Raw genomic sequence first — 112,182 nt, forward strand, 5'->3', positions numbered from 1 at the left:
CTCCATCGACGGCAGGCAGGCCGCCGGGATCAGGGCGTGTTCCAGCGCCATCGGCGTCTGGTCGGCATAGCGGATGCGCTGGAACCGATAGACGCCGACGCCGGGGCTGAGGTTCAGCATCAGCGATTCCTCAGGCGTCGCCGGTCCCTGGGCGCGGCTGATCCAGACGCTGGAGGGCGTCCAGCCGCGCGCCGCCATGTCCTCGGAGAAGGAGGTCAGGCGCGAGAAGCTTTTCTCCACCCGCCCGGCGACGAATGTGCCGGCGCCCTGGCGGCGGGTCAGCAGTCCGTCGGCGACCAGGCCGTCCAGCGCTTTGCGCACCGTGATCCGAGACACGTCCAGCGCCGAGGCGAGGTCGCGTTCGGGCGGCAGGGCGTCGTGCGCCGACAAGGCGTTTCGAACGATGGCGTCGCGCACGGCCTCGCGCAGCTGATGATACAGCGGCGCCGGCTGGGCCGGGTCGAGCGGACCGATGATGTCGGCGAATGACATGGCGTCATTAGACCGCGTTCGATAGGTCCAATCAAGTACCAATCTGAAAATGGTATGCGTCTTGGGCTTGTCACGCGCTTGAAACGATGGAAGGTTGGCTTCAACGGTCAGGTTTGGACTGGCATTGGTCCTAGGGAGGGGCGGATGACGTCACGTTGGTCAGCGGGGGCGGTCGCGGTTGCGGCGGGCCTTCTGGTTTCGGCATGCAGCGCTACGGCGATGAACGGCGCGCAGACGCCGTCAGCCGTGGCTCGGATCGATGCGCCCCGTCCGGCGATCATCCCCGCGCCCGCCTCGCTGACCACCGCGACGTCCGGTGTCTATCTGCTAGCCTCGGGCGCCTCGATCGTGGTGCCGGCCGGTGACGCGGATGCGAAGAAGGCGGCCGACCACATCGCCGACCTGCTCCAGCGCACGCGCGGCCTGACCCTGACGGTCCGCGAGGGCGACGCCCGCCCCGGAGATGTCGTCTTCGCCCGCTCGCAGGACGCGGAAGACGCCTACGGCCTGTCCGTCACCTCGGACGGCGCGCGCGTCACCGCCGGTTCGTTCGGCGGCTTCCTCTACGGCGGCGTCAGCCTGTGGCAACTGGCCACCCAGACCTCCGACGGCCCGGCGCCGATCGCGGCGCTGACCATCCAGGACGCGCCCCGCTTCGGCTGGCGCGGCGTCATGCTGGATTCGGCCCGCCACTATCAGTCGGTCGAGTTCATCAAACAGTTCATCGACTGGATGAGCCTGCACAAGCTGAACCGCTTCCACTGGCACCTGACCGACGACCAGGCCTGGCGGATGGAGATCAAGCAGTATCCGCGCCTGACGGAAGTCGGCGGCTGGCGTGTCGACGCCGGCGCCGGCCCGCGCGCCGATATCGACCCCGCCACGGGCAAGCCTCGTCTGACCGGCGGCGTCTACACCCAGGACCAGATGCGTGACGTCGTCGCCTATGCGGCCGCCCGCAACATCACCGTCGTCCCTGAAATCGACCTGCCGGGCCACGCCAGCGCGGCGGTCCACGCCTATCCCGAACTGGGCGTCACAGACGTACCGGGCACGGCCGTCGGCGCCGTTCCGGGCGACTGGGGCATCTACGTCACCCTGTTCAACACCAGCGACGAGACGTTCCGCTTCCTGGAAAACGTGCTCGACGAGACCATGGCCATCTTCCCCAGCCGCTTCATCCACCTGGGTGGCGACGAGGCGGTGAAGGACGAATGGAAGAAGTCGCCGGCGGTTCAGGCGCGCATGCGCGAGCTGGGCATCACCGACGAAAACACCATGCAGATCTGGTTCATGACCCAGCTCAGCAACTATCTGAAGGCCCACGGCCGCGAGATGATCGGCTGGGACGAAATCCTGGAAGGCGGCCAGGTGCCGGATTCCACCGTCATGTCCTGGCGCGGCGTCGACGGCGCCGTGCAGGCGGCTCGACTGGGCCACGACACCATCCTGGCGCCCGCGCCGATGATGTACCTGAACAATATCCAGAGCCCGAACGACGGCTCGCCGGGTCGTGGCGACCTGGTGACCATGCAGGGCGTCTATGACTTCAACCCGACGCCGGACGGCATGACGGAAGAACAGTCGCGTCACGTGATCGGCGTGCAGGCCAACCTGTGGGTCGAACATCTGCGCACCGAAGAGAGCGTGGTCTACATGTTCTATCCGCGCATCGCCGCGCTGTCGGAACTGGCCTGGACGCCCGCCGCGGGCCGCAACTGGCAGGACTTCGTCACTCGCCTGACGCCGCAGTTCGCCCGCTACGACCGTCTCGGCATCGGCTACGCCCGCAACGCCCTGGACCAGACCAAGCTGCCGCCGCCGCCGCAGGGCCAGCGCCGCTATGACCACCAGATGCGCTCGTGCAACAACAGCGTGCCGCTGAACGTCTTCGATGACGCGGCCGGGCCGGACGGAACGCGCGCCACCTTCTCGATGGACCTGTTCAACCCGTGCTGGATGTATGACGCGGCGGACCTGTCCTCAGGCGGTCAGATGCAGATTTCGGTCGGCCAGGTGCCCTTCAACTGGCAGATCCTGCACGACATCGACAATGTGAAGGTCCGCAAACCGGCCACCCCCTACGGCGAGCTGGAGATCCGCGTCGACAGCTGCGAGGGCGCGCCCGTCGCCGTGGTCAATCTGGAAGCGGCGTCGCGCAACAACGCGACCACGGTGGTCAACGCCACCCTGCCGGCCCAGACCGGTCGCCATAACCTGTGTCTGATGTTCACCCAGCCGGGCATCGACCCGACCTGGGTTCTGGACTGGGTGCGACTGGCGCCGGCGGCGAACTGATCGTGAGCCAGGTCACCGTCCACGCCCCTTTCGACGGCTGGGCCGGCCCGCTGGACGAAGCGCCCGACCAGGTCTTCTCCGGCCGGATGCTGGGCGACGGCCTGGCGGTCGATCCCACCAGCGGAACCCTGTTGGCGCCCTTCGACGGGGTGGTCACCGCCCTGCCGGCCAGCCGCCACGCGGTCAGCGTTCGTCATGCCTCCGGCGTGGAGGTTCTGATCCACGTCGGGCTGGAGACGGTTGGCCTGGGCGGCCAGGGCTTCGCGCCGCAGGTCAAGGAGGGCGACCGCGTTTCGCAGGGGCAGGCGCTGTTGACCGTCGATCTGGACGCCGTGGCGCGCGGCGCGGTCAGCCTGATCACGCCTGTCGTGGTGACCAGCGAAGGCGCGGTGCTGTCGACCCGCGCGGCGGGCCCGGTGCGTGCGGGCCAGCCTCTTTTCCGCGTCTCGACCGGCGTCGCCGAAACGGGGGTCGTGTCGGACGGCGGCGAGGCGTCGCGCTCGGTGGCGGTCGTTCTGCCGGTCGGCCTGCACGCCCGTCCGGCGGCCAAGCTGGGCGCTGCGATCAAGGATCTGTCCGCAGACGCCCGCATCGTCGCAGGATCGAAGGAAGGCGCCGTCCGTAGTCCCATCGCCCTGATGGCGCTGGGCGTCGCGAACGGCCAGACCGTGACCGTCAGCGCCACTGGCCGCGACGCCGCGCGCGCTGTCGACCGATTGGTCGAACTGTTGGCCGGCGGTCTGGACGAACCACACCACTCCGCCCCCGTCGCCGCACCCACGCCGGTTCGCGCCGCGCGTGACGGCCTGCTCACCGGGGCGACCGGGTCACCCGGTCTGGCCATCGGCCCGGCTCACTGGCTGCGCTTCGCCGCCGTCGAGGTGGTCGAACTGGGCGAGGGCTATCATATCGAAGCGGGCCGTCTGGACCGCGCCGTGGCCCAGGCCGACGAGGAACTGCGCGTCGAGGGCGGCGACGTCATGGCCGCGCACCGCGCCTTCCTGGACGATCCCGAACTGCGCGGCGCCGCGGAGGCGGGCCTGCTGAACGGCCTCAGCGCCGGCGCTGCATGGCGTGACGCGTGTCAGGCCGCCGCCGCCGCCATGCGCGCGCTGAGCGATCACCGCATGGCGGAGCGCGCCGACGACCTGCTGGACGTCGAACGGCGGGTGCTGCTGAACCTGACGGGTGGCGGCACGAAGATCGATGCGCCGGAAGGCGTCATCGTGCTGGCCGATGAACTGCTGCCGTCGCAGCTGATGGCGCTGGCCGGCCGCGTGGCTGGCATCGCCCTGAAGAAGGGCGGGGCCACGGCCCACGTCTCGCTGCTGGCCTCGGGTCTCGGCCTGCCGTTGCTGGCGGCCGTGGGCCACGGCCTGGACGCCATCGAGCAGGGCTCGCCCATCGTTCTGGACGCGACCGAAGGCCGGATCGAGCTGACGCCGTCGCCCGCGCGTCTGGCCGAAGCGCAGGATCGGCTGGAGATGAACCGGCTGCGTCAGGCGGCGGTGCTGGAGGCGGCGGCCCAGCCCTGCCACACCGCCGACGGCGTCCGCATCGAGGTCTTCGCCAACTTGGCCTCGACGTTGGAGGCGGCCCTGGCGGTCAAGGCCGGCGCCGAGGGCTGCGGACTGCTGCGCACCGAGTTCCTGTTCGCCGACCGCGCCCAGGCGCCCGACGAGGCCGAGCAGGTCGCCGCCTATCAGGCCGTCGCCGATGCCTTGCAAGGCCGCCCGCTGGTCATCCGCACGCTGGATCCGGCCGGCGACAAGCCGCTCGCCTTCCTGCCGACGCCGCCCGAGGCCAATCCGGCGCTGGGTCTGCGGGGCGTCCGCGCCGCGCGCTCGCGGCCCGACATCCTCGACGCCCAACTGCGCGCCATCTGTGCGGTGAAGTCCACGGCGCCGGTCGCGGTCATGATTCCCATGGTGTCCTCGGTCGAGGAGACGACCTGGGCGCGTGAACGTCTGGACGCCGCGTGCGGCCGCGACAATCGCCCGCTGTTCGGCCTGATGATCGAGACGCCGGCCGCCGCTGTCATCGCGGATCGCCTGGCGCCGCTGGTCGACTTCGTATCGATCGGCACCAACGACCTGGCGCAATACACCCTGGCCATGGATCGCGAGCATCCCGCGCTGACCGGTCAATGCGACGCCCTGCATCCCGCCGTCCTCCGCTTGATCGGCCAGACGGTAGCCGGCGCGCGCGGCGTGAAATGGGTCGGCGTTTGCGGGGGACTGGCCTCCGATCCGCTGGCCGCGCCGATCCTGGTCGGCCTGGGCGTCACGGAGCTGTCGGCCGCCCCGGCCGCCGTCGCCGAGATCAAGGCCACGGTGCGCCGCTTCACCATGGAGCAGTGCCAGGCCCTGGCCCGCCGCGCACTGGTCGCGCCCACCGCCGAGGCCGTTCGCTCCCTCGCCCGAGAGGCCCTCGCGCCCGCCGGAGACGCCCGATGAAGTTTGGCCTGTCCGCCCTCCAGCCGCTGGGCCGCGCCCTGATGCTGCCCATCGCGGTGCTGCCCATCGCGGGCCTGCTGCTGCGCATCGGTCAGCCCGATCTGGCGAACCTGCCGTTCATGGCCGCCGCCGGCGGCGCGGTATTCGACAACCTGGGCCTGCTGTTCGCCATCGGCGTGGCCGTCGGCTTCGCGCGCGACCAGAACGGCGCGGCGGGCCTGGCGGGCGTCGTGTGCTTCCTGATCGCGATCGAGACGGGCAAGGCGCTGCTGAGCATACCGCCCGAGGTCACGCAGGGACTGGCGGCCGACGCGGTCGGCGCGGCCGAGACGGCGTTCAAGACCAAGGCCTTCGCCCGCTTCGCCGTGCCCATCGGCATCCTGTCCGGCGTCATCGGCGGGACGTTCTACAATTGGTTCGCCGGCATCAAGCTGCCCGAGTATCTGGCCTTCTTCGGCGGCCGCCGTTTCGTGCCGATCGTGTCGGGCGTGGCCGGCGTGCTGGTCGGCGCCCTGGTGGCCCTGAGCTTCAGCTGGCTCAGCCACGGCATGGACGCGATCACCAACGGCATCGTCGCCTCCGGCGAACTGGGCCTGTTCGGCTATGGCCTGCTGAACCGCCTGTTGATCATCACCGGCCTGCACCACCTGCTGAACAACATCCCGTGGTTCATCCTGGGCGAGTACCAGGGCAAGACCGGCGAGATCGCGCGCTTCCTGGCCGGCGATCCGACCGCGGGCGCCTTCATGAGCGGCTTCTTCCCGGTGATGATGTTCGGCCTGCCCGCCGCCTGTCTGGCCATGGTCCACGCCGCGCCCAAACACCGCCGCAAGGCTGTCAGCGGCATGCTGTTCTCGCTGGCCCTGACCGCCTTCCTGACGGGCGTGACGGAGCCCATCGAGTTCACCTTCATGTTCCTGGCGCCGGTGCTCTACGCCATCCATGCGGTGCTGACGGGCGTCGCCATGGTGGTGATGGACCTGCTGCACGTACGCCTGGGCTTCAGCTTCTCGGCCGGTCTGTTCGACTATGTGCTGAACTTCGGCCTGGCGGAAAATCCGCTGCTGCTGCTGCCGGTCGGGGCCGTCTACGCCGGGGTCTACTACGTCCTGTTCCGCGCGTTCATCCAATGGTTCGACCTGAAGACCCCGGGGCGCGAGCCGGAGGAGGCGGGCATCGCCAGCGCCCAGCCGACTCCTGCCGGCGGACGCGGCGCGGCTTATGTCGCGGCCCTCGGCGGCGCATCGAACCTGCGCGCGATCAACGCCTGCACCACCCGGCTGCGGCTGGTCATCGTCGACCGCAAGCGGGTGGACGAACCGGCGCTGAAGCGGTTGGGCGCGCGCGGAGTCATCTCGCCGTCGCCCACGGACCTGCAGGTCGTGGTGGGCCCGATCGCGGACAGTTTGGCTGACGAGCTCAAGGCGGCGGTCGCGGGCGGCGGAACGGCGGCGCTCGCGCCCACGGTCTCGGGCGCCAAGGTTCTGGCGGCCCTGGGCGGCGCTGACAATCTGGCGGCGCGCGAGGTGCGTGGCAGCCGGGTGTTGGTGACGGTGCGCGACCTCGCCAAGGTCGATCGAGCGGCCCTGACCGCCAGCGGCCTGCGCGGTGTGGCGGACGCAGGCGCGGACCGCCTGCATCTGGTCGTCGGACCGGATGCCGGCAAGCTGGCCGAGGCGCTGGTCTAGAGCCCTCGCGTCAGGGTCTTCACCCGCGCGATCCTGTTGCCCGAGGTCATGTAGAGCACGTCCCCGCGCGGGCCGCCGAAGGCGCAGTTGGCGATCGGGCCGCCGGTCTCGACGATGCCCAGGGTCCGGCCTTGAGGCGTCATCACGTGGATGCCGCCGGGGCCGCTGGCGAACAGCATGCCGTCGTGCGCCACCCGCATACCGTCGGGCAGGCCGGGATTGGCGTCGCTCACCTGCGCCGTCATGTCCGACAACACCCGCCGGTTCGACACCATGCCTGCCGTATCCAGATCATAGGCGTAGAGGATGGCCGCCACCGGGTCCGACACGGCGACGTAGAGGGTCCGTTCGTCCGGCGACAGGGCGATCCCGTTCGGCCGCGTCAGGCTGCGGTCCAGCAGGGTCACGCCGCCGTCCCGCGCGATCCGGTAGACGCCGTTGAAGGCCAGTTCCTTCACAGGAGACCGGTCGTCGTCCTTCAGGCCATAGGGCGGATCGGTGAAGAAGATCGCGCCCGTCTTGGACAGCACCACGTCGTTGGGCGAGTTGAAGCGCTTGCCCTGATAGCGTTCGGCCAGAACTGTCTTGGCCTTGGTCGCCAGGTCCAGACGGGCCACGCTTCGCGAGCCGGAATCGGCCATCAGGATCGTCCCACGTGGGCCGGGGAACAGCCCGTTCGAGCCGCCCTCGCGCAGACCCGGATCGGGCGCGCCCACCCAGCCGGACGGGCTCATGAACAGGGACAGGCCATCCGCCTCGCTCCAACGATGGATGCGGTTCTCGGGCACGTCGCTGAACAGCAGATAGTCGCCGTCATGGATCCACACCGGCCCCTCGGACCAGCTGAAACCGTCGGCCAGCTGCTCGACCACGGCGCCCGGCGCGATGACGGCGTCCAGGGCGGGATCGAGGCGGCGGATGCGGCCGATGGCGGGGTAGGCCGTGGAGGCGGCCTCGGGCGCGGTGGCGCAGGCGGCGAGGGCCAGGCCGGAGGCGGCGGCCAGAACGGTGCGACGGGACAGGCTCATGGGACGATGCTTTCGGTGCTCGGCGTGGCGACGGCGGGGGCAGGGGTGGCGAACCGGCCCGCCTCGGTCAAGGTGATCTCGGCGCGGCCGCGGATATCGTCGGACGCGGCGCCGACCATCAGCTGGATGGCGCCGGGCTCGGTAGCCCAGCCGTCCGTCCAGAGCGCGAACTGCGCGGGCGTCAGCTCGAAGCTGACGCGCTTGGCCTGGCCGGGCGCCAGCGCCACCCGGCGAAAGCCGCGCAACTGCTGTACGGGCCGAGACACGCTGGCGACAGGATCGCGCATGTAGAGCTGGACGACTTCGTCCGCCGCGACGGCGCCGACATTGCGGACGACCACGCTGGCGGTGACCCCGCCGGTCGCGCCGAGGCTGGCGCGGTCGACCTCCAGCGGGCCGTAGTCGAAGCGGCTGTAGGTCAGGCCGTGGCCGAAGGCGAACAGGGGCGTGATCGGCTGATCGCGATACCGCGCCGTGTCGCGCACCAGATCCTCCGCCGCCGGGCGCCCGGTCGGCAGGTGGGCGTAGGTCATCGGCATGGCCCCGTTGGCGCGCGGGAAGCTGATCGGCAGCCGCCCGCCCGGCGACACGCTGCCGGTCAGGACATCGGCGATGGCCGGCCCGCTCTCGACGCCCAGGAACCAGGTTTCCAGGATCGCCGGCGCGCGCTCTGCCAGTTCCGGGATCGCCAGGGGGCGGCCGTTCATCAGGATCACAACCACCGGCTTGCCAGTCGCCAGCACGGCGTCGGCCAGCGCGTCCTGCGCCGCCGATAGGCCGATGTCGGTATAGCTGCGGGCCTCGCCCGACCGGTCGAAATGCTCGCCGACGACCAGCAGCACCAGGTCCGACGCCTTGGCCGTCTCGACCGCCTCGGCCAGCGCTTCTGCGTCCGACACCTCGTGCACGGCCTGTGCGCCCTCGCCGGACGCCGTGACCGCGACGACTTGCGCCGCCTCGGGGCGATAGCCTTGCGCATAGGTCAGGGTCGCGTTCGGCAGGGCCTCGCGAAGGGCGGGGATCAGGGGCCGGACATCCTCGACCTTGCCCTGAGCGCGCCAGCTGCCGAGCGAGGAGTTGGCGTCCTCGGCCAAGGCGCCGATCACCGCGATGCGGCGCGCCGAGGCGGCGATGGGCAGGATGTCGCCGTCGTTCTTCAGCAGCACCATCGATCGGCGCGCCGCCTCACGGGCCACGGCCCGGTGCTCGGGCGTCAGCATGGCCGCCGCCTCGCGCGCCGGATCGGCCCGGCCGTACGGGTCGTCGAACAGCCCCAGCCGCTCCTTGGCCAGCAGGACCGCTCGCACCGCATCATCCAGCATCGGCAGCAGGGTCGGATCGGCCTCGACCGCGCCCTTCAGCTCGGCGGAATAGAGGTTGCCCGCCATGTCCATGTCGACGCCCCCGCGAAGCGCCGCGGCGCCCGCTTCCCGCGGCGTGCCTGCGATGGCGTGGTTCATCAGTTCGGGGATGGCGTTCCAGTCGCTGACGATCAGGCCGTCATAGCCCCAGTCGCGCCGCAGCACCACGCGCACCAGAGCCGGATGCGCCGTCAGCGGCACGCCCGCGATGTCGTTGAACGACGTCATCATCGACCCCGCCCCGGCCTGTGCCGCCGCATAGAAGGGCGGCAGATAGACCTCGTGCAGGGTCCGCTCGGAGATGTCCGCACTGTCGTAGTCGCGCCCCCCGTTGGCCGCGCCATAGCCGACGAAATGCTTGGCCGTGGCGATGATCGACGACGGGTCGGCCAGCGAGGCGCCTTGGTAGCCGCGCACCTGCGCCGTCGCCAGGATGGAGCCGAGATAGGGGTCTTCGCCCGCCCCCTCGACCACCCGGCCCCAGCGGGCGTCGCGGGCGATGTCCACCATGGGCGAGAAGGTCCAGTTCAGCCCGGCGGCCGAGGCCTCCACGGCCGCCACATGCGCGGTCTGCTGGACCAGGTCCGGGTCCCAGCTGGCCGCCAGCGCCAGCGGCACGGGGAACAGCGTCTTGTAGCCGTGCACCACGTCCATGCCGAACAGCAGCGGCACGCCCAGGCGGGATTCCTCGACGGCCACCCTTTGCAGCTCGCGGATCTGCGCGGCGCCGGCGACGTGCAGGAAGGAGCCGATCTCGCCGCGCCGCACCCGCTCCAGCGCGGCGGCGTCCAGGCGGCTGTTCAGCGCCCGCTGCCGCCCGCCCGGCACCTGGTTCAGCTGGCCGATCTTCTCGTCCAGCGTCATGCGCGACAGCAGTGATTCGACGCGCGGCGAACCCGTCTGGGCCGCGGCGGGTGACATCGTTGTCAGAGCCAGAGCGGCCGCCAGCAGAAATCTGAGCAAGATTCGCCTCCCCATCGCGCCGCCCGCACTGGACGGCGGGCCTTACGCTGGGTCATGTGTCCCAAAGTGACGGCGCGGATCAAGACGCCGACGGGGAGAAGACATGCGGTCTGACGACACAGCATCCGGCCGCAGCGGCGCGCTCAAGGTCATCACGGCGCGGCTGATGCCGCTGTTCTGCCTGATGTACCTGATCGCCTACATCGACCGGCAGAACGTCTCCTACGCCAAGCTGGAAATGGCCGACGCCCTGGGTATGAGCGAGGCGGTCTACGGCCTGGGCGCGTCGCTGTTCTTCATCGGCTACTTCCTGTTCGAGGCGCCGGCCAACCTGATCCTGGCCCGCGTCGGCGCCCGCGTCTGGTTCACCCGCATCATGGCCAGCTGGGGCGTGGTGACGATCCTGCTGGGCTTCACCAACAGTCCGCTGATGTTCTACGCCCTGCGCTTCCTGCTGGGCGTGTGCGAGGCGGGCTTCTTCCCCGGCGTCCTCTATGTCCTGACCCTCTGGTATCCGCAGTCGCACCGCGGGCGGATGGTCGGCGCCTTCATGGTGGCCAGCGCCTTCGCCAATGCGGTCGGCGCCCTGGCCGGCGGCCTGCTGCTGGGTCTGGACGGCGTGCTCGGCCTTCAGGGCTGGCAGTGGGTGTTCGTCGCGACCGGCATCCCTGCGGTCGCCCTGGCCCCCTACGTCCTGTGGCGCCTGCCCAGCGGCCCGCAGGACGCACGCTGGCTGACGCCGGAGCAGAAGGCGTCGGTGGCAGAGGATCTGGCCGATGAACACGCCGCCCATACGCACGCCGGCGCCGACAGCTGGCGCGCCATGCTGGACAGGCGGGTGCTGATGCTGGCGGCCATGTACGTCGGCTTCCCGCTTGCCGCCTACGGCCTCAGCTACTGGCTGCCGACGGTGGTGAAGGGCTTCGGCGCCTCGAACGCCCAGAACGGCGCCATCAACGTAATCCCCTGGCTGATCGTCGCCCTGGCCCTGTGGATGCTGCCGCGCATCGCCGCGAAGATGCAGCAGACGACCAAGGTGCAGAGCTGGTTCATCGCCGGGCCTGCGTTCGTCGGTGCGGCCGCCCTGATCCTCAGCGTGCTGGTCCCCGGCAACGCCGCCAAATTCGCCCTGCTGTGCGTCGCCGCGCCCGCCATCTTCTGCGCCCAGCCGATGTTCTGGAGCTTGCCGCCGACCTTCCTGCGCGGGGCCGGAGCGGCGGCAGGGATCGCGGCCATCAACTCGATCGGAAACCTGGGCGGCTTCGTCGCACAGACCGCCGTGCCCGCCATCAAGGAGGCCAGCGGCAGCGACCTGACGCCCATGCTGTTCCTGGCCGCCTGCCTGACGGTGGCGGGACTGTCGATCTTCCTGGTCCTGCCGCGGCTGAAGCCTCGAACCGCCGCTTGACCAAATCCGCGCGCGGGCGGAAACCTTCGCCAACCAACGAGGAAACGTCGATGAACATTCGCAGCCTGGCCCTGGCGGCCGTGATGGCTCTGTCCACGATGGCCGCTCCGGCCATGGCCTGGCAGGGCGGCACCCCCATGGGCCCCGCGCCCGGGGTCGGCGATTCCAGGGGCGGCTCTGTGGATCGGGAGCGTGCGCGCACGGACGACGAGGCTGTCCGCAACACCGCGAACCGGCGCACCCCGCGCGCCGCCGCCGCGACCACCGAAACCGCTCAACCGGTCGACGTCACCGCCGCCGCGACGGCCCAGGCCCAGGCCGCCGGCCTGACCTGCAATCTGTCGGGCGCCAATGCGCTGGGCGACACCGGGGCGGGCGAGGCCTACGAGGTTACGTGCGACACCGGCGTCGGCTACGTCATCGCGCCGGGCACGCCGCCGACCGCGTTCAACTGCCTGGTCATGGCCACCAACGCCGAGAGGGCCAAGGCAGAGGATCCCACATCCACCCTGGTCACCTGCGCCTTGCCGGCCAACCAGAATGCGGTGGCCCAGATCGCACCTTTCGCCCAGGCCGCGGGCGTGAAATGCACCGTGGATCAGGTCACCTGGGTCGGCCGTAACCCGGACGGCAAGGACCGGTTCGAGGTCGGCTGCGCCAACGCGGACGGCGCCTGGGTCGAAGTCACTCAGACGGGCGGCGACGCGACGAAGATCGAATGCTTCGAGATCGTCAAGGCGGGCCGCACCTGCGGCTTCACCACCCCCGCCGAACAGGTCGCGACGCTGCAGGCGTGGCTGGCCTCGGGCGAGACCCCGGCCTGCACGGTCGAACAGGCCAAATACCTTGGTCGCAACGCTTCGGGCCGCTTCTACGAAGCCAAGTGCACGGGCGCCGACGGCTTGATCGCGCGCATCGACACCAACGGCGCCCTGGCCCAGAGCTGGGCCTGCGTGGACGCCACCCGCGTGGTGGGCGGCTGCACCCTGACGACCGTCGCCGCGGCGGCGGCGCCTCCGGCCCAGCGCTGAGGGCATCCCGCCGCGCGCGGGGACCGTAGCTAAAGGCTTGTCGCGCAACATCGCGGCAGGCCGCGCGTCGCGGCCTCGAGCACAAAGGGAAACGTCATGCGGGCTCTGGTTCTGATCACGGCGGCCGCCGCCGGCCTCGCCGCCTGCGCGCCGACCGGCGGCGGAGGCGATCCGATGATGTCGCGCACGTCGGCCAGCCAGTGCCTGGACACCGCGCTGGCGACCGATTTCCGTCAGGGCGGCGATCGCACCATCTACGTCACGGACCGCCGTGGCCCGACCTACGAGCTGCGCTCGTTCGGCAACTGCAACGGCCTGGACTTCGCCCTGTCGATCGGGCTGCGCGGCGACATGGGGCCGGGCGACCGGCTGTGCGTCGGCGATCGCGGCCACCTGGCCCTGCAGGACACCCGGACCCAGGTTTGCCGCGTCCAGATCGTGCGCCAGTTGACGCCGGACGAGGCTGCGCGCCTGCCCCGATAGGGAACTGGGCCGCTTCTGGGCCGCTCCGGGGCGGCCAGGGCCTCAAGAAAGACGGCCTTAACCATGGCGGGCGTTCCCTGACGGCCTCTGTCGTCAGGCGTCCGCCATGCCCGCTTCCGCCCGCAAGCTCGCGGTCCTCCCCGCCGCCCCCGTCGCGCCGGCGCCCAACAGCTTGCCGGTCAGCCGCCCGACCATGCCACGCGCCGAGCAGGTGCTGCCCTATCTGCAGGCGATGGACGCCGCCGGCTGGTACTCCAACTTCGGCCCGCTGCTGATGCAGTTCGAAGCGCGCCTTCAGGCTCGCTTCAGCGACGGCGCCCAGGTCGTCACCGCCGGCAACGCCACCCTGGCCATCGGCCTGGCGCTGAAGGCGATGGGACTTCAGCCCGGCGCCCGCGTCGCCATTCCCGCCTGGACCTTCGTCGCCACGGCCCACGCCGTGCTCTGGGCCGGCTACCGGCCCTGGTTGATCGATGTCGATCCCGCCACCAGCATGCTGGATCCGCTGGCGACAGAGAGCGCGCTCGCTGACGCGCCCGGCCCGGTCGACGCCGTCATTCCCGTCATGGCCCACGGCGCCCCGATCGACCTGGACGCCTGGGTTTTGTTCCAGGCGCGTACCGGGGTGAAGGTCCTTATCGACGCCGCCGCCGCCTTCGACGTTCTGGACCGTGGACCGCTGCCGGCGGTGGTCAGCCTGCACGCCACCAAGGCGCTGGGGGTGGGGGAAGGGGGCTTCTTCGTCAGCCGCGATCCGGTGCTGAACGAGGCCGTGCGCCGCATGACCGGCTTCGGCTTCATGGGTGACCGGGTGGCGACCATCGCCTCCACCAACGCCAAGCTCAGCGAATACGCCGCCGCCGTCGGCCTGGCCGCTCTGGACGGCTGGCCGGGCGTGCGCGAGCGGTACATGCGCGTGGCCCAGCGGCTGCGCCTCGCGCTGATGGGTCGCCCGGATGCGGCGTTCCAGCCGGGCTGGGGACTGACCTGGGTATCCAGCGTCTGCGTCGTCGATCTTCCCGCCGGATCGGCGGCGACCCTGGCCGACACCCTGGCCGAGGCCGGCGTCGCTACCCGCCGCTGGTGGGGCGAGGGCTGCCACCGCGAGCCGGCCTTCGCCGAGTACGAGCGCGCCGCCGTGCCCGTCACCGATGCCTTGGCCCGGTCCCAGTTGGGCGTGCCCTTCTATTCGACCATGAGCGACGCCGAGGTGGATCACCTCGCGTCCTCGCTCAGTCAGGCTCTCGACCGGCTCTGAGCGATTAAGGCCTATGGTTAACGCGCGGGTAACGGCCGCGCCCTTAAGGCTGGAGGCGAGGGAGTCTCCATGTCGCCAGCCCGCATCCGGGGCATCGCCTATCACCTGCCCGAGCGGGTGCTGGACAACGTCGAACTGGCGTCGCTGTCGGCTGGCTGGACCCCGGAGAAAATCCTCGACAAGACCGGCGTCGCGACCCGCCGCATCGTCGCCGACGGCGAGACGGCCGGCGATCTGGCCGAGGCCGCCGCGCGCCGCCTGTTCGCGGCCGAGGGCATCGATCCGGCCGACATCGACCACCTGATCTTCTGCTCCCAGACGCCGGATTACCGCCTGCCCGCCACCGCCTGCGTGCTGCAGCACAGGCTAGGCCTGCCGACCCATGCGGGTGCCTTCGACATGAGCATCGGCTGCTCGGGCTTCGTCTACGGCCTGGGCGTCGCGCGAGGTCTGGTCGAGACGGGGCAGGCGCGGCGCGTGCTGCTGCTGAATGCCGACGCCTACTCGACCCTGCTAAGAGAAGACGACCTGTCGGTGCGCGCCCTGTTCGGCGACGGCGCGGCGGCCACCTTGATCGAGACGGCCAACGACAATCCCGGCCGCATCGGCGCGGCGGTCTACGGCTCCGACGGATCAGGCGCGACGAAGCTGATCGTGCCGGGCGGCGGCGCGCGCGAACCCGCGGGATCGTCCCACCTCCACATGGACGGGGCGGCCGTCATGGCCTTCGCCCTGAAGGAGGCCCCGGCCGCCGTCGCGCGCCTGCTGGACCAGACCGGCGCGGCCCTTGACGACTTCGATCTGGTCGTGCCGCATCAGGCCAGCCGCCTGGTGCTGGACAGCCTGCGCCGCCGCCTCGGCGTGCCGCATGAGCGCTTCGTCGTCGACGTCGAGAGCATGGGCAACACCGTCGGCGCCAGCATCCCCATCGCCCTGTCGCGCCTGCCGGTCTCCGACCGCCCGCGCCGCATCCTGATCGTCGGTTTCGGCGTAGGCCTGTCCTGGGCCTGCGCCGACATCACCCTGTAAGCAGAGGAAGTCCCATGTCCGCGTTTCGTGAAGGCCTGGCCGAGATCTTCGAGGTCGACGCCGTCGAGATCACCTCCGACTTCGATCTGGTCGCCCACAACTGGGACAGCCTGGCCATCGTTTCGACCCTGGCCCTGATCGACGAATGCTACGGCCGTCTGGTCGAGGGCGCCGCCCTGGCCGAGGCGCGCACCGTCGCCGATCTGGAGGTCCTGGCGCTCGGTCAGGCCGCGTGAGTTCAGGTCCGGTCACGACCGTCGACGGCGTCGCCTTGCGCGGCGTGGTCTCGGCCGTGCCGGGGCCGGCGATCCCCAACGCCCGCTTCGAGGATCGCTTCTGCGCCGAGGCGGTGGCGGAGGTCGCAAAGATGACGGGCGTCGAGGCGCGCCATTGGGTCAAGGAGGGCCAGACGGCGGCCGACCTGTGCTTCGACGCGGCCAGCCGCCTGCTGACCGCGCTGGACTGGGCGCCCGAGAGCGTGGACGCCCTGATCTTCGTCACCCAGACCCCGGACCAGCGGATGCCGGCGGGGGCCCTGCTGCTGCACGGCCGTCTGGGCCTGCCGGTGGAGTGCGCCGCCTTTGACGTGGGCTTGGGCTGTTCCGGCTACACCTACGGCCTGTGGCTGGCCGCCATCATGGTCCAGTCGGGCCGCAAGCGGGTCCTGCTCTGCGCTGGCGACACCATCAGCCCTCTGCTCGGCCCCGACGACCGGGGGACCGTCATGCTGTTCGGCGACGCCGGTACGGCCACGGCCATCGAGGCGGATCCGACCGCCAAACCCATGCGCTTCGTCCTGCGCTCGGACGGCAAGGGCGCGGGCGCCATCGTCGTGACGGGCGGCGGTTTCCGCGCGCCGGGCGAGATGGAGCGGCTGGAGATGGCCGGGCCGGAGGTCTTCGCCTTCACCCTGCGCGCCGTGCCCGCGATGGTGACCGACGTGCTGGCCGGCGACGATCCGGCCTCGATCGACGCCTACGCCTTCCATCAGGCCAACCGCTTCATCATCCAGAACCTGATCCGCAAGCTGAAGCTGGCGCCCGAGGCGGCGCCGGTGAACATCGACCGGTTCGGCAATACGTCGATGTCGTCGATCCCGCTGCTGATGACCACAGACCTGTCGGCGCGCCTGACGTCCGAGCCGACCCGTCTGGTCGCCGCCGGGTTCGGCGTCGGCCTGTCGTGGGGTGCGGCGCTGCTCGACCTCGAGCCGCTCGCGGTCGCCGAGACCATCGCGGCATGACGACCTTTGCCCCCGACGCCCTGACCGGCCGCACCCTGCTGGTGACCGGCGCCTCCTCCGGCCTCGGGCGGGCAACGGCGGTGCTGTGCGCCTCGCTGGGCGCGCGTGTCATCGCGCTTGGCCGTGACGAAGGACGGCTGGACGAGACGCTGGCGCTGCTGACGGGGGAGAGGCATCTGGCCCGCGCCGCCGATCTGGCCGACGCCGATGCGGCCGCCGAGGCGATCTCGACGCTGGCGACCGAGGCCGGCGGTCTAGACGGCGCCGTCCATGCGGCGGGCGCCGAACTGATCCTGCCGATCCGCCTGACAAAGGCTCGCAACGTCGCCGCCGTCATGGGCGCGGCCGTTAACGGCGGCCTCGGCCTCGCCCGTGCGGCGGGCAAGTCGGGCGTCATGAAGGACGGGGCCAGCATCGTCTTCCTGTCCTCCGCCGCCGCGCGTCGCGGTCAGGCGGGCATGGCGGCCTACAGCGCGGCCAAGGCGGCGGTCGAAGGCCTGACCCTGGGCCTCGCCGCCGAACTGGCGCCCCGCATCCGCGTCAATGCCGTGGCCGCCGGCGGCGTCGAGACCGAGATGCACAGCCGCCTCAGCCGCTCCCTGCCGGGTCCGGCACTGGCGGCCTATGAGGCGGCGCATCCGCTGGGCTTCGGCCGGGCCGAGGACGTGGCCAACGCCGTCGCCTTCCTGCTCAGCGACGCGGCCCGCTGGGTCACCGGCGCCGTCTGGGCCGTCGACGGTGGATACGCCGCGACATGACCGACCACATCCTGATCGGCGGCGGCGCCCTGGCCCGCGAGATGCTGGAGTGGTTCGCGCCGCAACTGGCCCTTAGCGGCGACCGCTTCGTCGGCTATCTGGACGACACCGGCGAGGCGATGGCCGCGTTCGGCGCGCCCCTGCCGTGGCTCGGCGCCATCCAGGATCACACACCGGACGACCGGCCGCTGGCGATGGCCATCGCCGACCCGGGCGCCCGCGCCACGCTGGGCGCCGCGCTGACGGACCGGGGCGGCCGCTTCGCCCGCCTGCTGCACGACCGCGCCTGGATCTCGGCCGGCGCCCGCATCGGCGAGGGCGCCGTCTTCGCCCCCTTCGCCTACGCCGCCAACGCCTCGACGACCGGCGAGCTGGCCCAGATCAACACCTTCTCGGCCGTCGGCCATGACGCCAGCGTCGGCGCCGCCTGCTGCCTGTCCAGCCAGGTTGACCTGACCGGCGGCGTGAAGGTCGGCGACCGCGTCTTCTTCGGCTCGGGCGCGCGGGTCCTGCCCGGTGTCGAGATCGGCGACGACGCCCGCATCGGCGCCGGCAGCGTGGTGGTGCGCGCGGTCCCGCCCCGCGCGGTGATGTACGCTCAGCCCGCGAGGCGACTGTCATGACCCCAAACGAGCGGCTGGCCACCGACTGGTGGCACCTGATCGCGCACGAGGCCGAGCTGGCCCAGCCCGGCGACTGGCTGCGCTTCGACTGGCCGCTGGGCGAACTGGTCGTCATGAACGACGGCGGCAAGCTGCTGGCCTTCGACAACGTCTGCCCGCATCGCGGCGGCCGCTTCTTCGACGGCCCGTCAGGCCAGGGCGCCGCCATCTGCCCCTACCACGCCTGGCGGATCCGGGACGGCGCGGTGAAGGTCGCCCAAGCGGCCCGCTTCAAGGCCTGCGACCTGGAGCGCGCGGTGCTGAACCGCTTTGAAATCGAACGTCACGGCCCCTGGGTCTTCGTCGGCGTCCAGCCAGCGCAGACGCTGGCGGCCCAGCTGGGCGACCTGGCCGAGCCCCTCCTCAGCATGGGCCAGGACATCGAGCGCCGCGCCGATCTGCACGCCGAAACCTGGGACTGCGACTGGCGGGTGGCGGTCGAGAACGCGCTGGAAACCTATCACGTCGCGCCGATCCACGGCACGTCGCTGGGCACGCTGGGCCTCAAGGACGAGACGTGGCGGCTGCACGGCGCCAACAGCGACTATACGGCCGAGGTCGGCGCCGCTCGCACCGCGCGGGGGTTGCAGGCGATGGGCCGGTTCTTCGAGGCGCCGAACGCCCACGCTGGATACCGCTCCATCCACGTCTTCCCCTTCGCTATGGTCTCCTCGACCTTCGGCTATTCCGCCGCCTTGCAGACCTTCATGCCGAGCGAAGGTGGCCGCGAGACCCGCTTCACCACCCGCATGCTGGGCGCCCGCCGCATGGCCGGGATGGAGGCGCCGGCCGACGCCTTTCTGGCCTCCTCGGCGCGCATGAACCGCCAGGTGTTCGAGGAGGACCGCGCCATCTGCGAGCGGGTCAGCCGTCGCTACGACCTGGACGCAGCCAACCGCATCTTCGCCGACAACGAGGGCCGCGTGGCCCATTTCGCCGACACCCTGCGCGACCTCGCCGCCGCGCCAGCCGAGAGACACCGCGCATGAACCTTCTGGACTTGCTGCTGTCCCACGCCCAGCCGGGCTATGAGCGCGGCCTGGCCGTCATCGCCCAGCGGTGGGTGCAGATGATGGGCGCGGCGGCCTTCGAGGGCCGCGATCTGGACGGCGCGATCGAGACCGCCCTGCGCTTCGCCGAGCACGGCGCCAAGGGCCAGCAGACGGCCGTCCTGGCGGGCGACCTGTCGTCGCTGGTCTGGTGGTGTGGAGCGCAGATGGACGCCGCGCGTCAGGCCCGCCTGGGCCGCGCCGTGCGCGCATCGGCGGGCGCGACCTTCGACGCGCTGGCTTTCCCGAACGCCCCGATGCCGAGCCCCCCGCGCCGCCGGACGCTGTGGACCGCCGCCTTGCAGTCGCCGCACCATTCGCCCTCGCGGGGCGCGGCCGACCTGACCGCCGCGATCCTGGCCGACCCGGAGGTGGAGCAGCTGGATCTTTACCACAGCGGCCCGGTCGCCGCGCCGATGAAGGCCTATCTGGTCGAGCGCCTGGGCGCGGCCGCCGGGCGCGTGGCGCTGATCCCGACCGACAGCGAAAACCACTGGTCCAGCGTGATCGACCGGGGGCCGGCGATCCACCATGTCTGGTGCGATTACGCCGCCCGGCTGCATCTGGCGCTGGCGGCGCGGATGGGGCCGGTGACCATGTACGCCTGCGGGGACCAGCCGCCGTTGCAGTACGCCGACGCCTACTGGTTCTATCACCGCCCCGACTACATCGCCCGCCGCTGGGCCGAAGAGGGGGCGCCGGCGGGCTTTGCCGCCCGTTATGTCGAGGCGCTGGCCGGGCCGCACAATCCGGCGCTGCAGGCCCCGCCTAAGGGCCGGCGCGAGGCGTATGGCCTGCCGGCGGACAAGGTGGTCGTGGCCACGGTGGGCAACCGGCTGGCGGTGGACTTCGACCAGGCCTTCGTGGACGGCATGGGCGCCCAGCTGGCCGCCAACCCCGGCCTGCACTGGCGGGTCGTCGGGGCCCTGCCGGAATGGTTGAGCTCGGCCTGCGCCCAGGTTCTGGGCGACCGCTTCAGCCATCAGCCATACGAGCGCGACCTGGCCGGCTTCATGACCACCGTGGATCTGTTCGCCAACCCGTTCCGGCGGGGCGGGGGCGACACGGCGGTGACCGCCATGCTGGGCGGCGCGGCGGTGGTGGCGCTGGAGGCCGGCGACGTGGGCGGCCTGATCCCGCCGGAGCACCGGCTGGCCGACGTCGAGACCTATTTCGCCACCCTGAGCGAGCTGGCGGCCGACCCGGCCGGCTGCGCCGCCTACGCCGCGCGCCAGGCCGCGCACGTCGCCCGGCTGACCGACCAGAGCGTGCTGGCCTCGGAAGTAAAGCGGCTGGAGGGGATCGCCCTCCAGCGCTTCAACGCCCGCCGGGGCCAGGCCCCGTGGCGGATCGACGACGCCGCACCGGCGCCGTCCGAGGCGGCGGCCTAGCGGCGCAGGGCCGACGACTTCAGCGCGCGGAAGGCGTCGAAGGCGCGGCTGCGGCGGCTGTCGCTGAGGGCGACCCACAGCACGGCGCCGGCCGACAGCAGCACGCCGGTGACGGCGGCGCCGATGGCGGCGGTCTTCTTCGGATTGGCGGCGGCCTTGTCACGCAGGGCGACGGCCTGGGTCTTCACCACCTCGGCGCCTTCCTCGGCCTTGGCCTTCACGCGAGCGGCGGCGCGGCGGGCGCGGGTCTTGACGGAGGCGCCGTTCAGGTCGCGGGGGACCAGGGTGTTGGCGGCGGTCTCGGCTTCGAAGTCGGTCTGGGTCATGGGAGGTTCTCCGGGGGAGGGAAGGGTCGCAGGCCCAATGCCCGCCGCCCCCGAGGGTTCCCCTGCGTTACAGCCAGCCGCAGGGATTATTGAGGTTCGGCCGCCGCTCCTCATGCGTCACCCAGGCGTCGCGCGCCCCGCAGCGACAGCGGAACCGTCCCGTCCGCCCCGGCGGCGGCACGGGCTTGTCCTTCAGCATCCAGGGCGAGATCGCCGCATCGTGGTGGCAGGCCATGCAGCGGACATGCAGGTAACGGGGCATGACCCCACGCTAGGCCGCCGGGCGCCGCCGCAACAGCCGAAATGTTCCGGGTTTGTTCCAATCCTGGGGATCATCGGTGAAAATCGCCGTCCGAAGCGTCCGATGCGTCCAGACCGTCCGATGCGTGCGATCCGTCCGGAGCGTCCGCCGCGTCCGCCCCGGCGCCGCGCCGCCCGCGCTCCAGCCGGTCCAGCTCGGCGCGCAGCCGCCCGACCCGGCCCCCGTCGCGCCGCTCCGCCGCCCAGTCGATCGCCGCCTGGGCCAGCACCGCCAGCGTCGCATCGCGCGCCCGCGCCGTCTCGTTCATCACCCGCTCCCCGCTTCGCCGCCCCCCACTCTGCTCCGGCCGCCGACCCAGGCGCGCAAACGCCCCCGAACGCCCCGCAAACCCCCGCCCCGCCGTGCCTCGGACCGCGCGCAAAAAGTTTCGAGCCGACGGGTTCGCTCTCCGCCTCCCGGGCGGAGACGGCGCGCGCAGCGCGTAGAGGCGAGCAAAGTCAGGACAGGCCCTTTCGGGCCCGCCTCTGGCGCCTCGCGGCGCCTGTCCCGCCCAGGAGGCGGAGAGCGTCCCGCGCCTAAGCCTCCGCCGCCACCGGCCAGGCCTCCGCCGCGCCGTCCGGCAGGCCCTGCTCCTCGCGCCAGTCCTGGCGCCACAGCCTCAGGAACCGCGCGTCGATCTCTCCCTGAGAGCGCAGCGCCCCGGCCTCGTCCCAGACGCACGCGCCCCACGGGCGGGTCATCCCCCAGGCCCGATCCGCCTCGGCCAGATCCGGCCGCCGCCGCGCCCTCTGGGTCATCAGCCAGCCGATGTGCCAGGTCGGCGCCTGCATAGGCGCGCCCTCCAAGGTGTCCCGGTCCAGCATCTCGACCAGGGTCAGGGCCAGCAACCGCTGCGCCTCCCGCTCGGTCTCGAACGACTCCAGCCGGCGCTCGCCCCAGCGGTCCCAGCCCTCGACCGGCTCGGGCCGGGGATCGGGCGTGCGGTGCTTGTCCCGGTTCCATCCCTCGGAGGCCCGCCGCCGCCACAGGTTGGCCAGGCCCCAAATTACGTAAGTCTGGCATACTGCCGCGCCAGCGACGCCCCCGTCTCCCCCTGCTCCCATCGATAGACCCTGCGGCAGCCACTAAACGCGAGCCAGCCCTGGCGGGGCTTTGAGCTCATATTCCTCGCCGCAGGCGTCGCATCGGAAGCCAGCCACGAGCGAATTGTTCGGTAACCGCGGCAGGCGGTCTGCGGCGCAGTTGGGACAGAAGCCGTGCAGCGCGACCCAGGCCTAGGTCACCGACCGCGCGGTCTTGGGTCGGCCCCTTGAAGACGACGGCCGGTTCGGCGAAGCCAACCTCGCACCACTGATTGTCGTCCTGCCCCCTCCACCCACCTTAGCGGGTGGAGGGTCAGGAGGTTAGCCCCTTGGCATCCCATCGTGGTTCGATCGCTGTTACGCGGCCAACCAAAACCATTCGAAGTTGGCCGCGCCGCAGAACCGATCGAAACTCGCGGAGGAGGCCCTTATGGAACTGGCTTTGCAGGATTTCAGCAATTCTGCCTTAGCGCGGGGCGAAAATGACTCTCCGCCTGACAGCTCGCCCAACCGCCGCTTTCCGCCTACCCCATCGCCAGCATATATATAGGCTTCGTTCCCAAATCTGGCACGCATCCTGTCAACATCCGCGAGTATCCAGTTTTCCACCTGAATGTCGGAGACGCCAATGACAAAGGAACGCCCGGGGCAAAGCTCGGCCAATCTTTGCTGTAATTCAACAGCTATGTCGGCTGCCGGTAGGGCTCTTCTCTCTCTGTCCAAGAGAACAACGATTGCGTCAAAATCAACGCCTACCGCTTTAAGGGAAAACTCAATCTTTTCGGCAATTTTGCCGAGGGAAACAGTTATTCCGTTTGGAAATGGCTTCAACACCAACGAGTTTGGGTGAGCGATCTCCATAAAAGATGCTTCTGTATGGCCCTCTACTAACGCAAGAACCCTACCCACGAAGAATACCGATCTTATAAAGATGTCCCACGCCGAAATCGGACTCTTCCAACAGCAGATTTAGCTGCTCGATGTTAGATGGTCTTCTCGCTCTCGTAAGCCCGTTCTCCACGCCAAATATGATAATCTCACACGGATGGCACATATCCAATATTGTCTGACTATGAGTAGACATTATGAACTGTGCGTTGGTAGATTTACGCGCGAGAACTTCCCTACTCAGACTTATCATACCCTCTTGCATTTTGGGATGAAGAAAGTTCTCTGGCTCTTCAATCACGGAAAACTGCTGCTCCGCGAACATCATTGTAACCAATGCTACCCACTTAACCGTTCCGTCACTTATTCTACCAAACGCGAACGGCTTTTCAGAAAAGCTAAATGTTATTTGGGGCTTTAGAACAGCCTCTGCCAAATCGAGCTCTGACTCGACTGTAACTATGTCCGAATTTATTTCTCTGCACCAGTTTATTATGCTATTGAATGCGGTTTTTTGCGCCAACCTTCGGTCTAGGTGAGCTGCCCAAAAATAGTCTTTCCCATAGTATTCGCCCCTCGCCATCTTGTAGAGCGCCAAGGCCAAGTTTTCACCAGTTCTCTGTATTCCGCTTTCTCGCGAAACGGGAGACGGTAGTCTGGCAGATGTCGGTTCTAAATTTATTGATCGAAATGACGTTAAATCATTCCAGACGGCATCAAAGACGCTTTCGTGGTAGAAAAATCTTCTAAGTACAGTAGACGACGGAGAAAGACCATCTTGAAGAATATCCTCAAGAGAAACATCCTTCTCCTGCGTCGGTCTATATCTTAGCGAATTCGCGTAAATAACGTCATATAGATCGTGAGATCTACTATTTATCGTTACCTTTGTGTTGTATTGGCCACCTACGTAATTCGTATGCCTATTAATTCTGAACGGCAGATTACCCGCAACAGTGACGCATAAAGATTCCCGACTTACGTAGATCGCTGGTATTCGCTTGTCGTATCTGACGTGTACATCATATCGATACCCGACCTTTGGTTTAGGCCCTGCTTCCGTCTCGTCGCTGAACCGTTGCGTGTTCTCACCTGAGATAGAAAATTTTAGGTGAGCGTTGTCGCGCGTGTGACGCTCGCGACTGAATATTGAACCGGCTCCCTCAGCGACCGAAATTGCACTGTCGAGATCCGTAGCGAGAAGCTCCCCTAGGAAATCGAGAAACTCGACGAAGTTCGACTTCCCCGAGCCGTTCGGCCCTACCAAAACCTGCAGTCCGGGCGTCAACTCGATGTCGAAGCCCACGAGAGAGCGAAACCCATCGATGCTGATATTTTGAAGCATCTTCTTCTCATGTCGCAGGCGTTGGCCGACACTGATGTGCGACCTTGGCGCGTCATTGAACCGTGCCGCAAGCCAACTCGGGTGTCGACAGAAAGAAATCTAGCTCCGCGCTATATCCCTCGCGGCATCAGCTTCACCAGTGTGATCTGACAAGGGGCTTCGGGGCCTCCGCCTCTACAGCCTGCTCTTCCTGAACCGCTCCGCCTTCTCCGCCGCCGCGTCCGCCCGCCACCGTTTGGGCGCCGCCTTGTCCACCTCGTCGCCCGCCGCGGTGAGGGCTTCGTTGGCGAACTCGAGGTCCATCAGCTTCATGCGCTTGATCTCGTCGCGCAGGCGGGCGGCGGTTTCGAACTCCAGGTTGGCGGCGGCCTCGCGCATGCGGCCCTCCAGGTCGCGCAGGGCGGCCTGGAAGTTGGAGCCGATGAAGGGCTTGGCCTGTTCGGCGACGCCGGGGCGGGTCAGGCGGTCCATCTCTCGGCTCTCGTAGGGCGAGGCCATGATCTCCTTGATGTCGCGCTTGACGCTCTCGGGCGTGATGCCGTGTTCGGCGTTGTAGGCCTCCTGCTTCTCGCGTCGGCGGCTGGTCTCGGCGATGGCGCGCTCCATCGAGCCGGTCATGCGGTCGGCGTAGAGGATGACGCGGCCGTCGACGTTGCGGGCGGCGCGGCCGATGGTCTGGATCAGCGAGGTCTCGGAGCGCAGGAAGCCCTCCTTGTCCGCGTCCAGGATGGCGACCAGGCCGCACTCGGGGATGTCGAGCCCCTCGCGCAGCAGGTTGATGCCGATCAGCACGTCGAAGGAGCCCAGGCGCAGGTCGCGCAGGATCTCGATCCGCTCCAGGGTGTCGACGTCGGAGTGCATGTAGCGGACGCGCACCCCCTGTTCGTGCATGTATTCGGTCAGGTCCTCGGCCATCTTCTTGGTCAGGGTGGTGACCAGGCTGCGATAGCCCTGGGCGGCCACGGCCTTGACCTCGTCGATGACGTCGTCGACCTGGTTGCGCGTGGCGCCGGAGACCGGGCGGATCTCGACCGGGGGGTCGATCAGGCCGGTGGGGCGGATGACCTGTTCGGTGAAGACGCCGCCGGTCTGTTCCATCTCCCACGGGCCGGGGGTGGCGCTGACGAAGACCGTCTGGGGCCGCATGGCGTTCCACTCGTCGAACTTCAGCGGGCGGTTGTCGATGCAGGAGGGCAGGCGGAAGCCGTACTCGGCCAGGGTCGACTTGCGGCGGTAGTCGCCGCGGTACATGGCGCTGATCTGGCCGACGGTGACGTGGCTCTCGTCCACGAACAGCAGGGCGTTGTCGGGGATGTATTCGAAGAAGGTCGGCGGCGGCTCGCCCGGCGCGCGGCCGGTCAGCCAGCGGCTGTAGTTCTCGATGCCGGCGCAGGAGCCGGTCGCCTCCATCATCTCCAGGTCGAAGCGGACGCGTTGCTCCAGCCGCTGGGCCTCCAGCAGCTTGCCGTTCTCGACCATCCAGTCGAGCGTCTCCTTCAGCTCGGCCTTGATGCCGCCGAGGGCCTGGTTGAGCGTGGGGCGGGGCGTGACGTAGTGGCTGGCGGCGTAGACGGTGATCTCGGTCAGGTCGGCGGTCTTCTTGCCGCTGAGGGGATCGAACTCGGCGATGCCCTCGATCTCGTCGCCGAACAGGGTGACGCGCCAGGCGCGGTCCTCCTGGTGGACCGGGAAGATCTCGATGGTGTCGCCGCGCTTGCGGAACATGCCGCGTTCGAAGTTCAGGTCGTTGCGCTTGTACTGAAGCGCGATCAGGTCGGCGCGCAGCTTGGCCTCGTCGATCTGGTCGCCGACCTTCAGGGTGAAGGTCATGGCGGTATAGGTCTCCACCGAGCCGATGCCGTAGATGCAGCTGACCGAGGCCACGACGATGACGTCGTCCCGCTCCAGGATCGCGCGCGTCGCCGAGTGGCGCATGCGGTCGATCTGCTCGTTTATGGAGCTGTCCTTTTCGATGTAAGTATCTGTTCTCGGGACATAAGCTTCGGGTTGGTAATAATCGTAATACGAGACGAAATACTCGACCGCGTTGTCGGGGAAGAAGCTCTTGAACTCGCTGTAGAGCTGGGCGGCCAGGGTCTTGTTGTGGGCCAGGATCAGGGCCGGGCGCTGGGTCTGTTCGATCACCTTGGCCATGGTGAAGGTCTTGCCCGAGCCGGTGACGCCCAGCAGCACCTGCTCTCGGTCGCCGCTCTCGGCCTGAGCCACCAGTTCGGCGATGGCGGAGGGTTGGTCGCCGGCGGGGGTGTATTTGGTCTCCAGCCGGAACTTGCCGCCCTTCTTCTTGCCGTCATGCGAGGGGCGGTGCGGGGTCCAGTCGGCCGGCTTGCCGGGCGCCTCCTCCGGCGTCAGGCGCGGGCCGGTGATCGGCGCGAACATCGGCAGGTGGGTCGGCTTGACCGACGGCCGCAGCGCCGCGCCCGCGTCATCGCGCAGAAAGGCGGCGGGCGCCTCGGACACCCCGCCGGGCACGTGGACAGGCTTGGTCACGCGCGGGGCCGAGCCTTTGGGCGTAGAAGAACGGTTCATGAACACAATGTAGGGCGAACGAGGGGATTCCGCTAGAAACGCACGACGCGGCGGCGGGCGCCGAATCCGACTAATGTCCGGGGATGAGACGAGCCTGGATCATCGTCGGCCTGGCGCTGCTGGCCGGCTGCACGCTCACCGCGCCGGAGCCGCTGGTCCCGCAGGGGCCGCGGCCGTATCAGCCGGCGCCGCAGCAGACGGCGGTGGCGGACGGCCTGATCGATCAGCCCATCGACGCGGGCACCAAGGGCCGGATCACGCGGGCGGCGGGGGATCTGGCGCAATGCATGGCCGAGCTGGACGCCGCGCGGGTGAACTTCGTCTCGACGCCCGACCGGGACAACACCGAGACCTGCTTCCTGCGCGACGCCGGGGTGCTGGGACCCGACATGGGGACGATCGCGCGGATGACGCCGGCGGGGCCGACAACCACCTGCGAGCTGGCGCTGGCCGTCAGCATCTGGCGGCGCCAGTCGGTGGAGCCGGCGGCGCGCGAGATCCTGGGTTCGGACGTGGTCCAGATCGACCACTTCGGCACCTACGCCTGCCGGCCCGTGAACAATCAGGCGGGCAACCGGCCCAGCGCCCACTCACGGGCGGCGGCGCTGGACTTCGGCGGGGTGCGCCTGCGCGACGGGCGGCGCATCACCGTGGCGGGCGACTGGAGCGCGGACGACGCCGAGGCGCGCTTCCTGAAGCGGATCCGCGACGACGCCTGCCGCATCTTCGGCACGGTGCTGAGCCCTGACTACAACAGCTTCCACCGCGACCACCTGCATCTGGAGCCGGGTGGGCGCCTATGCTCGTGAGGATGATCGGATGGCGGGCGGCACCCAGGATTACGTCGACGATCCGCGCAATGACGCGGTGCTAATCTCGGTCGACGGGGCGCTGGTCCCGCGCGATCAGGCCAAGGTGTCGGTGTTCGATTCCGGCTTCGTCCTGGGCGACGGGGTGTGGGAGGGGCTGCGCCTGATCGACGGCAAGATCGCCTTCCTGGAAGGGCATCTGGACCGGCTGTACGACGGCGCGCAGATGCTGATGATCGACATCGGCCTCGACCGCCGGGCGCTGAAGGACCGGCTGTTCGACTGTCTGGAGGCCAACGGCATGACCGACGGCGTCCACATCCGGCTGATGGTCACGCGGGGGCGAAAGCGCTCGCCCTATCAGGACCCGCGCCTGACCATCGGGGCGGCGACCATCGTCATCATTCCGGAGTGGAAGACGCCGCTGGCGCAGATGTATGCGCGCGGGATCTCCCTGTTCACCACCCACGTGCGGCGCACCGGACCGGCCGATCAGGATCCGAAGCTGAACAGCCATTCCAAGCTGAACGACATCCTGGCCTGCATCCAGGCCATGAACGCGGGCGCGGACGAGGCGCTGATGCTGGATGACCGGGGCTTCGTCGCCACCTGCAACTCGACGCACTTCTTCATCGTGCGGGACGGGGAGCTGTGGACGTCCGGCGGCGGCTTCTGCCTGAGAGGCATCACGCGCGACGCGGTGCTGAGGGCGGCCGCGCGGGGCGGGATCACGGCGCGGGAGAAGGACTTCTCGTTGTTCGACGTCTACGCGGCGGACGAGGCCTTCGTGACCGGCACCTTCGCGGGGCTGACGCCGGTGTCGGTGGTGGACGGCCGGTTGCTGCCCGTGCTGGGCGGGGGAGACGACGCGTCGGGCCCGGTGACGCGGCGGCTGCGCGAGCTCTATTTCCAGGTGCGGGCGGAAGAGGCGCGGGGGCGGTGACGAGCCGTATCGCCCCAACCCGCATCGCCATGTGGTCGGGGCCGCGCAACGTCTCGACCGCCCTGATGCGCAGTTTCGAGAACCGGCCCGACACGGCGGTCAGCGACGAGCCCTTCTATGCGGCCTATCTGGCGGCGACGGGCTTCGATCATCCGATGCGGGACGCGGTGCTGGCGTCGCAGCCGCAGGAAGCGGCCGAGGTGGCGCAGGCGATGGTTGGGCCGGCGCCGGAGGGGCGGGCGGTCTGGTACCAGAAGCACATGACCCACCATATGCTGCCGGAGTTTCCGGTGGATTGGACGGGTGGCGTCACCAACGCCTTCCTGATCCGCGCGCCCGAGGCGGTGCTGGCGTCCTATGTCGAGAAGCGGGGCGCTGTGACGCTGGACGAGATCGGCCTGCCGCGACAGGTGGAGCTGTTCGAGCGGGCGGCCGATCGGCTGGGCGCCGCGCCGCCGGTGATCGACGGGCGCGACCTGCTGGCCGATCCGAGCGCGGTGCTGGGGCGGCTGTGCAAGGCGTGCGGGATTGGGTTTGATGCGGCGATGCTGGCCTGGCCGGCCGGTCGGCGCGCATCTGACGGGGTCTGGGCGCCGGCCTGGTACGACCGGGTCGAGGCGTCCACCGGGTTCGAGGCGCCGCGCGCGGAAGCCGCGTTTGACGATCTGCCGGACGCGCTGAAGCCGATCGCGGAGGCTGGGCGGCCGCTGTACGAGCGGCTGAAAGCGCATCGGTTGAGGTGACGTGCGACGTTCTCCCTCCCCGGGACGGGGAGGGCAGGTCGCGCAGCGACCGGGTGGGGACGGCCGAGCCGAACATCTGGCGCTACAGGATCCGCTAGCCGCCCCCACCCGGCGGCTTCGCCGCCACCCTCCCCGTTCCGGGGAGGGAAAGGATCAGTTCGTGGCTTCCAGGAACAGGCTGCAGGCCGGGTTGTCGGTCTCGTCCACCACCGGATAGCCCAGGGCGTCGAGCGCGGCCTGAAACGGCGCGGCGTCTTCCGGCGGCACAGCGATGCCCGCCAGCACGCGGCCGACGTCGTCGCCGTGGTTGCGGTAGTGGAACAGGGTCAGGGTCCAGGCGGGCTGGAGGCTGTTGAGAAACCGCAGGAAGGCGCCGGGGCGTTCGGGGAACTGGAAGCGCAGGATGCGCTCGTGCGGCAGGCCGGTGGCGCGGCCGCCGACCATGTAGCGGACGTGCAGCTTGGCCGTCTCGTTGTCGCTCATGTCCTCGACGCCATAGCCGCCGGCGGTCAGGCGCTTGATCAGCGCGGCCTTCTCGCCGACCCCTTCGCGCAGGGCGACGCCGACGAAGATGTGCGCCTCGCCGTGTCCGGCCCAGCGGTAGTTGAACTCGGTCACCGACCGCCCGTCGAGCGTCTTCAGGAAGCGAGCGTAGGCGTCGCGCCGCTCGGGCAGGGTGACGGCCAGCAGGGCCTCGGTCCCCTCGCCGATCTCGGCCCGTTCGGCGACGTGGCGCAGACGGTCGAAGTTCAGGTTGGCGCCCGAGTTGATGGCCACCAGGGCGCCCGCGCCGGGGTTGGCCGCGGCCCACGCCTTGGCCCCCGCCAGGGCCAGGGCGCCGGCCGGTTCGGCCACCGCGCGGGTGTCCTCGAAGATGTCCTTCACCGCCGCGCAGATGGCGTCGGTGTCGACCGTGACGATGTCGTCCAGCAGATCGCGGCACAGGCGGAAGGTCTGCTCGCCCGCGCGGCGCACGGCGACGCCGTCCGCGAACTGGCCGACGTGGCTCAGGGTAACGACCTCGCCGGCCTCGAAGGCGGCCTTCATGCAGGCGGCGTCCACGGGCTCGACGCCGATGATCTTCGTCTCCGGGCGCAGGAAGCGGATGATGGCCGCGACGCCCGCCGCCAGGCCGCCGCCGCCAATCGGCACGAAGACGGCCTCGATCGGATCGGCGTGCTGGCGCGCGATCTCCAGCCCCACGGTGCCCTGGCCGGCGATGACGTCCAGATCGTCGAACGGATGAATGAACAGGGCGCCGGTCTGTTCGGCCAGCATACGGCCATGCGCATAGGCGTCGTCGTATCCGTCGCCGTGCAGCACCACCTGGCCGCCGCGCGCACGCACGGCCTGGACCTTGATGGCCGGGGTGGTGACCGGCATGATGATGGTGGCGTGGGCGCCCCGCCCGGTCGCCGCCAGCGCCACGCCCTGGGCATGATTGCCGGCCGAGGCGCAGACCACGCCGCGCGCCAGGTCGTCCGCGCTGAGCGCCGCGATCTTGTTCGCCGCCCCCCGGATCTTAAACGAGAAGACCGGCTGCAGATCCTCGCGCTTCAGCGTGACCGGGCGACCCATGCGGCCGGACAGGCGCGGCAAGGCGTCCAGCGGTGTCTCCACCGCCAGGTCATAGACCCGCGCCGTCAGAATGCGGCGGATGACGTCTTGCATCGGCAAATCCCTTGGGCGTTGGGTCAAGCAAAGGGGGGCGGGGGATGCAAGCGAGTTTTCCCCTCTCCCAGAAGGAGAGGGCTTGAGCGCACGGCGGCGAAGCTGGCGTCCTGGCGTGAAAGGGTGAGGGGAACGCCCCATCCGGATAACGCGCACCCCTCACCCTTTCGGCTTGGCCAATCGCTGCGCTCTTGGAGCCTCAAGCCCTCTCCCTCCGGGAGAGGGAGAGCTGCATGTTGACTCTCTCGCACAGTATGCGCCATACACTGTGCGTCACACACTATGTGACGCCTTGGAGTGGCCGATGGCCGAGGAAGACGAGATTGTCGAGAGCTTGCGGCTGGAGCTGCGGCGGGGGTCTTTGATCCTGGCTGTGCTGGCCCGCCTGCGGAGCGAGCAGTACGGCTATTCGCTTCGCACGGCGCTGGCCGGGGACGGCATCGAGATGGAGGAGAGCACCCTCTATCCGCTGCTGCGCCGGCTGGAGGGCCAGGGACTGCTGGACAGCGAGTGGCGCGAGGAGGACCGGCGCAAGAAGCGGTTCTATCGGCTGTCGGCGCGCGGCGAGGCCGTGCTGGGGCGGCTGACCATCGAGTGGCGGGGCATTTCGGCCTCGCTGGAGCGCATCCTGTGACGGACGCGGATCATAGAAATTTCGGAGGGGAGAAGGCCATGAGCCTGCTGGATCGATACCTGAACGCCGTGGCGGCGCAGCTGCCCCGGGAGACGCGCGACGACATCATCGCCGAGCTGCGCGACGAGCTGGAGACGACGCTGGAGGCCAAGGCGGCCGAGAAGGGCGCGCCGCTGACGGACACCGAGGTCGAGGCGGTGCTGCGCGACATGGGCCACCCGCTGGCGGTCGCCGCGCGCTTCGGCGCCGGGCCGAACGTGGTGGTGGGCCCGGAGCTCTATCCCTGGTGGATGTTCGGGGTGCGGGCGGCGCTGACGGTGATGGTCTTCATCACCGCGATCGGGGCGCTGGTGCGCGTGCTGGTCGGGGATGTCGAGGTGGGCCAGGCCATCGGCCAGGGCTTCCACAGCCTGTTCACCAGCGGCATCGCCATCGTCGGCCTGGCCACCATCGCCGCCTTCATCATCGAGCGCCAGGCGACCAAGCCGGAGTTCCTGACGAAGTGGCGGGTGAAGGATCTGTCCGTGTTCGAATGGACCGCCTTCGGCGCGGACGGCTGGGCCGAGCGGCTGAAGGCCACGGCGAGCGGAACCGGCACGGTGGCCGGCGGCGTCTCCAAGCCCAGGCGCAAGGCGCCGCCGACGGTGCGCGCGGCGGCCAGCGCCTTCGGCTGGACGGTGGTGCTGCTGTGGTGGACGGGCGTGCTGGGCGGGCAGATCGCGCCGGCCGCCATCGGCGCGGAGTATGTCGAGAACGGTTTCGACTGGGGCGTGGCGGTCGCCCGTACGGTGGACCTGGCCTACTGGCCGGTGGTCGGCTTCATCGCCTGCCGCATCGTCTTTGACGCTCTGCGAGTGTTGACGGGGTCGCCGGTGAGGCTGACGGCGCTGGGCGACATCGGCTTCGCGGCGGCGACGGCCTGGGGCGTGTGGTGGGTGTGGATGTGGTCGCCGATATCCGGCGCGATCCGCGTCGAGAGCATCGACCAGCTGGTGGACCGGGTGCAGGCCGTGGCTCAGACCGGCGGCTGGTCTCTGGCCTTCGTCCTGATGCTGTGTGCGACCTTCGCCTTCATCGCGGAGGTGTTCCGCATCATCCGCGCCCTGGCCGAGCTGACCACCGGTCAGGCCTGGAGCCGGGACTGAGCCTGGATCCAGTTCGCTGAAGTTCAGGCCCTGGCGCGTGTCCTGCGCGCCGGGGCCGCCGGCGGGATGGGCGCGCGGGGCTGAGGCGTCCGGTTGATCTGGGCGATCAGTTCGTCGTGGCCGGGCAGGTCGTGGGCGGCCTGGTCGCCGAACTTCTGGATGCGGGCCAGCACACGTTCGGCGATCCGCGCGTCTTCCTCGGGCTCCGGCGCGGGCGCGGCGCCGAAGTTCATGCCGTAGAGAATGTACTGGTAATTGTAGAAGGCGAAGCTCTCGAGATCGAGGGTGAAGTCGAACCGCGCCGGCGGGCGATAGCGCCACTGCTCCAGCAAATCGGCCAGTCGGGGCGGGATGGAGGCCGGATCGGCGTTGTCGCGCCAGAAGGGCTCGGGCCGTTTCGACAGGCAGTAGTGCAGCTTCAGGAAGGCGATGATGTTGTCGTAGCGGGCGGTCATCACCTCGTTGAAGCGGCGGGCTGGGGCGTCGATCGGGCCGCTCATGGGCAAGAGGTCGGCGATCATGCCGACGGCCGTTTCGATCAGCACAAGGCCAGTCGCCTCCAGCGGCTCCAGGAAGCCGGCGGACAGGCCGACGGCGACGCAGTTCCTGACCCAGGGCGTCTGGCGATAGCCGGCCTCGAACTCAAGCTTGCGGGTGGCGATGTCGGCGCCGGCGGGGCCGAGGTAGGCGCGCAGCGTGGCCTCGGCTTCGTCGTCGCTCATGTGAGCGCTGGAGTAGACGCAGCCGACGCCGCGTACGCCGTTCAGGCCGATGTCCCAGGTCCAGCCCGCGGCGTGGGCGGTGGCGACGGTCAGGCTCTCGATCGCCTCGCCCGGCGCGCGCGGTACGCGGGCCGTGACGGCGCGGTCGGTGAACAGGATGGGGCGGGCCGACTTGAACGGCGCCTTCAGCGCCTGACCGATGATCTCGGCGCGGAAGCCTGAGCAGTCGATGAACAGGTCGGCGGTGAAGGTCTCGCCCGCCTCGGTGACCAGGTGATCGACCGCGCCGTCGGCCGTCAGGACGACATCGACCAACTTGCCCTCGACATGGCGGACGCCCAGGCCGCGCGCGCAGTCGGCCAGCACGCCCGACAGCTTCACGGCGTCGAAGTGGTAGGCGTAGCTGAGCGGGCCGGTGAAGTCGTCCTCGTGCGGGCGCTTGGGCGCGCGGCGCGCCTCGGCGACGCGGTTCTGGATGGTGACGGCCTCGGCGAAGGTCGGGCGGGTCGCCGGGTCCAGCGTCAGCCAGTGGCCGACGATGTCCGCCTCTTCGGTGAAGAAGGGCGCCTCGAAGGGGTGGAAGTAGCGCGTGCCTTCCTTCTCCCAGTCGACGAAGCGGATGCCTTGTTTGAAGGTGGCCGAGGCGTCACGGATGAACTGGGCTTCGTCTACGCCCAGGAAGCGCAGGGTGTTGCGGATGGTCGGAAAGGCGCCTTCGCCCACGCCGATGATGCCTATGTCGGGCGATTCCAGCAGTGTGATCTGGACCCGGCCGCCCTCGCCGGCGCCCAGCGCCTTGGCTAGATAAGCGGCCGTCAGCCATCCGGCCGTGCCGCCCCCGACGATGACGATGTTGCGCCTGGCCCCCATCTGTTCGGCCTAGCTCCGCGCGGTCGGGTTGGAAAGGCGGCTCATGAGCGCACGAACAGGTTCTGAAGCCACATCGGGCCTCCGCGCGTGGCCTGGTTCCAGTCGGCGTCGTCTTCGGCCGTTTCGGGCGAATAGCCCCAGGGGTTGAAGACCTTGACCCGCCCGGCCTTGAAGGCGGCGACATTGCGGGTCACTAGGGTCAGGCCATGCTCCAGCGCCGTGGCGGCCAGAAGCCCGTCGCGCGGATTGGCCTGGGGGAGGTGCGCGCGGCGGCGCACGACAGCGGCGTCCACCGGCAAGATGCGGCCGTCGAAGGCCGGCATGACCTGATTGTCGATCCAGGACTGGCGCGCCTGACCGGCGGCCGGATCGCGCTTGGCCAAGAGGGCCGCCCCGTTCTGAAGCTCCATCAGCGTCAGGGCTGACAGGAACAGACTGTGGCGCGCGGCGCCGCCGGCCCAGGCGGCGAGGCCCGGATCGGCCTGTCCGGTCTTGGCGCGGCGCAGCTCCAGAACCACGGGGGCGTCGAGCAGGAACATCAGTCGGCCTCGCCATGGGCCCAGGCGGCGTCGGAGCGGCCGGCGTCGGGTTCGGCCTCGACCGCGTCGGGCTCGCTGAGCAGGTCGACGATGGTTTCGACCTGGCCGCTGAGGCGCCGATAGGCCTCGATGCTGACCAGCACATGGGTGGGGCGGCCCCGGTCGGTGACGAACACCGGCTCCATCCGCGCCATGCGTTTGGCGCTGGAGACATCCTGGTTGAACTCGCGACTGGTGACGATTCGCATGTCGAAATCCGGGGCGATGATCCTACATCCGGTCGCCCGATGCGTAGGCACGATACTACGTCGTAGCGCCTTCGCAACACCCCGAAGGTGAAGTCGTCCGAAACACCCATGAGGGAGCGGGAAGCGCTTGCGGCGCGGGGCCGATGGCGGCCTGCTGGCCGGGAAGGCGCGTCATGACGCCTTGGGGGAATGCACATGAAACGCCTCACCGCCGCCCTGGCGGCCGCAGCGATCGTCGCCGCCCTGTGTCTTGCGTTCGCGCCGGATGCGAAGGCGCAGGTCGCCGGGCTCGCTTTCGGCGTGGGCGCCGCCACCGACTACCGGTCCAAGGGGCTGTCGAAGTCTGCGGACGACGGCTACGTCTTCGCTACGGCGGACTGGAAGTCGGCGGACGGCCTGTTCTACGCCGGTACCGCGATCGCCACGGTCGATATCCCGATCGGCGCGAACTACGAAACCGATCTGAAGGCGGGCGTGCGGCCCAAGGCTCTGGGCTGGGACCTGGACCTGGCGGTCTTCTACCGGGCCTTCCACGAGGCGCGGGACGGGACCGACGCCGACTATGTCGAGTTCCGCGCCCAGGCGTCGCGCAGCTTCGGGCCGCTGGGCGTGCGCCTGCTGACCTGGGAGACGCCGGACAATGTGGGCGCGGTGGAGCGGGCCAACTGGTCCGAGGCGCGCGTCAGCTATCGCGTGGCGCCCAAGGCGCGGATTTCAGCCGCCGTCGGTTACCACTCACAGGACAACGGCCCCAGCTATGCGGCCTGGAACGTGGGCGGGTCTTACGACGTCCTGCCTAAGACCGAGCTGGACGTCCGCTGGTACGACACCGACACGCATGAGAGCGGACCCCGTTACGACGGAGAGCTGGTCGCCAGCGTGATTTACAAGTTCTGACGCCCGCAGCCGGACGACGGACGCCCCTCCCGTCGCCTGCCGCGAGGCCCGGACGCCCGGACCGGAAACGGTCCGGGCTTTTTCCTGGGCGACGCGTGCAGCCCGCCTCACACCCGTCATCCTCGGACTTGATCCGAGGATCAGGTGTTGGTCGTGCTGATCGCCGGATGGCTCGCAGCGCGGCGTCCCGGCCTGCCTCTATTGCCCACCGGACGACCTGATCCTCGGATCAAGTCCGAGGATGACGGTTGAGAGTGGAGGATCGTCTTACCAATTGGGCGTCGCGTGGGCCGGACCGCGGAAGACGGCGTTCAGGAACAGCGGCTTCTCGGCCTCCAGATAGCCGCGCAGGGTGACGTTCTGGGTGAAGGCGACGACCAGGCCGCGGCCCAGGCTGTTGGTCATGGCGATGGGTTTGAAGGCCAGCTGGCGGCGGTTCTGATCCCACAGTTGACCGGACGCCAGCAGATCGTCGGCGCCCAGCAGGCGCACCACGTTCTCGCCTTCGCCGCGCTTTAGCGGGCTGTATATGTCGCCGCCGCCGACCAGCACGGTCAGCTCCGACGGCAGGCCGGCGGAGAGCCACTGGTCCGGGTCGACCGAGGCGCGTGCCAGGACGCCGGCCACGCTGTCGGGCGACCGCTCGCCGCCGGCGATGGCGGCGCGGTATTCAGCCTCGGAGGCGAAGGCGGCGTCAGCGTCGGCTTCCTCGCCCTCGGCCGCCACCTGCTCGCGGCGGGTGGCCAGCAAAGCGGCGTCGACCGCCATGCGCGTGCCGGTGCCGACGGTGATCAGGGTGCCGCCGTTCTCGACCCAGGTCTTGATGTTGGCCACGCCGCCGTCGCCCAGCACGCCCTTGTAGTTATAGCCCTCGGGGATGATTAGCACCTGATAGCGCGACAGGTCGGCGCTGCTGAGGGTCGACGTGCGGACGGCGGTGACGGGATAGCCCATCTCCTGCTCCAGAACCCAGCGGATGGACCCGGCGGACTCGGCTCTCGTCGGGCTGTCCCAGGCCATGGCCACGCGCGGCGCGCGGATGCGCACCACGTCGGCCGAGCCGAAGCTGGGACCTTGATCGACCCAGGAGGAGGCGATGCCGGTCGCGATCGCGCCGGTCTGCGCGGCCAGGCGCTGGACCGTCGCGGACAGATCGGCCGGGTTGCCGGCGCGGGGCAGGATCATCGTGCCGGACGGATAGGCGACGCCGGCCTGAACGAAGGGCTTGTCGGCCGAGCGGACATCAAGACCGGCGACGAGGGCGGCGGCGAGGAAGCGTGTGCCGCCCGTGCCCGGACGGACCAGGAAGCCATAGGCGGCGTCCGCATCGGCAACGGCGGCCGGACGGACCAGCTCGGGCCCACGCGCCTCGACCGCCACGCCGGGCGCGCCGTTGCAGCGGGTGCCGTCGACGCCGAACATCAGCGGCAGGGACCAGGCGGTGACATCATAGATTTCGTCGCCGAGGTTGTGACTGCGGCGACGCTCCTGCTCGGCCATGAAGGTCGGGTCCAGCGGCACGTCGCGGGTCAGCAGCACCTCGGCCATGCGGCGCTGGGGCTGAGCCAGGTTCACGACGTAGTCGCCGGCCTGGTAGCTGCGGCCACAGGCGCTGAAGGCGGCGCGGGCGCGGCCGACCTCGATGCCCGACCGGACCAGCAGTCCCGCCAGCCGCTCCGTCGCCGCCGGATCGGCGCCGCGCGGCAGGATGTAGGCCCCGCGCTCGTTCAGGCCGTCCTGATGGAAGGCGTAGAAGTCGTTCAGCAGCCGGTCATGGCTGCGCGAGGCGGTCTCGACCGTCGCCAGGACGGCGGCGAAATGGTGCTTCACCGTGTCCAGATAGGTGAACTCCTCACCCGCCGAGGTGCGGGCGGCCAGGCCGCGCGCCGAGCCCTGCTCATAGGTCATGGAGACGGCGCCGAGGTAGCCGGGCCAGCCGTCGCCGTAGCCGGGATAGAAGGCGTCGTAGACCTTGCTGGTGAAATAGTCATAGCCGGCCTGGTCGAAGCGGGCGGCCGTGTTGCGTCCGAACATGGCGCGGTTGTCCAGCGTGCGCGGCCAGATCCAGGGGTTCAGCGGCTGGGCCTCGGGCGGGAAGAAGAAGGTCTCGTCGGTGCCCATCTCGTGAGCGTCCACGACGACCTGGGGCCGCCAGTCGCGCACGGCGGCGGAATGCCCCTGCGTCTCCGGCTGGGTCTGGATGAACCAGTCGCGGTTCAGGTCGAAAAGGGCGTGGTTATAGCGGCCCGACGGCCAGGGCTCGTCCCGTTCAGCCGACAGTTCGTCGGGGTTGGGCGTGGGACCGCGGCCGGGGTTGAAGCTGTTCAGGAAACGCTCGCGGCCGTCCGGGTTCTGGGTCGGGATCAGGACGACAACGGTGTTCTGCAGATAGGCCTGCGTCGTCGCATCGCGCGCGGCCAGCAGGTGGCGGGCCAGGGCGATGGAGGCGTCGGCCGGGCTGATCTCATTGCCGTGGACCGAGAAGGCCAGCCAGACGATGACGGGCTGATCGGCGATGATGCCTTGAGCCTGCGCCGGGGTGGTGCGGCGCGGATCGGCCAAGGCGCGGGCGTTGGCCTTGATCTGGTCCAGCCGGGCGATGTTCCGGGCCGAGCCCAGCGCCACCCAGTAGGTCGGGCGTCCCTCGACCGTGCGGGCCATGTCGCCGATCGCGACCCGGTCCGGCGCGGCGGCGCGCAGAGCCTCGAAGTAGCGGCGAATGTCGGCCACGCGAGTGATGTCGGCGCCGGTTGGGTGGCCGACGACGCTCTCCAGGCTGGGGATGGCCGGATCATAGACGGCGCCGGCGACCAGCGGCGGGTCTTCGGCGAAGGCAGGACCGGCGGCCAGGCAAAGGACGGCGGCAAGGCCGCTGAACAGACGACGCAACATGATCCCCGATCCCCAAAGGCGAAGCTGTGGCAGTCATAGCGTTCTGACGGCAAATGGGAATGGCGGCGAAGATCCTTCAGTCTGCCGCCCGGACCTCTTGGCTTTCGTCATCCCCCGACTCGATCGGGGGACAAGACGGCGCCGAAGGCGATCTTTGCATCGGTCACCGCTGATTAGTTTCGCGCTCCCGCGCGCCGCTTCGTCCCCCGGTCTCCGCTGCGCTTTGCCGGAGGATAACGAAAGGACGGGACGGGAACGGCCCCGCTTGACGCCGCCGCCTCACAGGTATGCCCTCCGGTCAGGGACGGAGAAGACGATCATGACGCGAGGCGTATCGAGGCGGGGCGCGGGCGCCCTCTTGCTGGGCGGTCTGGCGGGCGCGGCGGCGACGCATGCCCAAGCCTCATCGACAATGCCGCAGCGCGAGGCGGAAGGGCTGTATGAGCCCAAGCCCGCCTCGACCGTGCGGCATCCGGAGTGGTCGAAGTCGGCGGTGCTGTATCAGCTGAACACCCGCCAGTTCACGCCGGAGGGGACGTTCCGCGCAGCGCAGAACCAATTGCCCCGGCTGAAGGCGCTGGGCGTCGACATCGTCTGGCTGATGCCGATCCAGCCGATCGGGGAGGTGAACCGCAAGGGGACGCTGGGCAGTCCCTATTCGGTGCGCGACTATCTGGCGGTGAACCCCGAATTCGGGACGATGGCGGACCTGAAGGCCTTCGTCGCGGCCGCCCATGCGCAGGGCCTTCACGTCATCCTGGACTGGGTGGCCAACCACACCAGCTGGGACAACGCCCTGACCGTCCAGCATCCCGACTGGTACGAGCGCGATCTGGACGGCCATTTCCGACCGACGCCTTGGTGGGACTGGTCCGACATCATCAACCTGAACTACGGCCACGCGGACCTGCGCCGCTACATGACCGAGGCGATGATGTTCTGGGTGCGCGAGGCAGATATCGACGGCTTCCGCTGCGACGTCGCCGGCTTCGTGCCGATCGACTTCTGGGAGACCGCGCGGGCGCAGCTGGAGACGATCAAGCCGGTCTTCATGCTGGGCGAGTGGGAGATGCGCGACCCGCACCGCGCCGCCTTCGATGCGACCTATGCCTGGAGCTGGACGGAGGCGATGGCCAAGATCGCCAAGGGTCAGGCCGACGTGAACGCCCTGTTCGTCTATTACTCCTGGAACGAGAGCGCCTATCCGCGCGACGCGATGCGGATGACCTACACCTCCAACCACGACCAGAACGCGTGGGAGTCGACGGAGTACGAGCGGTACGGACCCGCGCGCGAGGCGGCGGCGGTGCTGAGCGTCGTGGGGGAGGGCATCCCCATGATCTACAACGGCCAGGAAGCCGGCAACACGCGCCGGCTGCAGTTCTTCGAGAAGGACCCGATCGTCTGGAAGGACGACGAACAGGGCGACCTGTTCCGGCGCCTGTTCGCCCTGAAGCACGCCCATCCGGCGCTGTGGAACGGAGCGTGGGGCGGCCGGATGCACGCGGTGGTCAACTCGGCGCCCGGCAAGGTGCTGAGCTTCTTCCGGCGGGTGGAGGGGGACACGGTGTTCGCGGCGCTGAACCTGTCGGGCGAGCCTCAGACGGCGACGTTCATGGGCGCGCATCACCATGGGGCGTACCGGGATGCTTTCAGCGGTGAGGCGGTGACGGTGGATAGCGCGACGCGCTTCGAGATGGCGCCGTGGAGCTGGCGTGTGCTGGCGACCTGAACGGGGTCTTCCCTCTCCCAGAGGGAGAGGGCTTGAGCGCACGGCGGCGATAGCCGTTGTCCTGGCGCGAAAGGGTGAGGGGGCCGCCTTCACCGGACAACGCGCACCCCTCACCCTTTCGGCTTGGCCAATCGCTTCGCTCTTGGAGCCTCAAGCCCTCTCCCTTTGGGAGAGGGATCACGCATCTATGTCCGAAAACCGCGAGACATCGCGTGCCCAACCCGCCATCTTCCCCCTCATGGAAACGGCCCCGACAGAGCTGGATCAGGACGCCTGCTACCGCGCGGTCGCCACCCGGGACGCCCGCTTCGACGGGCGGTTCTTCGGCTGCGTGAAGACCACGGGCATCTACTGCCGTCCGGTCTGTCCGGCGCGGACGCCCAGGCGCGAGAACATGGTCTTCGTGGTCAGCGCGGCGGCCGCCGAGGACGCCGGGTTCCGCGCCTGCCTGCGCTGCCGGCCCGAGACGGCGCCCGACATGGGGGCCTGGCGCGGCACGTCCAACACCGTCAGCCGGGGCCTGGCTTTGATTGAGGCTGGGGCGCTGGATGGGGGCGACGTCGACGGGCTGGCCGCGCGGCTGGGCGTGGGGGAGCGGCAGTTGCGCCGCCTGTTCCGTCAGCATCTGGGGGCCGCGCCGGTCAGCGTGGCGCAGACGCGGCGGGTGCTGCTGGCCAAGGCGTTGATCCACGACAGTGATCTGTCGATGGCGGAGACGGCCCTAGCTTCAGGGTTTGGAAGCGTGCGGCGGTTCAACGAGACCTTCCAGGCCCTCTACGGCCGCCCGCCCTCGGCCCTGCGTCGGCGCGAGGCGAGGACGGACGAGGAGGGCGCTCGCCTGACCTTGCCGTTCCGGCCGCCCTTTGACTTCGACGACCTGCTGGCCCGGCTGAAGGCGCGCGGCGATGCGGTTGAGGGCGGTCGCTGGCGGCGGGAATTGATCCGAGAGGTCGATGGCGCCGAGGGTTCGGTTGCGGTCGAGCGTGGTGCGCGGGACGGACTGTCGGTCACGGTGGCGGCGGACGATCTAAGAGCGCTGCCCGGCGTGCTGGCGCGGGTGCGGCGGGTGTTCGATTTGTCGGCGGACCCGGAGGCCATCGCGCGGGACCTGTCGGCTGATCTGGTGCTGAATCCGCTGGTCGAGGCGCGGCCCGGCTTGCGTCTGGCCGGCGAATGGATCGACGGGGGCGAGACGGCGCCCAGCGACCGATTGCCCGACGATTTTCCATCTCATTTGCTGCCCCGCGCCGAGCGGTGGCGGCCCTGGCGAGCCTACGCCCTGGCCCATCTGGTCGCCGGCGGCGTGACGCTGAACACTCTGGAGACCCGACATGACCAAGCCGCGTGAGCCGCTGAGCCTGACGCTGGACCGCATCGACAGCCCGGTGGGCGAGGTGCTGCTGGTCGTGGACGCCGAGGGCGCCGTGCGGGCGCTGGACTTCGCCGACTATGAGGACCGGATGCATCGGCTGCTGGCGCGGCACTACGGCGCCTACAGCCTGACCGATGGGCAAGCGCCGGCCGCGGTGCGCGCGGCGGTGGCGGCCTATTTCGCCGGTGATCCCACGGCGCTGGACGGGCTGGTCGTCAAGACCGGCGGCACCGACTTCCAGCGCGAGGTCTGGGCCGCGTTGCGCGCCATTCCGGCGGGAGAGACGCGCAGCTATGGCCAGCTGGCCAGCGCGATCGGACGGCCCAAGGCAGTGCGGGCGGTGGGTCTGGCCAACGGTCAGAACCCCGTTGGCGTCATCGTGCCGTGCCACCGGGTGATCGGGGCCAACGGCACGCTGACGGGCTATGCCGGCGGGGTGGAGCGCAAGCGCTGGCTGCTGGACATGGAGCGGGGCGTCAGCGCGCGCTGAGGTCGCTTTCCACGGCTTCGAGGCTGCGGCCGCGCGTTTCGGGGAACCAGCGCCAGACCACGACGACCTGCACCGCCATGACGACGGCGAACAGCCAGAAGGGCAGGGCCAGGGTCTGCGCCGCCACAATGGGGTAGGCGAAGGCGATGACGGCGTTCAGGCCCCAGTGGGTCGCGCTGCCGATCGCCTGGCCGCGCGCTCGTACGGCGGTGGGGAAGATCTCGGACAGATAGACCCAGATCACCGCGCCCTGCGACACGGCGAAGAAGCCGATGAAGACAACGAGGCACGGCAGCAGCAGCGAACGGTCCAGACCGAAGGAATAGATGGACGCCGTCGCCGCGAGGGCTGCCGCACAGCCCACCCCGCCGATCATCAAGAGCGGCTTCCTCCCCAGGGTGTCGATCAGGGTCAGGGCCAGGAGGGTGGCCAGAAGGTTGGCCGCGCCGATGGCCACGGACTGCAGGTCGGACGAGACCTGATCGAAGCCGGCGGCGGCGAAGATGTCGCCCAGATAGTAGAGGATCGCGTTGATCCCCGAGAACTGGTTGAAGGCGGCGATGCCGACGGCCAGCAGGATGGGCGTGCGGTGACGGCTCCAGCTGAGCTTGCCCTCGCCCACGGGCGCGGCGGCCCACTCGGCCAGGACGGTCTTGGGATCACCCATGCCGAGGCGGTCGATTGCGACCTCGGCCTCCTCTGTGCGGCCGACGCGGGCCAGCCAGCGGGGGCTCTGCGGCGCCTTCATCAGCACCAGCCAGAAGACCACGGCCGGAACCACGGCGACGGCCAGCTTGGCGCGCCAGGCCATGTCGCCGTCCACCAACTGGCCGACCACGAAGTTGGACAGGTAGGCCGCCAGGATGCCGATGACGATGTTCATTTGGAACAGGGCGACCAGCCGGCCGCGCCGCTCCGCCGGACTGATCTCGGCGATATAGACGGGCGCCAGGACCGAGGAGGCGCCGATGGCCAGGCCGGTCACGAACCGCGCGGCGAACAACGACCACAGGTCCCAGCTGACCGCCGAGACCAGCGACGACGCCAGATAGAGGATGGCGATCCACATCAGGACCGTACGGCTGCCGTAACGGTCGCCGGGCGCGCCGGCGAAGATCGAGCCGATCAGGGTGCCGAACAGGGCGGCCGAAACCGCCAGGCCCAGCCCCGCCGCATCCAGCCCGAACGTCGCCCGCAGCCCTTGCGTCGCCCCGGCGATGACCGCCGTGTCGAAACCGAACAGCAGCCCCGCCAGGCTGGCGGCCACGGCGGCGGCCAGGCCGGCGCCCTTCATCGAACTCATCTCGCTCCCCCTCGTTTGAGTTGAGCTTGGCCGCGACGAGGACGCCTTGCAATCCTCCGGCATCGGCCTACATTGCACCTGCTTATGCTAACTCTGAGCATAAGGGTCTCTGGAGGAGGCGGATATGGCGGACGGGTTTGGACTGTCGGCGGTGGTCGAGCGCGAGACGGCGGGTGTCTGGGACAAGATCCGGCACCAGGTGACGCCGCTGGAGTGGCCGCAGAAGGCCGAGCTGATCGCCGAGATCAACCAGCTGAAGCGCGAGCGCGACGCCGTCATCCTGGCCCACAACTATATGACGCCGGACATCTTTCACGGCGTGGGCGACTATGTCGGCGACAGCCTGGGGCTGGCGCGCGAGGCCGCGCGGTCCAGCGCCAAGGTGATCGTCCAGGCGGGCGTGCACTTCATGGCCGAGACGTCCAAGATCCTGAGCCCGGACAAGACCGTCCTGATCCCCGACCTGGGCGCCGGCTGCTCGCTGGCGTCATCGATCACGGGGGCCGACGTGCGGCTTATCAAGGCGCGTTATCCGGGCCTGCCGGTCGTCACCTATGTGAACACCACCGCCGACGTGAAGGCCGAGACCGACATCTGCTGCACCAGCGCCAACGCCGTTCAGGTGGTGGAATGGGCGGCCAGGGAATGGGGCGTCGACAAGGTCATCCTGATCCCCGACGAATTCCTGGCGCGCAACGTGGCGGCCCAGACCGACATCAAGATCGTGGCCTGGCAGGGTCGCTGCATCGTGCACGAGCGCTTCACCGGCGAGGACATCGCGGAGATGCGCATCGCCTATCCGGGCGCCGAGATCCTGGCCCACCCGGAGTGCCCGGAAGACGTGCTGGCCGCCGCCGATTTCGCCGGCTCGACCGCCGCCATGACCGACTACGTCGAGGCCAACAAGCCCAAGCAGGTGGTGCTGATCACCGAGTGCTCGATGGCGTCGAACATCAAGGGCGACGTGCCAGAGGTCGACTTCATCGGCCCGTGCAACATGTGCCCCTACATGAAGATGATCACCCTTGAGAACATCCGCGACAGCCTGCGGGACATGACCTTCGAGGTGACGGTGCCGGCGGAGATCGCCGAGCGCGGGCGGCTGGCGGTGCAGCGCATGATCGACCTGCCGCCGCCGCAGATCCCGGCGCGCTACGACCTGGTGAAGGCGAAGCATCATGTGGCGGTGGAGCTGATCTGATGCACTATGTGTCCAAGGTGCGGATGCGGCCGGCGGCGGTGTTGCTGACGCCGTCGGAGCCGATCCATGAGCGGGCGCGGCCGAGCTGGGCGGCGCGGCTGATGCTTGCGATGCTGGGTCTGACGCCGCCGAAGGGCGAGGCGTCGTGAGCGCCGAGAGCGGGCCTTGGGGTCAGAAGGACGGGAGGCAGGCCCCGCCGCCGCCCGCCGCATCCGAGCCGCCGCTGGACAAGGGCCAGCACCCCGTCTGGGCCGTCGTCTCGACGCTGCTGCTGGCGGGCTTCATCTGGTGGGTCAGCGGATCGTGGGTGGTGGCGGGCGCCGCCATCTTCGGCCTGTTCGTCCATGAGTACGGCCATGTGCTGGCGATGAACCGGCTCGGCATGGGGCCGGCGCGCATCTACATCGTGCCCTTCCTGGGCGGGGTGGCGCGCAGTCAGCGCCTACCCCAGAGCGAGTGGCACGGCGTGCTGGTGGCGCTGGCCGGGCCGCTGTTCGGGATGCTGGCGACGCTGCCCTTCTTCGCCGCCTGGATGGTGACGGGCGGATCGGCCTGGCTGGTCGGCGCCTTCGCCATCGCCCTGATCAATCTGGTCAACCTGGCGCCCGCGCCGCCGCTGGACGGCTCCAAGGCGCTGGGACCGGTGCTGGCCCGCATCCATCCGCTGCTGGAGAAGGCGGTGATGGTGGCGATCGGCGTGCTGGTCGTGTGGTGGTGCGTGACCAACGGCAGCTACATCTTCGCGGGCTTCCTGGCCCTGGCCCTGATCGGCCATCTGCGGCGCGGCGTCTGGCGGCCCGAGGGCCGGCGGCTGACGGTCGCCGAGGCCGGGTCGAGCGTCGGTCTGTTCGTGATCACCCTCGTGATATGTGGCAGCGCCATGCTGGCGGCCCTCTTGCCGTTGGCCGGGTCGGTGGAGGGCGCGGTCGGGACCGGCCTGCGCTATCTGGAGTTCGGTCGATGAACCGTATTACCCACGACGGCCCCCTGATCATCGGCGGCGGGCTGGCGGGCCTGTCCGCCGCCCTGTCGGCCGCGCCGCGTCCGGTGCTGGTCATCAGCCCAGCGCCCCTGTTGCAGGCCGCGTCCAGCGCCTGGGCCCAAGGCGGCGTTGCGGCGGCGTTATCGAAGGACGACGCCCCGGCCCTGCATCTGAAGGACACGGAGGCTGCGGGCGCCGGGCTGGTGGATCACCATGCGGCCGAGGTGTTGACCGACGAGGGCCGGGCGACGGTGGAGTGGCTGGCCTCGCTCGGCGCGCCGTTCGACCGCGACGACGCCGGCGGCTTCGCCGTCAGCCGCGAGGCGGCCCATTCGATGGCGCGTGTTGCGCGGGTCGGGGGCGACGGCGCGGGCCGGGCGATCCTGTCGGCGCTGGTCGCGTCGGTGCGGGCCGCCGAACATGTCACGGTCTGGGAGGACGCACGGCTGCGCGCCCTGATGCAGGACGAGACGGGCCGCGTGCGCGGCGCGGTCATCGAGCACCCCAGCGGCCGGATCGTCGAGGTGCTGGCGCCCGCCGTGGTGCTGGCGACCGGCGGGGCGGGCGGGCTCTATGGAGCGACCACGACGCCCACGGCGCTGAAGGGCGAGGGCATGGCATTGGCTTGGCGGGCCGGGGCGGACATCCTCGATCCCGAGTTCGTGCAGTTCCACCCGACGGCCATCGACGTGGGGCTGGACCCCATGCCGCTGGCGACCGAGGCGTTGCGGGGCGAGGGCGCGCGGCTGATCGACAAGGACGGCGAGTTCCTGCTGGGTCCGGCGCCCGATGCGGACCTGAAGGCGCGGGACATCGTGGCGCGGGCGGTGCACGCGGCGCGAGCGGCCGGGCGCGGCGCCTTCCTGGATGCGCGAACGGCCGTGGGCGAGCATTTTCCGCAAGAGTTTCCGGCCGTGTTCGCGGCCTGCATGAAGGCCGGCCTCGACCCGCGCACGACGCCGATCCCGGTGGCGGCGGCGGCGCACTATCACATGGGCGGCGTGGCGGCGGACCCGGATGGGCGGACCTCGCTGGAGGGGCTGTACGCCGTCGGCGAGTGCGCGGCGACGGGCGTGCACGGCGCCAACCGGCTGGCCTCCAACTCCCTGCTGGAGGCGGCGGCGTTCGGGCGGCGGACGGGGTGCGAGGCGGCGAAGGCCGTGCTGCGCGACGGATTGGTCACAGCGGGCGCGATCGTCGAGGACCTGCCTGCGGCCGCCCACGCCGAACTGCGCGCGGCGATGAGCGCCGAGGCCGGCGTGATCCGGGACGCGGCGGGCCTGAGCCGGCTGGTCGCCCTGATCGACCGGCTCGAAGCGGCCCACGGGGCGCCGCCGGCCCTGGTCGCGGCGCGGCTGATCGCCGAGGCGGCGCTGGCGCGGCATGAGAGCCGGGGCGGGCACTACCGGTCGGACTATCCGGAGACGGCTGCGCAGGCCGAGCACACCCATGTGCGGCACGGCGCCCTGGTCAGCGAGGCGGCATGAGCGTGGACGATCTGGCGGTCGAGGCGGTGGTCCGTGCGGCGCTGGCCGAGGACTTGGGGCTGGCGGGTGATGTGACGGCGCAGGCCTGCATTCCCGAGGCGCTGCGGATGAAGGCGGTGTTGGCGTCGAGGAAGCCGGGCGTCGTGTCCGGCGTCGCCTGCGCGGTCGCGGCCTTCCGGCTGACGGATGCCTCGACGACGGTCGAGGTGCATCTGAACGACGGCGACGCGGTGGCGGCGGGGCAGGCGATCCTGACCGTCGAGGGGCCGGCGCGGGCGGTGCTGGCGGCCGAGCGCACGGCGCTGAACCTGATGAGCCGCCTGTGCGGCGTGGCGACGCTGACCCGGCGCTATGTCGAGGCGGTGGCGGGGACGAAGGCGCGCATCGCCGACACCCGCAAGACCACGCCCGGCCTGCGCGCGCTGGAAAAGGCGGCGGTGAAGGCGGGCGGCGGCATGAACCATCGCTTCGGCCTGTTTGACGCCGTCCTGATCAAGGACAACCACCTGGCCGTCTGCGGCGGGGTCGAGGCGGCGGTGACGGGGGCGCGGGCGGCGGTCGGCCATCTGGTGCGGATCGAGCTGGAGGTCGACGGGCTGGATCAGCTGGACCGGGCGCTGGCGCTGGTCGACGCCGGTATGGGGCCCGACGTGGTGATGCTGGACAACTTCGCGCTGGGCGATCTGTCCGAAGCGGTGGCGCGCACCCGCGGCCGCGTTGTGCTGGAAGCGTCGGGCGGCGTGAACCTGGAGACCGTGCGCGCGATCGCAGAGACGGGCGTGGACGTGATCTCGGTCGGCGCGCTGACCCACTCGGCGCCGATCCTGGACCTGGGACTGGACGCGACCTAGGCCGGCTGGGCCGCTGTGCGCGGCGTGCGCGGGGCGAACAGCCGCCCGTTCAGCCAGCGCTGTATCGGCTCGTCGATCCAGTGATTGTAGATCGCCGCGCCGAGGACCGCGAAGGCGACGCCGCCGCTCCACAGCAGCCAGGCCAGCGCGCCCTGATCGAAGGCGGGCAGCACGCGCGCCGTCAGCGGCGCGATCACGTCGTACCAGACCGCGCCGGTGATGGTGTGGACCATGAAGAGGCAGAAGCTGACCTTGGCGCCCCATTCGGCGCCGGGCAGGGCGCGGGTCACCGGCGAGGCGCCGCAGCCGATGATGATGGCGCAGATGGCCAGGATGTTGACGATGTCGGGCCCGACGAAGGCGGCGTTGGTCAGCAGCACGGCGCCGCCGGTGAAGCCGATGATGCGCGCCTCGCCGCCGCTCCAACGCGCGGTCTGGACGGCGCGGGCCAGGGTGAGACCGACCAGGAACAGGGGCGCGGCGCGGAACAGGCACCATTGGAAGGGCAGGTTGAACTGCTCCGTCCCGAACAGCGCCTGGCTGGCGACATTGGAGACGCCCAGGATGAGCAGACCGACGGACAGGGCCAGAACCGGGCTGTCGATCTTCAGCATCCGCCGCCACAGCATGGGGAAGAAGGCATAGCAGAGCAGCAGGGTCGAGATGGTCCAGCTGGGGATGTTCCAGTGCCCCCCGCCCAGGCCAAAGGCGTGCAGCAGGAAGATCTGGGCCGGGATGCCGCTGAAGTTGAAGCGGCCGGCGTGGTCGGACTGGACGCCGATCAGCGAACCGACCAGCACCATGGCGACCAGCATGGCCAGGGTGATGATGTGGGTCGGGTAACAGCGCACGAACCGCTTGGACCAGAAGCGGCCCAGGCTGACCCGGCCGCTTGCGACCGCGGAGCCGTAGGCCTTGGCCAGGACGAAGCCGGACAGCATCAGGAAGAAGTCGGTCGCCAGATAGCCGCGGCCCAGGAAGCCGTGAATGGACGACAGGGCGATGGGCGCCTGGTCGCCGAAGTGGAAGATCACCACGAACAGGGCGGCCACGAAACGCAGGGCGTCGAGGGCGCCGCCGCGGGTCTTGGAATCGGGTCTGGCGGCGGTGGCGACTGCGGCTTCGGTCATGGCGAACACGTCTGGATTGTGCCCTTGCGGGACAGGCGTTTTCGACTGTGCAGGATCAGGACCGAAGATTCCGTTTCGGACAGGAATCGAATGTGCGGATGGACCAGGGGCGCCGGCGCAATGTGCGCAGGCGCTTACGCCGGCTGGTTCGCCTGGGGCGCCGGGGCGACGGCCACGGCAGCGACGGCCGGGGGCGTGGCGTTCGCCGGCGCCGCGCTGGTCGCAGCGACGGGCCGCGGCGCGGCGACGACGGCGGGCGCGGCGTCGGTGCGGGCGCTGAGGCCTTCCTGCGCGACGACCAGGGAATAGGCGACGGCGTCGCCGGCCTGACGCGCGGCGGCGACCGGATCGATCGAGGCCTGGACCAGTTGCGGCGCGGCGCTGCGCGACGGCTGGACCGCATAGCGGAACGAGCCGGCCGAACCGGCGCGGCCGCCGAACCGGTAGAACAGGTGGCTGCCCACGCGTCCCACCTGGATCAGGGACGTGCGCCACAGCGGCGAGACGCCGGTGGTGTGGAAGTGGGTGGCGTTGCCGACGCCGGCGTATACCGAGCCCGACAGGGCGGCCACGGCGATCGACTTGGCGCGATCCCAGGCGACACGGCTGACGCCGCCGCGCATGGAGCCGTCGCAGGTGAAGCTGAACTGGCAGCCCGTCTTGCGGCCTGCCCCCTGGAACACGACACCGCAGACGCTCTTGGGGAAGGCGGGGTGGCGGGCGCGGTTCAGGACCACCTGGGCCACGGCCTGCATGCCGTCACGGCCCTCGCCGCGCGCTTCATAATAGACGGCCTGGGTCAGGCATTCGAGATCGCGCGAGTTGTCGAGGGCGCTGCCGATGCGGAAGGGCTGTGCGGCGGCGGAGGTCAGGCTGACGCGGCGCAGTCCGGCGTCCTGGTTGGAGCGAAGCTGCTCCAGGCGCGCGGTCAGCAATTCGGCCTGGCGGTCGCGCTGGGCGCCGCCCGCGACAGAATAGGGATCGTGGCGACGGGCGATGGCCAGGGCGCTGGCGTCCAGACCGCCGGCGGCGGCGGACAGGGCCTCTTCGGTGAAGCCGGCCGAGGTGGCGCCTTCCAGACGTTCGGCCTGGGCCCGGATCGTCGTCGCCTTCGCCGTGGCGCCGCCCAGATAGGCGCAACCGATGCCCAGACCCACGACCGCGCCGAACACCGCGGCCGCCGTCATCGGCCGAATCTTGGCCGCACGGTGAACACGGAAGGACGCATGCGTCTGGGCGGCGAAGGTCAAGGACGTGAGCTTATTCAGCAGGGCGGGAATGCTGCCCCCGGGTCGTCTCGCGCGCCGTTCGGTATCCCCCGAGGGCCGCGGAAACCATCGATCAGCGAACGGCTGAATCGACGGGTCGCGCCTTAAGCCAGCAGTTTATGGCGGCAATGTGTTTGATTCGCAAGATTGGCGCCAGGCGCAGGTCGCGCAGGCTGTGGAGGACGGGACCGGACGCGAGACAGAGATTTGCTGCGACCAGCATTCGAGTTGTTCGCGTCTATATTAAACAGCGATGTAATCGCACTGTTCACATGTTGGGGCTGAGATGTCGCCATCAAGTCTGGACGTGTGCCTGCGTGGCGACATCTGCTGTGCGACATCTTGGACGCCGAGCCGGCGAGCTTCCGACGGGAACCGCCACGCTTGAACGCCGTTCCTTCTCCAAAGGGAGCTTAACCATGCGTCTGATCGGATTGGGAATTGTCGCCGCCGCCGCTTTGGGCCTGACGGCGTGTGGGCAAACGGTTGAACAGCGCGCCGCGACCGGTGCGATCGCCGGCGCCGTCGTGGCGGGACCGGTCGGGGCCGCTGTGGGCGGCGCCGCCGGCGCGGCCACGCGGCCCAAAAACTAGGCCTCGCCAGCCGCCTCTTGGCCTTTTGGGCCTCAGCGACTATGTAGCGGCCCGTCGCCGCCGGTTCGCAGGTTCGATCCGATGGGGCGACGCGACATCCAAACTTCGCGCCGGGCCCGGCGCATGACACCATCAAAGGATCCGAACGCTTCCGCATGAGAGACCTCAAGCAGACCGGCTTCACCGACCGCATTTCCGCCCAGCAGGACGCCAAGAAGGCCCTGCTGGCCAAGTTCAAGCCGAAGACCGCCGCGCCGGACCCCGAGTTCGAGAAGCTGGCCGAGAAGCGCGCCGCCGAGAAGGAGGCGCTGCGTCAGGAACACGAGCTGGCCAAGGCCGAGCAGCGCCGCGAGAAGGCCGAGAAAGAAGCCGTGCGCCTGGCCGAAGAGATGGCTGCGCAGGAAGCCATCGATGCGGACAAGCGCGCCGCCCGCAAGGAACGCAAGCAGCTGTCGAAGGAAGAGCAGAAAGCCGCCCGCGACGCGCGCTACGCCGCCCGCAAGGCGCGTCAGCGCTAGGCCCCTGTCCTAGAACCCTCGATTCCCAGGGTCCTCGATCTGGCTTCGGGTCGCGCCGACCCGTCGCTTTGTCGAGGGGCCCTAAGCCGGCATGTCCGGTGATGTGCTGAGAAGACGGCGAAGGTCGTCGGCCGAGTAAGGCTTTCTCAGGAATGGCCAGGGCGCATCCGCCAGGGCCTCGTCGACGTCTTCCCCGACATAACCCGAGGTCAGCGCGACCCGCATCTGCGGATGGCTCTTGGCCGCACGCCGGGCCAGCTCGACGCCCGTCATCCCCCCCGGCATGACGATGTCCGTCAGCATCAGGTCGAAGGCGCCGCGCTTGAGCCGTTCAAGCGCCTGGGGCCCGGTCTCGGCCGTCACGACGCGCATGCCCAGGCCTTCCAGGATATCGACGGCGATCGCCGCGACGCCCGCATCATCCTCGACCAGCAACACGGTCTGACCGGCGCCGACCGGGGCGATCGGGCGGGCGACGACGCGCTCTCGCGGCGCCTCGGGACCCAGCGGCGGCAGATAGAGCCGGATGTCGGCGCCCTTGCCCGGCGCGGAGACGATGCGGACGCCGCCGCCCGACTGGCGTGCAAAGCCGTAGACCTGGCTGAGGCCGAGACCCGTGCCCTTGCCGACCGACTTGGTGGTGAAGAAGGGCTCGAACACCTGGCGCATGACCTCGGGCGTCATGCCCTGGCCGTCGTCGCTGACGGATACGCAGACGTAGTCGCCGGCCGGCAGGTCGACGACCTCGCCCGGCGCGACCGACACCTGCTGGGTCTGGACGGTGATCCTGCCGGTCTCGCCCACGGCGTCGCGGGCGTTGACGACGAGGTTGAGCAGGGCGGCCTCGAACTGGGCCGGATCGACGCTGACGCGGGCGCCACCGCGCCGTAGCTTCAGCTTGAATTCCACCGCCTCGCCGACCGCGCGTCGCAGCAGGGGCTCGCCCTCGCGGATCAGGCCGTTGACGTCCATGGCTTCGGGCCGCAGCGCCTGACGCCGCGAGAAGGCCAGCAGCTGGTGCGTCAGCCGCTCCCCACGCCGCGCCGCCGACAGCGCCGCTTCGCCCAGCTTCTTGCGCTTGGCCGGGTCTTCCGAGCGCAGGATGATGTCCAGCGCGCCGATGACCACGGTCAACAGGTTGTTGAAGTCGTGCGCCACACCCCCGGTCAGGCGGCCGACAGCCTCCATCCGCTGGGCGTGCATCAGGTCTGCCTCGGCCTTGGCCTTCTCCGCCAGGGCGTCGCCGACGCGTTCTTCCAGAAGCTCGTTGATGCGCTTGAGGTCGTCCTCGGCCTTCTTGGCTTCGGTGACGTCGATGCTGGCGCCGATGTAGCCCTGGAAATAGCCCGCTGCGTCGAAGCGCGGCGCCCCTTCCATCCGCAACCAGCGCAGTCCGTGGGTGGGGTGCTGAACGCGGGCTACGTGTTCGAACCGTTGGCGCCCTTCCAGCGCCCGGGCGAAGGCCGTGTCCAGAAGCGGCAGGTCCTCGGGATAGAAGGCGTCCCGCCAGCCTGTTGCCAGCTGCCGCTCGGTCTTGATGCCGAAGAAGCCGCGGAAGCGACGGTTGGCGAAGGTGGTAGCGCCCTCCGCGTCGGTCATCCAGATCAGCGCCGGCGCCGTGTCGGCGACGGTGCGGAAGCGGGCCTCGGATTCGGACAGGCGCTGCTCGGCCTTGATGCGCGCGGTCTCGTCACGCAGCGTCAGGACCGCGCCGATGCGTTCGCCGTCAGGGCCGGTGACCGGACGGGCGTTGCCGACGGCCAGCACCTCGTCGCCATCGGCCCGCCGGATACGCCAGCGGGCGTCCAGCACGGTCTCGCCTTGCAGCACCGCGCGGGCCAGCGGCGTCTGTTCTGACGGGAAGGGGCGCCCATCCTCGGTCAGCAGATGGTACCGATCGGTGTACTGGTCGGGCGTGACATTCAGGGCCTCGACGCCATGCTGGCGCTTGGCGGCCTCGTTGACGAAGACGATGGCGCCCTGCGGATCGGTGACGATGACGCCTTCAGCCAGCTGGCCCAGGATGGCGTCGCGCTCTGCGGCGACGGCGGCCAGGCGGGCGTTGGTCTCGCGGATATCGGTGACGTCGAACGCGACGCCGACGAAGCCGATCACCTCGCCGCCCGGCCCGAGGCGGGGACGCGAGAAGGACTTCAGCCAGCGATAGACGCCGTCGTGACGGCGATAGCGGGCTTCCATCGAAAAGGGTTGAGCCGTCGCCTCGCCGGCCAGCGATTCCTGCACCAGGCGCGCGTGGTCGTCCGGATGGACGATGGTGCGCCAGTCCTCCAGCCGCGCCTCGTCGTACGTCCCGCCCTGGAAGGCGACGTAGGCTTCGTTGACGAAGTCGCGGATCCGGTCCTGACGCGTCACCCAAATCAGGACCGGCGCGGTGTCGGCGATCGCGCGGAAACGCTGCTCGCTCTCGCGCAACTCGGTCTCGGCGCGGGCGCGTTCGACTTCCGTCCACGTGCGGTCTGCGACCTCCTCCAGCAGGGCGACCTCCGTATCGGTCCACTGACGCGGCTCCGAACTGTGCGCATAGAGGAAGGCGCGCAACGCGCCGGCGCGGATCAGGGGCGCGCGGATCAGCGCGCTGGTCTGGATGCTGGCGAAGGCGTCTGCGGCGGCGCGTGTTCGCGGATCCTCGCGCACGTCGGGGATACGAATGACCTCGCCGCGCGCCAGGTCGGTGATCAGGTCCGCGCCGAAAGTGTCGAGAGTGAACAGTCCCTGGGCGCTGACGACGCCGGCGGTCCAGTCGCGGGTCATGGCGACGACGCCCCGCGTCGCATCCACCTCGCCGTAGCCGACGCGGTGGACGTTCAGCTCGGCGCCCAGCGCCCGCTCGACCTCGTTCATGATGGCGTCGGGGTCGGTCAGATCGCGCAGGCGATCGGACAGGCTCAGCAGGAAGCTCTGGCGTCGCTCCTGCTGTTCAAGCGCGGCGAGGGCGCGCCGCGTGTCGTCGATGTCGAACGACATGCCGACATAGCCCATGAACTGGCCGTCGGCGCCAAAGCGCGGATTGACCGAGATGCGCATCCAGCGCCAGGCGCCGTCATGCCGCTGGAACCGCGCCTCGAACCCGTAGGGCAGATGGAGAGGCCGCGCGTGCGCCTGCACCTCCCGGATGGCCGGAACGTCGTCCGGGTGGACGCTGCCGCGCCAGATGCGGCCCGTGAAGGCGTCGGCCGACCTGCCGTAGAAGTCGACCAGGGCGGCGTTGACGAACTCGACCTCGCCCTCGGTATTGGTCAGCCAGACGGGGGAGGGCGCGTTGTCGGCCATCAGGCGGAAGCGGCTTTCGCTCTCCCGCAGCGCAGCCTCCGCCAGTTTCTCGGCGGTGATGTCGACCACGACGCCGATGTAGCCGGCCTGTCGGCCCGAGGCGTCGGTCAGAGGACTGAGGCTGGTCAGGGCCCAGACGATCGATCCGTCGGGCCGGATGTAGCGCTTCTCGACCTGACCGCCAGGGCCGCCGGCGCGCATCTGCTCCAGCAGTTGCAGGGTCTTGTCGATGTCGTCCGGATGGGTGACGTCGGGGGTGGTGACGCCGGACTTGTCGGTCGCGAGGCCCAGGATTTGCGCAAACCGGGCGTTGGAAGACGTGACGCGCCCGTCGGCGCCGACGTGGGCGATGCCGACCGACGCCTGGTCTACCATGGCCTGCAGCCGCGCCTCGCTCTCTCCGATGCGGGCGTCAGAGGTCTTCAGCGCTCCGACGGTGGCGTCGAGGTTGCGCACCGTACGGCGCAGAGAAGCGCCGACCAGAACGATCAGCGTGCCGACGATCAGGTAGTTGATGATGCCGACCCGGCCGATGTGGGCGTTGAGGTCCAGACTGTCGGTGTCGCCGAGGATCAGTCGGACGCCGACCAGCGAGGCCGCCATTGCCACGAAGCCTGCGATCCGGCCCGCCGCGAGGGACGCCACCATGAGCGCCGGGAAGAGGATGGTGAATGCGGCGAGGTCTCCGTACGCCGACCGCAGCATCCAGCGCAGGAGCGTGATGACGCCGGCGCAGAAAACGCCCACGGCCAGAGCACGCAGGGGCGTGGCGGGTGGCTGGCGCGCCAGCCACGCCAGACCGATGTCCGCGTCCAACCCCCGCTTCAGGAGCGCCTTGGCGTCCATAAGTCCCCCTGCCGCGCCCGGAACACACGCAGCGCGATCGAGCGGAACGCTTCACCCATAACGGCGTTCCAAGGCGCCCTCACGGCGCTCTTTCGCTTGCGAAGCGGCCCGGAACGCCTACCTGCAGCGCTGAGTATCGACATCCCACCCCCCGGAGCAAGCATGACCGCCGCGAAGATCGACACGGGCCTGAGCAAGAGCGAACGCTCTAATGTCGCCGGCGAGCTGACGAAGGTGCTGGCGGACAGCTACGCCATTTACCTGAAGACCCACGGCTACCACTGGAATGTGCGCGGGCCCGAATTCTTCAGCCTCCACAATCTGCTGGAACAGCAATATCGCGACATCTGGGGCGCGCTGGACGACGTGGCGGAACGGATCCGCGCGCTGGGCGAACTGGCGCCGCAAGGCTACGCCACCTTCGCCAACCTGACCTCGATCAAGGACGGCGACCCGGAGAAGGACGCCCAGGCCATGCTGGACGACCTGATCCGCGACCACGGAACGGTCATCGGCACCATGCGCGACGCCCTGACCAGGGCGGACGAGGCGGGCGACGACGTGTCGGTCGACCTGCTGACTCAGCGTCTGGCGGCGCACGAGAAGTTCGCCTGGATGTTGCGCTCCAGTCTGGGCTCGCGCTGATCAGGGACGTGGCGTCGGATATGCGCCGGCTTTGACGTGTAAGTGCAACACCGTCGCCGTTTGGGTGGCGAGAGATGAGGACTGATGGTGCGGCCGGGTAGCCGAGGCAGGGTGTGGACGGGGCGAGCGATCGCCGCCGCGCCTGCCGTGCTGGCCGCTCTGGGGGTGGCCATGGCCGCCAGCTCCGCACCGCGCCCTGATGTCGATCGGACGGCCGAGGCCGTCGCGCAGGTGACGCGCGGGGACCTGTCGGACAAGGGCATGAGCGCAATCCGCGCTCGCCTCGACGCCGCCCAGCTGGCCGAGGCCGAGCGGCATGACCCGACCCTGCGCAACCCCGCGCTCTATGGCCTGACGCCCGGGTGGGAAAGCCTGACGCTGGGGGGCAAGCCGAGCCTGGACCTGGGCGCCAACGGACTTGACGCCCAGCGCATGAACGCCGCCATGCCGATGGCCAGCGGCGCCTTGCGACCCGCCCGTCCCTTCGTCTTCCGTCCCGCGACGGCCGAGGATCGCCGCCGCGCGCTGCGCTGCCTGACGCAGGCCGTTTATTATGAGGCCGCGCTCGAGCCGAACGAGGGCCAGGAGGGTGTGGCGCAGGTGGTGCTGAACCGCGTGCGGGATCCCAACTACCCCAATAGCGTCTGCGGCGTGGTGTTCCAGGGCGCCGAGCGCATCACCGGCTGCCAGTTCAGCTTCACCTGCGACGGGGCGCTGGGGCAGGCGCCGGTCGGTTGGGCATGGGACCGCGCCAAGCGCGTCGCCGAGCGGGCCCTGTCGGGTTATGTCGCGACGAAGGTCGGGACCGCGACCCACTATCACGCCGATTACGTGCATCCCTGGTGGTCGCCCACCCTGGCCAAGATCACGCAGATCGGGGCGCACATCTTCTATCGCTGGAAGGGAATTTACGGCGACACCGCAGCCTTCCGCCAGACGCCCGCAACGCACGAGCCCCTGATCGACGAAGCCCGGTTCTCCCGGCCGCGCGTGCAGGTGGCGCCGACGGCCAAGTCGCCCGAAGAGGCCCAGGCCGAGGTGCTGGCCCAGGCGCTGGCCGGCAACGGGATCGCCATGCGCACCGTGCAGATCGACGGGCAGACACGCGTCGTCGGCGCCGCCAGCCTGGGCGGGCGGCGCACGGCGACCCCCGCCGACATCGCCGCCATCAACGAGCGGATGAAGGCGTTTGAAAGCCCGGCTGCACCCGCCCCCGCCGCTGCGCCTCCTCCGGGCGTCACCGCGATGGACGTCGAGGAAGTCGGGCGTCCAGCGAACTGATCGCCGACCGCCTTGCAACGCCTCTGGCGGGGTGGGCATTTACTGAAACCTTCCGCGCTTGTGCGGACGAGCTCCAGGATCCGCGTTGAGTTTCACCCCAGCCCACTCGCCGGATTGGACCGAAGGCCAGAGGCTGGAGGCGCTGGCGTCCTACGATATTCTCGACACGGGACCGGAAGCCGGCTTCGACGAGCTGGTCGAACTGGCGTCGGAGATCTGCGGCGCGCCCATCGCCCTGGTCAGTCTGATCGACGTCGACCGCCAGTGGTTCAAGGCGCGCATCGGTCTGGACGATGCGGAGACGGCGCGGGATGTGTCGTTCTGCCAGTACGCCATGCTGGGGCAGGGTCCGATGGTCGTGACCGACGCGACGGTCGACCCGCGCTTCAAGGACAACGCCCTGGTGACCGGAGGGCCGCGCATCGGCTTTTACGCCGGCGCTCCGCTGAAAAGCCGGGACGGCGTGCCCCTGGGCAGCCTTTGCGTGATCGACACCCAGCCGAGGCCGGAAGGGCTGACGCCGATCCAGACCCGCACGCTGGAGGTGCTGTCGCATCAGGTGATGGCGCAGCTGGAGCTTCGCCGCGCGCTGCGCGAGCGGCAGCGCAGCGAAGACGCCACACGGCGCGCCCTGGCGGCATCGCAATACGTCGGGGCCTGGGACTGGGACATCGAGGCCGATCGGGTCGTGGCCGATCCGCGCTTCGCCGCGATGTACGGGGTCGATATCGCCACGGCCGCGACGGGCGCGCCGATCGCCTTTTTCACCGATGCGATCCATCCTGACGATGCAGAGCGGGTTCAGGCCGAGATCGAGCGGGCGATGGAGGCGCTCGGCCACTTTGAAAGCGAGTACCGGCTCGTCGCTGACGGGAAGGAGCGCTGGGTGCTGGCGCGCGGCCAGGTCTATGCCGACGCTCTGGACGCCCCTTCGCGGTTCCCCGGCGTGATCATCGACATCACCGCGCGCAAGAAGGTCGAGACGGAGCTGGCGTCCACCGTCGCCGCGCTGAAACAGAGCGAGGCCGGGTTCCGCGCCCTGGCCGACTCCATGCCGCAGATGGTGTGGTCGACCCACCCCGACGGCTTCCACGACTACTACAACGCCCGCTGGTACGAGTTCACGGGCGTGGCGCCCGGCTCGACGGATGGGGAGGGCTGGAACGAAATCTTCCACCCCGAGGATCAAGCCCGCGCGTGGGAGATCTGGCGCCGGTCGCTCGAAACGGGCGATCCGTACGAGATCGAGTACCGGCTGCGGCACCACTCGGGCGTCTACCGCTGGACGTTGGGACGGGCGAGCGCGGTGCGTGACGACGCCGGCCGCATCACCCGATGGTTCGGCACCTGCACCGACATCGACGATCTGAAGCGCGTCGAGCAGGGCAAGGAGCTGCTGAGCCAGGAGCTGAGCCACCGGATCAAGAACATCTTCGCGGTGGTCTCGGCGCTGGCGGCCTTGTCCGCGCGGCAGTTCCCCGAAGCCAAGGCGTTTGCCGCATCGCTGCGCACGCGGATCAACGCACTGGCGCGCGCGCACGAGTTCGTTCGGCCCCACTCCGAAACCTCGCGCCCCATTGTGGGCTCCATGACGCTGCACGCCTTCCTGAGTTCCCTGTTCCGCCCCTATGCGGACGAGAACGGCGTGCCGCGCGTGCGGGTGTCGGGCGACGATGCGGTGTTCGACGACCAGGCGGCGACCTCGGTCGCGCTGCTGTTCCACGAACTGGCCACCAACGCCGCCAAATACGGCGCATTGACCATGCCCCACGGCCAGGTGGACCTGACGACCGAGGCGGACGACGACCGTTATCGGCTGATCTGGCAGGAGACCGGCGGGCCGACGATCACCGCCGCGCCGGAAGGGGCGGGATTCGGCACGGCTCTGGCGACCCTGTCCGTCGAGGGTCAGCTGGGCGGCAAGCTGACACGCGAATGGCGGGCCGAGGGCTTGAGGATTGTTGCCGACTTGCCACGAACCGCGCTTTCGCGGCGTCGGGCCGCCGAAAAGGCGGTCAGCGCACATTTGGCGTGAAACCTGCAGCGGCGGACGGCGTTCACCGTGCCAGCGCCGAAAAGAAGTCTGATGACCGCCCGGATCCTCATCATCGAAGACGAAGCCCTTGTGGCCATGGAGCTTCGCTTCGTGCTGGAGGACCTTGGCTACTCCGTCGTCGGAACTGCCGCGGACGCGCGCACGGCCCGTAATCTGGTCCGCGAGAACGAAGTCGACCTGGCTCTGGTGGACATCCACCTGTCCGACGGCCCGACCGGCGTGACGGTGGGACGCGAACTGGGCGAGGACATGGGCGTCACCGTCCTGTTCATGACGGCCAACCCCGGCATGGTGCGCGGCGGCGTGGCGGGCGCCATCGGCGTTCTTTCGAAACCGACGGACGAGCGCGCCGTGCAGACCGCGGTCGATTATGCGCTGCGCCGCCGCCAAGGCCAGCCGGTCGAGTTCGCACCTCCCGAGCTGCACGTTTTCGCCTGACGGCAGGCGAAACGGCCTGGCCGACGGCGCATCCGCGGCCGGCCCCTTGCACCGCGTTTTCGATTGACAGGATGATGCGTGGCGCCGTCTTGAGGGCCGGGGCGTCGCTCACGGTTCTGTGCGCGCGACGAAAGTCTGAGGGTTCAAGGGTCGAATGGAAGCCGCGGCTACCGAAGAAAAGAAGATCATCGTCTGCGGATACCCGAAAAGCGGGAACACCTGGGCCTCGCGCCTCATCGCAGAGACGCTCAACTGCCCGGTGAAGGGGTTCTTCGGCGCTGAAAACCAGCGCGAGATCGCCAAGGAAGGCAAGAACCGCCAGTCGGAGTTCGCCCTCTACAAGGCGCACCAGCGGCACCGCGTGCTGAAGGAAATGCAGCCCTACCACTCGGTGATCTACATCGTGCGCGACGTGCGCGACGTGACGGTCTCGGGCGCCCACTATTTCAACAAGGCCAAGCACGATGCGTGGCGCGACGAACGCGGCCTGCCCCACCTCGACAAGTTCGAGGCCATGACCCAGACGGTCATCAAGGGCGGCGTCTACGGACACTGCCGTCGGCCGTGGGGCCAGCACGTTCGCGGCTACCTGGACAACGGCGCCTTCTACATCCGTTACGAGGATCTGCTGGCGAGGCCTGAAGAGGTGCTGACCCGCATCCACGATCACGTGGGCATTCCGGCCGACGCCGACCGCATGCAGCAGGCGATCCAGAACCAGTCCTTCGACGTGGCCAAGGCCCGCTACGAAGAGAAGGGCGAGGCCCGCAAGGCCAACTTCCTGCGCAAGGGCGCATCGGGCGGTTATGCGGACGAGCTGACGGCGGACCAGATCGAGCGGCTGGAGACGGCCTACCGGCCGCTGCTGGAACGGCTCGGCTACGCGGTCTGAGGCCTACCAGGCCCCGATCTTCTCCGCCTCCTGGTGGCTGATCGGGTGGCCGGCGGCCTTATGATCCTGTTCGGCCAGGAACCGGACGGCCTCCAGCGCGGCCATGCAGCCCATGCCGGCGGCGGTGACGGCCTGGCGATAGACGTCGTCGGTCACATCGCCCGCGGCCCACACGCCCTCGACGTCCGTCGCGGCGGTGCCCGGCTTGACCCGGATATAGCCGCCCGAATTGGTGCTCAGCTGACCGGCGAAGACCTCTGACGCCGGGGCGTGGCCGATCGCGATGAAGACGCCGTCCGCCGCGATCTCGCGCGTCTCGCCCGACTGGACGTTCTTGAGCCGCACGCCGGTGACGTTGCTGGCGCCGTTCTCTGTCAGGCCCAGCACCTCGTCGACGGCGACGTTCCAGATCACCTCCACCTTGGGATTGGCGAACAGACGATCCTGCAGGATGCGTTCGGCCCGAAACTCGTTCTTGCGGTGGATGACCGTGACCTTGGAGGCGAAGTTGGTCAGGAACAGCGCCTCCTCGACGGCGGTGTTGCCGCCGCCGACCACGACGACCTCCTTGCCGCGATAGAAGAAGCCGTCGCAGGTCGCGCAGGCCGAGACGCCGAAGCCGCGATACTGCTGCTCGCTATCCAGTCCCAGCCATTTGGCCTGGGCGCCGGTGGAGACGATGACGGTCTCGGCGAACATCTCGCCGCCCATGTCCAGCGTCAGGCGGAAGGGGCGGCTGGACAGGTCCACCGCGGTGACGATGTCGTGGATGACCTCGGTCCCGACGTGCTCGGCCTGGGCCTGCATCTGCTCCATGAGCCAAGGGCCCTGGATGGTCTCGGCGAAGCCGGGATAGTTCTCGACGTCGGTGGTGATGGTCAGCTGGCCGCCAGGCTGGATGCCGGCGATGACCACCGGCTTCAGCATGGCGCGCGCGGCGTAGATGGCGGCGGTCCAGCCGGCAGGGCCGGACCCGATGATGGCGACTCGAACGGTGCGGGATGTCATGGCGCCTATGTAGGGCTTTGCACGCCGTCGTGCGATGGTCATGGCGAAGCAGGGGGGGCACGGTCATGTCGAAATCAGCGTTCCTGCCGATCGGCATCGGGCTGGGCGTCGCGCTCGGCACGGCTTTCGGCGTGGCGATGGACAATCTGGCGCTGGGCATCGCCTTGGGCGTGGCGATCGGCGCGGGATCGGGCGTGGCCATGTCAGACTCCGACACGGCGTCTAGAAAGAAGGACGGCAAGGACGGAAGCGAAGCGGCCTTTATCGCCGATGGCGGGTCCCAGAAGTCGTCACACAGTCACCATGACGATGGCGGGTCGGATGGCGGCGGCGACGGCGGCGGCGACTGACGCCTAGCGCACCGCCATGGCTTCCAGCACCGCCCGTGCGGCGCGTTCGGTTTCGGCAAGGGGCTCGTAGCTCCAGTGGGACAGCCTGCCGTCGAACGGTCGGGCGGCGCCGCGCTGGATCAGATCGTCTTGCAGGCGGTCGAACTTGGCCGCCCGGCCGATCCGGCGCATGGGCAGGATGTGGACCGGCTTACCGGTCGAGGCGGCCTCCACCACCATGTTGGCGCTGTCCTCGGTGACCAGGATGTGGTCGGCGCCGTCCAGAAACGCGAACAGCGGATTGTCGCCTTCGCCGTCCCAGATCCAGCCCGGCGTCGTCGCTAGTGCGGCGGTCAGCGCGGCCTTGGCCGCCTCGGGCGTTCGGCGTGAGAACGACAGAAGGACCGATCCGCCCACGGCGGCGACCGCGTGGGCGATCCGTTCGCCCAGCGCCCGTGCGTCCTCGACCGGCAGATCGAACGCCTTGGAGCGCCCCCCGATCATCACGGCCACGCGCGGGCGGGGCAGGGGTGCGATCCGGTCTTCGAAGGCGGGCGCCGCCTCGGCCAGGCGGGCGGGCGTGATCCGGTGAGGAGATCCGGTGATCTCGAACACCGCATCGCCCTCCAGCGCGTCATGCATGGGGGCGACGACCAGATCGAACAGGCGTGGCGGCAAGCGCGGGTCCTGGGTCTGGACCACGAAGGGCCGCGGGCCTGGACGGCGCTTGCGGGCGATGGAGAGGGGCAGGGTGGCGCGGCCGGTGGCGATCCATAGATCGGGCTCGCGTTCGCCCGGCGCCGGTTCGACCGCATCCGACGATGGATCGAGCATCCATGGCCGCTTCAGCGCACTGGGCCATTTGTCGAAGAACGGCCGCCAGCGGATGCGCTTGACGACGACATGCGCAGACGTAAGGCGCTGGACGGCCTCGGCCAGCCCCAGCGCCTGGTTTTCCATGCCGGCCCGGCCGTCCGAGACGGCCCAGATCAGAAGCGAACCCTCGGTGGGGTCTACTTCCACTCGACCTTGGTGATTTCGTAGGCCTTGACGCCGCCGGGGGTGTTCACCTCGACCACGTCGCCGATCTCCTTGGAGATCATGGCGCGCGCGATGGGGGAGGCGATCGACACCTTGCCGGCCTTCACGTCGGCTTCGTGTTCGCCGACGATCTGGTAGCGGGCCTCTTCCTCGGTGTCCTCGTCGACCACGGTGACGGTGGCGCCGAACTTGACCTGGGCGCCCGACAGCTTGGACACGTCGATCACCTGAGCGCGCGACAGCTTGTCCTCGATGTCGGCGATCGATCCCTCGATCCAGCCCTGGCGTTCCTTGGCGGCGTGATACTCGGCGTTTTCGCTGAGATCGCCGTGTTCGCGGGCCTCGGAGATGGCGGCGATGACGCTTGGCCGTTCCACAGACTTCAATTGCTTGAGTTGATCGTCGAGGACGCGATAGCCCTCGGCCGTCATCGGCACTTTTTCCATAGAGACGAGAGTTTTCTAGTTACGCCCGATGTCGGGAGGGAAGGACTCAAGACAGAACCGATCGGGGGGCGTCCGCGATCGGGCCAGAGATAATAGGGCATTGACGCCCCAGACTCAAGGTGGGGTGACCCTCAGGCGCCTGCGCGGTGACGCAGGACACCGCGGATCAGGCTGTAGGTCAGCCACGCCAGCAGCGCGACGCCCGCCAGCATGAAGACGCCGGATATCAGTCCCGCGCCGGCCGCGATGATGGCGATAACGAAGGCGACCGCGGCCAAAAGGCCGGTAATGACTTGAAGGACACCGAGTTGCATCCGCCGTTAACGGCTCGAGGCGTCCAAGGTTGCCCTCACGCATAACTATAAGGGCCGCCCCGCTCGAGCGCGCGCTGATAGGCCGGTCGGGCGTGGATGGCGGTCAGGAAGGCGTCCAGCCTGGGCCGTTCCGCCCGCCTGAACGCCCGCTGCGCCGCAGCCTCGACCGGGAAGCTCATCATGATGTCGGCGGCGGTGAACTCGGCCCCCGCGAACCAGCCGGTGGCCGCCAGCTCGCCCTCCCAGTAATCCGCGTGCGCCTTCAGCTGCGGGTCGATGAAGCTGGACTGCGCCTTGGCGGCGATGGCCTTGGCGATGGGGCGGATGACGGCCGGCGCGCCTGACGGCAGCCGTCCGAAGACCAGCTTCAACAACAGTGGCGTCATGGCCGAGCCCTCGGCGTAATGCAGCCAGTAGGTCAGCTTGCGATCGTCCGCGCTGCCGGCCGGCGGCTGAAGGCGGTCGCCGGCGTAGGTGGTCAGCAGGTGCTCCACGATGGCGCCTGTCTCGGCCACGATGATGTCGCCGTCCTCGATCACCGGCGACTTGCCCAGAGGATGGATGGCGCGCAGTTCGGGCGGCGCCAGATAGGTCTTCGCGTCGCGCTGATACTTCTTGATCTCGTAGGGAAGACCAAGCTCTTCCAGCAGCCACAGAACCCGCTGCGAGCGGCTGTCGTTCAGGTGATGGACCGTGATCATGGGAGGCTCCGATTTGACGGCACCAGAGCCCGGAACGCGGGCCGACGTCCAGAGGCTGATGTCGCAGGACGCCGCAGCCGCGGCGCGCGGGCTGATCGGCTGGACGCTGCTGGTCGACGGCGTCGGCGGCGTCATCGTCGAGACCGAGGCCTATGACGTCGGCGACCCGGCGTCGCACAGCTTTCGCGGGCCGACGAAGCGCAATGCGCCGATGTTCGGGCCGGTCGGGCGGGCCTATGTCTACCGCATCTACGGGCTGCACTGGTGCCTGAACGCCGTCGTCGATTCGGCCAATGCGGGCAGCGCGGTCCTGATCCGGGCGCTGGAGCCGACGCACGGGATCGAGGTGATGACGGATCGCCGCCGGGGCCTGGGGCTGCGCGACCTGTGCGCCGGGCCGGGACGCCTGTGCGAGGCGCTGGGCGTGACCGGCGCGCACGGTGGGCTGAGCTTGGGCGACCCGCCGTTTCAGCTGATGCCGCCCGCGGCGTCGAAAGCGGTCACGAGCGGCGTCCGCATCGGCGTCACCAAGGGCGCCGAGACGCCGTGGCGTTTCGGCCTGGTCGGCTCGCGCTTTCTCAGCCGGAAGTTCTGAAGCTGCGGAAGGTGACCGAGTAGCGCAGCCGCTCCATCGGCACGATCGAATGCTCCCATTCCGTTCGCGCGGGTCCGTCCAGCAGATAGGCCGAGCCCGGCCGCAGAGGCGCGCTTAAGCGGTCGAACCCGTCCGCCCGACGCCGCCGAAAGCGCATGACGCAGGGCTCAAGCAACGACAGGCCGATCACCTTGTCGAACTGCGGCCGGTCGCGGTGCCAGCCGATCCCGGCGCCGGGCGCGTATTCGGTCACCAGCGCCTGGGCAAGCGCCGGCGCCTCGAGGCCGCCGAACGCCGCCGCCAGATCTCGCAATGACATCAGCCAGCCCGGCATGGCGTCGGCTTCGCTCAGCCGGCCGGCCGAAAAATCGTATCGCCAGCCATAGGAGACGATCCGCCGGAAGCCCTTGTAGCCTTGGAAGTCGAAAGCCTCGAACGGCAGGTCGGCCATCCGGGCCACGGTCGCATCAGCCAGGGACGGCGACAGCACCTCGTCCTGATAGATCAGGCCGGGCGGCCCGGGCGGCGCGTCCGTCGACGCGGCCGCCCCGAATAGATCGGCCTGTCGCGCTGGAGGGGACGTCGCGGCGCGGGCCATCCGCGATCAGGGCTTCCTCTTGAAGGTGTCGCCGACCTCGCGGGCAGGACCGGCGTCGGGCCCGCCCAGCGACTGCTCCATCTTGCCGGACTTCTTGGCGGCCTTGGCCGAATCGGAGGGCGTCGCCGCCTCGACGGGCATGGCGCCGTTCTTCTCGCGGCCGTCGGTCTGTTTCTCTGCCATCACATATCTCCTTGCACCGGGAGGGAGCGGATGGCGCGCCCGCTTGTTCCGCCGCGGTCGCTAGGCCTGGAGGGACTCGAACCCCCAACCAGACCGTTATGAGCGGTCGGCTCTAACCATTGAGCTACAGGCCCAGCGACGCCGCGGCGACGGCCGGGCCTAGCAGGCGCCGCCGGTCGCGAAAAGGGCGCCGTCCGTGCGCAGGCTTGACCATTATGAACGATCGGCGCCGTCTCTTCGTTGTCCGTCGTTCAGGATCGCCCGGTCATAGAGCCGGGACCACCACGGGCTGTCGGCCCAGACCAGAGGATACGTCCATGACCCGCACCTTTCGCGCCATGATGCTGTCGACCGCCCTGGCGGCGGGGGTCACGGCGGCAACCGCGCCCGCGATGGCGCAGTCCCAACCGAACGGAGGCGCTCCCTTGCAGATCCAGGCCGTGACCGCGACGCCCGCGCTGAACCTGTCGGCTTACGGCGAGGTCAAGATCGCGCCGGACATGGCGACCGTCTCATTCGGCGTGGTGACCGAGGCGACGACCGCCCAGGCCGCCATGGCCGACAACGCCCGCCGCATGGCCGAGGTGTTCGCCGCCCTGGGCCGCGCCGGGATCGCCGAGCGGGACATCCAGACCTCGGGCCTGAACCTGTCGGCCCAGTACGACTACGTCGAGAACCAGCCGCCCCGCCTGCGCGGCTATCAGGCCTCGAACCGAGTTACGGTGAAAGTGCGCGACCTGACCAAGGTCGGCTCCACCGCCGACGCCGTCGTCGCCGCCGGCGTCAACCAGATCGACGGCATCGGTTTCGGCCTGACCGACCCGACCGAAGCGGAAAACCAGGCGCGCCTGCTGGCCGTCCGGGCCCTGCAGTCCAAGGCCGCCCTGTATGCGCAGGCCCTGGGCGTGCGTCTGGGCGACCTGCGGTCCTTCTCGGAAGGCGGCGGCTATGCGCCCCCGCCTCCGGCGCCGCCGATGATGTTCGCCCGTGCTCAGGCGATGGACTCGGCCTCGACCTCGGTCGCCGGTGGCGAGCTGTCGGTGCGGATCGACGTGACCGGCGTCTACGACATCAGCCGCTGATCGCGTCTCCTCCCCATCGCGTAGGCGGTGGGGAGGTGGCTCGGCCATCAGGCCGAGACGGAGGGGCTGTTCAAGCGCGGCGCTCGGGGCGCGCCCCTCCACCACTTCGTGGTCCCCCTCCCCATTGCATGGGGAAGAAATGCCCTAAGCCGCCCGCTTGATCTCGTTGTCGTCGTCCAGCAGCACCACGTTGGGCGACCACTGGCGGGCTTCCTCGGCGGGCAGCTGGCCGTAGGTGACCACGATCACCTTGTCGTTCTTCTGCACCAGGCGCGCCGCGGCGCCGTTGACGCCGATGACGCGTGAGCCGCGCGGGGCCTCGATGGCGTAGGTGGTGAAGCGCGCGCCGTTGGTGATGTTCAGCACATCGACCTGTTCGTGGGGAAAGATGCCGGCAGCGTCCAGCAGGTCTATGTCGATGGCGATCGAGCCTTCGTAATCCAGGTCGGCCTGGGTCACGGTGGCGCGGTGCAGCTTGGACTTCATCAAGGTGACCAGCATGGCGGTCTCCGATCCGTGCGGGCGACAGGTCCCCGCGTTCGGCCGGCATATAGGGATCGGCGGTGGTCTGGGCAATCTCTCATGCTGCGACGCAGCGAAGCGCGGCCGTTTCGCGCGTTACGCGACGTTCATTTGACGGTGACGAGCGGCCCCCTATGCTTTGCGCGGGGCCGAGCTTGGCCGCGCGGGACCGACCTTCTCGATGAAACAGTTCTTCCTGACCGTGCTCGGCGTCTTCGCCGGGCTGGTGCTGTTCCTGGTCGTGATGCCGATCGTGCTGATCAGCATGGCGGTGGCCAGCGCTTCGGGACCGGAGACGCCGTCGACCGGCGTGCTGGAGCTGGACCTGCGCGAGGGCCTGTCGGACCAGGCGTCCTCCAATCCGCTGGCGGCGTTCGGCGGGTCGAAGATGTCGGTGCTGCAGGTCGTGGACGTGCTGCACCAGGCGTCCGAGGACCGCTCCATCAAGGCCCTGCTGGTGCGCCTGCCCGAGGGCGGCATGACGCCCGCGTCGGCCGACGAGGTGCGCCAGGCGATCCGCCGCTTCCGCGCCGCCGGCAAGCCCGTCCTGGCGCACAGCCAGGGCTTCCAGCCGTCGGGCGCGGTGATGTCCAGCTATATGGTCGGCGCCTCGGCCTCCGAGCTGTGGATGCAGAACACCGCCAGCTTCCAGGCCACGGGCTTCTCGTCCGACCAGATCTTCCTGGGTCGCGCTTTCGAAAAATACGGCGTCCGCGCCGATTTCGAGCAGCGCTACGAGTACAAGAACGCCGTCAATGAATACACCCAGAGCGACTTCACCCCCGCGCACCGCGAGGCGATGACCGCCTGGATGACGTCCATCTACGACACCGCACTGGCCAGTGCGGCCGGCGACCGCAAGATGACGCCCGCGGCGCTGAAGACCGTCATCGAGGCTGGGCCCTATACGGCTGAACAGGCCCGTGCGGCTCGCCTGATCGACAAGGTCGGCCAGGTCGAGGAGGTCGAGGCCGAGGTCAAACGCCGCGCCGGGCGCGGGGCCGAGATCATCGAGTTCGGCGAATACGCCTCGGCCCAGGGCGAACGCACCGGCTCGGGCCGGAACACCATCGCCATCATCGGCGGGGAGGGCGCGATCGTCACCGGTCGCGGCGGCGGCGGCTCGCCGTTCGGGGCCAGCGAAAGCATCCGGTCCGACGACCTGGCCGGCGCCATCTACGACGCGATCGAGGACAAGAGCGTCAAGGCCATCGTCCTGCGCGTGTCCTCGCCCGGCGGCTCGCCCGAGGCGTCGGAACAGATCCTGGCCGCCGTGCGCGCCGCCAAGGCGGCGGGCAAGCCAGTGGTGGTCTCCATGGGCGCCTATGCGGCGTCCGGCGGCTACTGGATCAGTTCCGAGGCCACCGAGATCGTGGCCCAGCCGTCGACCCTGACCGGCTCCATCGGGGTGTTCGGCGGCAAGTTCGTCATGGACGGCCTGCTGGGCCGGTTCGGCGTGGACATGCGCAACCTGTCGGTCGGCGGCGAATACGCCGACGCCTTCTCGCCCACGCAGAGCTTCACGCCGGCGCAGCGCGCGGCCTTCGCCGGGTCGATGGACCGGATTTACGACGACTTCATCGCCCGCGTGTCGACCGGGCGGAAGCTGCCGCCGGCGCGGGTGCGCGAGATCGCGCGGGGCCGTGTCTGGACCGGGGCGCAGGCCAAGGCGCTGGGCCTGGTCGATCATCTGGGCGGCGTGACCGAGGCGATCGCGCGCGCCAAGGCGCTGGCGAACATCCCTCAGACCGAGGCGGTGCGCTTCAAGCACTTCCCCGAGGCCCAGTCGCCTTGGGAGGCGCTGTCGGCCGCCTTCGGCGTGCAGAGCGAGGCGGCGAAGGCCTTGGTCATGCTGGGCGGCGTCATGGCCGATCCGCGGATCCAGGCCGTGACCCGCGAGGCGCGCGCCGAGGACATGCGGGACGGCGGCGCCGTCGTGCTGGCGGACCAGCCGTCCTTCTACTGAGGCATTTCGCCTCTGGCGGGCGGTGTCCTTGACCGCACGATCCGTTGAGCCGACATTCATCGGTGACGTGTCATGAAGGCCCGTCGCGAGGAGTTTCGATGACCTACACTGACCCGCTGGCTCGGATCGGTTTTGGCGCCAGGAGCCGGTCCGCCGGGCTTCTGACCCCGTTCATCTGGATCGTCGGCGCCATCGCCGGCGCCATCGCCATGACGGTCGGCGCCGTGCTGGCCGTGGTCACGGCGGCGGCTCTGGCCGTCATCGCCGTCATCGCGGGCTGCCTGGTCTTCTTCGCCGGTCTGGCCATGCGAGCGCGCGGCGTTTCCAACCGGCGCGACCGGCGTGCGGGCGACGACGTCATCGAGGCCCGCAAGGTCGACGGCGCCTGGGTCGCCTACGGCTGGGAACGTCAGGGCCGCTGAGCCGGTCATCGCCGTGACCGAGCTGATTTTCATCGAGGCGCCGTCGCCCAATCACGACCGCCGCCATGCGCCGCCGGACGCGATCGTGCTGCACTATACCGGCATGCAGACCGGCGAGGCCGCGCTGGCGCGCCTGTGCGACCCGGAAGCGAAGGTCTCGGCGCACTATCTGGTCGAGGAGGACGGCCGCATCTTTCGTCTGGTCGACGAGGCCGCGCGCGCCTGGCACGCGGGGCGCGGCGTCTGGCAGGGCGACACGGACCTGAACGCCTCGTCCATCGGCATCGAGATCGTCAATCCGGGCCACGCATTCGGCTATCGCCCCTTCCCGGAGGTGCAGGTCGCCGCAGTGATCGCGCTGGTGGCGGACATCCGCAGCCGCTGGACCATAGCCGACGCCCGCATCATCGCCCATTCGGACCTGGCGCCGGCGCGCAAGGAAGATCCAGGCGAGCTGTTTCCCTGGAAGCGGCTGGCCGAGGCGGGGCACGGACTGTGGTTCGAGCCGGCGGCCGAGCGGGTCGCGGCCCTGACCGGCCTGCTGCAACCCGGCGACGGGGGTATCGGCGTCATCGTCCTGCGCGCCGGCCTGCACCGGCTGGGCTACGGCGTGAAGCCGGGCGACGCCTATGACGCGGAGACGGTCAGCACGGTTCGCGCATTCCAGCGGCATTGGCGGCCGTCGCGCGTGGACGGCGTCGCCGACGGCGAAACCCGCGCCCGCCTGGTCGGCCTGCTGCAACTGGCCAGCGCCGAGAGCGCGACGGGCGTGCTGAACTAGGCGGCCAGGGCCATCGGGTCGATCTCGACCCCGTCCAGCGCCGCCTCGATGACGCGGCTGTATCCCGGATAGAAGACCTCGATATCGGGCGCGATGCGGCGAAGCCGCTTGGCGGCCGGACGCAGGTCCAGGCCGGGATAGCGATCCTGAATGGTGCTGTGTCGCAACGGCTGGATGTCGAAGGCGGCGCCCGGCTGCCATTGTTCCAGAGTTTCCTGCGGACGGGCGATCAGGTCCTCGTAGCGGATCACCGAGGGACGCGGCAGCTGCGCCATACGCTGGAGGAACCATTCCATCAGGCGGGCCTGCCGGCCGTAGCGGGACGGCGCGTCGTCCAGATAGGACTTCAGGTCGGGGTGCAGCTTCTCGGCCGCCGTGGCGCGTCCATCTCGGACCGACAGCATCACCGTCTCCCACGACGCCAGCACCGCCAGCGGCGCGCGCACCAGCCCGACCATCCGATACGGCCGGTCGGCCGACGTCGGGATCAGGGCGGTGAAAAGAGTGGGATGCTTCAGATACAGGGTGAAGTCGGGCGACAGATCCTGCGTCACCTCGACCAGCTGGAGCCTGGCCTCGGACGGTCGCGGCCCGCCACCGGCCGTTGGCGCCTTCATGAAGTTGTCGGTGGGCTTGCCGCCGCTGGTGCGCATCGGCGCGCGTTTCTCGGTCAGGATCTGCTCGCGGAAGACCGGCACGATTCTGTCGATCTGGGCCCAGGCCGCCTCCGGATCGGGGAACCGCTGGGTGCGCATCGGTTCAGCCAGGGCCAGCGTGTTCGGGGCCTTGCTGAGCAGCGTGCACAGAAGCGTAGAGCCGGATCGCGGCAGAGCGGCGATCAGGGTGGTGTCCGGCATGGAACCTCAAGCGGCGGAAACGGGCGCCGGCCGCCGGGCCGCGCGCCGTCCGGCATAGTCCGACGGCGGCCCATAATCCAGTGCGCTCGCTTGACCCGGGACGCCCCGGCCATCATCAGTCGCGCCGTCAGACGGCCGGGCGGTCGCGGCGGAGCCTGCTTCGTCGAGGAAAGTCCGGGCTCCACGGTGAAAAGGCGGCGGATAACTTCCGCCCGGGGCGACCCGAGGGATAGCGCCACAGAAAGCAAACCTCCGACCTCGCGAGGTCGGTAAGGGTGAAAGGGTGGGGTAAGAGCCCACCGCGGACCTGGCGACAGGGACGGCATGGCAAGCCCCGCCTGGAGCAAGACCGAATAGGGGCGTCGCGCAGTTTCGGCTGCAGGGCTCACCGCCCGAGGCGCCCGGGTTGGTCGCGAGAACCGGTCAGCAATGGCCGGTCCAGAGGAATGATCGTCGCCGTCCCTCGGGGCGGAACAGAACCCGGCTTACAGGCCGTCTGACGCCTCCTTTTCACGCCTTCAACAGTTAACGGCTCCGGCTTTGTTCCGGTCCACAGCCTGTGAATACATGCTTTGTTCTATGTATGTTCCGCGCCTTTTGAGCAACTTCCCAAGGTTTGGCATGCAGTATGGTTAAGATGAGGGGGTTGATCCCATTGTGACCCAGTTTGTCCCATGCTATCCCAAATCATCGGCTGGGGCTGATACGCGTCGGGCTGGCGCGAACTCGGGAGCAGGGGCGGGCCGACAGGCTCGATTGGTTCAGGCGTGTTTCTCGGAACCTATGAGAAGCAGTTGGACGGCAAGCGCCGTCTCCTGATTCCGCAGGAATTCCGCACGGCCGAAAACGGCGCCGAGACCGGCGTCTTCTGCTTCCTCTCCATCACCGACGACTGCCTGGAAGCGGGCGGCGCGCCGCTGATGGCCGAATACGTCGCGCGCATCGAAGCCCTGCCGTTCGGCGGCGAGGAGCGGACGGCGTTGGAGGAGGCCTTCTACGCGGCCCAGCGCCCGCTGGCCTTTGACGGCGGCGGCCGCATCACCCTCCCGGAAGGGCTGTGCGAGGATGCAGGCCTGGGCGAAGACGTCGTCATCGCCGGCATGGGCAGCCGCTTCCGCATCTGGGATCGCGCACGGTGGCAGGCCCGCAAGACCGCCAGCCGTCAGGCCGCCAAGGGTGTCCTGACAGGAGGCGCGTCATGAGCGCCGCTGCGACGTCACCCCATGATCCGGTTCTGATCGCCGAGGTTCTGGAAGCGCTGGCTCCCAAGCCGGGCGATCTGATCATCGACGCCACCTTCGGCGCGGGCGGCTATTCGCGCGCCATCCTGGAGACAGGCGCCGAGGTCATGGCGCTGGATCGCGACCCGACGGTACAGCCATTCGCCGACGCCCTGGCCGCGGACTTCCCCGGCCGTTTCCAGCTGGTCCGTGCGCCCTTCGCCGAGTTGGCCACGGTGTTCGCCGAAAGCGGCCGCGCGCGCCTGGACGGCGTGGTGTTCGACATCGGCGTCTCGTCGATGCAGCTGGACCAGGCCGAGCGCGGCTTTTCCTTCATGCGCGACGGGCCGCTGGATATGCGGATGGCTGACACGGGGCCGACCGCCGCCGATGTAGTCAACGGCTGGGAGCATGGGCCGCTGGCCCACATATTCAAGCAGTACGGCGAGGAGCGTCAGTCGGGGCGTGTCGCCAGCGCCATCCTGCGTCGCCGCGCCGAACAGCCCTTCACCCGCACCCTGGATCTGGCCGAGGTCGTCGAAAAGGCCCTGGGCGGCCGACGCGGCGCGCCGATCCATCCGGCCACACGGGTGTTCCAGGCCCTGCGCATCCAGGTCAATGACGAGCTAGGCCAGCTGACGGCGGGCCTCGAAGCCGCCGAACAGGCCCTGTCGGCCGGCGGCCGACTGGCGGTCGTCACCTTCCACTCGCTGGAAGACCGCATCGTGAAGGCCTTCATGACCGAGCGGACCGGCGCCACGCCGGGTGGTTCGCGGCACGCCCCGGTGCTGATCGACAGGCGCGCGCCCACCTTCACCGCCGCCTTCAAGGGCGCCCGCGACGCCACGGACGCCGAGCGCGCCCGCAACCCGCGCGCTCGCTCCGCCCGACTGCGCGCCGCGATCCGCACCGCCGCCCCCGATTGGATGGCTGCGGCCCCCGCCCGGAGGGCCGCTGGATGATCGCGACCGCCGCCAAGCGCGTGTTCGACTGGAAGATTCGCGGCGTCCGCTGGATCGAGATCATCGGCGCCCTGGTCGTCGCGGCCCTGATCGCCGGCGTCTACGTCGCCAAGGCCGCCGCCGCCCGCGAAGCGTCGCGCATCGCCGAGCTGGAGCGCGAGATCGGCGACAACCGCCAGCGGGTGCGCCTGCTGCGCGCCGAGGTGGCCCGCCTGGAGCAGCCCGCGCGACTGGAGACGCTGTCGCGCGGCATCGGCATGGCGCCCGTCAATGTGAAGCAACAGGCCGACGAGGCGCGTCTGCCGACCCTGGCCCGCCCGCCGGCCCCGACGCAGCGCGTGCTGGTCGATCCGACCCCCGCGCCAGTCCCGTCCGCCCCGTCGCCCGCCGAAGCGGAGGGCGCGCAGTGACGATCCGCTCGACCGAACGCTTCGCGCCGCACCGGCCCGCCCCGCACGACGGCGCGATGCGACGCCGCGCCCCGAGCGCGCGCTGGCTGATGGAGCTGGTCTGGCGGCTGGAGCACGGGTTCGAGCGCGCCCGCGCCAACGCCCGGCCTGAGGAAGACACGCGCGTCCGCATCTTCGTCCTGCTGGTCGTCTTCTCGCTGGTGTTCGCCGCCCTGGCCATTGGCGCGGCCCATGCCGCCCTGTTCGCGCCCAAGCGTGGCATCGGCGGCGGGGCCAATCCGGCTGCGGTCTCACGCGCCGACCTGGTCGACCGCAACGGCCGCCTGCTGGCCAGCAACATCACCCACTACGGCCTCTACATTGACCCGGCGGAGATCTGGGACCGCGAGCTGGCCTTTGACCAGATCCGCCAGGCTCTGCCGCGCGTCAGCCGCAACAAGCTGCGCCGGGCGCTGTTCGGCAGCTCGCGTATCATCGTCGAGGACGGCCTGACGCCGAACGAGCGGACGGCCGTGCACGATCTGGCGCTGGGCGGCGTGTCGTTCGAGCCCGAGGATCGCCGGGTCTATCCGCTGAGCCCCTCGTCGCTGTTCGTGGTCGGCCGGGCCGATGCGGGCGGCGCGGGCCTGTCGGGCGCGGAAAAGAGCTTCGACGCCGATATCCGTGCGGCCGGCCAGGAGGGGCAGGACTTCGCCCTGTCGATCGACCTGCGCGTCCAGGGCGTGCTGGAAAACGAAGTCGCCGCGGCCGCTGTCGAGAACAAGGCCAAGGGCGCGGTCGGCATCGTCGCGGACGCCATGACGGGCGAGGTTCTGGGCCTGACCAGCTGGCCTGCCGGCGCCGGCAATCAGGTGGTGTCTTCGACCTTCGAAATGGGTTCGGTCTTCAAGACCTTCACCATCGCGTCCGCGGTGGACGCGGGGGCGGCCAATCTGACCACCATGCTGGACGCGACCGAGGGCTTCGACGTCGGCGGCGGGCGCACCATCCAGGACTTCCACGCCACGCATCGCGTGCTGAGCCTGGAGGAGGTCTATCTGCACTCGTCCAACATCGGCACGTCCCGCCTGGCGGTGCAGATGGGCGCCGGGCGGATGCAGGACTACTTCGGCCGCTTCGGCTTCCTGGCCCAGCCGACCATCGAGCTGCCTCAGCTGGCCAAGCCGCGCACGCCCAGCGACTGGTCCAACTCGACTCTGGCCTCGATGTCCTACGGCTACGCTATCGCCGTCAGCCCGATACAGCTGGTGCAGGCCATGAATGTGATCGGTTCAGGCGGCCGGTTCGTCCCCTTGACCCTGCGCCCCGGCGGCCGCCAGGACGTGCAGCCGCGTCAGGTGCTGTCGGCCGGCACGGTGCAGACCATGCTGTATCTGATGCGCCGCAACGTGGTGGCCGGGTCGGGCAAGCCGGCGGATGCGCCGGGCCTGCGTGTCGGCGGCAAGACGGGCTCGGCCAACAAGCTGGTGGGCGGGCGCTATGACCCCAGCCACGGCGTCGGCACCTTCGCCGCCCTGTTCCCGGTCGACGCCGCGCCGGGCGCGCACCGCTATTCGATCATCGTGCTGCTGGACGAACCGACCAGCGGGTCGCGTCTGGGCGGCGCTGTCTCGGCCCCGGCCGTCGGCCGCATCGCCGACCGCATCGCGCCCTTCCTGAACATCCAGCGCCAGGACGACCCGTGGCGCACCGCCACCGGCGCCGCCGTGGCTCAACCTGAACCGGCGGCCGCACAATGACCGCCATCCGCCTCAGCCAGCTTTTGCGCCGCGACGTGACCGCCGACCCGGTGATTACCAGCCTGACGTCGGACAGCCGCAAGGTCGCGCCCGGCAGCCTGTTCGTCGCCCTGACCGGCGCGCGTGCGGACGGCCGGGCCTTCATCGCCCAGGCCCTGGCCCAGGGCGCCGCGGCTGTGCTGGCGCCCGTCGGCACCCCGGATGAGGCCGCGCCGGTGCTGGTCACGTCGGGCGATGTGCGCCGCGCCTACGCCATCGCGGCCCGCAGCTTCTTCGGCGCCCAGCCCAAGACCTGCGTCGCCGTCACCGGCACTAACGGCAAGACCTCGGTCGCCAACTTCTGCCGCCAGATCTGGGCCGGCATGGGCCAGAAGGCGGCCAGCATGGGCACGCTGGGCGTCGTCTATCAATCCGGCCGCGCCAGCCACGCCCTGACCGGCCCCGGCCTGACCACGCCCGACGCCTTTGACGCCGCGCAACTGTTGGCGACCCTGGCGGAAGAGGGCGTGACCCACCTGGCGCTGGAGGCCTCGTCGCACGGTATCGAGCAGCGGCGGATGGACGGCGTGGCGCTGTCGGCCGCCGCCTTCACCAACCTGACCCAGGACCATCTGGACTACCACGGCGACATGGAAAGCTATCGGACGGCCAAGCTGCGGCTGTTCGACACCCTGCTGCCGCGCGGCCGCACCGCCGTTCTGAACGCCGACAGCGACGCCTATTCCGCCTTCGCCGCCGCCTCGATCATGGCCGGTCTGGGCGTCATGGGCGTGGGCGCGCGCGGCCGCGACCTGGCGCTGGTCGAGCGCGTCGCCATCCCGGCCGGTCAGCGCCTGACCCTTGAGGTGCACGGCGAGATCATGGAGGTCGTCCTGCCGCTGGCCGGCGCCTTCCAGGCGTCCAACGCCCTGGTCGCGGCGGGCCTGTGCATCGCCGGGGGCGGCAAGCCGCACGAGGTGATCGCCGCGCTGGAGACCATCGAGGGCGCGCCGGGCCGGCTGCAACGCATCGCTTCGAACAAGCCGGGCGAGGTCTATGTCGACTATGCTCATACGCCGGACGGTCTGCAGACCGTGCTTCAGGCCCTGCGGCCCCACGCGACGGGCCGGCTGATCGTCGTCTTCGGGGCCGGCGGTGACCGGGATGCGGGCAAGCGTCCGCTGATGGGCCAGATCGCCGGTCGCCTGGCCGACGTGGCCATCGTCACCGACGACAATCCCCGTTCAGAGGATCCGGCGCTGATCCGCGCCGCCGTGCGTCAGGGCTGCCCCAAGGCCGCCGAGATCGGCGATCGCCGCGCCGCCATCTTCGAGGCCATCGGCATGATGCGCGACGGGGATGTGGTCGTGGTCGCCGGAAAAGGGCATGAACAGGGTCAGATCGTCGGCGGAATCGTGCATCCCTTCGACGACGCCACTGTCGCCGCTGAAGCCCTGAATGCCTGAGACCCAAGCCCTCTGGACCGCCGCCGAGATCGCGCGCGCGACCGGCGGGGTCGCCCACGGCGACTTCGCCGCGACCGGCGTCGGCTACAACAGCCGCGAGCTGGCGCCCGGCGACCTGTTCGTGGCGCTGGCGGGCGCACGCGACGGGCATGAGTTCGCCGCCGGCGCCTTCGCCTCCGGCGCGGCCGGCGCGCTGACCCAGCGCCCCGTCGAGGGCGGGCCCTATGTCATTGTCCCCGATACGCTGAGGGCGCTGGAGGCGCTGGGCGTCGCCGCCCGCGAGCGCGCGCCCCAGGTCCGGCGCGGCGCCGTCACCGGCAGCGTCGGCAAGACCAGCGTGACCCAGGCGATCAAGGCGGGCGTCGACCTGGCAGGGCCGGCGCACGCCTCGATCAAGAGCTACAACAACCACATCGGCGTGCCGTTGAGCCTGGCGCGGATGCCGCAGGGTGTGGCCCGCGCCGTGTTCGAGATCGGCATGAACGCGCCGGGCGAGATCGCGCCGCTGTCGAAACAGGTGCGCCCCCACGCCGCCTGCGTGACCACGGTCGGCCCGGTGCACATCGAGGCCTTCGCCGATGGCGAGGCGGGCGTGGCGCGCGAGAAGGCGTCGATTTTCGAGGGGCTGGCCGAGGGCGGCCTGGCGGTCGTCAACGGCGATTCCGTCTGGACGGGCCTGCTGTGCGACGTCGCACGTCGCAACGGCGCCCGCACCGCGACCTTCGGGGCCGGCGCGGGGCACGACGCGCGCCTGATCTCCTTCGATCCGGACGAGAACGGCGCCTTCGTGACGGCGGAGATACACGGACGTACAGTCGAGTATCGGCTCAGCCAGTCCGGCTATCACTGGGGCCCCAACAGTCTGTGCGTCATCCTGATGCTGGAGGCGCTGGACGTGCCGTTGGACACGGCGCTGCGAGCCTTGTCCGGCTTCCAGCCGCTGGCCGGTCGCGGCGAGACCCGGCGCGTCGGCGTTCCCGGCGGCGAGTTCACCCTGATCGACGAGAGCTATAACGCCAATCCGCTGTCCATGACGGCGGGCTTCCGCAGCCTGGGCGCGAAGACGCCGGGGCCGGGCGGACGGCGCGTGCTGGTGCTGTCCGATATGCTGGAGCTGGGCGACCAGTCGCGCGCCCTGCACGAAGGTCTGGCGGAGGCCATCGTCGCGGCCGATGTGGCGCAGGTCCACGCCGCCGGATCGCAGATGCGGTACCTCTACGACGCCCTGCCGCCGGAACGCCGGGGCGAGTGGCGCGAGACCGCCGCCGATCTGGCCGCCGTCGCCGATCGCCTGGCCGGCCCCGGCGACATCGTCATGGTCAAGGGCTCGAACGGGTCCAGGGCCGCGCTGGTGGCCAAGGCGCTGGCGCAACTGGATCAAGCCGAGGGGGCGATCTAAGTCTATGTTTTACCTTCTGTATCTATACTTCGGTGATGCGGCGAAGGACTACCCGCTGCTGAACCTGGTCCAGTACCAGACGGTTCGGACGGGCCTGGCCATGGCCACCGCCATGATCGTCGCCGTGGCGATGGGCAGCCGCTTCATCAACTGGATCCGCGCCAAGCAGGGCCGGGGCCAGCCGATCCGCGACGACGGCCCGGTCAGCCACCTCTCGAAGGTCGGCACCCCGACCATGGGCGGCCTGATGATCCTGGCCGGCATCGCCGTAGCGGTCTTCCTGTGGGGCGACCTGACCAACCCCTACATCTGGATCGTCAGCTTCGTGACTGCGGCGTTCGGCGTGCTGGGCTTCATCGACGACTACGCCAAGGTGACGAAGCAGACCTCGGCGGGCCTGACCTCGAAGCAGAAGCTGGCGGCCCAGCTGGTCGTGGCATTGATCGCGGGCACGCTGACCGTGGTCTGGATGACCCTGTCGCCGACGTCGCCGGGTCTGGAGACCTCGATCGCCTTCCCGTTCTTCAAGGCGGTGCTGCTGAACGTCGGCTGGTTCTATGTGGCGTTCGCGGCCTTCACCATTATCGGCTTCTCCAATGCGGTGAACCTGACGGACGGTCTGGACGGCCTGGCCATCGTGCCGGTGATGATGGCGGCGGCGGCGTTCGGCATCATCTCCTACGTCGCGGGCAACTTCATCTTCAGCCAGTATCTGCAGATCCACCACGTGCCCGGTTCGGGTGAATTGGCCATCTTCTGCGCGGCCATGATCGGCGGGGGCGCCGGCTTCCTCTGGTACAACGCCCCGCCGGCCAAGATCTTCATGGGCGACACCGGCTCACTGGCCCTGGGCGGCGCGCTGGGCGCGATCGCCGTGACCACCAAGCACGAACTGGTGCTGGGCATCGTCGGCGGCCTGTTCGTCGTCGAGGCCGCCTCGGTCATGATCCAGGTCGCCTATTACAAGGCCACCAAGAAGCGCATCTTCCTGATGGCGCCCGTGCACCACCACTTCGAGAAGCTGGGCTGGCCGGAATCGACCGTGGTGATCCGCTTCTGGATCATCGCCGCCGCCTTGGCCCTTATCGGCCTGTCGACCCTGAAGCTTCGATAGATGATCCCGGTCCCCGGCTATGAGGGCAGGCGTGTCGCGGTCTTCGGCCTGGGCCGGTCGGGGATCACGGCGGCGCGCGCGCTCAAAGCCGGCGGAGCGGTTCCCATACTCTGGGACGACGGCGTTTCGGGCCGGATGCAGGCCGAGGCGGAAGGCTTCGATCTGGAGGACCTGACCCAGGCCGACTGGTCCGGGTTCGCGGCCTTGGTCCTGTCGCCGGGCGCACCCCTGACCCACCCCAAGCCGCACTGGACAGTGGACAAGGCGCATGACGCCGGCGTGCCCGTCATCGGCGACATCGAACTGTTCGCCCGCGCCCTGGCCGCCATCCCGGCCGACCAGCGCCCGCAGGTCGTGGCCATCACCGGCACCAACGGCAAGTCGACGACGACCGCGCTGATCGGCTGGGTGCTGAAGCAGGCAGGGCTGACGGTGCACGTCGGCGGCAATATCGGCATCGGCGTCCTGGCCCTGCCGGCGCCGACCCCCGACGCCGTCTATGTGATCGAGGTGTCCAGTTATCAGCTGGACCTGACCGACAGCTTCGCGCCCGACGTGGCGATCCTGACCAACCTGTCGCCCGACCACCTGGACCGGCACGGTGGAATGGAAGGCTATCTGCAGGCCAAGATGCGCATCTTCCGCCGCATGGCGCCCGAGCGGGTGGCCCTGATCGGCGTCGATGACGACTACGGCTGGCGCATCGTGAGCGAGCTGAACGCGCGGCGCCTGCGCCTCTCGACCATCACCACCCGCACCCCGCCGCAGTATGTCGAGCCGAACGGCGGCGTGCCGGTCGCCGAGCTTCGCGCGCGCAAGCCGGACCAGATCGCCGCCTTCGACCAGGGCCGCTTTATCATCCTGGACGCCACCGAGGGGCGGCTGGTCGCGGACGGCATCGCGATCGCCGACCTGTCAAAGGCCCGCTCCTTGCCCGGCCGCCACAACGCCCAGAACGCCGCCTTCGCCTATGGCGCCGCGCGGGCGGTGGGGCTGTCGCATGACGAGGCGGTGGCGGGCCTGCTGAGTTTCCCGGGTCTGGCGCACCGGATGGAGACGGTGGCGCATCTGGGCGAGGTCGCCTTCGTCAACGACTCCAAGGCCACCAACGCGGACGCCGCGCGGCAGGCCTTGATGAGCTATCCGAGCGTCTTCTGGATCGCCGGCGGCCGGGCCAAGTCGGGCGGCATCGTGGACCTGCGCGATCTCTTCGGCCGGGTGACCAAGGCCTATCTGATCGGCGAGGCGGCCGAGGATTTCGCCGCCACACTGGGCGCTGCGCCTCACGTCGTCTCGCGCACGATGGAGGCCGCCGTGGCAGCCGCCGCCGCCGATGCGCGCGCTGCCGGCGGCGCCCAGGTGGTGCTGCTGTCGCCCGCCTGCGCCTCCTTCGACCAGTATCCCGACTTCGAGGCGCGAGGCGAAGCCTTCCGCGCCGCCGTTCTCAACCTGGGCGCCACGCCGGAGCCGGCCGCATGACCAACGCCTACGCCCCCGCATTCTCCCGCAACGACCAGAGCCCGGTCGCCAAATGGTTCTGGACCGTCGATCGCGCCCTACTGGTCGCCGCCCTGACGCTGATGGCCGTGGGCGTGGCGCTGAGCTTCGCCTCCAGCCCGGCGGCGATCCTCGCGGATGAATCGATCACCGATCCCTTCCACTATTCGTGGAGGATGATGGTGTTCGCGGGCGCAGGCCTGACGTTGATGCTGACGACGTCCCTGCTGTCGCCGCGCGGCGTCCGGCGGATCGCGGTGCTGGGCCTGCTGGGCGCCTTGTTCGTGATGATGCTGCTGCCCTTCATCGGCGACACGGTGAAGGGCGCCGCGCGCTGGGTGAACCTGGGCCCGTTCAGCCTGCAGCCCAGCGAGTTCGCCAAGCCCAGCCTGATCGTCTGCGCCGCCTGGATGTTCGCCGAGGCGCAGAAGGGGCAGGGGGTGCCAGGCGTGTCCATCGCCTTTGGCTTCTACGGGCTGACGGTCTTTCTGCTGCTGATCCAGCCGGACATCGGCCAGACGCTGCTGATCACCACCACCTTCATGGCCGTCTTCTTCATGGCCGGGGTGCCGTTCCGTTGGATCGCCGTTCTGGGCGGAATGATCGCAGCGGGGGTGGCGGCCATCTATGTGCTTTTCCCCCACGTCCAGGCGCGGGTCGCCAAGTTCGTCAGCCCGGGCGTCGAGGACACGCACCAGATCGACCGCGCCTCGGAGGCGATCCGCGCCGGCGGCCTTGTCGGGCGGGGCATCGGCGAGGGCGTGATGAAGCGCCACGTGCCCGACCTGCACACCGACTTCATCTATTCGGTCGGCGCCGAGGAGTTCGGACTGGCCCTCAGCCTGACCATGATCGGCCTGTACGCCTTCATCGTCATCCGGGGGATGCGGCTCTCGATGAAACTGAACGACCCGTTCGAGCAGACGGCGGCGGCGGGCCTGTTCATGCTGATCGGGCTGCAGGCCTGCATAAATGTGGCGGTGAATCTGAACCTGATCCCGACCAAGGGGATGACGCTGCCGTTCGTCAGCTATGGCGGCTCGTCCATGCTGGCCATGGGACTGACGATGGGATTCGCCCTGGCGCTGACCCGCCGCCGGCCGGGGGCCTATGAGCCGGGCGCCACGCTGGGGCAGCGCCGGCGGATTTTGCCCTGACCTTTCCACTCTCCGCTCATCCCGGCGGAAGGCGAGACCCAGTCAGAGCGCCGCGGAATTTAGGTGAGGACACGACCGTTTCCGCCGTCGGCTTCTGCTAAGCAGCAGGACTGATCCCGACCAATGTGCACGATGTGCACTCAATTTTTTCTGACGTGAGAGACGCCGCGTGACCGCTTCCTCCTCCGCTCCCGTCTGCGTCGTCGCCGCCGGAGGTACGGGCGGCCATATGTTTCCGGCCGAGGCCCTGGCGCGCGAGATGGCGTCGCGCGGTTGGCGCATCGTGCTGGCGACCGACCAGCGCGGCGAGCAGTACGCCGCCAACTTCCCGGCCGAGGAGAAGCTGTACCTCGACACCGCCACCGGCTCCGGTCCGGTCGCCCTGATGAAGGCAGGCGTCGCCATTGCGCGCGGCGTCGTCCAGGCGCGCAAGGCCTTCCGTCGGCTGGACGCCCAGGTCGTGGTCGGCTTCGGTGGCTACCCGTCGGCGCCCGCCCTGGTGGCCGCCATCAGCCACGGTCGGCCGACCCTGATCCACGAGCAGAACGCCGTCCTGGGTCGCACCAACCGGCTGCTGGCCCCTTTCGTGCGTCAGGTCGCCTCGTCCTTCCCGACGCTGGAGCGAGCGCCGGCCAAGGTGTCGATGCGCAGCCACGTGGTCGGCAGCCCCGTTCGACCGGAGGTGCGCGCCCTGATCGACCGCGCCTATGTCGCGCCCGAGGCCGACGGCCCCATCGAAGTTCTGGTCACCGGCGGCAGCCAGGGCGCCCGCATCCTGTCGGAGACGACGCCACGCGCCATCGCCGCCCTGCCTGAGGCCCTGCGCCGCCGCCTGCGCGTGCAGCAGCAGTCGCGGCCCGAAACGCTGGAGGCCGCGCGCCAGATCTATCTGGAGGCAGGGGTCCAGGCCGAGGTCGCGCCCTTCTTCCGCGACATGGCGGCCCGCCTATCGCGCGCCCATCTGATGATCGGTCGCGCCGGCGCCTCGACCTGTTCGGAACTGGCCATCGCCGGCCTGCCGTCCGTGCTGATTCCGCTGAAGATCGCCACCGACGACCACCAGCGCCTGAACGCCACGGCCCTGGTCGACGCCGGAGCCGCCGTGGTCATTCTGGAGGATGACCTGACGGTCCAGTCCCTGACCGAGGCGCTCCGGCCCCTGCTGGCCGACCGCGCCCGCCTAGCCGCCATGGCCGCCGGCGCCCGCACCGCCGCCATCCCGGACGCAGCGGCTCGGCTGGCCGATCTGGTGGAGGCGGCGGCGGGCTAGTTGATCCAATCCGTCATCCTCGGACTTGATCCGAGGATCAAGCGTAGGTCGTGCTGAACGTCGATGGCTCTTAGCGCGGCGTCTCAACCCTCTCTGATCGCTCACCGGACAACCTGATCCTCGGATCAAGTCCGAGGATGACGGCAGTGGGGTTGGCGCGGCCACGTGTCGCCTTCGGGAACCGTCAAGCTGGCCAGGGCGCTATCTCGAGATGCCTCCCGAAATCCACTCCCTGACGCGAGAGGTCGCGTCCTTGTGGCGTCAGTTCGACTGGCTGCCAGAGTGGGCGGTCGTGATTCTGGTCCTCGCCGCCTTCGTCGGCGCCGGCTGGCTGGTCCACGCCCTGGTCTTCGCCGTCCTGCGGCGGGTGGTGAAGAACCGCGACGTCTTCTGGCGCGGGGTGGTCGAGCGGGCGCGGAAGAAGCTGCGCGTGCTGATCATCATCGCCGGCGTGGGCATCGGCGTGACCGTGTCGCCGCTGGATCCCGCGCCGTCCGCCCAGATCCGCGCGGTGCTGCTGTTCGGCTGGATCCTGGCGCTGGGCTGGCTGGCGTCGGGCGTGCTGGACATGTGGACGGCGGTCCACCTGAAGAAGTTCAACATCGGGGTCGAGGACAACCTGCTGGCCCGCAAGCACCTGACCCAGACCCGCATCCTGCAGCGGGTGGCCAAGGTGATCCTGTTCATCGTCACGGTCGGCCTGGCCCTGATGACCATCGCCGGCTTTCGCCAGTGGGGCGTCAGCCTGCTGGCCTCGGCGGGCGTCGTCGGCATCATCGCCGGCCTGGCGCTGCAACCGATCCTGACCAACATGGTCGCGGGCATCCAGATCGCCCTGACCCAGCCCATCCGCATCGACGACGCCGTCATCGTCGAGAACGAGTGGGGCAACGTCGAGGAGATCACCTCCACCTATGTCGTTGTGCGCCTGTGGGACTGGCGCCGGATGGTCCTGCCGCTCAGCTACTTCATCACCACGCCGTTCCAGAACTGGACACGCGAGAACTCACGCCTGATCGGCACAGCCTTCTTCTACGTCGATTACGAAGCGCCGATCGACCACCTGCGCGAAGCCTTCGAGGGCATCGTCAAGGCTTCCAAGCTGTGGGACGGCGACGTGCAGGTGCTGCAGGTCACCGACATCACCGAACGGGTGCTCCAGGTCCGCTGCCTCGCCAGCGCCCGCTCCGCCCCGGTCGCCTTCGACCTGCGCTGCGAGATCCGCGAGAAGATGATGGCCTTCATGCGGGACCACTGCCCGGAGGCGCTGCCGCGCGATCGGGTGGAGTTCGGGCGCGACGACCTCTCCCTCCCCGGGACGGGGAGGGGGGCTGCGCAGCAGCCGGGTGGGGAGGGCTAGGCAAGTCTGCGGGGTCGTACCCACCCGACGCCTTCGGCGTCTGCCCTCCCCGGGACGGGGAGGGAGAAGTGTTGTGCCCTTTACGCCACCAGCGTCTCGGCCTGGTGCAGGTTGACGCTGACCAGCTGGCTCACCCCTTGCTCGGGCATGGTGACGCCGTAGAGGCGGTCCATGCGGCTCATGGTCACCGGGTTGTGGGTGATGACGATGAAGCGGGTGTCGGTGCGGCCGCGCATCTCGTGCAGCATGCGGCAGAAGCGATCGACGTTCGCGTCGTCCAGCGGGGCGTCCACCTCGTCCAGCACGCAGACGGGCGCCGGATTGGCCAGGAAGACGGCGAAGATCAGGGCCGCCGCCGTCAGCGCCTGTTCGCCGCCGCTCATCAGGCTCATGACCGACAACCGCTTGCCGGGCGGGCAGGCGTAGATCTCCAGGCCCGCCTCCAGCGGATCGTCGCTCTCGACCAGCTTCAGCTCGGCCTGGCCGCCGCCGAACAGGGCCTCGAACAGCGTCTTGAAGTTGGCGTTGATGATGTCGAAGGCGGCGACCAGGCGCTCGCGGCCCTCGGCGTTCAACTCGTCGATGCCGTCGCGCAGGCGGGCGATGGCCGAGGTCAGGTCCGAGCGTTCGACGCGCATGGCGTTCAGCCGGTCGCCGTATTCGACCGCCTCGTCCTCGGCGCGCAGGTTGACGGCGCCCATCTGCTCGCGCTCGCGCTCCAGACCATAGAGCAGGCTCTCGGCCCCGGCGGCGTCGGGCGGGCGGGCGATGGCGTCGTCCTGCAGTTTCTGGCCCAGGTCCTCCGGCGACATCTGCGCCGTCTCGCGGACGTTGTTCTCGGCGTCGCCCAGTCGTTCGGCGGCGGCCTCGGCGCGCGCGACCAGACCCGCGCGGGCCTCGCGGGCCTGGGAGGCGGCGGTCTCGGCGGCGCGGCTGGCGCGGTCCGCCTCGGTGGCTGCGGTCTCCGCGAGGGCGAGGGCGTCGGCGGAGGCGCGGCGGCGGGTCTCGGCGCTGGTCAGGGCGTCCAGCAGTTTGCTGCGCTGCTCTGCGAACGCGCCGGGCGCGGCCGAGGCCTGGGTCAGTTGAGCGGCGGTCTTTTCGGCGTCGGCGGCCAAGGCGGTGATGCGTCTGGCGCTGTCGCCCGAGCGGGTGGCCCAGCCCTCGCGGGCGCGGGTCAGGGCGGTGAGGCCCTGCTCGCGGCCGGCGCGTTCACGGGCCTCGGCGTCGCGGTCGGAGCGGGCGGTCGTGGCGGCCTGGCGGGCGGTCTCGGCGGCGGCGCGGGCGGCGGCCAGCTCCTCGCGGAAGCCGGTCAGGGTCTCGGAGCCGCCCTCGGTGGTCTGCGCCGCCTGCCAGGCGGCCTCGGCTTCGGCGACCTCGCCCTCGAGCCGGGCGACAGCCTCGTCCAGCGACTGGGCGCGGGCTTCGCGGCGGGCCTGATCGCGGCCCAGCGCCTCGACGCGGTCGCGGGCGACGGTCACGGCCTTGTCGAGCGGGAAGGGCGCGGCGCGGGCGGCTTTCACGGCCTCGTCGGCGGCGCGCAGGGCCTCGACAGCCGCGCGCAGGGCGGCCTGCGCCCCGTCCAGCGCGGGCTTGCCGGCGTCGATGTCGGTCTCCAGTTCGGACAGGCGGGTGCGCTGGGCGAGGCGGACGGCGGCGGGGCGCGGCGCCTCCGCCCGGCTGACGAAGCCGTCCCATCGATAGAGGTCGCCCTCGCGCGTGGTCAGGCGGGCGCCGCGCGGCAGGGCCTTGGCGAGGGCAGGCCCGGCCTCGCGGGCGGCCACGCCGCACATGGCCAGACGCGCGGCCAGCTCGGGCGGCGCCGTGACATGCTTCGACAGCGGCTCGACGCCGGCGGGCCAGTCGGGCGGCGCTGCCTCCGCACCAGCCCAATGGGCGGGGGCCTTGGGGTCGAGGGCGGCGTCGAGGTCGTCGCCGAGCGCAGCGGCCAGCGCGGCCTCATAGCCCTTGGCGGCCGAAACCTTCTCCAGCGCGGGGGCGTGCTCGCGGCGGCCGGTGACCAGCAGCTGGGCCAGACCCCGCGCCTCGGTCTGCAGGCGGCCCAGCTTGTCCTCGGCGGCGCGGGCGGCGGCACGGGCGTCCTGTTCGGTGCGGGCGGCGTCTCCGCGCGCGGCTTCGGCCTGCTCGACGGCGGCGCGGGCGGCGGCGAGATCGGCCTGCGCGGCTTCCAGCGCGGCGCGCGCCTGCTCGAGCTCCGGTGTCTCCAGCGGGCCGATTGAGGCGCGTTCGCGCTGGGCCTGCTCCAGTTGGGCGCGGACACGGGTCAGGCGCGCCTCGGCGTCGCGCTTGCGGGCCGTCTCGGCGCTGGCGCGGGCCTCCACGGCGGCCAGGGCGCCGGCCGAGCGTTCGACTTCGGCCTCGGCGATGGCCCGAGCGTCCTCGGCGGCGGCCAGCGCCAGGTCCAGCTCCGGCCCTCGCTCGGGAGCGGCGGCGATCTCCGCCTTTAGCCGCTCCAGATCGCCGTCGAGGCGCTTCAGCTCGGCGGCGGCGTCCTCGGCCATGCCGTGTTCGCGGACGCGGTCGCTTTCGATGCGGGCGGCCTCGGCGGTCAGGCGGTCGATCTCGGCGCGGGCGGCCTGTTCGGCCATGTCCAGCCGGTCGCGCTCCAGCGTCGCGCGGTGAAGCAATGCGGCGGCGACCGCGTCTTCCTCGCGCGCGGGCTTCAGGCCCTCCTGCGCCTTCAGGGCCTCGGTCTGGGCGCGGGCGGCCGCGGTGGTCGCCTCGCCCACGGCGCGTTCGGCCTCGGCCAGGGCCTGGGCGGCGGCTTCTGACGCCATGCGCGCGTCGTTCCAGCGAACGTAAAGCAAGGCCGATTGAAGGGCGCGGATTTCGGCGCTGATCTTCTTGTATTTCTCAGCCTGCCGCGCCTCGCGCTTCAGCCGGGTTAGTTGGCTTTCCAGCTCGCGGCCGATGTCGTCGAGCCGTTCGAGATTGGTCTCGGCCCCGCGCAGCCGCAGCTCGGCCTCGTGCCGGCGGGTGTGCAGGCCCGCGACGCCGCCCGCCTCTTCCAGGATGCGGCGACGGTTCTGCGGCTTGGCGGCGATCAGCTCGCTGATCTGACCCTGCCGCACCAGGGCCGGGGAGTTGGCGCCGGTGGAGGCGTCGGCGAACAGCAGCTGGACGTCGCGGGCGCGGACCTCCTTGCCGTTGATGCGATAGGTCGAGCCCTGGCCCCGGTCGATGCGGCGCGACACCTCCAGCACCGGGCTGTCTGTGAAGGGCTGGGGCGCGCGCCGGGCCGTGTTGTCTATGGTCAGCTGGACTTCGGCGTGGCTGCGCGCGGGGCGGCTGGCGGCGCCGGCGAAGATGACGTCGTCCATGCCCTGGCCGCGCATGGCCTTGGCCGAGTTGGCGCCCATGACCCAGCGCAGGCTCTCCAGCACATTGGACTTGCCGCAGCCGTTCGGCCCGACGACGCCGGTCAGGCCCGGCTCGATCATGACTTCGGCCGGGTCGACGAAGGATTTGAACCCGACGAGGCGAAGTCGCTGGAACTCCATGCCGCCTAGCGAATCGCCGATTCGACCGCCGCGGCCAGCGTTTCCATCGATCCGTCGGCGACCTTCTGGCCGTCGACGAAGAAGGTGGGCGTTCCGGCCACGCCCGCCGCGCGCCCGCCCTCGACGCTGGCGCGCAGGTCCGCGATGGTGGACGGCTCGGCCAGGCAGGCCTCGATCTGCTCGCGCGTCTTGCCGCTGGCTGCGATGCCGGCGTCGTACCAGGGGCTGATGTCGCCGCCGGCGCGAAGCATGGTCTGGTTGGTCATCAGCACCCCGATGACGTCGAAGAATCGCTCGGGCGCCGCGCACCGCGCCACGCCCGCCGCGGTCGCCGCCACGTCGGCCGGGGGCGTCGGCAGGTCGCGATAGACCAGCCGCACCTTGCCGGTGTCGATAAAGCGCGCCTTGAAGGTCGGCAGGACGCCGGTGTGCCAGGCGGCGCAGTGCGAGCAGGTGAGGGAAGCGTACTCCACCACCGTCACCGGCGCGTCGGCGCGCCCCAGGTAACGGTCGGACTCCGTCACCGCCGGCAGGTCGCCGGCCAGCGCAGGCGACGCCGCGCCCAACAGGGCCAGCATCAGAAGGGCGCGGCGCAGCACGTTCACTTGGCCAGCTCCGCCTCGATGGCGGTGGACAGGTCCTCGATCGAGGCGCCCTCGCCGCCGGGCGAGATCACCGCCTTGCCGTTGACGAAGAAGGCGGGCGTACCGGAGACGCCGGCGTCACGGGCGGCGCGGATGCGGCCCTCCAGCGCGGCGATGGCGGCGGTGTCGTTCAGGCAGGCCGCGACGCGGTCCTGGCCCAGGCCAGCGCCCTCGGCGGCGGCGGCCAACCAGGCCTGCGGCGACTGGCTGACCAGCATCTGCTGGCTGGCCATCAGGGCATGGACGACGTCGAAGTATTTGTCCTCGCCGGCGCAGCGGGCGATCTGGAAGCCGGCGGCGGCCGCGTCGACCGGCGGCGTCGGCAGTTCGCGGAAGACGTAGCGCACCTTATCGGTGTCGACGTAGCGGGTCTTGAACGCCGGCCAGGTCTTCGCCTGCCAGGCGGCGCAGTGCGGGCAGGTGACCGAGGCGTATTCGACCACGGTGACCTTGGCGCCCTCGGCGGCGCCCAGGCCCATGTCGCCCTCGGCGGGCTTGGCGTTGTTGTTGCAGGCCGCCAGCAGCGACAGGGCGCCGGCGAGAACCAGCAGGGTGCGACGGGTGCTCATCAGGCCTTCGCCAGTTCTGCATCGATGGCCGCGGACAGGCTGTCCCACGAATGGTCGGCCACCTTGACGCCGTTGATCAGGAAGCTGGGCGTGCTGTTGATGCCGGCGGCCTGGGCCGCCTTGAAGCGCTGTTCGAAGGCCTTGATGGCGTCCTTGTCGGTGACGCAGGCCTGGGTCGCCTGTTCGTTCAGACCGGCGGCTGCGGCGATGCGGAACAGGCTGTTGCGCGGCGGGACGCCGGCCTGCCACTCGGCCTGGCTGGCCATGATCTGGTGGACCACGTCAAAATATTTGTCATCGCCGGCGCAACGGGCGATCAGGAAGCCGGCGACGCCGACGTCCGGCATGGCGGTCAGGTACTCGCGGAAGACGTAGCGCACCTTGTTGGTGTCGACGTACTTGGCCTTGAACTGCGGCCAGACGTCCCGCTGCCATTCAGCGCAGTGGGTGCAGGTGACCGAGGCGTATTCGACCACGGTGACCTTGGCGCCCTCAGCGGCGCCCAGGGCCATGTCGCCCGTCGTCGCCGCGTCGCCGCCACCGCAGCCGGCCACCAGGGCCATCGAGGCCAGGGCGACGCCTGTCAGGGCCGCGCGGCGGCTCATGGCCGCATATTTGAACTCGGGCATTGAGCCTCCCACAAGACGCCGGCCGCCGAGCCGAGAAAAGGCGCGACCGTTGGATGTTTCGAGAATAGGTGCGGCGGAGTTTTGTCAACGGCGGCGCCTGCGGCGATTGAGGTCAGCGTGTCGTCGAGTGGCCGTGCACGGCCCGCGCCAGTTTGCTTAGCGCCGCCTTCAAGTCGTCAGGCGCGCCTTCCACCGACGCCTCGATCTCGCGCTCGACCGAGGCGGGCAGGGGCGTGGCGCGGGGGCGGGCCGGGGCGGCGGCCTTGGGCAGAGGTTTGACCGGGCCCTGGGCGATGCGCAGACGGTCCACGGCGCCGGCGCCGAGAAACAGGTTCACGCGCGACAGGATCTCGGCCGACTGGTGCTGGACCAGTAGAGCGGCGGGGCCAGCGACGCGCAGCTCCAGCACGCCGGGGGCGCCGCCTCGTCCCTTGGTCAGCTTCTGCGGGCGGGTGACGGCAGCCAGTCGGTCGCCGACGATCTCGCGCCAGCGGGTCTCCAAAGCGCCGGCGCCCTTGCCGAAGCGGTCGTCCAGTTGGCGGATCAACGGGGCCAGCGACCGCCCAGCCGGCGGCGGCGGGCGCAGGGGCGGCCGCGTGCGGCGCCGCGCCAGGATTTCGCGCGCCTCGCTTTCGGTAGGAAGGGTCCGCCGCATCCGTCCTATATAGCGGCCGTGACCTCTGACGTCTCCGCCCAGAAAACAAACCTGCGTACAGCGCTGCTCGACTGGTACGACGCTCATGCACGCAGCCTGGCGTGGCGCCGCCCGCCGGGATCGGTTGCGCCGATCGATCCGTACCGCGTGTGGCTGTCCGAGGTGATGCTGCAGCAGACGACCACGCCGCATGCGACTCCCTATTTCCTCAGCTTCACCGAGCGGTGGTCTACGGTGCGCGATCTGGCGGCGGTCGAGGACGCCGATCTGATGGCCGCCTGGGCGGGGCTGGGATATTACGCCCGCGCGCGCAATCTGCTGGCCTGCGCACGCGCGGTGGCCAGCCTGCACGACGGCAGGTTTCCGGGGACGGAGGCCGAACTGCTGAACCTGCCGGGCGTCGGCGCCTATACGGCCGCTGCGGTAGCGGCCATCGCCTTCGACCAGCCGGCCAATGTGGTCGACGGCAATGTCGAGCGGGTCATGGCGCGGCTGTTCCGGGTCGAGACGCCGCTGCCCGCCGCCAAGCCGGAGTTGAAGCGGCTGGCCGCCGGGCTGGTGACGCCGGATCGCGCCGGCGACTGGCCGCAAGCCCTGATGGATCTGGGGGCGACGGTGTGCCGGCCGGGGCGGCCGCTGTGCGAGGCGTGCCCGCTGACGGCGTGGTGCGCCGCCTATCAGGCCGGCGACCCGCAGGCCTATCCGAAGAAGACGCCCAAGGCGGCGCGGCCGCAGCGGCACGGCGAGGTCTGGGTGCTGACGGACGCGGCCGGGCGGGTGGCGCTGGTCGAGCGGCCGGCGAAGGGCCTGCTGGGCGGCATGCTGGGCCTGCCGACGTCGGACTGGGGCGCGGATGTTGCGCACGAACGGCCGCTGGCGACCGACTGGGAGGACGCGGGGACGGTGGAGCACGTTTTCACGCACTTCAGCCTGAGCCTGCGGGTGCTGACGGCGCGCGCCGAAGGGGGCGACTATGTCTGGCGATCCCGCGAGGCGGCGACGGCGGCCCTGCCGACGGTCTTCAAGAAGGCGCTGAAGTCCGCCTAGTCCCCAGCCAATCCTGCACGGCATTGCCCGAATAGGATGCCGATTAACGCAACGTCCGAACCTGAACCTCGCCGCGCTTGTTGCTGGGCGTGACCACGACGTGGTTGTCCACGCGCTGGAAGACGAGGTCCAGATGCGCGTCGCCGATCTGAAGGTTGGTGACGTTCAGGCGGTCGATGCCGTTGGGCAGGTGAGGCGACGAGATATCGACCCGCTTTTCAATCGCGTCGATGCTGACGCCCAGCGAGGCCTGAAGCATCAGGAAGACCGACCCGGCCGCCCAGGCCTGGGGCAGGCAGGCGACGGGATAGGCGATCGGCGGTTCGCCTGCTTCGCGTTTGAAGCCGCAGAACAGCTCGGGCAGGCGCATCTGGAAATGGGACGCCGCGCCGTAGATTTCGCCCAGCAGCAGCGCCACGGCCTCGCGTTCGCCGTACTGAGCCATGCCGGCGGCGCCCAGCGCCGTGTCGTGCGGCCAGACCGAGCCGTTGTGGTAGCTCATCGGATTGAAGCGCGGCTGGCCGGTCGCCAAAGTCCGCACGCCCCAGCCCGATCGAAACTCGTGGCTCAGCAAGCGGCGTGTGACCTTCTCCGCCCGCTCGCGCGAGGGCAGGCCGGTGAACAGCAGGTGGCCGGCGTTGGAGGCGATGGCGCGGCACTGCTGGCCGTCGCCGTCCAGGGCGACGGCGTAGAAGCCCTCGTCATCCATCCAGTAACGCTCCTCGACCAGTCGGCGGGTCGACTCGGCCTTCGCCAGCCATTCGTCGGCGCGTTCATCCTTCAGCGCGGCGCCCAGATCGGCCATCGCCTTCCAGGCCGCGTAGGCATAGCCCTGAACTTCCAGAAGGGCGATCGGTCCCTTGGGGAAGCGGCCGTCGGAATGGAAGATACTGTCTTCGCTATCCTTCCAGCCCTGATTCGACAGGCCGGTGTCGGCGCCCCGCTGATAGCTGATGAAGCCGTCGCCGTTTGCGTCCCCGTAGTCCCGCATCCAGCCGGTCGCCGCGATCAGGTGGGGCCACAGCCGTTTGATCGTCTCCAGATCGCCCGTGCGTCGGGCGTAGGCGCCGGCCAGGGCGACGAACAGGCAGGTCGTATCGACGCCGCCGTAGTAGAGATGGAAGGGCACTTCACCCAGCGCGCTCATCTCGCCGCCTCGCGTCTCGTGCATGATCTTGCCGGGGGCGCTGTCCTGGAAGGCGGAGACTTCCGTCGCCTGTCGCGCCGCCAGGTAGGTCAGAACACCGCGCGCGAGCGATGGATCGAGCCACAGCATCTGCCAGGCCGTGATGATGCCGTCGCGGCCAAACGGGGTCGAGAACCAGGGAATGCCGGCGTAGGGATAGGGGCCGGTCGGCAGGTCGGTCGTCAGCAGGGCGACGTCGGCTCGCGACTGGTCCAGCCAGTCGTTGAAGCGCGGACTGCGGGGGCCGCGCACCGATGCGCCGCGGCGCCGCTTGACGCGCATCGCCAGTCGCGCCGCCACGGCGTTGACCCTGAAGCGGTGGGCGTCAGGCGTATCGCAGGCATCGACGCCGCATTCGATGAACAGGTCCATCGAACGGCCCTTGGGCAGGCTGAACATGAACTCGGCGCGCTGGCCCGTCAGGCGCGCGGGCGGCTCGGAGAAGGCCAGGCAGCTGGAGCGGGTGACGCCGTCCAAGCCCTCGTACCTAAAGTTCACGCGGCGGCCGTCGTGCGTCGGCGCGTCGGACTTGCCGCGTTTGGCCCGGGGGGTACCGCGCACCTGGAAGATGTCGGCGAAGTCGGCCCCGAAGTCGAAGGCCAGCGGCAGCAGAATGTCCTCCACTCCGTGGTTGACCATGCGCACCCGCTCGAACATTCGCCGATCCCAGAGAAAGCGGCGTCGTTCGATGTGCAGCACCCCCGCCGGGGCCGACCGGCCACCCATCGGCGGCAGCGGCCGATTGGTCGTGTGGCAGGAGAAGAAGACGTTATCCTGCGACACGCCGGAGCTGAGCTTCGACGGCTTGGCCAGACCCACGCTCATGACAAACCGGGACAGGACGCGTGTGTCGTGGACGAACAGGCCGTCGGCCCCGCCCTTCAGGTCGCCCCATGTGTCCGCAACCATGAACAGGTCGTCGGACTTCAGCGTCATCAGCTGATCCAGACCGCCGGTCTCGGTCAGTTCTGATGCGGAAACCGATACGGAATAGGCGTCGTCCATCCGACCTCTCTAAGCCCAAGTTGGGGGCGCTGTCGTCCCGGAGCGTTTCACCCGATTGCGGACGCTTAGTGGCCGCTTGCTGACATAATGAGGCGGCGGCGAAGAGGTTTCGCCGCCGCCTGGAACTCTGGCGCTATCTCGCGCCGATCAGCCGGCGATCGCGAACGACCGTTCTTCCAGCGGACGCAGCGGCGTGACCACGTCCACCAGCGGCTTTTCGGCGAACGGGCGCTTGGCCAGGAGGTCGCCGTAGACGTCCACATACCGGCGCGCCATCGCCGTGGCCGAGAAGCGCAGTTCGAATCGAGCCCGCACCGCCTCGCGGTCCAGCAGGTGCACGCGATCGGCGGCCGCGATGGCCTGCTCCATCGTGTCGACCAGGAAGCCCGTGGCGCCGTCCTCGATGACTTCCGTCGTCGAGCCGCAGCGGAAGGCGACGACCGGCGTGCCGCAGGCCATCGCCTCGATCATCACCAGGCCGAAGGGCTCGGGCCAGTCGATGGGGAACAGCAGGGCGTCGGCGCCGCCCAGGAAATCCGACTTTTGGTGGTCGCCGATCTCGCCGATGAACTCGATCAGGGGGTTGCCGTCGACCAGCGGCTTGATGGTTTCTTCCCAGTACAGCTTGTCGGCGGCGTCGACCTTCGCGGCCATCTTCAGGCGCCGGCCCAGCTTTGTGGCGATCTCGATGGCGCGGTCGGGGCGCTTCTCGGGCGAGATGCGGCCCAGGAACGCCAGGTAGCCATCCGACTTGGCGTGGAACTTGTACTGCTCGGCCGGCATGCCGTGATGCACGGTGGCCTTCCAGTTCGCGAAGCTGAGCGGCTTGCGCTGATCGTCCGAAATCGAGATCAGGCCGAACTCGCCCCAACGCTTGTAGACCGGGGCCAGGTCTTTCATGTCCAGCCGGCCGTGCAGGGTGGTCAGCGTCTTGTCCGCGACCTGCCTGAACAGCGGGAAGTGGATCATGTCGGTGTGGAAGTGGATGATGTCGAAGTCGTCGGCCCGGTCCAGCACTTCGCCCAGCATGGACATGTGCGCGGCCAGGTCGGACTTCAGCGGCGCAGGGTCCAGCCGGATCGCCTGATCGCGCACCGGCACGAGACGCGCCTTCGTCTGGGCGTCGGCGCTGGCGAACAGGGTGACCTCGTGACCCAGATCGACCAGGGCGTCCGTCAGGTGGGCGACGACCCGTTCCGTGCCGCCGTACAGCTTCGGAGGGACGGCCTCGTAAAGCGGAGTGACCTGGGCGATCTTCATGTTTTGCGAGCTCCGACCCCCCAAGCGGGGCCGTATGGATCAATGATCTCGCAGCTGCGAAGTTCCCGCCGGCGGCAGGAATATTTCAACGATCTTGGCGGCTTACTCGCTGAAGTCTGTCGGCTGGCGTACCAAGGTCACTACATCGTCGCGCGGATTTCCGAGCGCAGGGCGTCGATGGACTTGAACCCCTGGTCGGTCTTGAAGCGCCAGTAGGTCCATCCGTTGCAGGCTGGCGCGTTCTCGAGCAGGGCGCCCAGCTTGTGGATCGAGCCGGTGAACTCACCCGAGACCAGCGAGCCGTCGGCGCGGACGCGGGCCTCGCGATGGCCTTTGGGGCAATACAGGCGATCGCCGGGACGCAGCAGGCCCGCCTCGACCAGGGCGCCGAACGGCACCTTGGGCTCGTTACGCTTGGATCCCATGACGGCGAGGTCTTCAGCATTGGCGGGAACGACGGCGGCGATGCGGGTCTGGGCGACGTTGGCGTAGGTCTCGTCGCGCTCGATGCCGATGTAGTGGCGGCCCAGACGCTTGGCGGCCGCGCCGGTGGTGCCGGTGCCGAAGAAGGGGTCCAGCACGACGTCGCCAGGCCGCGTGGCCGACAGCAGCACGCGGTGAAGCAGGGCCTCGGGCTTCTGGGTCGGATGCGCCTTCTTGCCCTCGGCGTCCTTGATCCGCTCCTCGCCGGTGCACAGGGCGAAGGTCCAGTCGGACCGCATCTGGGTGTCTTCGTTGAAGGCCTTCAGCGCGTCGTAGTTGAAGGTGTAGCGCTTCTGCTCGCGCGAGCGGGCCGCCCAGATCAGGGTCTCATGGGCGTTGGTGAACCGGGTGCCCTTGAAGTTCGGCATCGGGTTGGACTTGCGCCAGATGATGTCGTTCAGCACCCAGAAGCCCAGGTCCTGGATCGCGGCGCCCAGGCGGAAGACGTTGTGATAGCTGCCGATCACCCAGATGGAGCCTTCCGGCTTCAGCACCCGGCGGCATTCGGTCAGCCATTCGCGGGTGAAGGCGTCGTAGGCGGCGAAGCTGTCGAACTTGTCCCAGTCGTCGTCGACCGCATCGACCTTGGAGTTGTCGGGACGCAGCAGGTCGCCGCCCAGCTGAAGGTTATAAGGCGGGTCGGCGAAGACCATGTCGACGCAGGCGTCGGGCAGGCTCTTCAGCCGCTCGATGCAGTCGCCCCGCAGAATGACGTCGGTCTTGAATTCGCTCACACGCCCGGCCCTCAGATTGGAAGCCGGTATGGTGAATCTTTGCGGTTAAGGCGGGGTTAGCCGACGGGCGAGGTCGGAGATGAGAATGCGCCCGGCGCCGATCGAACGGGGCCGGGCGACAGGTTCAGGCCAGCATGCGCACCTTGGGCTCGCGATCCCACTGACGGGTGCGGGCCGGGGTCAACCAGGCGTCGGCGCCGTCAGAAAGATCGACCACGCCCGCGTCAGCCTCGACGTTCGCCTTGTCCAGCAGGGGCTGAGCCTCCGGCGTATGGCCGATGGCCTTCAGGTGGGCGAAGGCGTGGGCGGCGAAGTCGACCGCCGCGCTTTCCTTGAGCAGCTCGGCGCAACCCGCTTCCGACAGCACCAGCGCCACGGCGTCGAAGACGACGGAGGGCGTGCCGGCCAGTTGGCCATCGGCCTTCAGCTTCTTGCCGCCCTTCAGGGTGACGCCGCCGATCTTGGGGGCGACGATCTTGACGATGGCGCCATCCGCCTCGGCCGCGGCCTTCACCGCCTCGACCACCGCGCCGTCCGCGCCGTCGGTGACCAGGATGCCGACCGCCCGGCCCTTCAGGGTGTCGGGGTATTTGCCGACGATGCGCAGGGCGGGCGAGGCGTCCATATCAAACGGCTCGCTCGCAGCCGCATTGGCGGCCGGAAGCTTGACGTTCAGACCGTCCGCCACGCGCTGGGCCAGGCTTGCATCCACGTTCTGGAGATTGCCCAGCACGCGATCGCGCACGTGGTCCAGCGTCACCTTGGACAGTTCGAACACCAGGGCGCTGGCCAGGTGGGCCTGTTCCGGCTCTGTCTGGCTTTGGAAGAACAGGCGCGCCTGGGAATAATGGTCGGCAAAGGTCTCGGCGCGGATGCGGACCTTCGTTCCCTCGACCGGCTGTTCGAACGAACGGAAGCCGCCCTTGGGGTCTTCGCGCGGGCCGCCGTCCTCGCCCGCCTGCGAGAGGCTGTTGGGCTCATAGTTGGCGCGGCCCTTGGGGACCTGCATCTGCATCTGGCCGTCGCGTTGCATGTTCTGAAAGGGGCAGCCCTTGGCCTGGTTGATCGGGATCTGGTGGAAGTTGACCGTGCCCAGACGCGACAGCTGGGTGTCCTGGTAGGAGAACAGCCGGCCCTGCAGCAGGGGGTCTTCGGAGAAGTCGATGCCCGGCGGGATGTTGGTGGGCAGGAAGGCCACCTGCTCGGTCTCGGCGAAGAAGTTGTCGGGGTTCCGGTTCAACGTCATCGTGCCGATGACGCGCAGCGGATGCAGCTCCTCAGGGATCAGCTTGGTGGAATCCAGCACGTCGAAGGGCAGGGCGTCGGCCTCCTCCTGCGTCAGCAATTGGACCGCCAGATCCCACTCGGGGAAGTCGCCCGCGTCGATGGCCTCGAACAGGTCGCGGCGGTGGAAGTCCGGGTCGGCGCCGGCGATCTTGACCGCCTCGTCCCAGCAGGTCGACTGCGTCCCCAGGCGCGGCCGCCAGTGGAACTTCACCAGCGTCGCCTCGCCGGCCGCATTGATCAGGCGGAAGGTGTGGACGCCGAAACCCTCGATCATGCGCAAGCTACGCGGGATGGTGCGATCCGACATCGCCCACATGATCATGTGGGTGCTCTCGGGCATCAGGCCGATGAAATCCCAGAAGGTGTCGTGGGCCGAGGCCGCCTGCGGATAGCCCCGATCCGCCTCCATCTTCACCGAGTGGATCAGGTCGGGGAACTTGATCGCGTCCTGGATGAAGAAGACCGGGATGTTGTTGCCGACGAGGTCCCAATTGCCCTCGACCGTGTACATCTTGACCGCAAAGCCGCGCACGTCGCGAGGCGTATCGACCGAGCCGGCGCCGCCTGCGACGGTCGAGAAGCGGGTGAACAGCTCGGTCTGTTTCCCGACCTCGGTCAGGATCTTGGCGGAGGTGTAGTCGGCCAGACTGTCGGTCAGCTCGAACACGCCGTGGGCGGCCGAGCCGCGCGCGTGGACGATCCGCTCGGGGATGCGCTCATGGTCGAAATGCTGGATCTTCTCGCGAAGCACGAAGTCTTCCAGCAGGTGCGGGCCGCGCGGGCCGGCCGACAGGGTGTTCTGGTTGTCGCTGACGGGGACGCCGTGGTTTGTGGTCAGGCGCGTCTCGGGCGCCGAGGCGGTCTGATGCGTCTCGCCGCCGTTTCCGGTTTCAGGCGTGGAGGTGGGTCGGCTGGCCATGTTCGTCTTTCTGGTGAGACGGCGTAACGCGCCGCGATCCGCTTGTTCCCGTCGCTGTGGCGATTTGGCGCCGGTCAGGCCCTTAAATCGTACGGGGCGTCGGGCGCCCGACATTCGACGGCGCGTTTCGGGGCGTTTCGAGACAGGTGCAATCGCCAGCGACGCTTGCTAAGCCGCCGCGATGATCCAGCGCATGCGTCCCGTCCCGTTCGAGCTCGGCCCCGTCCACTTCGTCGGCATCGGCGGCATCGGTATGAGCGGGATCGCCGAGATCATGCTCAAGATCGGCTATGCGGTGCAGGGCTCCGACGCCAAGGCCAGCGCCAACACGGAACGGCTGGAAAAGCTGGGCGCCAAGGTCTTCATCGGCCACGACGCGGCCCATGTGTCCGAGGGCGTCTCGGCGGTCGTGTATTCGACGGCGGTGAAGGCCGACAATCCGGAGATGAAGGCCGCGCGCGCGCGCCGCATCCCCCTGGTCCGGCGCGCCGAGATGCTGGCCGAGCTGATGCGGCTGCAGTTCTCGATCGCGGTGGGCGGCACCCATGGCAAGACGACGACGACCTCGATGGTCGCGGCCGTGCTGGACGCCGCCGGGCTGGACCCGACCGTAGTCAACGGCGGCATCATCAACGCCTACGGCACAAACGCCAAGGTCGGCGACGGCGACTGGATCGTGGTCGAGGCGGACGAAAGCGACGGCAGCTTCCTGCGGCTCAAATCGACGGTGGCGATCGTCACCAACATCGATCCGGAGCACCTAGACCACTACGGCGACTTCGACGCGGTGCGCCGGGCGTTTTGCGATTTTGTCGAGAATATCCCCTTCTACGGCTTCGCCGCAGTATGTCTGGACCACCCGGAGGTGCAGCGGCTGGTCTCGCAGATCGATAACCGGCGGCTGGTGACCTACGGCGTCAATCCGCAGGCCATGGTGCGGGCCGAAAACTGCGACATGGCGGCGGATGGCTGCCGCTTCGACGTGGTGATCCAGAATGGCGAGACCGTTCGGATCGAGGGTCTGCACCTGCCGATGGCCGGTTGGCACAATGTCTCCAACGCCCTGGCCGCCATCGCCGTGGCGCATGAGATGGACGTCTCGGGCGAGGCTATCAAGGCGGGCCTGGCCGGGTTCGGCGGGGTGAAGCGGCGCTTCACGACCACGGGCGTGGCGCACGGCGTCCGCATCGTCGACGACTACGGGCACCATCCGGTGGAGATCGCGGCGGTGCTGAAGGCCGCGCGTCAGGTGACGGCCGGACGGGTCATCGCTGTGGTCCAGCCGCACCGCTACACGCGGCTGCGCGACCTGATGGAGGACTTCTCGACGTCCTTCTCCGATGCCGACGCCGTGCTGGTGGCGGACGTCTATCCGGCCGGCGAGGCGCCGATCGAGGGGGTGGACAAGCATGCCCTGGTCGAGGGCATCCGCCGCTATGGCCATCGCCAGGTCCATCCACTGGAGAACGCCGCCGTCCTGCCGCGCGTCATCAAGGACGAGGCGAAGGAGGGCGATCTGGTCGTCCTGCTGGGCGCCGGCGACATCACCAGCTGGGCCTACGCCCTGCCGGCGCAGCTTGAGGCGCTGGGGTGAAGCTCGCCCTTCTTTCGTCATCCCCCGACTTGATCGGGGGACCGAGCGGCGCGCGAGAGCGCGAACCTGTCGAGGGCGCGCCCGCCGAACGATCGCCTTCGGCGCCGCCTTGTCCCCCGGTCTCCGCTTCGCTCCGCCGGGGGATGACGAAAGAAAGTCTTCAGCCATGAGTGACGTTGTGCTCACCGGCGGCTGTCAGTGCGGAGCGATCCGATATGCGCTGTCGGCTGAGCCCTACACCGAGTTCTGCCACTGCGACATGTGCAAGCGGGCGACCGGCGGGGTGTTCGCGGCCCTGTCGGGTGTGCGCAAAGACCAGCTGACCTGGACCCGTGGCCAGCCCAGCTATTTCCGCAGCTCCAGCCTGTCGAAGCGCGGCTTCTGTCCAGCCTGCGGCACGCCGTTGAGCTTTGACTACGACCACAAGGACACCATCGAGGTGACCACCGGCAGTCTGGACACGCCCGAGGCGGCGCCGGTGCAGTCACATTTCGGCGTGGAATCGAAGCTGTCCTGGCTGAAGCTGTGCGACGGCCTGCCCGAGAAACGCACGGGCGCTAGTCCGGACTCGCCCGTCAACCGGCCCGACTTCCGGCCGCGGCAGGACCCGAACCGCTAGAGGCCTTGCGCGTCGTCCGGCGAACAGGCATCGCGGCGGCATGAGCGACTGGCGAGACACCCTTCCCGACGTGCGCGGCAAGCTGCTGCGGGACGAGCCTCTGGGCCCCTACACCTGGTTCCGGGTGGGCGGGGCGGCCGATGCGCTGTTCATACCGGCGGATGCGGACGATCTGGCCGCCTTCCTGAAGGCGCTGGACCCGGCCGTGCCGGTGACGGTGCTGGGCGTGGGGTCGAACGTCATCGTGCGCGATGGCGGGGTCGAGGGCGTGGTGATCCGGCTGGCCGGCCGCGCCTGGGGGCAGGTGTCGACCGACGGCCTGACGATCACGGCGGGGTCGGGCGCGCTGGACAGCATGGTGGCGCGGGCCTCCGCCAAGGCGGGGATCGCCGGGCTGGAGTTCTACGCCGGCATTCCCGGCTCGATCGGCGGCGCCCTGACGATGAACGCCGGCTGCTATGGCTCGGAGACCAAGGACGTGCTGGTCTCGGCCTGGGGGCTGACGCGGGCGGGCGAGCGCGTGGACTACGCCCTGGCCGATTTCGGCTACTCCTATCGCCATTCCGCGGCGCCGGCCGACATTCTTTGGGTCGAGGCGACCTACCAAGGCACGGCCGACGAACCGGCGGCGGTGCAGGCCCGCATCGACGCGATCACCAGCCGCCGCGAGACGACCCAGCCGATCCGCGAAAAGACCGGCGGCTCGACCTTCAAGAACCCGCAGGGCCATTCGTCGTGGAAATTGGTCGATGAGGCCGGCTGGCGCGGGAAGCTGCACGCCGTCACCGGCGGCGGGGCCAAGTTCTCGGAACTGCACTCCAATTTCATGATCAACCCGGGCGAGGCCACCGCCGCCGACATCGAAGGCCTGGGCGAGGCGGTGCGCGCCGATGTGCTTGGTAAACTCGGCGTAAACCTCGAATGGGAGATCAAGAGGGTCGGCCGACCCCTCTAGACCCTTCGGATCCCCATGGACCGCCCGCTGTCAGACCTGCACGTCGCCGTCCTGCTGGGCGGCCTGTCATCGGAACGGGAGGTTTCGCTGAGCTCCGGCAAGGGCTGCGCCGACGCTCTGGAAGGGCAGGTCGCCAGGGTCAGCCGCGTGGACGCCGGGCGCGATCTGGCCCAGGTGCTGGCGGCGCTTAAGCCTGATGTCGTCCTGAACGCCCTGCACGGGGAATGGGGCGAGGACGGCTGCGTTCAGGGCATCCTGGAGACCCTGCAGATCCCCTACACCCACTCCGGCGTCCTGGCCTCGGCCCTGACGATGGACAAGGACAAGAGCAAGGCGGTGCTGAAGGCGGCGGGCGTGCCCGTGCCCGGCGGCGGCCTGTTCGACCGGCGCGCCGTGGCCGCCGGCCACGTGATTGCGCCGCCCTATGTCATCAAGCCGAACGCCGAGGGCTCGTCCGTCGGGGTCTACCTGGTCAAGGCGGGCGATCCGCCGGTCTCCGGCGTCGGCGCGGACGACTGGACCTACGGCGAGGAGGTCATGGTCGAACCCTATATCGCGGGGCGCGAGCTGTGCGTCACCGTGCTGGGCGAGGCGGGCGGCCCGCGCGCCCTGACCGTCACCGACATCACGCCCAAGAAGGGCTTCTATGATTATGAGGCGAAGTACGCGCCGGGTGGATCCGTCCACAAGCTTCCGGCCGAGCTGCCGCCGCTGATTTTCGAGCGCTGTCTCAGGCTTTCGGAGCAGGCGCACACGGCTCTGGGCTGCCGGGGCGTCAGCCGAAGCGACTATCGTTATGACGATGTTAAGGACGTTCTCGTCCTTCTGGAAGTCAACACCCAGCCGGGCATGACCCCGACCTCGCTCGCACCCGAGCAGGCCGCCCATACCGGACTGGCGTACGAAGACCTGGTTCGGTGGATGGTGGAGGACGCCTCATGCCCGCGGTAGTTCGCGGCGGTCGGCGACAGAGTTCCGTTGGTTCCGCGCGCCGCGCCCCGGCGCGGGGCAAGGCCCGCAACGCCCCTGCCACGCCGGGCAAGGTGTCCGCGATCGGCCGGCTGGATCTGTCGCCCCGCGCCGTCGCCATCAGCCTGGCCGCCGGGGTCGCCCTGCTGATCGGCGTCATGGCCACCGGTGCGCGTGGCGAGCGCCTGTCCCAAGGCGTCGGCCACACGATCGACCGGATGACCGTCGGCGCCGGCTTCGGGCTGCGCCGCGTCAAGATCGAGGGCGCCTCGGCCGAGGCCCGCCCGGCGATCGAAAACGCGCTTCAGCTACAGTCCGGCCAAGCGATCCTGCCGATCGACCTGCACGCCGTACAGGCGCAGGTTCAGTCGGTCGGCTGGGTCAAGGACGTTCAGGTGGTGCGCATGCTGCCCGACACCCTGCTGGTCCGCGTCGTCGAGCATGACCGACTGGCCGTGTGGCAGCTGGACGGCGTCAATCGCGTCATCGACGGCCAGGGCCGCGTCATCACCGGCGCCGAGGCTGGCCGCTATCCCGGCTTGCCTCTGGTGGTGGGCAAGGGGGCCGACGAGGCCGCCGGCGCCATCCTGCCGCTGCTGGCCGAACGGCCGCGCCTGATGAGCCGCGTCGACGCGCTGATCCGTGTCGACGAGCGTCGCTGGAACCTGCGTCTGAAGGACGGGGCCCTGATCCAGCTGCCCGCGCTCGACCAGGATGCGGCGCTGATCAAGCTGGATGCGCTGGACCAGCGCGAGCGTCTGCTCGACCTTGGCTTTTCGCGTGTGGATCTGAGAACGCCGGAAGAGGTGGCCCTGCGGCTGCCCGGCGACGGCGTCTGATCGGGGTTCGTGGGGCATGGTGCGTGACAAGACTGCGGGCGTGAGCGCGCTCGATCCGACGGGCCAGCGGGCCCCGGTGACGGCGGCGCTGGACCTGGGCCATGGCAAGGTCAGCTGCTTCATCATGAAGCCGGACGGCGTGCGCCGGGCCGATCGCACCATCCGCGTGGCGGGGGCCAGCCACGTCCAGTCCAAGGGCGTGCGCGGGGGGGCGATCATCAGCATCGACGACGCCGCCCAGGCCATCGGCCATGCGGTCGAGCGGGCCGAGCGCGCCGCCGGCAGCCCGGTGACCGGCGTGGTCGTCACCACCGCCATCGGCCAGATGGCCAGCCACCGCGTCCGCGCCACCGTGTCCCTGGGCGCCGCGCCGGTCGGTGACGCCGATCTGGCGCGCGCCATCGCCCTGGCCCTGGCCCAGATCAAGCTGCCGCATCGCCGGCCCATCCATGTCCTGCCCATCACCTGGTCGGTGGACGGCGCGCGCGGCGTGCACGATCCGCGCGCCATGCGCGGCGGCGCTCTGGGGCTGGACCTGCTGGTCGTGTCGATGGCCGAGAGCGCCTTCGCCGCCCTGGGCCACTGCCTGGAGCTGGCGCATCTGGACCTGCAGGGCGTGGTCGCCGCACCGGTCGCCGCCTCGCTGGCCGCGCTTGAAGAAGATGAGATGGAGCTGGGCTGCACCTGCATCGACATGGGCGCCGGCTCGACGTCGGCCGCCGTCTGGGGCGACCGCAGCCTGCTTCACATCGAAAGCCTGAACGTCGGCGGCGACCACGTCACCAGCGACATCGCGCGCGGTCTGTCGACGTCGCGTGCGGGCGCCGAGCGCCTGAAGACCTTGCACGGCTCGGCCATGGCCAGCGCCAACGAGGATCGTGAGATGCTGGAGGCGCCGCCGCGCGGCGAGGACGCCTCGGCCGGCCCGGTCGTGGTGCCCCGCGCCATGCTGAAGACCGTTATCGCGCCGCGCGTCGAGGAGACCCTGGAGCTGGTGCGCGACCGCCTGCGGGCCGCCGGCGTCGGGCTGGAGCCCGGCACAGGCCTGGTTCTGACCGGCGGCGCCAGCCAGCTGAACGGCGTACGCGAGGCGGCGGTGCGGGTGTTCGATCGCCCGGTGCGCCTGGGCCGTCCGCAGCGCGCGCCGCACATGGCGGACGCCGCCTCGGGCCCGGCCTTCTGCGCCAACGCCGGCGTGCTGCTTCGCGCCGCCTATGGCCCGCGCGAAGCGGTGTCGGCCCGCAAGTTGATGAGCCGCCAGATCACGGCCGCCGATGCGCCCCGCGTGCATCAGGGCAGCGTGGTGGGCCGTGTGGCCGGATGGCTGCGCGACAACCTCTGATATCTCAGACTGTGCCGGGTTTTTTGCGGCCAAGGTTAATGAAATGCCTATTCGGCCGGCCGACTCACGCTAGGCGGTAACCTTCCCTTAACGGTGTTGGGTCTTTCCTTAACGCGCTCATAACCAATGCGAATCGGCGGGGGCCTCGCATTGGCTGGAACGGGTAGGGTCGGAAGGTCAAAACGATATGTCTCTCTCGCTTGTGCGTCCTGAAGCCACTGAACTGAAGCCGAGGATCGTCGTATTCGGCGTAGGCGGCGCCGGCGGCAACGCCGTCAACAACATGATCGACGCCGGCCTCGAGGGCGTGGAGTTCGTCGTCGCCAACACTGACGCGCAACACCTGTCGTTCGCCAAGACCGATCGCCGCATCCAGCTGGGCGAGACGATCACCCAGGGCCTCGGCGCCGGCGCCCACCCCGAAGTCGGCATGAACGCCGCCGAGGAGAGCGCCGACGAGATCCATGCGCACCTGGACGGCGCGCACATGGTCTTCATCACCGCCGGCATGGGCGGCGGCACCGGCACCGGCGCTGCGCCGATCATCGCCAAATGCGCGCGCGATCGCGGCATCCTGACCGTCGGCGTCGTGACCAAGCCCTTCACCTTCGAAGGCCGTCACCGCATGCGCCTGGCGGATTCGGGCATCGCCGAGCTTCAACGCTACGTCGACACCCTGATCGTCATTCCGAACCAGAACTTGTTCCGCGTCGCCAACGAGCGGACCACCTTCGCCGACGCCTTCGGCATGGCTGATCAAGTGCTGCACTCGGGCGTGCGGTCGATCACCGACCTGATGATCCTGCCGGGCCTGATCAACCTGGACTTCGCCGACGTCCGCGCCGTCATGTCCGAGATGGGCAAGGCGATGATGGGCACCGGCGAGGCCGCGGGCGACGACCGCGCCCTGATGGCGGCCCAGAACGCCATCGCCAACCCGCTGCTGGACGAAACCAGCCTGAAGGGCGCCAAGGCCGTGCTGGTGAACATCACCGGCGGCCTGGACATGACCCTGCTGGAAGTCGACGAGGCGGCCAACGCCATCTCGGCCGAGGTGGACGCCGACGCCAACATCATCTTCGGCGCCGCCTTCGATCCGGCGCTGGAAGGCAAGATCCGCGTCTCGGTGGTCGCCACCGGCATGGACGAGGAAGTCATCGTCCGCGCCCAGCCGACCCCGGCCGCGCCGCCGCTGGACGCCCGTCGTCCGACGACGCCGACCATGCCCGCCCCGACCGCCGCGGCCCGCGCTCAGGCCGAGCCGGTCGTCCCCACCTTTCAACGCGCCGCTTCGGCGGCTCCAGTAACCGCTCAGCAGCCGATCGCCGCTCCGCAACCGGCGCCCGCGCCGCGCCCGGAGCCGGTCATCCATGTGGCCGAAGAACGCGCTCCCGAGCGCAGTCTGCCGCCGATCGTCGATCCCTGGGTCGAAGAATATGAGTCGCGTCCGGCCGCCGTCGCCGCTTCGGAACCCCGCTACGAGCCGCGGGCCGAGGCGACCCGCGCCGCCGCGCAGGGCGACCTCTACGCCCCGCGCCGCGAGCCTGAGCCCGAGCCGGCTCAGGACGGGTACGGCTACGACGATCGCGACCACCGCCGGTCGGGCTGGAGCCTGTTCGGTCGCGGCAAGCGGCCGGCCGCGCCTTCGGCTCCGCAGCCTCAGATGCGCACCACGCAATCGGCCGCACCGGTCGAGGCCGAACTGGACGCCGCCGAGGACGATCTCGAGATCCCCTCGTTCCTGCGCCGGCTGGCCAACTAGGTCAGACGTCTGACGGGTTCGGACGAAACAATCCGAAACCCGACTTTCATATCGCACTTGCGAGCAGACGGTTAATCAAAGGCCAAGGGGCAATCCGCCCCTTGGCCTTTGGACTTTTTGCGTGCCCCCGAGTCTCGATCATCTCGAACGGACCGTCGTCGCCCCTGCGATCATCGCGGGCGTCGGCGTGCACACCGGACAGCGCGTGCGCCTGTCCGTGCGTCCGGCGTCGTCGGGATCGGGCATCACCTTCGTGCGGTCCGACATCACCGACCGCGACAACCGCATCCCGGTCTCGGGCGAGGCGGTGATCGACGCGCGCCTCAACACCATGATCGAGAACGCGGCGGGCGTTCGCCTGTCGACCATCGAGCATCTGATGGCCGCCTTCTGCGCCTTGGGCGTCTCGAACGCCGTGGTCGAGGTGGATGGCCCTGAGCTGCCGATCCTGGACGGCTCGGCCCTGCCGTTCGTTCAACTTCTGGACCGTGCGGGTTTCCGTCGTCAGGAAGCGCCCCTGCGTTACATCGAAATCCTGCAGCCGATCCGCGTCGTGGACGGCGACAAGTCGGCTGCCCTGCTGCCGTGCGACCGCTATGAGATGCGGTTCGAGATCGACTTCCCCACGCCGGTCATCGGCAACCAGGTCGTGGACTTCGTCGTCGACGAGGCGACGTTCCGCAGCGAGATCATGGCCGCCCGCACCTTCGGCTTCGCCCACGAGGTCGAGGAGCTGCGCCGCGCCGGCCTGGCTCGCGGCGGCTCGCTGGAGAACGCCGTGGTCATCGACGGCGACCACATTCTGAACCCCGAAGGCCTGCGGATGGAACGCGAGTTCGTGCGCCACAAGGCTTTGGACGCCATCGGCGACCTGTACGTTCTCGGCGCGCCGATCCTGGGCCGCTACGAGGGCGTGCGCGCCGGCCACGCGGTCAACAACAAGCTGGTGCGCGCCCTGCTGGCCCAGCCGAACGCCTGGCGCGAGACCATCCTGGCCCCGCAGTTGGCGCAGGTCGGCTAGGCTAAAGGCTCAGCTCGATCCACGTCGGCGCGTGGTCGCTGGCCTTTTCTTCGCCCCGCACAGACTTGTCGACGCCTGCGTCCGTCAGCCGGGCGGCCGCGTTCGGGTTCAGCAGCAGGTGGTCGATGCGCATGCCGGCGTCGCGCTCCCACGCCTGGCGGAAGTATTGCCAGAAGGTCCAGGGCGGCGGATCGTCGGGGAAACGCTCGCGCACTGCGTCCGACCAGCCGGCGTCCAGCAAGCGGGCGAAGGCGGCGCGGCTCTCGGGCTGGAGCAGGGCGTTCTTCTTCCAGGAGCGGCTGTTGTAGATGTCGGCCTCGGTCGGCACGACATTGAAGTCGCCGGCCAGGACGACGGGCGCGTCGGTGTCGAGGAGCGTCGCCGCGTGAGCGATCAGGCGCTCCATCCAGGCCAGCTTGTAGGCGAACTTGGGTCCCGGTTGCGGATTGCCGTTGGGCAGGTAGAGGCAGCCGATCAGCACGCCGTTCACGGCCGCCTCGATGTAGCGGCTCTGGGCGTCCCTTGGGTCGCCGGGCAGGGCGCGGCGGGTGACGACGGGCGGGCCCTGGCGCGACAGGATGGCCACGCCGTTCCAGCGGTGCTCGCCCTTCCAGACCGCCTCGTAGCCCGCGTCGCGAATGGCGGCGGCGGGAAATTGAGTGTCCGTCGCCTTCAACTCCTGCAGGCAGACGACGTCCGGCTGGGCGTCCTTCAGCCACGACAGAAGGTTGGGCAGTCGGGTGTTGACGCCGTTGATGTTGAAGGTCGCGATGCGCACGCGACCTGAACGCGCCTAGGCCCGAACCGGCTTCACCTTCGACGCCGCTTCGCGCGCGCGTTCGCGGGCTTCCTGGACGCTGGCCCCCGTCGCGGTCGCGACGCCCATGCGGCGGCGTTCGAAGGCTTCCGGCTTGCCGAACAGACGCAGGTCCGCACCGGGCACCGACAGGGCCTCGGCGACGCCCTCGAAGGCGATGCCCACCGCGTCCATGCCGCCATAGATGACCGCGCTGGCGGCGATGTCGCGGCGCGTGACATCGACGGGCAGTTCGAGGATGGCGCGGGCGTGCAGGGCGAACTCGCTGAAGGTCTGGCTGGCCAAGGTGACCAGGCCGGTGTCGTGCGGGCGCGGCGAAACCTCCGAGAACCACACCTGGTCGCCCTTCACGAACAACTCGACGCCGAAGAGGCCCAGGCCGCCCAGCGATCCGGTGACGCGGCCGGCGATGTCCTGGGCGGCGCTGAGGGCCATCGGGCTCATGGCCTGGGGCTGCCAGCTCTCGACATAGTCGCCCTTGACCTGGCGATGGCCGATCGGGTCGCAGAAGTCGGTGCGGACCTGGCCGTCGGCGCCGATCGAACGGACGGTCAGCAGGGTGATCTCATAGTCGAAGTCGATGCGCCCCTCGACGATGACGCGGGCGGTCTCGACCCGGCCGCCGGACTGGGCGTAGGCCCAGGCGTTGGGCGCATCCTCCATCGCCTCGACGAAGGACTGGCCCTTGCCGGACGACGACATCACCGGCTTGACGAAGACGGGCAGGCCGATCTCGTCAGCGGCGGCGGCCAGTTCGGCGGCCGAGCCGGCGAAGGCGTAGGGGCTGGTTGGCAGACCCAGCTCCTCGGCGGCCAGCCGGCGGATGCCTTCGCGGTTCATGGTCAGCTGGGTGGCGCGCGCGGTCGGGATGACGGTGGCTAGGCCGGCAGCCTCGATCTGGGCCAGAACCTCGGTGGCGATAGCCTCGATCTCCGGCACTATGATGTGCGGCGCCTCGGCCAGGATGACGCCGTTCAGCACCTGCGGATCGGTCATCGGGATGACATGGCTGCGGTGCGCCACCTGCATGGCCGGCGCGTTGGGATAGCGGTCGACCGCGATGACCTCGGCGCCCAGGCGCTGAAGCTCGATGGCCACCTCCTTGCCCAGCTCGCCGGAGCCCAGCAGCATGACGCGAACGGCGGTGTCGGACAGGGGCGTGCCGAGCTTCATCGATCTACTCCTTGGGCGCCCAGTGACTGGCGGCATGGGCGGTCTCGATCGCGGCGACCAGCTCGGCCCTGGCGTCGAGGTCACGCAGTTCGGCGGGGGTCAGGGTGGCGGTCTCGGCGCAGGCCTGAATTACGTGCGGGAAGTCGGGCGCGACGCTGACGCCGCCGCTCTCGGCGTCGGCCCAGATGCTGAACGACTGTTCCGCCAGGCTGTCTGGCGCGTACACGTCCTGGCATTCGGCGTTCGCGTCAGGATCGGACAGCTTCTTGCGGCTGTACCAGGCGCCCAGCGCCGCGGATGCGACGGTCGGCACATAGTCGGCGGGTGCTTCGTCGAAGGTATTGAGCGTCAGGGACAGGCCGGGGATGGCGGCGGCCCAGTCGATGCGGCCGCCGTCGGCCAGGTCATAGGTGATGGCGCTCTGGCTGGTCGACGGATAGGGACCGCCGCAATAGGTCTCCAGATGCTCGCGCAAGGTGATGTAGGCCGGGCCGGTCATCGGCTGGCTGATGGTGCGGGTCCATCCGCCGCCGGGGCCGCCCTCGGCGTCGGCGGTACACCCGGCCGCGTTCTGAAGCGCGGCGGCGTCCATGCGGTCCAACTCGGCGTTGATGCGCCCGGTCGCCGCATCGTCGCCGCTCAGTCGGGGCAGCGCCTCGATCTCGGCCGAGAGCCGCGGCTTGGCGACGAGTTCGACTGCGGGGCCGGCGGGATCCTGAGCGGTCGCCTGACCGCAGGCGGCGAGAAGCAGGGCGATGAGTGCGGGGGCGATGAGGCGGGTCATGCGGTCCGTTCTAGCGCAATCCAGCCACGCCGTCCGCTGTTCGGCGCGGCCGGTCTGCGCAGGGGTCGTGAGAGGCGGCTACAGCCGCGCCTTCACTTCATCCAGGATGGCGTCGGCGGTGATGCCGAACTTCTCGTAGAGGACTTCAGCCGGGGCCGAGGCGCCGAAGCCGGTCATGCCGATGAAGGCGCCGTCCTCGCCGATGAAGCGTTCCCAGCCCTGCTTGATCGCGGCCTCGACGGCGACGCGGACCGTGCCGCGGCCGATGACCGAGGCCTGGTAGGCGGGCGACTGGCGTTCGAACAGTTCGAAGCAGGGGACCGACACGACCCGCGTCGGAATACCTTGTGCCTCCAGCGTCTCGGCGGCCGACAGGGCCAGGGCCAGTTCGGTGCCGGTGCCGAACAGGGTGACGC

Annotated in this window: 103 protein-coding genes, 1 tRNA gene and 1 other RNA gene (2 of these 105 cut by a window edge); 62 read left to right on the forward strand and 43 right to left on the reverse strand. The window is 69.6% G+C overall.

The window, feature by feature from the left end; all coding sequences use genetic code 11:
- Positions 1-492 carry the 5' portion of a GntR family transcriptional regulator gene (locus ASG17_RS04940; RefSeq protein ID WP_056099997.1) on the reverse strand. 261 nt of this gene lie to the left of the window's left edge, so 492 of the gene's 753 nt are visible here — the first part of the coding sequence; its start codon is at positions 490-492; its stop codon lies off the left edge, out of view.
- Positions 493-636: 144 nt separating this feature from the next.
- Between ASG17_RS04940 and ASG17_RS04945 the strand changes: the two genes are divergently transcribed.
- From ASG17_RS04945 to nagE, 3 genes are read left to right on the forward strand one after another with little or no spacing between them, the layout of a single operon-like run.
- Positions 637-2,790, forward strand: a complete 2,154-nt coding sequence (locus ASG17_RS04945; protein WP_082496119.1) for a family 20 glycosylhydrolase — start codon at positions 637-639, stop codon at positions 2,788-2,790.
- Between the two features lie 2 nt (positions 2,791-2,792).
- Positions 2,793-5,246 carry a phosphoenolpyruvate--protein phosphotransferase gene (ptsP, locus tag ASG17_RS04950; protein WP_056100004.1) on the forward strand — a complete coding sequence of 818 codons (2,454 nt, stop codon included), beginning with the start codon at positions 2,793-2,795 and terminating at the stop codon, positions 5,244-5,246.
- Positions 5,243-6,934: an N-acetylglucosamine-specific PTS transporter subunit IIBC gene (nagE, locus tag ASG17_RS04955; RefSeq protein WP_056100006.1), complete on the forward strand. Its 1,692-nt coding sequence runs from the start codon at positions 5,243-5,245 to the stop codon at positions 6,932-6,934. The genes ptsP and nagE overlap by 4 nt, the downstream gene beginning before the upstream one ends.
- Here the strand turns inward: nagE and ASG17_RS04960 are convergent.
- Together ASG17_RS04960 and bglX are read right to left on the reverse strand one after the other, a co-directional pair.
- On the reverse strand, positions 6,931-7,962 hold the full coding sequence (locus ASG17_RS04960) for an SMP-30/gluconolactonase/LRE family protein (RefSeq protein WP_056100009.1): 1,032 nt from the start codon (positions 7,960-7,962) through the stop codon (positions 6,931-6,933). The two genes, nagE and ASG17_RS04960, sit on opposite strands and share 4 nt — an antisense overlap.
- Positions 7,959-10,286 (reverse strand): beta-glucosidase BglX, encoded by a 2,328-nt coding sequence (gene bglX / locus ASG17_RS04965; protein ID WP_200935028.1) that lies wholly within the window; start codon positions 10,284-10,286, stop codon positions 7,959-7,961. The genes ASG17_RS04960 and bglX overlap by 4 nt, the downstream gene beginning before the upstream one ends.
- A 103-nt stretch (positions 10,287-10,389) precedes the next feature.
- Here bglX and ASG17_RS04970 point away from each other — a divergent pair, with 103 nt between their 5' ends.
- From ASG17_RS04970 to ASG17_RS05020, 11 genes are all read left to right on the forward strand, one after another.
- Complete coding sequence (locus ASG17_RS04970) at positions 10,390-11,694, forward strand: MFS transporter (protein WP_056100015.1); 1,305 nt, start codon at positions 10,390-10,392, stop codon at positions 11,692-11,694.
- 50 nt (positions 11,695-11,744) lie between these two features.
- On the forward strand, positions 11,745-12,725 hold the full coding sequence (locus ASG17_RS04975) for a hypothetical protein (RefSeq protein ID WP_056100018.1): 981 nt from the start codon (positions 11,745-11,747) through the stop codon (positions 12,723-12,725).
- Between the two features lie 96 nt (positions 12,726-12,821).
- On the forward strand, positions 12,822-13,208 hold the full coding sequence (locus ASG17_RS04980; RefSeq protein ID WP_056100021.1) for a DUF6491 family protein: 387 nt from the start codon (positions 12,822-12,824) through the stop codon (positions 13,206-13,208).
- A gap of 106 nt (positions 13,209-13,314) precedes the next feature.
- Positions 13,315-14,466: a DegT/DnrJ/EryC1/StrS aminotransferase family protein gene (locus ASG17_RS04985; RefSeq protein WP_082496120.1), complete on the forward strand. Its 1,152-nt coding sequence runs from the start codon at positions 13,315-13,317 to the stop codon at positions 14,464-14,466.
- A 69-nt stretch (positions 14,467-14,535) separates the two neighbouring features.
- Positions 14,536-15,495: a 3-oxoacyl-ACP synthase III family protein gene (locus ASG17_RS04990; RefSeq protein ID WP_056100024.1), complete on the forward strand. Its 960-nt coding sequence runs from the start codon at positions 14,536-14,538 to the stop codon at positions 15,493-15,495.
- A gap of 14 nt (positions 15,496-15,509) precedes the next feature.
- Positions 15,510-15,731 (forward strand): phosphopantetheine-binding protein, encoded by a 222-nt coding sequence (locus ASG17_RS04995; protein WP_056100027.1) that lies wholly within the window; start codon positions 15,510-15,512, stop codon positions 15,729-15,731.
- A complete protein-coding gene (locus tag ASG17_RS05000) occupies positions 15,728-16,738 on the forward strand; it encodes a ketoacyl-ACP synthase III (protein WP_056100030.1) in 1,011 nt (336 codons plus the stop codon). Before ASG17_RS04995 ends, ASG17_RS05000 begins: the two co-directional genes overlap by 4 nt.
- Positions 16,735-17,496 carry an SDR family NAD(P)-dependent oxidoreductase gene (locus ASG17_RS05005; protein WP_056100032.1) on the forward strand — a complete coding sequence of 254 codons (762 nt, stop codon included), beginning with the start codon at positions 16,735-16,737 and terminating at the stop codon, positions 17,494-17,496. Before ASG17_RS05000 ends, ASG17_RS05005 begins: the two co-directional genes overlap by 4 nt.
- Positions 17,493-18,119: a DapH/DapD/GlmU-related protein gene (locus tag ASG17_RS05010; RefSeq protein WP_056100035.1), complete on the forward strand. Its 627-nt coding sequence runs from the start codon at positions 17,493-17,495 to the stop codon at positions 18,117-18,119. The genes ASG17_RS05005 and ASG17_RS05010 overlap by 4 nt, the downstream gene beginning before the upstream one ends.
- Entirely contained in the window at positions 18,116-19,147 is a 1,032-nt protein-coding gene (locus ASG17_RS05015; RefSeq protein WP_056100038.1) for an aromatic ring-hydroxylating dioxygenase subunit alpha, read from the forward strand. Before ASG17_RS05010 ends, ASG17_RS05015 begins: the two co-directional genes overlap by 4 nt.
- A complete protein-coding gene (locus ASG17_RS05020; RefSeq protein ID WP_056100040.1) occupies positions 19,144-20,598 on the forward strand; it encodes a hypothetical protein in 1,455 nt (484 codons plus the stop codon). Before ASG17_RS05015 ends, ASG17_RS05020 begins: the two co-directional genes overlap by 4 nt.
- Here the strand turns inward: ASG17_RS05020 and ASG17_RS05025 are convergent.
- The 8 genes from ASG17_RS05025 to uvrB all read right to left on the reverse strand — a co-directional run bounded on the left by ASG17_RS05025 (position 20,595) and on the right by uvrB (position 26,898).
- The gene (locus ASG17_RS05025; protein ID WP_056100043.1) at positions 20,595-20,924 is read right to left on the reverse strand and encodes a hypothetical protein; all 330 of its coding nucleotides are present in this window, start codon (positions 20,922-20,924) and stop codon (positions 20,595-20,597) included. The two genes, ASG17_RS05020 and ASG17_RS05025, sit on opposite strands and share 4 nt — an antisense overlap.
- A gap of 67 nt (positions 20,925-20,991) precedes the next feature.
- The gene (locus tag ASG17_RS05030) at positions 20,992-21,186 is read right to left on the reverse strand and encodes a hypothetical protein (protein ID WP_056100046.1); all 195 of its coding nucleotides are present in this window, start codon (positions 21,184-21,186) and stop codon (positions 20,992-20,994) included.
- A gap of 70 nt (positions 21,187-21,256) precedes the next feature.
- Positions 21,257-21,493 (reverse strand): hypothetical protein, encoded by a 237-nt coding sequence (locus tag ASG17_RS05035; protein ID WP_056100048.1) that lies wholly within the window; start codon positions 21,491-21,493, stop codon positions 21,257-21,259.
- Between the two features lie 268 nt (positions 21,494-21,761).
- Entirely contained in the window at positions 21,762-22,289 is a 528-nt protein-coding gene (locus tag ASG17_RS05040) for a hypothetical protein (RefSeq protein ID WP_056100051.1), read from the reverse strand.
- Between the two features lie 21 nt (positions 22,290-22,310).
- A complete protein-coding gene (locus ASG17_RS16020; protein WP_082496200.1) occupies positions 22,311-22,448 on the reverse strand; it encodes a DpnI domain-containing protein in 138 nt (45 codons plus the stop codon).
- 177 nt (positions 22,449-22,625) lie between these two features.
- Positions 22,626-23,129 (reverse strand): hypothetical protein, encoded by a 504-nt coding sequence (locus tag ASG17_RS15400; protein WP_156367731.1) that lies wholly within the window; start codon positions 23,127-23,129, stop codon positions 22,626-22,628.
- Positions 23,130-23,169: 40 nt separating this feature from the next.
- Positions 23,170-24,501 (reverse strand): AAA family ATPase, encoded by a 1,332-nt coding sequence (locus ASG17_RS15125; protein ID WP_082496122.1) that lies wholly within the window; start codon positions 24,499-24,501, stop codon positions 23,170-23,172.
- Positions 24,502-24,675: 174 nt separating this feature from the next.
- Complete coding sequence (uvrB, locus tag ASG17_RS05045; RefSeq protein ID WP_156367819.1) at positions 24,676-26,898, reverse strand: excinuclease ABC subunit UvrB; 2,223 nt, start codon at positions 26,896-26,898, stop codon at positions 24,676-24,678.
- A gap of 233 nt (positions 26,899-27,131) precedes the next feature.
- On the opposite strand from uvrB, the gene ASG17_RS05050 reads away from it, so the two are divergent.
- The 3 genes from ASG17_RS05050 to ASG17_RS05060 are packed head-to-tail and all read left to right on the forward strand — an operon-like array spanning position 27,132 to position 29,543.
- Complete coding sequence (locus tag ASG17_RS05050; protein WP_056100057.1) at positions 27,132-27,857, forward strand: extensin family protein; 726 nt, start codon at positions 27,132-27,134, stop codon at positions 27,855-27,857.
- A gap of 10 nt (positions 27,858-27,867) precedes the next feature.
- Positions 27,868-28,800, forward strand: a complete 933-nt coding sequence (locus ASG17_RS05055) for an aminotransferase class IV (protein ID WP_056100061.1) — start codon at positions 27,868-27,870, stop codon at positions 28,798-28,800.
- The gene (locus tag ASG17_RS05060) at positions 28,797-29,543 is read left to right on the forward strand and encodes an HAD family hydrolase (protein ID WP_156367732.1); all 747 of its coding nucleotides are present in this window, start codon (positions 28,797-28,799) and stop codon (positions 29,541-29,543) included. The genes ASG17_RS05055 and ASG17_RS05060 overlap by 4 nt, the downstream gene beginning before the upstream one ends.
- Before the next feature lie 153 nt (positions 29,544-29,696).
- Here ASG17_RS05060 and ilvA read toward each other — a convergent pair whose 3' ends face one another.
- Positions 29,697-31,214 (reverse strand): threonine ammonia-lyase, biosynthetic, encoded by a 1,518-nt coding sequence (gene ilvA / locus ASG17_RS05065; protein WP_056100066.1) that lies wholly within the window; start codon positions 31,212-31,214, stop codon positions 29,697-29,699.
- Between the two features lie 304 nt (positions 31,215-31,518).
- Here ilvA and ASG17_RS05070 point away from each other — a divergent pair, with 304 nt between their 5' ends.
- Both ASG17_RS05070 and ASG17_RS05075 read left to right on the forward strand, forming a co-directional pair.
- Entirely contained in the window at positions 31,519-31,848 is a 330-nt protein-coding gene (locus ASG17_RS05070) for a PadR family transcriptional regulator (protein WP_156367733.1), read from the forward strand.
- A 38-nt stretch (positions 31,849-31,886) separates the two neighbouring features.
- Positions 31,887-32,993, forward strand: a complete 1,107-nt coding sequence (locus ASG17_RS05075) for a hypothetical protein (RefSeq protein WP_056100071.1) — start codon at positions 31,887-31,889, stop codon at positions 32,991-32,993.
- A 23-nt stretch (positions 32,994-33,016) separates the two neighbouring features.
- Here ASG17_RS05075 and ASG17_RS05080 read toward each other — a convergent pair whose 3' ends face one another.
- Genes ASG17_RS05080 through ASG17_RS05090 form a run of 3 tightly spaced genes read right to left on the reverse strand, consistent with a single transcriptional unit; the run spans position 33,017 to position 35,372 of the window.
- The gene (locus ASG17_RS05080; RefSeq protein WP_082496123.1) at positions 33,017-34,585 is read right to left on the reverse strand and encodes a tryptophan halogenase family protein; all 1,569 of its coding nucleotides are present in this window, start codon (positions 34,583-34,585) and stop codon (positions 33,017-33,019) included.
- Between the two features lie 41 nt (positions 34,586-34,626).
- Positions 34,627-35,124: a type II toxin-antitoxin system VapC family toxin gene (locus tag ASG17_RS05085; RefSeq protein ID WP_056100075.1), complete on the reverse strand. Its 498-nt coding sequence runs from the start codon at positions 35,122-35,124 to the stop codon at positions 34,627-34,629.
- Positions 35,124-35,372 carry a type II toxin-antitoxin system Phd/YefM family antitoxin gene (locus ASG17_RS05090; RefSeq protein ID WP_056100078.1) on the reverse strand — a complete coding sequence of 83 codons (249 nt, stop codon included), beginning with the start codon at positions 35,370-35,372 and terminating at the stop codon, positions 35,124-35,126. The genes ASG17_RS05085 and ASG17_RS05090 overlap by 1 nt, the downstream gene beginning before the upstream one ends.
- Positions 35,373-35,567: 195 nt before the next feature.
- Here ASG17_RS05090 and ASG17_RS05095 point away from each other — a divergent pair, with 195 nt between their 5' ends.
- On the forward strand, positions 35,568-36,269 hold the full coding sequence (locus ASG17_RS05095) for a TorF family putative porin (protein ID WP_162238773.1): 702 nt from the start codon (positions 35,568-35,570) through the stop codon (positions 36,267-36,269).
- Positions 36,270-36,536: 267 nt separating this feature from the next.
- Here ASG17_RS05095 and ASG17_RS05100 read toward each other — a convergent pair whose 3' ends face one another.
- Positions 36,537-39,161: a M14 family metallopeptidase gene (locus ASG17_RS05100; protein ID WP_056100085.1), complete on the reverse strand. Its 2,625-nt coding sequence runs from the start codon at positions 39,159-39,161 to the stop codon at positions 36,537-36,539.
- Positions 39,162-39,480: 319 nt separating this feature from the next.
- Between ASG17_RS05100 and ASG17_RS05105 the strand changes: the two genes are divergently transcribed.
- The 3 genes from ASG17_RS05105 to ASG17_RS05115 all read left to right on the forward strand — a co-directional run bounded on the left by ASG17_RS05105 (position 39,481) and on the right by ASG17_RS05115 (position 42,755).
- The gene (locus ASG17_RS05105; RefSeq protein ID WP_200935029.1) at positions 39,481-40,893 is read left to right on the forward strand and encodes an alpha-amylase family glycosyl hydrolase; all 1,413 of its coding nucleotides are present in this window, start codon (positions 39,481-39,483) and stop codon (positions 40,891-40,893) included.
- A 187-nt stretch (positions 40,894-41,080) separates the two neighbouring features.
- A complete protein-coding gene (locus ASG17_RS05110; RefSeq protein WP_235560359.1) occupies positions 41,081-42,241 on the forward strand; it encodes a bifunctional transcriptional activator/DNA repair enzyme AdaA in 1,161 nt (386 codons plus the stop codon).
- Positions 42,225-42,755, forward strand: coding sequence for a methylated-DNA--[protein]-cysteine S-methyltransferase (locus tag ASG17_RS05115; RefSeq protein ID WP_056100091.1), 531 nt, complete (start codon positions 42,225-42,227; stop codon positions 42,753-42,755). The genes ASG17_RS05110 and ASG17_RS05115 overlap by 17 nt, the downstream gene beginning before the upstream one ends.
- Here ASG17_RS05115 and ASG17_RS05120 read toward each other — a convergent pair.
- Positions 42,742-44,058 (reverse strand): sugar porter family MFS transporter, encoded by a 1,317-nt coding sequence (locus ASG17_RS05120; protein ID WP_235560360.1) that lies wholly within the window; start codon positions 44,056-44,058, stop codon positions 42,742-42,744. The two genes, ASG17_RS05115 and ASG17_RS05120, sit on opposite strands and share 14 nt — an antisense overlap.
- 124 nt (positions 44,059-44,182) lie before the next feature.
- Here ASG17_RS05120 and nadA point away from each other — a divergent pair, with 124 nt between their 5' ends.
- Genes nadA through nadC form a run of 5 tightly spaced genes read left to right on the forward strand, consistent with a single transcriptional unit; the run spans position 44,183 to position 48,579 of the window.
- Positions 44,183-45,259 (forward strand): quinolinate synthase NadA, encoded by a 1,077-nt coding sequence (gene nadA, locus ASG17_RS05125; protein ID WP_056100097.1) that lies wholly within the window; start codon positions 44,183-44,185, stop codon positions 45,257-45,259.
- Positions 45,259-45,408, forward strand: a complete 150-nt coding sequence (locus ASG17_RS15405) for a hypothetical protein (RefSeq protein ID WP_156367734.1) — start codon at positions 45,259-45,261, stop codon at positions 45,406-45,408. Before nadA ends, ASG17_RS15405 begins: the two co-directional genes overlap by 1 nt.
- Entirely contained in the window at positions 45,405-46,223 is an 819-nt protein-coding gene (locus tag ASG17_RS05130; RefSeq protein WP_056100100.1) for a metalloprotease, read from the forward strand. The genes ASG17_RS15405 and ASG17_RS05130 overlap by 4 nt, the downstream gene beginning before the upstream one ends.
- Complete coding sequence (locus ASG17_RS05135; RefSeq protein WP_056100103.1) at positions 46,220-47,728, forward strand: L-aspartate oxidase; 1,509 nt, start codon at positions 46,220-46,222, stop codon at positions 47,726-47,728. The genes ASG17_RS05130 and ASG17_RS05135 overlap by 4 nt, the downstream gene beginning before the upstream one ends.
- Positions 47,725-48,579: a carboxylating nicotinate-nucleotide diphosphorylase gene (nadC, locus tag ASG17_RS05140; protein ID WP_056100105.1), complete on the forward strand. Its 855-nt coding sequence runs from the start codon at positions 47,725-47,727 to the stop codon at positions 48,577-48,579. The genes ASG17_RS05135 and nadC overlap by 4 nt, the downstream gene beginning before the upstream one ends.
- On the opposite strand, the gene ASG17_RS05145 is transcribed toward nadC, so the two are convergent.
- Positions 48,576-49,709 carry an acyltransferase gene (locus tag ASG17_RS05145; RefSeq protein ID WP_156367735.1) on the reverse strand — a complete coding sequence of 378 codons (1,134 nt, stop codon included), beginning with the start codon at positions 49,707-49,709 and terminating at the stop codon, positions 48,576-48,578. The genes nadC and ASG17_RS05145 overlap by 4 nt on opposite strands.
- 134 nt (positions 49,710-49,843) lie before the next feature.
- Positions 49,844-50,896 carry a cell wall hydrolase gene (locus ASG17_RS05150; RefSeq protein WP_082496201.1) on the reverse strand — a complete coding sequence of 351 codons (1,053 nt, stop codon included), beginning with the start codon at positions 50,894-50,896 and terminating at the stop codon, positions 49,844-49,846.
- Between the two features lie 500 nt (positions 50,897-51,396).
- Here ASG17_RS05150 and ASG17_RS15650 point away from each other — a divergent pair, with 500 nt between their 5' ends.
- Both ASG17_RS15650 and ASG17_RS05155 read left to right on the forward strand, forming a co-directional pair.
- Positions 51,397-51,570, forward strand: coding sequence for a hypothetical protein (locus ASG17_RS15650; protein WP_200935030.1), 174 nt, complete (start codon positions 51,397-51,399; stop codon positions 51,568-51,570).
- Positions 51,571-51,725: 155 nt separating this feature from the next.
- Complete coding sequence (locus ASG17_RS05155; protein WP_056100114.1) at positions 51,726-52,088, forward strand: DUF6481 family protein; 363 nt, start codon at positions 51,726-51,728, stop codon at positions 52,086-52,088.
- A gap of 81 nt (positions 52,089-52,169) precedes the next feature.
- On the opposite strand, the gene ASG17_RS05160 is transcribed toward ASG17_RS05155, so the two are convergent.
- A complete protein-coding gene (locus ASG17_RS05160; protein ID WP_162238774.1) occupies positions 52,170-56,195 on the reverse strand; it encodes a PAS domain S-box protein in 4,026 nt (1,341 codons plus the stop codon).
- A gap of 192 nt (positions 56,196-56,387) precedes the next feature.
- On the opposite strand from ASG17_RS05160, the gene ASG17_RS05165 reads away from it, so the two are divergent.
- The 5 genes from ASG17_RS05165 (at position 56,388) to ASG17_RS05185 (ending at position 61,537) form a co-directional block, all read left to right on the forward strand.
- A complete protein-coding gene (locus ASG17_RS05165) occupies positions 56,388-56,870 on the forward strand; it encodes a Dps family protein (protein ID WP_056100118.1) in 483 nt (160 codons plus the stop codon).
- Positions 56,871-57,041: 171 nt separating this feature from the next.
- Entirely contained in the window at positions 57,042-58,151 is a 1,110-nt protein-coding gene (locus tag ASG17_RS05170) for a cell wall hydrolase (protein WP_235560361.1), read from the forward strand.
- An 85-nt stretch (positions 58,152-58,236) separates the two neighbouring features.
- The gene (locus tag ASG17_RS05175) at positions 58,237-60,186 is read left to right on the forward strand and encodes a PAS domain-containing protein (protein ID WP_082496125.1); all 1,950 of its coding nucleotides are present in this window, start codon (positions 58,237-58,239) and stop codon (positions 60,184-60,186) included.
- A gap of 51 nt (positions 60,187-60,237) precedes the next feature.
- Positions 60,238-60,645 (forward strand): response regulator, encoded by a 408-nt coding sequence (locus tag ASG17_RS05180; RefSeq protein ID WP_056100123.1) that lies wholly within the window; start codon positions 60,238-60,240, stop codon positions 60,643-60,645.
- A gap of 154 nt (positions 60,646-60,799) precedes the next feature.
- Entirely contained in the window at positions 60,800-61,537 is a 738-nt protein-coding gene (locus ASG17_RS05185; RefSeq protein ID WP_056100126.1) for a sulfotransferase domain-containing protein, read from the forward strand.
- Positions 61,538-61,540: 3 nt separating this feature from the next.
- On the opposite strand, the gene trxB is transcribed toward ASG17_RS05185, so the two are convergent.
- Entirely contained in the window at positions 61,541-62,545 is a 1,005-nt protein-coding gene (gene trxB, locus ASG17_RS05190; protein WP_056100130.1) for a thioredoxin-disulfide reductase, read from the reverse strand.
- Between the two features lie 65 nt (positions 62,546-62,610).
- Here trxB and ASG17_RS05195 point away from each other — a divergent pair, with 65 nt between their 5' ends.
- On the forward strand, positions 62,611-62,895 hold the full coding sequence (locus tag ASG17_RS05195) for a hypothetical protein (RefSeq protein ID WP_056100133.1): 285 nt from the start codon (positions 62,611-62,613) through the stop codon (positions 62,893-62,895).
- Between the two features lie 3 nt (positions 62,896-62,898).
- Here the strand turns inward: ASG17_RS05195 and ASG17_RS05200 are convergent, their stop codons facing one another.
- The 4 genes from ASG17_RS05200 to ASG17_RS05215 all read right to left on the reverse strand — a co-directional run bounded on the left by ASG17_RS05200 (position 62,899) and on the right by ASG17_RS05215 (position 65,376).
- Positions 62,899-63,897, reverse strand: a complete 999-nt coding sequence (locus tag ASG17_RS05200; RefSeq protein WP_056100136.1) for a mitochondrial fission ELM1 family protein — start codon at positions 63,895-63,897, stop codon at positions 62,899-62,901.
- The gene (gene greA / locus ASG17_RS05205; protein ID WP_056100139.1) at positions 63,888-64,361 is read right to left on the reverse strand and encodes a transcription elongation factor GreA; all 474 of its coding nucleotides are present in this window, start codon (positions 64,359-64,361) and stop codon (positions 63,888-63,890) included. The genes ASG17_RS05200 and greA overlap by 10 nt, the downstream gene beginning before the upstream one ends.
- Positions 64,362-64,492: 131 nt before the next feature.
- A complete protein-coding gene (locus tag ASG17_RS05210; protein WP_056100141.1) occupies positions 64,493-64,675 on the reverse strand; it encodes a hypothetical protein in 183 nt (60 codons plus the stop codon).
- Between the two features lie 35 nt (positions 64,676-64,710).
- A complete protein-coding gene (locus tag ASG17_RS05215) occupies positions 64,711-65,376 on the reverse strand; it encodes a glutathione S-transferase family protein (protein WP_056100143.1) in 666 nt (221 codons plus the stop codon).
- A gap of 58 nt (positions 65,377-65,434) precedes the next feature.
- Here ASG17_RS05215 and ASG17_RS05220 point away from each other — a divergent pair, with 58 nt between their 5' ends.
- Positions 65,435-65,971: a DNA-3-methyladenine glycosylase gene (locus ASG17_RS05220; RefSeq protein WP_056100146.1), complete on the forward strand. Its 537-nt coding sequence runs from the start codon at positions 65,435-65,437 to the stop codon at positions 65,969-65,971.
- Here ASG17_RS05220 and ASG17_RS05225 read toward each other — a convergent pair.
- The 3 genes from ASG17_RS05225 to ASG17_RS05230 all read right to left on the reverse strand — a co-directional run bounded on the left by ASG17_RS05225 (position 65,955) and on the right by ASG17_RS05230 (position 66,886).
- On the reverse strand, positions 65,955-66,569 hold the full coding sequence (locus ASG17_RS05225) for an alpha-ketoglutarate-dependent dioxygenase AlkB (protein WP_082496127.1): 615 nt from the start codon (positions 66,567-66,569) through the stop codon (positions 65,955-65,957). The genes ASG17_RS05220 and ASG17_RS05225 overlap by 17 nt on opposite strands.
- A gap of 6 nt (positions 66,570-66,575) precedes the next feature.
- On the reverse strand, positions 66,576-66,752 hold the full coding sequence (locus ASG17_RS15655) for a hypothetical protein (RefSeq protein ID WP_200935032.1): 177 nt from the start codon (positions 66,750-66,752) through the stop codon (positions 66,576-66,578).
- 61 nt (positions 66,753-66,813) lie between these two features.
- Positions 66,814-66,886: transfer RNA gene (locus ASG17_RS05230), tRNA-Ile, on the reverse strand.
- Positions 66,887-67,069: 183 nt separating this feature from the next.
- On the opposite strand from ASG17_RS05230, the gene ASG17_RS05235 reads away from it, so the two are divergent.
- Positions 67,070-67,834: an SIMPL domain-containing protein gene (locus ASG17_RS05235; protein WP_056100149.1), complete on the forward strand. Its 765-nt coding sequence runs from the start codon at positions 67,070-67,072 to the stop codon at positions 67,832-67,834.
- A gap of 144 nt (positions 67,835-67,978) precedes the next feature.
- On the opposite strand, the gene panD is transcribed toward ASG17_RS05235, so the two are convergent.
- Complete coding sequence (gene panD, locus ASG17_RS05240; RefSeq protein WP_056100152.1) at positions 67,979-68,335, reverse strand: aspartate 1-decarboxylase; 357 nt, start codon at positions 68,333-68,335, stop codon at positions 67,979-67,981.
- A gap of 202 nt (positions 68,336-68,537) precedes the next feature.
- Here panD and sppA point away from each other — a divergent pair, with 202 nt between their 5' ends.
- From sppA to ASG17_RS05255, 3 genes are all read left to right on the forward strand, one after another.
- Positions 68,538-70,322: a signal peptide peptidase SppA gene (gene sppA / locus ASG17_RS05245; protein WP_056103111.1), complete on the forward strand. Its 1,785-nt coding sequence runs from the start codon at positions 68,538-68,540 to the stop codon at positions 70,320-70,322.
- A 98-nt stretch (positions 70,323-70,420) separates the two neighbouring features.
- Positions 70,421-70,744, forward strand: a complete 324-nt coding sequence (locus ASG17_RS05250; RefSeq protein ID WP_056100155.1) for a hypothetical protein — start codon at positions 70,421-70,423, stop codon at positions 70,742-70,744.
- A gap of 13 nt (positions 70,745-70,757) precedes the next feature.
- Positions 70,758-71,525, forward strand: a complete 768-nt coding sequence (locus ASG17_RS05255; RefSeq protein WP_369796660.1) for an N-acetylmuramoyl-L-alanine amidase — start codon at positions 70,758-70,760, stop codon at positions 71,523-71,525.
- On the opposite strand, the gene ASG17_RS05260 is transcribed toward ASG17_RS05255, so the two are convergent.
- Complete coding sequence (locus tag ASG17_RS05260) at positions 71,522-72,382, reverse strand: sulfotransferase (protein ID WP_056100158.1); 861 nt, start codon at positions 72,380-72,382, stop codon at positions 71,522-71,524. The genes ASG17_RS05255 and ASG17_RS05260 overlap by 4 nt on opposite strands.
- A gap of 127 nt (positions 72,383-72,509) precedes the next feature.
- On the opposite strand from ASG17_RS05260, the gene rnpB reads away from it, so the two are divergent.
- The 12 genes from rnpB to ASG17_RS05315 all read left to right on the forward strand — a co-directional run bounded on the left by rnpB (position 72,510) and on the right by ASG17_RS05315 (position 85,955).
- Positions 72,510-72,886, forward strand: an RNA gene (gene rnpB, locus ASG17_RS10930) — RNase P RNA component class A.
- Between the two features lie 263 nt (positions 72,887-73,149).
- Positions 73,150-73,584 (forward strand): division/cell wall cluster transcriptional repressor MraZ, encoded by a 435-nt coding sequence (locus ASG17_RS05265; RefSeq protein ID WP_056100161.1) that lies wholly within the window; start codon positions 73,150-73,152, stop codon positions 73,582-73,584.
- On the forward strand, positions 73,581-74,564 hold the full coding sequence (gene rsmH / locus ASG17_RS05270) for a 16S rRNA (cytosine(1402)-N(4))-methyltransferase RsmH (protein WP_056100164.1): 984 nt from the start codon (positions 73,581-73,583) through the stop codon (positions 74,562-74,564). Before ASG17_RS05265 ends, rsmH begins: the two co-directional genes overlap by 4 nt.
- A complete protein-coding gene (locus tag ASG17_RS05275; protein WP_056100167.1) occupies positions 74,561-74,974 on the forward strand; it encodes a hypothetical protein in 414 nt (137 codons plus the stop codon). The genes rsmH and ASG17_RS05275 overlap by 4 nt, the downstream gene beginning before the upstream one ends.
- Complete coding sequence (locus ASG17_RS05280) at positions 74,971-76,713, forward strand: peptidoglycan D,D-transpeptidase FtsI family protein (protein ID WP_369796661.1); 1,743 nt, start codon at positions 74,971-74,973, stop codon at positions 76,711-76,713. The genes ASG17_RS05275 and ASG17_RS05280 overlap by 4 nt, the downstream gene beginning before the upstream one ends.
- Positions 76,710-78,158, forward strand: coding sequence for a UDP-N-acetylmuramoyl-L-alanyl-D-glutamate--2,6-diaminopimelate ligase (locus tag ASG17_RS05285; protein ID WP_056100169.1), 1,449 nt, complete (start codon positions 76,710-76,712; stop codon positions 78,156-78,158). Before ASG17_RS05280 ends, ASG17_RS05285 begins: the two co-directional genes overlap by 4 nt.
- On the forward strand, positions 78,151-79,557 hold the full coding sequence (gene murF, locus ASG17_RS05290; protein WP_056100171.1) for a UDP-N-acetylmuramoyl-tripeptide--D-alanyl-D-alanine ligase: 1,407 nt from the start codon (positions 78,151-78,153) through the stop codon (positions 79,555-79,557). The genes ASG17_RS05285 and murF overlap by 8 nt, the downstream gene beginning before the upstream one ends.
- Before the next feature lie 4 nt (positions 79,558-79,561).
- Positions 79,562-80,671, forward strand: a complete 1,110-nt coding sequence (mraY, locus tag ASG17_RS05295) for a phospho-N-acetylmuramoyl-pentapeptide-transferase (RefSeq protein WP_056100173.1) — start codon at positions 79,562-79,564, stop codon at positions 80,669-80,671.
- Positions 80,672-82,150 carry a UDP-N-acetylmuramoyl-L-alanine--D-glutamate ligase gene (gene murD / locus ASG17_RS05300; protein ID WP_056100176.1) on the forward strand — a complete coding sequence of 493 codons (1,479 nt, stop codon included), beginning with the start codon at positions 80,672-80,674 and terminating at the stop codon, positions 82,148-82,150.
- Positions 82,147-83,325 (forward strand): FtsW/RodA/SpoVE family cell cycle protein, encoded by a 1,179-nt coding sequence (locus ASG17_RS05305; protein ID WP_056100178.1) that lies wholly within the window; start codon positions 82,147-82,149, stop codon positions 83,323-83,325. Before murD ends, ASG17_RS05305 begins: the two co-directional genes overlap by 4 nt.
- 169 nt (positions 83,326-83,494) lie before the next feature.
- Entirely contained in the window at positions 83,495-84,595 is a 1,101-nt protein-coding gene (murG, locus tag ASG17_RS05310) for an undecaprenyldiphospho-muramoylpentapeptide beta-N-acetylglucosaminyltransferase (protein ID WP_082496128.1), read from the forward strand.
- A gap of 211 nt (positions 84,596-84,806) precedes the next feature.
- Entirely contained in the window at positions 84,807-85,955 is a 1,149-nt protein-coding gene (locus ASG17_RS05315; RefSeq protein WP_056100184.1) for a mechanosensitive ion channel family protein, read from the forward strand.
- Between the two features lie 80 nt (positions 85,956-86,035).
- On the opposite strand, the gene smc is transcribed toward ASG17_RS05315, so the two are convergent.
- The 5 genes from smc to ASG17_RS05340 all read right to left on the reverse strand — a co-directional run bounded on the left by smc (position 86,036) and on the right by ASG17_RS05340 (position 91,970).
- On the reverse strand, positions 86,036-89,473 hold the full coding sequence (smc, locus tag ASG17_RS05320) for a chromosome segregation protein SMC (protein WP_056100187.1): 3,438 nt from the start codon (positions 89,471-89,473) through the stop codon (positions 86,036-86,038).
- Between the two features lie 5 nt (positions 89,474-89,478).
- A complete protein-coding gene (locus ASG17_RS05325) occupies positions 89,479-90,078 on the reverse strand; it encodes a DsbA family protein (RefSeq protein ID WP_235560362.1) in 600 nt (199 codons plus the stop codon).
- On the reverse strand, positions 90,075-90,686 hold the full coding sequence (locus tag ASG17_RS05330) for a thioredoxin domain-containing protein (RefSeq protein ID WP_056100191.1): 612 nt from the start codon (positions 90,684-90,686) through the stop codon (positions 90,075-90,077). Before ASG17_RS05330 ends, ASG17_RS05325 begins: the two co-directional genes overlap by 4 nt.
- Positions 90,686-91,315, reverse strand: a complete 630-nt coding sequence (locus tag ASG17_RS05335; RefSeq protein WP_235560363.1) for a DsbA family protein — start codon at positions 91,313-91,315, stop codon at positions 90,686-90,688. Before ASG17_RS05335 ends, ASG17_RS05330 begins: the two co-directional genes overlap by 1 nt.
- A gap of 112 nt (positions 91,316-91,427) precedes the next feature.
- Positions 91,428-91,970 (reverse strand): DUF721 domain-containing protein, encoded by a 543-nt coding sequence (locus ASG17_RS05340; RefSeq protein ID WP_056100195.1) that lies wholly within the window; start codon positions 91,968-91,970, stop codon positions 91,428-91,430.
- An 18-nt stretch (positions 91,971-91,988) separates the two neighbouring features.
- On the opposite strand from ASG17_RS05340, the gene ASG17_RS05345 reads away from it, so the two are divergent.
- On the forward strand, positions 91,989-93,017 hold the full coding sequence (locus tag ASG17_RS05345) for an A/G-specific adenine glycosylase (RefSeq protein WP_082496129.1): 1,029 nt from the start codon (positions 91,989-91,991) through the stop codon (positions 93,015-93,017).
- Positions 93,018-93,060: 43 nt separating this feature from the next.
- On the opposite strand, the gene ASG17_RS05350 is transcribed toward ASG17_RS05345, so the two are convergent.
- The 4 genes from ASG17_RS05350 to ASG17_RS05365 form a co-directional block, all read right to left on the reverse strand.
- Positions 93,061-95,208, reverse strand: coding sequence for an amylo-alpha-1,6-glucosidase (locus ASG17_RS05350; RefSeq protein ID WP_056100198.1), 2,148 nt, complete (start codon positions 95,206-95,208; stop codon positions 93,061-93,063).
- 147 nt (positions 95,209-95,355) lie between these two features.
- Positions 95,356-96,468, reverse strand: a complete 1,113-nt coding sequence (locus tag ASG17_RS05355) for a glycosyltransferase family 4 protein (protein WP_056100201.1) — start codon at positions 96,466-96,468, stop codon at positions 95,356-95,358.
- A 140-nt stretch (positions 96,469-96,608) separates the two neighbouring features.
- Positions 96,609-97,685 carry a site-specific DNA-methyltransferase gene (locus tag ASG17_RS05360; RefSeq protein WP_056100203.1) on the reverse strand — a complete coding sequence of 359 codons (1,077 nt, stop codon included), beginning with the start codon at positions 97,683-97,685 and terminating at the stop codon, positions 96,609-96,611.
- Positions 97,686-97,809: 124 nt separating this feature from the next.
- On the reverse strand, positions 97,810-99,891 hold the full coding sequence (locus ASG17_RS05365; protein WP_056100206.1) for a catalase: 2,082 nt from the start codon (positions 99,889-99,891) through the stop codon (positions 97,810-97,812).
- Positions 99,892-100,072: 181 nt separating this feature from the next.
- Here ASG17_RS05365 and murC point away from each other — a divergent pair, with 181 nt between their 5' ends.
- From murC to lpxC, 8 genes are all read left to right on the forward strand, one after another.
- Positions 100,073-101,485, forward strand: coding sequence for a UDP-N-acetylmuramate--L-alanine ligase (murC, locus tag ASG17_RS05370; protein WP_056100209.1), 1,413 nt, complete (start codon positions 100,073-100,075; stop codon positions 101,483-101,485).
- Positions 101,486-101,651: 166 nt separating this feature from the next.
- Positions 101,652-102,104, forward strand: a complete 453-nt coding sequence (locus ASG17_RS05375) for a GFA family protein (protein ID WP_056100212.1) — start codon at positions 101,652-101,654, stop codon at positions 102,102-102,104.
- A 40-nt stretch (positions 102,105-102,144) separates the two neighbouring features.
- The gene (gene murB, locus ASG17_RS05380; protein ID WP_056100215.1) at positions 102,145-103,059 is read left to right on the forward strand and encodes a UDP-N-acetylmuramate dehydrogenase; all 915 of its coding nucleotides are present in this window, start codon (positions 102,145-102,147) and stop codon (positions 103,057-103,059) included.
- A 15-nt stretch (positions 103,060-103,074) separates the two neighbouring features.
- Complete coding sequence (locus ASG17_RS05385; RefSeq protein WP_056100218.1) at positions 103,075-104,010, forward strand: D-alanine--D-alanine ligase; 936 nt, start codon at positions 103,075-103,077, stop codon at positions 104,008-104,010.
- Complete coding sequence (locus tag ASG17_RS05390; RefSeq protein ID WP_056100221.1) at positions 103,998-104,867, forward strand: cell division protein FtsQ/DivIB; 870 nt, start codon at positions 103,998-104,000, stop codon at positions 104,865-104,867. The genes ASG17_RS05385 and ASG17_RS05390 overlap by 13 nt, the downstream gene beginning before the upstream one ends.
- Before the next feature lie 16 nt (positions 104,868-104,883).
- Complete coding sequence (gene ftsA, locus ASG17_RS05395) at positions 104,884-106,209, forward strand: cell division protein FtsA (RefSeq protein ID WP_056100223.1); 1,326 nt, start codon at positions 104,884-104,886, stop codon at positions 106,207-106,209.
- Positions 106,210-106,396: 187 nt separating this feature from the next.
- A complete protein-coding gene (gene ftsZ, locus ASG17_RS05400; protein ID WP_056100226.1) occupies positions 106,397-107,971 on the forward strand; it encodes a cell division protein FtsZ in 1,575 nt (524 codons plus the stop codon).
- Positions 107,972-108,092: 121 nt separating this feature from the next.
- On the forward strand, positions 108,093-108,992 hold the full coding sequence (lpxC, locus tag ASG17_RS05405) for a UDP-3-O-acyl-N-acetylglucosamine deacetylase (RefSeq protein ID WP_056100229.1): 900 nt from the start codon (positions 108,093-108,095) through the stop codon (positions 108,990-108,992).
- A gap of 1 nt (position 108,993) precedes the next feature.
- On the opposite strand, the gene ASG17_RS05410 is transcribed toward lpxC, so the two are convergent.
- The 4 genes from ASG17_RS05410 to tkt form a co-directional block, all read right to left on the reverse strand.
- The gene (locus tag ASG17_RS05410) at positions 108,994-109,770 is read right to left on the reverse strand and encodes an exodeoxyribonuclease III (protein WP_056100231.1); all 777 of its coding nucleotides are present in this window, start codon (positions 109,768-109,770) and stop codon (positions 108,994-108,996) included.
- Between the two features lie 15 nt (positions 109,771-109,785).
- Positions 109,786-110,982 carry a formate-dependent phosphoribosylglycinamide formyltransferase gene (gene purT, locus ASG17_RS05415; protein ID WP_056100236.1) on the reverse strand — a complete coding sequence of 399 codons (1,197 nt, stop codon included), beginning with the start codon at positions 110,980-110,982 and terminating at the stop codon, positions 109,786-109,788.
- A 4-nt stretch (positions 110,983-110,986) separates the two neighbouring features.
- Positions 110,987-111,766, reverse strand: coding sequence for a hypothetical protein (locus ASG17_RS05420; RefSeq protein WP_056100239.1), 780 nt, complete (start codon positions 111,764-111,766; stop codon positions 110,987-110,989).
- 78 nt (positions 111,767-111,844) lie between these two features.
- Positions 111,845-112,182: the 3' portion of a transketolase gene (gene tkt, locus ASG17_RS05425; RefSeq protein ID WP_056103128.1), read on the reverse strand. It continues 1,612 nt past the right edge of the window; 338 of the gene's 1,950 nt are visible here — the last part of the coding sequence; the start codon falls outside the window, past its right edge — the gene reads right to left on this strand; it ends in the stop codon at positions 111,845-111,847.

Origin of the sequence: Brevundimonas sp. Leaf363 (genome assembly GCF_001424025.1) — a bacterium.
Classification (GTDB): Bacteria; Pseudomonadota; Alphaproteobacteria; order Caulobacterales; family Caulobacteraceae; genus Brevundimonas.

Excerpts from the sequence above, each read along its gene's own strand:
- ASG17_RS04945 (WP_082496119.1), top strand. The coding sequence starts at position 637 with ATGACGTCACGTTGGTCAGCGGGGGCGGTCGCGGTTGCGGCGGGCCTT.
- nagE (WP_056100006.1), top strand. The coding sequence starts at position 5,243 with ATGAAGTTTGGCCTGTCCGCCCTCCAGCCGCTGGGCCGCGCCCTGATG.
- ASG17_RS04960 (WP_056100009.1), bottom strand. The coding sequence starts at position 7,962 with ATGAGCCTGTCCCGTCGCACCGTTCTGGCCGCCGCCTCCGGCCTGGCC.
- ASG17_RS04970 (WP_056100015.1), top strand. The coding sequence starts at position 10,390 with ATGCGGTCTGACGACACAGCATCCGGCCGCAGCGGCGCGCTCAAGGTC.
- ASG17_RS04975 (WP_056100018.1), top strand. The coding sequence starts at position 11,745 with ATGAACATTCGCAGCCTGGCCCTGGCGGCCGTGATGGCTCTGTCCACG.
- ASG17_RS04980 (WP_056100021.1), top strand. The coding sequence starts at position 12,822 with ATGCGGGCTCTGGTTCTGATCACGGCGGCCGCCGCCGGCCTCGCCGCC.
- ASG17_RS04985 (WP_082496120.1), top strand. The coding sequence starts at position 13,315 with ATGCCCGCTTCCGCCCGCAAGCTCGCGGTCCTCCCCGCCGCCCCCGTC.
- ASG17_RS04990 (WP_056100024.1), top strand. The coding sequence starts at position 14,536 with ATGTCGCCAGCCCGCATCCGGGGCATCGCCTATCACCTGCCCGAGCGG.
- ASG17_RS04995 (WP_056100027.1), top strand. The coding sequence starts at position 15,510 with ATGTCCGCGTTTCGTGAAGGCCTGGCCGAGATCTTCGAGGTCGACGCC.
- ASG17_RS05005 (WP_056100032.1), top strand. The coding sequence starts at position 16,735 with ATGACGACCTTTGCCCCCGACGCCCTGACCGGCCGCACCCTGCTGGTG.
- ASG17_RS05010 (WP_056100035.1), top strand. The coding sequence starts at position 17,493 with ATGACCGACCACATCCTGATCGGCGGCGGCGCCCTGGCCCGCGAGATG.
- ASG17_RS05015 (WP_056100038.1), top strand. The coding sequence starts at position 18,116 with ATGACCCCAAACGAGCGGCTGGCCACCGACTGGTGGCACCTGATCGCG.
- ASG17_RS05020 (WP_056100040.1), top strand. The coding sequence starts at position 19,144 with ATGAACCTTCTGGACTTGCTGCTGTCCCACGCCCAGCCGGGCTATGAG.
- ASG17_RS05025 (WP_056100043.1), bottom strand. The coding sequence starts at position 20,924 with ATGACCCAGACCGACTTCGAAGCCGAGACCGCCGCCAACACCCTGGTC.
- ASG17_RS05030 (WP_056100046.1), bottom strand. The coding sequence starts at position 21,186 with ATGCCCCGTTACCTGCATGTCCGCTGCATGGCCTGCCACCACGATGCG.
- ASG17_RS05035 (WP_056100048.1), bottom strand. The coding sequence starts at position 21,493 with ATGAACGAGACGGCGCGGGCGCGCGATGCGACGCTGGCGGTGCTGGCC.
- ASG17_RS05040 (WP_056100051.1), bottom strand. The coding sequence starts at position 22,289 with ATGGGAGCAGGGGGAGACGGGGGCGTCGCTGGCGCGGCAGTATGCCAG.
- ASG17_RS15400 (WP_156367731.1), bottom strand. The coding sequence starts at position 23,129 with ATGGAGATCGCTCACCCAAACTCGTTGGTGTTGAAGCCATTTCCAAAC.
- ASG17_RS15125 (WP_082496122.1), bottom strand. The coding sequence starts at position 24,501 with ATGCTTCAAAATATCAGCATCGATGGGTTTCGCTCTCTCGTGGGCTTC.
- uvrB (WP_156367819.1), bottom strand. The coding sequence starts at position 26,898 with ATGTTCGCGCCGATCACCGGCCCGCGCCTGACGCCGGAGGAGGCGCCC.
- ASG17_RS05050 (WP_056100057.1), top strand. The coding sequence starts at position 27,132 with ATGAGACGAGCCTGGATCATCGTCGGCCTGGCGCTGCTGGCCGGCTGC.
- ASG17_RS05055 (WP_056100061.1), top strand. The coding sequence starts at position 27,868 with ATGGCGGGCGGCACCCAGGATTACGTCGACGATCCGCGCAATGACGCG.
- ilvA (WP_056100066.1), bottom strand. The coding sequence starts at position 31,214 with ATGCAAGACGTCATCCGCCGCATTCTGACGGCGCGGGTCTATGACCTG.
- ASG17_RS05070 (WP_156367733.1), top strand. The coding sequence starts at position 31,519 with ATGGCCGAGGAAGACGAGATTGTCGAGAGCTTGCGGCTGGAGCTGCGG.
- ASG17_RS05075 (WP_056100071.1), top strand. The coding sequence starts at position 31,887 with ATGAGCCTGCTGGATCGATACCTGAACGCCGTGGCGGCGCAGCTGCCC.
- ASG17_RS05080 (WP_082496123.1), bottom strand. The coding sequence starts at position 34,585 with ATGGGGGCCAGGCGCAACATCGTCATCGTCGGGGGCGGCACGGCCGGA.
- ASG17_RS05085 (WP_056100075.1), bottom strand. The coding sequence starts at position 35,124 with ATGTTCCTGCTCGACGCCCCCGTGGTTCTGGAGCTGCGCCGCGCCAAG.
- ASG17_RS05090 (WP_056100078.1), bottom strand. The coding sequence starts at position 35,372 with ATGCGAATCGTCACCAGTCGCGAGTTCAACCAGGATGTCTCCAGCGCC.
- ASG17_RS05095 (WP_162238773.1), top strand. The coding sequence starts at position 35,568 with ATGAAACGCCTCACCGCCGCCCTGGCGGCCGCAGCGATCGTCGCCGCC.
- ASG17_RS05100 (WP_056100085.1), bottom strand. The coding sequence starts at position 39,161 with ATGTTGCGTCGTCTGTTCAGCGGCCTTGCCGCCGTCCTTTGCCTGGCC.
- ASG17_RS05105 (WP_200935029.1), top strand. The coding sequence starts at position 39,481 with ATGACGCGAGGCGTATCGAGGCGGGGCGCGGGCGCCCTCTTGCTGGGC.
- ASG17_RS05110 (WP_235560359.1), top strand. The coding sequence starts at position 41,081 with ATGTCCGAAAACCGCGAGACATCGCGTGCCCAACCCGCCATCTTCCCC.
- ASG17_RS05115 (WP_056100091.1), top strand. The coding sequence starts at position 42,225 with ATGACCAAGCCGCGTGAGCCGCTGAGCCTGACGCTGGACCGCATCGAC.
- ASG17_RS05120 (WP_235560360.1), bottom strand. The coding sequence starts at position 44,058 with ATGAGTTCGATGAAGGGCGCCGGCCTGGCCGCCGCCGTGGCCGCCAGC.
- nadA (WP_056100097.1), top strand. The coding sequence starts at position 44,183 with ATGGCGGACGGGTTTGGACTGTCGGCGGTGGTCGAGCGCGAGACGGCG.
- ASG17_RS15405 (WP_156367734.1), top strand. The coding sequence starts at position 45,259 with ATGCACTATGTGTCCAAGGTGCGGATGCGGCCGGCGGCGGTGTTGCTG.
- ASG17_RS05135 (WP_056100103.1), top strand. The coding sequence starts at position 46,220 with ATGAACCGTATTACCCACGACGGCCCCCTGATCATCGGCGGCGGGCTG.
- nadC (WP_056100105.1), top strand. The coding sequence starts at position 47,725 with ATGAGCGTGGACGATCTGGCGGTCGAGGCGGTGGTCCGTGCGGCGCTG.
- ASG17_RS05145 (WP_156367735.1), bottom strand. The coding sequence starts at position 49,709 with ATGACCGAAGCCGCAGTCGCCACCGCCGCCAGACCCGATTCCAAGACC.
- ASG17_RS05150 (WP_082496201.1), bottom strand. The coding sequence starts at position 50,896 with ATGACGGCGGCCGCGGTGTTCGGCGCGGTCGTGGGTCTGGGCATCGGT.
- ASG17_RS15650 (WP_200935030.1), top strand. The coding sequence starts at position 51,397 with ATGCGTCTGATCGGATTGGGAATTGTCGCCGCCGCCGCTTTGGGCCTG.
- ASG17_RS05155 (WP_056100114.1), top strand. The coding sequence starts at position 51,726 with ATGAGAGACCTCAAGCAGACCGGCTTCACCGACCGCATTTCCGCCCAG.
- ASG17_RS05165 (WP_056100118.1), top strand. The coding sequence starts at position 56,388 with ATGACCGCCGCGAAGATCGACACGGGCCTGAGCAAGAGCGAACGCTCT.
- ASG17_RS05170 (WP_235560361.1), top strand. The coding sequence starts at position 57,042 with ATGGCCGCCAGCTCCGCACCGCGCCCTGATGTCGATCGGACGGCCGAG.
- ASG17_RS05180 (WP_056100123.1), top strand. The coding sequence starts at position 60,238 with ATGACCGCCCGGATCCTCATCATCGAAGACGAAGCCCTTGTGGCCATG.
- ASG17_RS05185 (WP_056100126.1), top strand. The coding sequence starts at position 60,800 with ATGGAAGCCGCGGCTACCGAAGAAAAGAAGATCATCGTCTGCGGATAC.
- trxB (WP_056100130.1), bottom strand. The coding sequence starts at position 62,545 with ATGACATCCCGCACCGTTCGAGTCGCCATCATCGGGTCCGGCCCTGCC.
- ASG17_RS05195 (WP_056100133.1), top strand. The coding sequence starts at position 62,611 with ATGTCGAAATCAGCGTTCCTGCCGATCGGCATCGGGCTGGGCGTCGCG.
- greA (WP_056100139.1), bottom strand. The coding sequence starts at position 64,361 with ATGGAAAAAGTGCCGATGACGGCCGAGGGCTATCGCGTCCTCGACGAT.
- ASG17_RS05210 (WP_056100141.1), bottom strand. The coding sequence starts at position 64,675 with ATGCAACTCGGTGTCCTTCAAGTCATTACCGGCCTTTTGGCCGCGGTC.
- ASG17_RS05215 (WP_056100143.1), bottom strand. The coding sequence starts at position 65,376 with ATGATCACGGTCCATCACCTGAACGACAGCCGCTCGCAGCGGGTTCTG.
- ASG17_RS05220 (WP_056100146.1), top strand. The coding sequence starts at position 65,435 with ATGTCGCAGGACGCCGCAGCCGCGGCGCGCGGGCTGATCGGCTGGACG.
- ASG17_RS05225 (WP_082496127.1), bottom strand. The coding sequence starts at position 66,569 with ATGGCCCGCGCCGCGACGTCCCCTCCAGCGCGACAGGCCGATCTATTC.
- ASG17_RS15655 (WP_200935032.1), bottom strand. The coding sequence starts at position 66,752 with ATGGCAGAGAAACAGACCGACGGCCGCGAGAAGAACGGCGCCATGCCC.
- ASG17_RS05235 (WP_056100149.1), top strand. The coding sequence starts at position 67,070 with ATGACCCGCACCTTTCGCGCCATGATGCTGTCGACCGCCCTGGCGGCG.
- panD (WP_056100152.1), bottom strand. The coding sequence starts at position 68,335 with ATGCTGGTCACCTTGATGAAGTCCAAGCTGCACCGCGCCACCGTGACC.
- sppA (WP_056103111.1), top strand. The coding sequence starts at position 68,538 with ATGAAACAGTTCTTCCTGACCGTGCTCGGCGTCTTCGCCGGGCTGGTG.
- ASG17_RS05250 (WP_056100155.1), top strand. The coding sequence starts at position 70,421 with ATGACCTACACTGACCCGCTGGCTCGGATCGGTTTTGGCGCCAGGAGC.
- ASG17_RS05260 (WP_056100158.1), bottom strand. The coding sequence starts at position 72,382 with ATGCCGGACACCACCCTGATCGCCGCTCTGCCGCGATCCGGCTCTACG.
- rsmH (WP_056100164.1), top strand. The coding sequence starts at position 73,581 with ATGAGCGCCGCTGCGACGTCACCCCATGATCCGGTTCTGATCGCCGAG.
- ASG17_RS05275 (WP_056100167.1), top strand. The coding sequence starts at position 74,561 with ATGATCGCGACCGCCGCCAAGCGCGTGTTCGACTGGAAGATTCGCGGC.
- ASG17_RS05285 (WP_056100169.1), top strand. The coding sequence starts at position 76,710 with ATGACCGCCATCCGCCTCAGCCAGCTTTTGCGCCGCGACGTGACCGCC.
- murF (WP_056100171.1), top strand. The coding sequence starts at position 78,151 with ATGCCTGAGACCCAAGCCCTCTGGACCGCCGCCGAGATCGCGCGCGCG.
- mraY (WP_056100173.1), top strand. The coding sequence starts at position 79,562 with ATGTTTTACCTTCTGTATCTATACTTCGGTGATGCGGCGAAGGACTAC.
- murD (WP_056100176.1), top strand. The coding sequence starts at position 80,672 with ATGATCCCGGTCCCCGGCTATGAGGGCAGGCGTGTCGCGGTCTTCGGC.
- ASG17_RS05305 (WP_056100178.1), top strand. The coding sequence starts at position 82,147 with ATGACCAACGCCTACGCCCCCGCATTCTCCCGCAACGACCAGAGCCCG.
- ASG17_RS05315 (WP_056100184.1), top strand. The coding sequence starts at position 84,807 with ATGCCTCCCGAAATCCACTCCCTGACGCGAGAGGTCGCGTCCTTGTGG.
- smc (WP_056100187.1), bottom strand. The coding sequence starts at position 89,473 with ATGGAGTTCCAGCGACTTCGCCTCGTCGGGTTCAAATCCTTCGTCGAC.
- ASG17_RS05330 (WP_056100191.1), bottom strand. The coding sequence starts at position 90,686 with ATGAGCACCCGTCGCACCCTGCTGGTTCTCGCCGGCGCCCTGTCGCTG.
- ASG17_RS05335 (WP_235560363.1), bottom strand. The coding sequence starts at position 91,315 with ATGCCCGAGTTCAAATATGCGGCCATGAGCCGCCGCGCGGCCCTGACA.
- ASG17_RS05340 (WP_056100195.1), bottom strand. The coding sequence starts at position 91,970 with ATGCGGCGGACCCTTCCTACCGAAAGCGAGGCGCGCGAAATCCTGGCG.
- ASG17_RS05350 (WP_056100198.1), bottom strand. The coding sequence starts at position 95,208 with ATGGACGACGCCTATTCCGTATCGGTTTCCGCATCAGAACTGACCGAG.
- ASG17_RS05355 (WP_056100201.1), bottom strand. The coding sequence starts at position 96,468 with ATGAAGATCGCCCAGGTCACTCCGCTTTACGAGGCCGTCCCTCCGAAG.
- ASG17_RS05365 (WP_056100206.1), bottom strand. The coding sequence starts at position 99,891 with ATGGCCAGCCGACCCACCTCCACGCCTGAAACCGGAAACGGCGGCGAG.
- murC (WP_056100209.1), top strand. The coding sequence starts at position 100,073 with ATGATCCAGCGCATGCGTCCCGTCCCGTTCGAGCTCGGCCCCGTCCAC.
- ASG17_RS05375 (WP_056100212.1), top strand. The coding sequence starts at position 101,652 with ATGAGTGACGTTGTGCTCACCGGCGGCTGTCAGTGCGGAGCGATCCGA.
- murB (WP_056100215.1), top strand. The coding sequence starts at position 102,145 with ATGAGCGACTGGCGAGACACCCTTCCCGACGTGCGCGGCAAGCTGCTG.
- ASG17_RS05385 (WP_056100218.1), top strand. The coding sequence starts at position 103,075 with ATGGACCGCCCGCTGTCAGACCTGCACGTCGCCGTCCTGCTGGGCGGC.
- ASG17_RS05390 (WP_056100221.1), top strand. The coding sequence starts at position 103,998 with ATGCCCGCGGTAGTTCGCGGCGGTCGGCGACAGAGTTCCGTTGGTTCC.
- ftsA (WP_056100223.1), top strand. The coding sequence starts at position 104,884 with ATGGTGCGTGACAAGACTGCGGGCGTGAGCGCGCTCGATCCGACGGGC.
- ftsZ (WP_056100226.1), top strand. The coding sequence starts at position 106,397 with ATGTCTCTCTCGCTTGTGCGTCCTGAAGCCACTGAACTGAAGCCGAGG.
- purT (WP_056100236.1), bottom strand. The coding sequence starts at position 110,982 with ATGAAGCTCGGCACGCCCCTGTCCGACACCGCCGTTCGCGTCATGCTG.
- ASG17_RS05420 (WP_056100239.1), bottom strand. The coding sequence starts at position 111,766 with ATGACCCGCCTCATCGCCCCCGCACTCATCGCCCTGCTTCTCGCCGCC.